Below are 104,684 nucleotides of genomic sequence, written 5' to 3'. Positions count from 1 at the left end.
CAATAGGAAGCATTATATATTTAAAAGAAGGTCTTAAAAATTAATGATATGAAACATAATACTGAGTCAACCATCAAAGATTATAAAACAAAGGTACATCACACTATTAACTATACTGAAGAAACAGTAAATCATGTTTCTGATACAGTAAAAGATACTTCTAATCATGTTAGAAAAAAGTGAGTCAATCAATTACTGCAGTTACTAATTCTTTGAATCCAATGAAAGCTTTTTAAAAATATTTTAAATTAGAAAGAATGTGATTAATCATCGATAAAATAACAATAGAAACTATCGAAAAAAATAGTAAATTTAAACTGATACATTATGAAAATAGATACTTTATTATTGATTTAAATCGAAATAAATTAACATATATATTCCCATTGTTGAATTATTTGACGAAACAAGTATTGATTGAGATTGATAAAAATGAAATTAGTAAAGTTAAGACTGAAAGTTTGAAAAAAAATAAGACCAAAAATGCCATTACTAGTTTGAGCATTGGTGCATCTGTACTTATAGGTTATTTAGTAAAACCTTTAGGTAATTATTTGGATTTTTCAACAACATATACATTAAACATTATATTAATTTTAATTGCGATTGTGCCTATATTGCTTATTAAAGGCGTTGTTAATAAAAATAAGAAGTTCAAATTACAATTATATTTAAAAACTGATACATTTAGAGCACACGTGTTACCAAATATTAAGGAAGTTGTGAAAAACATACTTTTAAACTTTATTGTTACTTTTTTATTTGTTGCTATGATTTGTGGGTTTATATTTCAAAAAGAATCTAATTTTATTTATTTGATAGCAATCTCATTATTATTAGCAACAATCTTATTTCAAAATGTGTTGTTATACGCTCAAACAGAAATTTCAGGTAAAATTGGTAAGATTAAAAGTAAATCTTAAATCATTTTAAAATGTTCTCAGAGAAAGACAGGTGAAATAAAATGGAAACAATAGGAAGCATTATATATTTAAAAGAAGGTTCTCAAAAGTTAATGATTATCAATCGTGAGCCAATTGTAGAAATTGAGGGTCAAAAGTATTTGTTTGATTATTCAGCATGTAAGTACCCAGTTGGTGTTGTTGAAGATCAAATATACTATTTCAATGAAGAGAATATTGATAACGTTATATTTGAGGGCTATTCTGATCAAGATGAAACAAGATTTCAATGATTATTTAAAGAGAAGATAGATAATTTGGATGAAGATATTCAACGTGGGACTGTTCAACAAAAAAGATAGTTACGGTTTGAGTTAACTTAAGTCATGATTATGAGAAGTTCCGTCATTATAAAAGGGGTATCAAGGATTTATATACATTTCACATTCATCTTTAATTACCGAATAATCGGTTTCCAAAACTTTTTTGAATTATTTTTGTTTACTATATCCTTTCTTTGATCATCATTTAATTTATCGCCTTATTGCAATTCATTATTTTGTTGTTTGTACTTTTATTTATCTTTACTTACATCACTATACTGAGAAACTATTTTCTTCTTCTTTATCAGAAATAATCTTTATGAAATCTAAAATATCCATTGTTTCTGGAACTTTAATGTCTTGTCTCTTATTAGCTGAATAATTAATTTGTCTTTGTTCTTCTAACTTAGAGTCTAACGGTTACATTTTTAGTTAATTTACAATGAAATACTTGATGTTTTCAAGTTTTTTGATCTTTCTTACAATTCTTTTATTATTTCATTTACTCTCTTAATATTATCGTTCCTTTAAAAAATTTTACTATAAACACTGTTATTAAGGTATTTACCACCGATTTTTTAAAAGGTTGTTAATACAGTTAGAAAATTTTTTACAATCATAACTTCTTAGTTTAAGTAACTGTAATTCAATGGATTCACCTTTAGGTAGATTATGAATATAACCAATTTCAGACATAAAATTATATCTTTAGTATGATTAAGTAAATTTTGAAGTTAGGTATAGTACTAAAATCAAGATTGTTATTCTTGCATTTTGAAATTTAAAAAGACATAAAATGACTTATCGGAAGTAGATATGTTTGTATATTCACAGCTGGTATAATAATAGAGTCGCCTATCTCTCAGGCGTCAATTCAGACGCAGAGAGGAGGTGCTAAAAATGACAGATATTCTTGTTCACATCATGACCACAGCAGCAAGTGGTTGTATCGTTGCGTTATTTTCGTATTGGCTTCGAAAACGTGATGATAAGTAAATAGGTGACTAAGCCACACCATTAAAAATCCCCTCACTATTGCGAGTAGTGAGGGGATTGGTGCATAAAATGCAGATATTCTTGTTAACTAAATTATAACACTGGTTAGTAGAAGAATGCAAAATTACGCTCACTATTTCTAATAAATATTTTTTTGAATTAAAGTAGTGAATACTTTTCTAACTATAAATTTGGAAGTGAGTCTAATATATTTACCAATTTAAATCCACCCTTAGACTGGGTGTATTATTTCTATATAAAAACTGCGATTCTTTAGCTTCAATAAAATCTTGTTGTTTCGATCTATATCTGTGACTTCCTATCATGATATAACAAGCTTCAATTGCTCTTGTAATTCCGACGTAATGTAAATTTAAAGATTGTATATAATCCTCTTTAGATACCCAATTACCTCGTGGTGGTAAAACCCATTCATATAAATCTAATAGAAATACACACTTGAATTCTAATCCTTTTGATTTATGTAATGTCATGATATTAACTTCATCTTCTGATGCAGGTTTGAAGCTACATAAAGCTATTTTGCTACTTATAACTTCTTTTAATTTTCTATAAATTTGTTCATCTGGTTTATCCGGATAAATTAGTCGGGCGATGTTATGAAAATCTTCAATGTTAGATATGAGGTCTTTTTCATCTAAATTAAATATTTTATCAACAATGATTAGTCCTTTTTGAAAGTTTTTATAATTTAATTCTTCATTTATGTATCTACTAACAAAACCTAGAACAGTTTCAGAATTTTTTTTATATAAATAATAGGAAGATAAAAGGTCATTATACAAAGTTGCCCAATTTCCATTTATGTTATCTAAAGCTGTTTCAACAAATAATTTATTATTTATTTTTAAAAAATCAGAAGCCCGTTTAGCTGTTTTGTTACTTCTACACAAAATTGCAAAATCACTATTTTTATTTATATTATATTTTTTCTTTAGTTTTTCAAAGTTTTTTTCTATAGATTGAATAATATTTTCGTCTGTTCCTAAGACATTAACTTTAAATACTCTCTTTTCTTTCATGATATTTTTTCTTTTGATACCCATAAGTTCTAAAGAATAATCTGAAATTGAATCGTGACATCTATGGTTTCTAGTAATTTCCAAATGTGTAAAATCTTCCATTCCTATTAATGATAATAAATATTTAGAATATCTCCCACTAAATGCATAGATGGCTTGATCTAAGTCACCTACTGCTATACCTTTAATTCCTTGATTTACTAACTCTAAGAAAACTTTGTGTTGAATGTGACCACAGTCTTGGTACTCATCAATAAAGATATGAGTATATCTCGCTTTGAGATAAAGTAAACTTTGTGGGACTTTTTTGAGTATATATAATGCTGTTTCACCACTAATTTCTAAGAATATCAAACCATCTTGTAATGATTGTTTAAGTAGTTCAAATATTTCTTCATCTATTTTACTTTCTTTTAATTTTTTTAACTGTTTATATTTAGGATAATCGTTAAAAGAGTTTTTTATTTCCAGTGATTTTCCTTTACCACATAAGTTCTTTGCAAAAGGAATAATAATTTCAGAAATATAAAATTTATCAATAGTTCCAAAAAAGTGGTTCTTATTTTCTGTCTTCTTCTTCTTATAACGAGATTCCAGCTCTTGACTGGCTTTTCTGGTAAAGGAGATAGCTATAACTCCTTGAAAGCTCATTAAATTTGTAGATACATCTATAATTTTTTCTATTATTGTGTGTGTTTTTCCACTTCCTGGTCTAGCAGTAACAACTAAATTTCCTTGTTCTTTGATAATCTTCAGTTGTTCATTTGTAGCACTAATTTTTTTACTCATGACCATTAACTACCCCTTTTGCTAAAGATTCAATTTGTTTAAGTGGTTTAGAAATTTCATCGTTTTCTAAACATTTTAATTCATCAAAATTATTTTTTAAAAACTCTAACATGTTCTCAGCTTTTGCCTTTTGCATTTTATCTACTGTCTGTTTTTCATTCTGAGTATTATAGAAATTCTTTAAAGATGTAAACAAGTTGCTATGAACTAAATCATGTTCAAGGTCTATATGAGATAAGTATATGTAGTAATGTTCTATTTTCTTTTTGATTTCGTCAGCAAAATCGATAGCACTCTGTGGAGGCTCATTAAATTTTATCCATTCATTTTTGTCTTTATTATCTTCCCAAAAATGTAATAGATCATGATTGTTATCTTTTAATAAAAGCTCTTTATATATACCGATAACACGTGATATTCCTGCATAATAAGAAAATTCACTATCCTTCTCTTTCTTGGTTTTATTAAAAATATCATTATCAGTCCGTAACACAAATGGAATATCTAAAGCTAAGCAAATTTTAATATAAGGTTTAAATCCTACACCGTTCACTGTAATTATTGAAACATTCAATTTGTCTAAATCAATATTCAATTTTTTAGCAAGCGCAGTATAAAATAGTTTTTCTGACGGACCTTCTACTAAAAAAACTGCATTTACAAAGAATACATCAGAAGTTATTGCATCTAATCTATAACCAAAATCATCAAATTGCACTTGTAATTCTTCACTACATCCACCTTTTGCTACTTTTGTAGTTTTGTTTTTAGCGTATAATTTGACTATCTTATTTGGTCTAAATTCGGAAGCTATATGAGGAGAGTGCGTAGTAATAAATATTTGTTCATCAAATTTATCTAACAAGTAATTAGAAAGCTTACGTTGTTGTTGTGGATGTAAATGGGCTTCTGGTTCTTCTATAGCATAAAAAGTAACTTTCTCTAGTGAGTTTATGTTTTTTTGTTTAGAAATCCAGGTTGCTAAAAAAATTTGATTATTTCTGCCATCTCCCCCTAAGGTTAAAGCACCTTCATCTGTATTGTAAGTTAGCTCAATATTACCTAACATTTTATCAATATCAGAATTAGCATTTTTAAAACTCAGTTTTTGACCTACATTATGTATAGCAAGCGATTCCAATTCGGCGTTTACTTTGTCTAAAGATTCGTGAATGTAGTTTAAATGATCTACTTTGCTATTCATAATGGTTAAATCATTTTTTATTTCAGTTATACGGTCTTCATCTTGTTTGGCTTGCTCTTCTGTTAATTGTGATTTTGCATTCTCGAGTATTTTATTTTTTTCTCGTTTCATAAAAGAATCTAAATTGCGGTTTGTGTTTACGTACTCCATATTTAATCTTTTAATATAAAATCGAGAACTTTTTAGCTCTAATAGTTCTTCAGTAGGCCCAGTAAGTATACTATATTCACCATTTTTCGAATTTTTATATTGTATATATACTGTTTCGTCATTGATATCTCCCCTAAATGTGGTTAATAAACAATCTTCTTGAATATGTGTTATTTTAACTGTTATTTCAATGCTTTCAGATTTAGTATATACATTATAATCGCTATCAAATAAATCTAAGTCTCTGTCACTTAAACTTCGATCAAATAAGAGTCTTAATGCAAATATTAAGTTTGTTTTTCCTATATCATTTGCCCCTATAATTAAAGACTTATTGGAGAAATTAATTTTTTCCTCACTAAAATTTCTAAATCCTTTTATTTTAATCCATTCTATATTCACTTAAGTGAACCTCCTATGTATTATTTAATTAGCAAATAAACTAACACCTTTTATGCATTTTTTTGTATATATTTGTAATGGTTCTAATTTTTAAATCATTCATTATTTTTATAATATAACAATATATTAACAAACTTTAATTAAAAATACATAATGTTTTGTCATATAAAAAATATAAATCCTTATAAGAAAAGAAAATATAAATTGAAAAAGTATAAATCAACCTTTTGTATGATTTTGGTACACCCTAATCATACAAATACAGTTATTGAATTTATAGTAACTAAAACGTATGATTAGGTGTATATTAATTATGAGGTGGAAATCAATGATTGTTGGCTATGCGAGAGTATCATCTATCAATCAAAATTAGAAAGACAACTTGAAAATTTAAAGTCATTTGGTGCTGAAAAAATTTTTACAGAAAAACAGTCTGGTAAGTCCATTGAAAATAGACCGATATTTCAAGAAGCACTTAACTTTGTGAGAATGGGGGGCGGTTTGTAATGGAACCAATTGTTCGTTTAGGTCGTAATTATGATGAAATGATTCATACCGTTTATTATTTAAAAGACAAAGAAGTTCAATTGATGATTACTAGCTTACCTATGATGAATGAAGTGATTGGCAATCCATTATTAGATAAATTTATGAAAGATCTAATCATTCAAATATTAGCAATGGTTTCAGAACAAGAACGAAATGAAAGTAAACGTAGACAAGCACAAGGTATTCAAGTTGCGAAAGAAAAAGGTGTGTATAAAGGATGGCCTTTACTTTATTCACTAAATGAAAAGGATTCTAAAAGCGCATTGTTTATCATCGAGTTGTAGAAATGTTAGAAGAGGGCAAATCAATTAGTGGGATTGCAAAGCGAGTCAATATAACAAGGTATAAGGTTTATAGAATAAAAAGTGATAAAGATACTTTTTAGTATAATAGTAACAATTAAAGAAATATATTAGGAGAAATGATATGGATAAAGAAATATTAAATAATTGCTATAAATTTTTAAAATTACATCTAGGTGACAGTGATGAAAAACAACAAGCTCAAATGTGGATTAGGGATTTTCTAGAAATATTTGATATTCCTAAACAAAAAATTAATATTGGCTTTGAATGGAGAATAAATATTGATGGCTCACAAAAGTATGCAGATCACTTACTAAATGGACTTTTATTAATAGAAATGAAGTCTAAAGGAATAAAATTAGACAAAGCTAAATCCCAAGCTTACAGATATGTCATAAATCTAGATAAAGAGGACATACCGAAATTCATTATATTATCGAATTTTGAAAGAATTCAATTACTAGACTTAGTAAACCCTCAAAAATCAATAGATATTCGAGTAAAAGACTTACCTAAGTATATTGAAAATTTTAACTTTTTGCAAAATAAAGTAAGTGAAGTATATATACCGTCAAATCCAGTAAACGAAAAAGCGGCAAAAATGATGGAAAGATTACATAACAATTTGATAAAGATGAGCTATCCTAAAAATGCTTCAGACTTATTAATGACTAGAATAGTGTTTTGTCTTTTTGCCGAGGATAGCGGTATTTTCAATCGAAATCAATTTATCAACTACATAGTAAACGAAACTAATGAAAATGGAAGCGACTTAGTAGATAAACTCTCAGCACTTTTTCAGGTACTTAATACTCCAGAGAATAAGAGATTTCAAAATGATGTTTTAAATAAATTCCCATATGTAAACGGGGGCCTTTTTAAAGTAATACAACCTAGTGGTTTATCTTTAAATAGCGAAATTAGGAATAATTTAATACAGACAGCAACACTAGATTGGTCGAAAATTTCTCCAGTAATATTTGGATCAATGTTTGAAGGAGCAATGGATAGAAGTAGACGTCATTCTTTAGGTGCTCACTACACTTCAGAATTAAATATAATGAAAATAGTCAATGGCCTATTTTTAAATGATTTACGAGAAGAATTTGAAAACATTATAAAAATCAAAACACATGATATTAAAATATCAAAACTTGAAGCTTTCCATGACAAATTATCAAAATTAAAATTTCTAGATCCGGCATGTGGAAGTGGTAACTTTTTAATAGTCGCATATAGAGAATTACGAAGATTAGAACATGAAGTTCTTGATGAAATAAATCAAGGACAAACGATATTATTTGATATTACGGATTACATTAAAGTGGATATAAATCAATTTTATGGTTTTGAAATAGTTCCATATGCAGTATCTGTAGCTAAAATAGGATTATGGATTATGGATCACTTAATGAATATTGAAGCTAGTAATCTGTTTGGTAGAGCTTTCTTAAGATTACCACTCCATGCTAGTGGTAATTTATACGCTGTAAATGCATTAACTAATGATTGGGAAGAATTAGTTCCTACTAAAGAGTTGAGTTATATACTTGGTAATCCCCCCTTTATTGGTGCGAGACTAATGTCAAATGAACAAAAAGATTCGTTTCTAAAAGTAATGAATTTTAAAAATAGTGGTAATTTAGACTTTGTATCAGCATGGTATTATAAGACCGCCTTATTAATGCAAAAAAATAAAAATATTAAAGCTGCTTTAGTATCTACTAATTCAATTTTTCAAGGTGAACAGGCTAGTATATTATGGTCAATTTTATTTGAAATGGGAATACATATAAATTTTGCTCATCAAACTTTCAAATGGGATAATAATGGAGCAATCGTTCATGTTTGTATAGCTGGTTTTTCATTAATAAATGATAAAAACAAGACTATTACTAGCTATTATGATAATTATTCTAAAACAAAGAGAATAAAAGTAAAGAATATAAATGAGTATTTAACAGATGCCCCAATTGCCAATGTAAGAAAAAGAAGTTCACAGATATCTAATATGCCAGTAATGAATTTTGGAAGTATGGCTAATGATAATGGTCATTTTATTTTGAATAATAAAGAAAAAGAAGAACTTATTGATACTTATCCAGAGATTACAGATTTTATTTATTCATTCATAGGATCAAAAGAGTATTTGAGAAATGAACAAAGGTATATATTATATCTAAAAGATATAAATATAAAAACTTTAAGAAGTAATCCTAATATAAAAAAAAGAGTTCAACAAGTACAAGAGTATAGATTAACTAGTAAAAGAAAAAAAACTAGAGAATTGGCTAATATACCTACACTTTTAGGAGAGGATCGCGTAAGTTTTTCTAATAAATTAATAATTCCTCGAGTTTCTTCTACTAATAGGCCATATATGCCCATTGGATTTGTAAATAAATATACTATTATCAGTGACAGTGCTTTTCAATTAGTAAATGCTGATTTGTATATCTTTGGTGTTTTGCAATCCAAAATGCATACTATATGGGTGAAATCTGTTGCAGGAAGACTTAAAAGTGATATACGTTACTCAAATACTTTAGTATATAATACATTTGTTTTTCCAAAAGTTACGCATAAGCAAAAAAATTACATTAAAGATTTATCTCGAAATCTATTAAAAATTAGACATGATTTATTAGATAAAGGTAATTCTATAGCAGATTTATATGACAAACTATTTATGCCAATAGAACTTCAAAATGCTCATAAAAAATTAGATAATGCTATAGAATATTTATATAGAAAAGAACCATTTAGAGATGATAATGATCGATTAGCCTTTCTAATAAAACTTTATAAGAACTTATAGTCTAAGAAGTAACATATATTAATTGTTATCATAAGTTACCTATAATAAAATAAGTTTGGTAAATTTTGTTCGTAAACCGTTAAAAATATACAATGAATATGATTATTGTGGCCATTTTATTTTGCTTTATTATCAGGTACTAAAAATGTTAAACTATTAAGGGTATAAAGGGTTAGTAAACATAAAGTTAACCAGCCTGTAGTAATAATCAATTTAAATTAAGGAGACACTATCATGTTAAATCTAGAAAATAAAACCTACGTCATTATGGGTATTGCGAATAAACGTAGTATCGCATTTGGCGTCGCTAAAGTATTAGATCGATTAGGTGCTAAACTAGTATTTACATATCGTAAAGAGCGTAGTCGTAAAGAATTAGAAAAATTATTAGAACAATTAAATCAATCTGAACATTATCTCTATGAAATTGATGTTCAAAATGATGAGGATATCATTAATGGTTTTGCTCAAATCGGAAAAGATGTAGGCCAGATAGATGGTGTTTATCATTCAATCGCATTTGCCAATATGGAAGATTTACGAGGTCGATTTTCAGAAACATCTCGCGAAGGTTTCTTACTTGCACAAGAAATTAGTTCATATTCACTTACACTCGTAGCTCATGAAGCCAAAAAACTTATGCCTGAAGGTGGAAGTATTGTTGCGACGACTTATATTGGTGGTGAGGCAGCAGTTCAAAACTATAATGTTATGGGTGTAGCTAAAGCAAGTTTAGAGGCGAATGTTAAATATTTAGCTTTAGACTTAGGTGAAGATAATATTCGTGTCAACGCAATTTCTGCAGGGCCAATTCGTACTTTAAGCGCTAAAGGTGTAGGTGGATTTAATACAATTCTTAAAGAAATTGAAGCAAGAGCACCGTTAAAACGCAATGTTGACCAAGAAGAAGTAGGTAAGACAGCTGCATATTTGTTAAGTGATCTTTCAAGTGGCGTAACTGGAGAGAACATCCACGTGGATGGTGGATTCCACGCCATTAAATAATTATTGATAAATTAAAAAGTCACATAGTATAATCTTACAATTGGTGCACAGGGATGATTTGTAATAAAAAATCATCCCTGTTTTTGTGTATAAGAATGCGTTATGACATTTAATTATTCAAGAAATAAATTAACAATCGGCAATGCTACTTTGATATTTATAATATATTTAATGTATAAATATTAATTTTAGATGACACTATTTATTTTGTTGTTAGAAATGTATCGGGGGTTAAAAATTTTATTAAATGCATAATTCCATATAAACAGTAGAAATGACGGAGCTCTATAAGATGATATGATTCATTGCTTACGTGTCTAAAAAAACCAAGGACATCTAATTATGTCCTTGGCTTGAATTGGTGGTATAATTTTCAATCTTATGATTATAACTATTATTAATCTTTAACATTACTATTTGCTTTATCGACAATACGTTGACGATATTTAAAAATGTTGCTCACTAATGTTTTGATTACAGCGTATAATGGAACTGCAACAAGAATGAGTGTGAATCCACCTAAATCTCCAGCTGCAAGTATAACTACAATAATAGTTAATGGGTGAATGCTTAATGATTTACCCATTACATTAGGAGTAATCACGTTACCTTCAAGTTGTTGTGCGATTAATGTTACGACACATACCCAAATAAAAGTTGAAGGACCATCAATGATACCTAGTATCGCTGCCGGTGCAAAAGATAACCATGGACCTAAAAATGGTATTAAGTTAGCTACGCCGGCGAATAATACTAATAAAGGCGTATATGGTAATCCTATAATCGTATAACCTATATATAAAATAATACCTAAGATGATACTAACTGTCACTTGACCTTGAATATATGATTTTAAAGTGAAGTTTAAGTCTTTTAATAAATCTACAACAAAAACTTTACGTTCTCCTTTGAAAAATTTACCGATTGCTGGGATAAATTTTTCATGATCTTTTAGCATATATATCAGGAAGAAAGGCACCATTATTAATAAAAATACAGTTGAGATGAAAGACGTAATATATGACACTGAATTAGATAAAATAGACGTTGCACCATCTCCCATGGATTTAACTGCTTTATTAATACGATGTGTGACATCATCTGGTAATTTATCCATTTGTCTTAACGAGAAATTAATTAATTGTTCGGCTTCTCTTTGTAATGATGGTGTTTGTTTAATTAAATTATTAATATTGGAAATAATGATAGGTGCTATAAATGATACCACAATAGCGATGATAGCTATTAATCCTATGAATATTGTTGTTATACTAGCCCAACGTGGAAAGCCCCACTTTTCTAATATGTTTTGAAAAGGTAAACATATGTAAAAGAGAAATCCACTAATTAAAAATGGAAGGAAGACTGAACCAATGATAGTAGCTATTGGAGCAAATACTTCATGTACTTCCATAAATAGTTTGATGAGTATGAACAGCATAATAAAAAATATTCCTGTTCTAAACCAAACCTTATTGAACATAGATTGTGATCCTCCTATTTTATTCTTTTTCATACTCAATAAGTATATATCAAAACTCAGTCATTAAAAAGAGTAAATACTTTTACAATATAACTGAATGCACTGTATTTTTAATAAAATGAAAAAACTAGTATGAAATTAATTTGTATACGAGCTTGCTATAAATTTAAAAGTATTATAAGTATTGATACAATAGTATTAACATTACAAGGGAGCATCGGTTTATGTCGGAGTTTAAAGTAGGTAAGATTAATAAAAAAATAATACATAGTGATATTTTAAATAGAGATGTAATATTATCGGTTTATTTACCTGAGGATTATACAAACTTATTTAAATATCAGTTGATTTTTTGCTTTGATGGTTTAGATTTTTTTAGATTTGGTAGAATACAACGTATATATGAACAGTTACGTGAAGAGCAATCAATACAACGTGCAATTATAGTAGGATTCCATTACGAAGATGTTGAAAAACGTAGGGAAGAATTTCATCCTTCAGGACGTCGTTCTAATTTAACCATTAAAGCAATGGGAAAAGAAATTCTTCCTTATATCGATGCGACATTTCCAACTTATAAAGTAGGTAATACAAGGTTACTTATTGGAGATAGTTTAGCAGGAAGTATCGCTTTGATGACTGCAATGACTTATCCAACTATATTTAGTCAAGTTGCGTTATTGAGCCCAATGTATAATGAAAATATTAAGCAAAAATTTGATACATGTATGAATAAAGATCAATTGACGATATGGCATGCCATTGGTTTAGAAGAAGAAGATTTTATTTTACCAACTAATGGTAAAAGAGCTAACTTTTTAACACCTAACCGCGAATTGAACCAACTGATTAAAGAAGGTAATATTGAATATTTCTATAAAGAATTTAAGGGTGGACATCATTGGAAATCATGGAAACCACTGCTAGGAGATATTCTCTTGCAATTTCTAAGTAATCAAATAAATGGAAAATATGTTTAATAAAGTAATATAAATAAAATAGTATGTTAGCGAATGGTTATTGAATACGATAAATCTATTAATTTCAGAAATGTAATTGTTTTCATGATAAAAGTAACGGTTTTCAAAAAGTTTTGATATAATAGGAATAAGTTAAACAAAGGAGGAATTTAAATGATTTTAGGATTAGCATTGGTTCCGTCAAAGTCATTTCAAGATGAGGTGAATGCTTACCGCAAGCGATATGACAATCATTATGCTCAAATAATGCCTCATATCACGATTAAACCTCAATTTGAAATCGATGATCATGATTTTAATTTAATTAAAGATGAAGTGAAAAATCGAATTTCTAGTATAAAACCAGTAGAAGTACATGCTACAAAGGCATCTAATTTTGCTCCAATCAGTAATGTTATATACTTCAAAGTTGCTAAAACAGAACCATTAGAGCAATTATTTAATCAATTTAATACAGAAGATTTTTACGGTACTGCTGAACATCCTTTTGTACCTCATTTTACAATTGCCCAAGGTCTAACAAGTCAAGAGTTTGAAGATATATATGGTCAAGTAAAATTAGCAGGGGTAGACCATAGAGAAATAATCGAAGAACTATCGTTACTTCAATATAGTGAAGAAGAAGACAAATGGACTATTATTGAAACTTTTACATTGGGATAAGAAATCCAAAATTGTAAAGTGAAATTGAATTTACAGAATCATATTGTTAAATACAAGAAGAGCGCTTAAATCAACTAAAAACGCCAAATCCTATTGTGTTTCAGTAGGATTTGGCGTTTTTATATGAAACATAATTATATTGTATAGTTAATCATTCAAAAAGATTAATGTACGCTTTATATTGAATATTCATATTTCAAATGCATATCAATGACGTTTCATTAATATATACAACTCATCTTTATATAAATGATTTATAGATTTTAAGGTTTAACCCTTCTGTTTGTTTTAATAAAGTAATATCCGTAAAATACTGCAAGTGCAAGAAAAATCATCGCTGAAAAGTAAAAAGTATTATTTAAATTATTAGTAAATTGAGTAATTAGACCTCCGACTAGTGGACCTATCATTGAACCGAAGCCTTGAACACTGTTAAACACGCCCCACGTTTCTTCCTGTTCGTTAGGATTAATATGACCAGCCATAAAGGTATTCCAAGCCGGTAAGAGGATACCATACATAAGCCCAATAAACAGCCCTATGGTCCAAACTATATATATATTTGTAATTGTAGATAGCCCGAATATAAGAATTGTATATAGTATAAAGCCACTAAAAATAACTCCATACATAAAACCTTTGCTATTATTATCGATGATTTTTGATAAAAATAACATAGAGAAAGCACACCCTATGCCACCAATAATGATTGCTATTGTATATTCAACGGTTGATACTTTCACAACTTGTGTTGCATATTTTGGGAGAATAGGTACAAGTGCTGCTATAGCTGCTCCTTGTAACAAGATACCTGGAAATAGGATAAGATGACGTTGTGTAACATCTACAATTTGTTTTAATTGTGCTTTCACAGGTTTAGTATTGTAATTTGTTAAGTTGATATTAACAAAATAGTATAGAATCCAGGCAATAAGCACAACCAAGGCCATCAAAAATGCAAAACGAGTAGGATGGAATTTAATAAGTAAGTTCATGATAACCATACCTACCAATAAACCTAGCAACCATGAAAAGTATACATAACCCATTTGTTTGCCGCGGTTTCTTTCATCTACACTAGATAGCATAATAACCCAAATCGGACTCACAGCAATTCCTAACATAATAGCACTGAAAATAATTATGAATGGTGATGCCGGGAACCATATCACTAAAAACAAGCTTATAAAAGCAAGTAAGAATCCAGATGTAAGTACTAATTTTGAACCAAACTTTTTAAGTAAAAAGCCGATGACAAAATTTGTTGCAGCATCTGCGATAAAGTGAATGGAAAAAGCAAATGATGTGATTGCTATTGCGATAGAGGTCACTGTAGGTAAAAAGTTTATATAACTTAATATGTACATACCTCTTGCAAATTCCATCAGAAACAGAATTACCAACATCATAACAAAGTTTCTGTTACTTGAGTAATTACTTGACGAAGAATCTTGCATACAAAGGAACCTTTCCATAGATTTCATCAGGTTGAGATGAGTGACCTATTAAATCTAATAAATCTTTACAAATCTTTCTAGTAGAATACCCTACCTTTGATTCTAGCATTTTAGATGACATAACCTTTAAAGTCTCTTCGTTATTTGTTAAGTCAGAAACAATATCAATTGCTTCATTTGGAGTATCTGCTATTTTTCCAAATCCTTTACTTTCAAAGTAATATGCATTTTCAAGTTCTTGACCAGGTGCAGGGTTTAAAAAAATCATAGGAATACAACGACTAAGTCCTTCGGAAATTGTGATACCACCAGGTTTGGTAATCATTAGTTGGCTTGATGCCATCCACTCATTCATGTGATTTGTATATCCTAATATTTTTACACTTGGATTATCTTTGAACTTAGATTTTAATGAACGTTTAAGTTCTTTACTACGTCCACAAATCATGACCACTTGCGAATTTGGACTTTTTTCTAAAATATTATTAATCATATAGTCAAAGCCTTTTGAAACGCCAAATGCACCTGCTGACATTAATATAGTAGGTTTGGAAGGATCTAAATGTTGTTGCGATAACCATTCTTCTTTATCAATAGATTCTTCAAATTTATCAGCAATAGGAATGCCTGTCACTTTAATATATGAAGCAGGAACACCAGCTTCAATGAAATCATCTTTAGTATCTTTTGTTGCTACATAATATCTTTGTGAATAGGGTGTAATCCAATTTTTATGCATGCGATAATCTGTCATAACTGTCGCAATAGGGATATTTATATTAAATTGTTCGGTCAACACTGACATCACAGGTGTTGGAAATGTTAATAATATGAGATCAGGCTTTTCTTTAATAAGTAAGTTGATGAGTTTATTTAATCCATAATATTTATAAAAACATTTATCGAGCTCATTAGGGCGACTATAATAAAATCGTTTATATGTATTTCTAAAATATTTAAAGCTATTGATATACCATTTCTTACATATAGAAGTCATAATTGGATGAGCTTCCATAAACAAATCATGTTGAATGACTGATAAATGATTGAGATTCATCTCATTCAATTGGTTGACAATACTTTGCGTGACTTGCATATGACCGTTACCAAATGATCCAGTAATAATCAATATCTTTTTATTTTGAGTAACCATTTATAGCCACCCTCCGTTAATTTTTAAAATTTATAATAATTGTAACGTATTTTCATACATTGTAAAAGGAAAAGAAGTGTACCATTTATTGTATTTAAATACTATAAATACGGCGTGCAATACAATGCTTTGTCATAAATTGCTTTATAAAGTGTTCATTATTGATTAAGTATGGTTGCAAGATAACGAAACTAAATTTGAACACATTCTGCATGATTTTAGTATTATCTTCAAAAAATCTTAGTATTTGCTATATATTATGTTAATACATGTATATCTTAGCATTATTTAAATATGGAATGAATTATTTAAAGGTGAGCGCAACAAAATTTTAAGTATATTTTAACACTACCTTAACAGTCTTTAATGAATGATTTTATCACTATCTAATAGAACGTGATTTGGATATATTACGTCAATTATGATTAAAAATAAATTAATAAGACTTATAATTATAAATTTATCAACGATAATAAAACGTGTATAATAGACTTATTGTAAAAAAAGGAGCGATACATTTTGAATGCAAGTGCGTTGTTCAAAAAAATTAGAGTAAAAAATGTAATTGGTACATTAGATATACAGGTGGACGATATTACCACTGACTCACGTACAGCTAAAGAGGGAAGTCTATTTGTAGCATCTAAAGGATATACGGTAGATAGTCATAAGTTTTGTCAAAATGTAGTAGATCAAGGTTGTAGTATTGTTGTTGTCAATAGAGAACTCAAACTTAAAGGTAATGTGACGCAAGTTGTTGTTCCAGACACTTTACGTGTTGCAAGTCTATTGGCACATGAATTATATGAGTTTCCAAGTCATCAACTGACGACATATGGTGTTACGGGGACGAACGGGAAAACATCGATTGCAACTATGATTCATTTAATTTATAGAAAATTGAATAAAAATAGTGCATATCTAGGTACGAATGGATTTCAAGTTAATGAAACAAAAACAAAAGGTGCGAATACAACACCAGAAACAGTAGCATTAACAAAAAAGATTAAAGAAGCAGTTGATGCCAATGCAGAAGCAATGACGATGGAAGTTTCTAGTCATGGATTGACCTTAGGTCGACTTAGAGGCGTAGAATTTGACGTTGCTATCTTTTCAAATTTGACTCAAGATCATTTAGACTTTCATGGAACTATGGAAGCTTATGGACATGCTAAATCGTTATTATTTAGCCAGCTTGGTGAAGATTTGTCTAAAGAAAAATATGTTGTATTAAATAATGATGATGACTTCTCCGATTATTTAGCAAGTGTGACCCCCTATGAAGTATTTACATATGGTATTACACACGAAGCGCAATTTATGGCTAAAAACATTAAAGAATCTTTGCAAGGTGTAGAATTTGAATTTTGTACTCCTTTTGGAAGTTTTCCAGTTAGATCTCCTTATGTAGGTAGATTTAACATTTCAAATATTATGGCTGCTATGATTGCGGTTTGGAGTAAGGGAACAAATTTAAATGAAATTATTAATGCTGTTACTGAACTTGAACCTGTAGAGGGTCGCTTAGAAGTACTCGACCCATCACTTCCTATAGATTTGATTATAGATTATGCACATACTGCAGATGGTATGAATAAACTGATTGATGCTGTAAAACCATTTGTTAAACAAAAGCTGATCTTTTTAGTAGGTATGGCTGGGGAAAGAGATTTAACGAAAACACCTGAGATGGGGAGAGTAGCATGTCGAGCAGATTATGTTATTTTTACTCCAGATAATCCTGCTAACGATGACCCTAAAATGTTGACAGCTGAATTAGCTAAAGGCGCAACGCATGAGAATTATATAGAGTTTGATGACCGTGCAGAAGGTATTAGACACGCGATTGATATTGCTGAACCAGGAGATACAGTTGTTTTGGCCTCAAAAGGTAGAGAGCCTTATCAAATTATGCCTGGTCATGTTAAAGTCCCACATCGCGATGACTTAATTGGTTTAAAAGCAGCATATCAAAAATTTGGTGGTGGACCTGTTGAAGATTAAATCACTTCAGTTTCATGGAATGATGATGAACGTATATTACCATCAGTCTAATGATTCAATCATGTTAGCTATTCCAGAACTTTTTTGGTCCATTGAATTATCCAAAGAGTTAGATACAGATCAACTATATGAAGAATTAGTGATGCAATTATTCAATTTGTTGACTGAAGTTGAAGCAGATACATTGGCACGTAATATAACTGATTTGATTAGAAATGAATCCAAAGGAGAATGATAAATGAATTTAAAAGAAGAAATAGAGTCAAGAAAGACATTTGCCATCATTTCACACCCTGATGCTGGTAAAACCACTTTAACTGAAAAATTGTTGTATTTCAGTGGAGCGATTCGTGAAGCTGGGACAGTTAAAGGAAAAAAAACGGGTAAATTTGCAACAAGTGATTGGATGAAGGTAGAACAAGAACGTGGTATCTCAGTTACAAGCTCTGTAATGCAATTTGATTATGATGATTATAAGATAAATATTTTAGATACGCCGGGACATGAAGATTTTTCAGAGGATACGTATCGTACATTAATGGCAGTAGATAGTGCAGTTATGGTTATTGACTGTGCTAAAGGTATAGAACCACAAACATTAAAATTATTTAAAGTTTGTAAAATGCGAGGTATCCCTATTTTTACATTCATCAATAAATTGGATAGAGTAGGGAAAGAGCCATTTGAATTACTTGATGAAATTGAAGAAACACTTAATATTGACACTTATCCAATGAATTGGCCTGTTGGTATGGGACAAAATTTCTTTGGTATTATTGATAGACACTCTAAAACGATTGAACCATTTAGAGATGAAGAAAATTTATTACATTTAAACGAAGATTACGAACTTAAAGAAGAACACGCGATAAAAAATGATAGTGCATTTGAACAAGCAATTGAAGAAATGATGCTTGTCGATGAAGCGGGTGAAGCATTCGATAATGAAGCGTTACTGAACGGGGAATTAACACCTGTTTTCTTTGGATCGGCATTAGCAAACTTTGGCGTACAAAATTTCTTAAATGCATACGTTGATCATGCACCAATGCCTAATGCGAGACAAACTAAAGAAGAGGTTGATGTTAGTCCATTCGACACAGATTTTTCTGGGTTTATCTTTAAAATCCAAGCCAATATGGATCCGAAGCATCGTGACAGAATTGCATTTATGCGCGTAGTAAGTGGTGCGTTTGAAAGAGGAATGGATGTAACCTTACAAAGAACAAATAAAAAACAAAAAATAACTCGTTCCACATCATTTATGGCTGATGATAAAGAAACTGTTAATCATGCTGTAGCAGGCGATATTATTGGTTTGTATGATACAGGTAACTATCAAATAGGTGATACCTTAGTTGGCGGTAAGCAGAAATATAGCTTCCAAGAGTTACCACAATTTACTCCAGAAATATTTATGAAGGTTTCTGCCAAAAATGTAATGAAACAAAAGCATTTTCATAAAGGAATTGAACAGCTTGTTCAAGAAGGTGCAATTCAATATTATAAAACGTTGCACACTAATCAAATTATCTTAGGTGCTGTGGGTCAATTACAATTTGAGGTTTTTGAACACCGTATGAATAATGAATATAATGTAGATGTGGTTATGGAACCAGTCGGACGTAAAATTGCGCGTTGGATTGAAAATGAAGAAGATATTAAAGATAATATGAATACCTCTAGATCTATTTTAGTAAAAGATAGATACGACAATTATGTGTTCCTATTTGAAAATGAATTTGCAACGCGTTGGTTTGAAGAAAAATTCTCTGATATTAAGCTGTATAGCTTATTATAATTGAATGTTTAAACTTACCACTATTCGGGCACACCATAGTATATGAAAAATGTTTATATTGCTATGCAGTGTCATAGTATGTATACTGAAAATAACAAATAAATACCTATGACAAAACTGTCAGAGGGGAGTAACTTGAGAATAGTTATTCAATGCATTTAAACTGCTAATAACTATTCAACACTTTATCGTCATTACGAAGATAAGTCTTCCGGTAAAGTGGGCAAAACTATTGCTAAGTGAGACCTTTGCTATTTAATTAGCATAGGTCTCTTTATTTGTATTTAAACTAAAAGGAGTTGTCCACAATGGATCCGAGTTTGATTTTACCTTATTTATGGGTACTTTTAGTACTTGTATTTTTAGAAGGATTATTAGCAGCTGATAATGCAATTGTAATGGCGGTAATGGTTAAACACCTACCACCTAAACAACGAAAAAAAGCACTTTTTTATGGCCTATTAGGTGCATTTATTTTTAGATTTATTGCTTTATTCTTAATAAGTATTATTGCAAACTTCTGGTGGATTCAAGCAGCTGGTGCTGTTTACTTAATCTATATGTCTATTAAAAATTTATGGCAATTTTTCCATCAGTCAAATGAAAAACATCATAAAGAAACAGGAGACGAACATCACTTCGATGAAACAGGTAACGAAAAAGAAGTGGGCCCTAAATCTTTTTGGGGAACAGTATTTAAAGTTGAATTCGCCGATATCGCGTTTGCAATTGATTCGATGCTTGCCGCATTAGCTATAGCCGTTACATTACCAAAAGTTGGCATACATTTTGGTGGTATGGACTTAGGTCAATTTATTGTTATGTTCCTCGGTGGAATGATAGGTGTCATCCTGATGAGATTTGCAGCAACTTGGTTTGTAGAATTGTTGAATAAATATCCAGGACTAGAAGGTGCTGCGTTTGCAATTGTAGGTTGGGTAGGTATTAAACTTGTTGTAATGGTACTTGCACATCCTGATATTGGCGTTTTACCAGAAGCATTTCCACATAGTGCTTTATGGCAAACAATCTTCTGGGTAGTATTAGTTGGCTTAGTATTAATAGGATGGTTAACTTCAGCAATTGGCAACAAGAAAAAAGGTAACCAAAAATAATTTGATTGATACGCTAGAACCTTTGCTTAATAATAAATTAAGTGGAGGTTCTTTTTATTTTAATTTTTATTAGAACATTGCAGTTTTATAGTTAAAATATTAAACTTTAGTTTATAAACGAATTTAAAATGATGATATATAGTATTAAAATAACTTAAATTTAACAGATAAAGAATGAGTTAAAGAAACTATAGGAGTGGTCTTCTAGTGGATAACGATAAAAAACAAGTCATACCACGCAGTCAATATCGCCGTAAAAGACGTGAGTACTTTCATAACGAAGAGCGAGAAGAGCGCATTAGACGCGAGAAAATAGAGAAGGAGAATCAAGCTAAAAGAGAACAGCATCAAACTAAAGTCAATGAGGAACGTGTTAAAGATAATTTGAGAAAAGCAAGAATAGAAAAACTGACTCAAGAGGAAATACATCAACAACGTGATGATAAAAGTTATAAACAAAATAATCAAATGAGTAAATCAAAAGACGACGATAATAAAATTGGAGAAGAAAGTTTACATGATGTTCGAGTTTTAAGTGACACCTCCACGTTACCGCATCAAAGTAAGTCAAAACAGTTGAATGATAATCAATCAAAGGAAAATCAATATCATAATAAAGTAATTGAATCCTCAGAAAATAAGTCAATAAAAGAGCATGATAATACTTCTGGAAACGAAAGTAAACAACATACTAAATTGACTTCAAAGGACTCCATGTTAGGTGTAAATTCTAATCATACTGAGCAAGATTCAAGAGGTACACAACCATATTCTTCAAAACATAGCTATTCACAACCAGAAGATAAAGACAACGATAATACTCAACAAGCGCAATTTCTTAAAAAAGAAGGCGAACAAGGTAGCAGAGCCGAAAATATTAAAAAAATTAATGAATTTAAACAATTGGTAATAGCTTTCTTTAAAGAACACTGGCCTAAAATGTTAATTATTATAGGTATTATAGTATTACTTTTAATATTAAATGCCATATTCACTACAGTTAATAAAAATGATCATACAAATGATAGTGCATTTAACGGTACAACTAAAGATGAAACAACAGCGATGAAAATTGCTAAAAACTCTGTTAAGTCAGTTGTAACAGTCGAGAATGATTTGTCTAATGACACGACTGTGTCTGATAACAAAAATGAATCTGATAATGAGATAGGTTCAGGTGTCGTCTACAAAAAAGTGGGCGACTCTATTTATATTTTTACTAATGCACACGTCGTTGGTAATCAAGAAAAACAAAAAGTAACATATGGTAATGATAAATCTGTGACAGGTAAGGTGATTGGTAAAGATAAATGGTCTGATTTAGCAGTTGTAAAAGCTAAAGTTGCTGACGAAAATATTAAACCAATGACTATGGGGGATTCTAATAATATTAAATTGGCTGAACCTATTTTAGTTATAGGAAATCCTCTAGGCACAGACTTTAAAGGAAGTGTTTCTCAAGGTATTGTGTCTGGACTCAATCGTCATGTACCTGTTGACATTGATAAAAATGATAACTATGATGCTCTGATGAAAGCTTTTCAAATTGATGCGCCTGTGAACCCGGGAAATTCAGGTGGTGCTGTAGTCGATAGAGATGGTAGACTCATAGGTATAGTTTCTTTAAAAATTGATATGCATAATGTAGAAGGAATGGCTTTTGCGATACCTATTAATGATGTACGTAAGATTGCGAAAGAATTAGAGCATAAAGGTAAAGTGAACTATCCAAATACTGAAATCAAAATCAAAAATGTTGGTGATCTTGACGATTCTGAACGTAATGCAATCAACTTACCAACTAAAGTGAATCATGGTGTATTAATCGGCGAAGTGAAAGAAAATGGTTTAGGAGACAAGTCAGGTTTAAAAAAAGGTGATGTAATAGTAGAATTAGATGGTAAGAAGATTGAAGATAACTTACGATATAGACAAGTCATATATAGTCATTATGATGATCAGAAAACAATCACTGCTAAAATTTATCGAAATGGTGCGAAGAAAAATATTAAAATCAAATTGAAATAAATGTTGAGGTGAAAATCATGTCAGTTTTAAGTCAGCTGCTTAAAAAATCTAGCCCTCAACAAGGGATTATACTCTATTATCTATTTGCCATAGTCGTTGCATTTTTATTATTAAATTTGCCATATGTCCATAAGCAAGGGGTTGAGGTTAATCCAATTGATACACTTTTTGTAGCTGTATCAGGTATTAGTGTTACGGGATTATCACCAATTACTATAGTCGACACATATTCAACCTTTGGTCAAATTATCATACTTATTATTTTGAACATCGGTGGTATAGGTGTTATGGCTATTGGAACCATGCTTTGGGTTGTTTTAGGCAAACATATTGGAATTAGAGAGCGACAACTCATTATGTTAGATAATAATAGAGATACTATGAGTGGAACGGTTAAACTAATTTTAGAAATTGTAAGAACAATTTTTATTATTGAGTTTATAGGTGCACTCTTACTCGCGTTCTACTTTTATCGGGATAATCCTGATTTAAAAAACGCATTAATGCAAGGCGTTTTTGTGTCAGTATCTGCTACGACTAACGGTGGTCTTGATATTACTGGTGAATCTTTAGTTCCCTATGCAAAAGACTATTTTGTACAAACGATAGTAATGTTCTTAATTGTGTTAGGATCTATAGGATTTCCAGTTTTGTTGGAGTTAAAAGCATATATTAAGAATCGAGTAACTAATTTTAGATTCTCATTATTCACAAAAATAACGACAACAACGTACTTATTCTTATTTTTATTTGGCGTTATTGTTGTATTAATATTAGAACATAGCAATGCATTTAAAGGATTGAGTTGGCATCAATCACTATTTTATGCATTGTTCCAATCATCAACGACCAGAAGTGCAGGTTTGCAAACGATAGATGTGTCACATTTTAGCGACGCAACAAATATTGTAATGGGATTATTGATGTTTATAGGGTCATCTCCTAGTTCTGTAGGAGGCGGAATTAGAACAACAACATTTGCTATTTTAATTTTGTTTGTTATTAACTTTAATAATACTGGTGACAAAACAGGTATTAAAATTTTCAACAGAGAAGTACATATTATGGATGTACAAAGATCATTTGCCGTATTTACTATGGCGTCATTGATTACATTTATTAGCATGATTATTATATCTGCCACTGAACAAGGCAAGTTGTCCTTTCTACAAATTTTCTTTGAAGTAATGTCTGCGTTTGGTACATGTGGTTTAAGCTTAGGTGTGACAAGCGATATCAACGATATTACCAAGGTTGTATTAATGATATTAATGTTTATAGGTCGTGTAGGCCTCATTTCATTCATCATTATGTTAGCTGGACGTAAAGAACCCGAAAAATATAGCTATCCTAAAGAACGTATACAAATTGGATAATCATTACACTATTAGCAAAGGCATACATACACCTTTGCTAATAGTTTTTTTATTTGGAATGATATCAATGCGATAATAGTTTTATAACATTTAATGAATGGTACATGTTACACTAAATTTAAGGAGAGGAGTGGCTCTATGGAAAAAAATGAAAATAAAATAGTTGATGTGATTGCAACTTCTGATATGCATAGTCACTTCTTAAATGGTGATTATGGCTCAAATATTTATCGAGCTGGTACTTATGTTAATGAAGCTCGAAAAAATAATGAAAATGTCATATTACTAGATAGTGGGGGAAGTTTGGCGGGATCACTTGCAGCATTCTATTACGCCGTTGTAGCACCATATAAACGTCATCCTATGATTAAGTTGATGAATGCAATGCAGTATGATGCTAGTGGAATTAGCCCTAATGAATTTAAATTTGGATTATCTTTTTTGACACGTTCAGTTGCACTCTCAAGGTTTCCCTGGCTATCAGCAAATATAGAGTATACTGTTACTAGAGAGCCATATTTTTCTACGCCTTATACAATCAAAATGTATTCAGATTTGAAAATTGCTATCGTAGGTTTAACCTCAGATGGATTAATGAAGAACGAGTACGCAGAAATGGAAGAAGATGTCTGTATTGAGAAGACTTTGGTTTCAGCTAAACGTTGGATTAGATACATACATGAAGTTGAAGAGCCAGACTTCCTTATTGTTATTTATCATGGTGGGTTAAATAAAATAAGTAGTACCAATAAAAGAAATGAAAAAAATGCAAATGAAGCTGAAAAAATTATGGAAGAACTTGGTGTTATTGATGTAATTATTACCGCTCATCAACATCAAACAGTTGTCGGAAAAGATCATGAAACTATATATGTTCAAGCAGGTCAAAATGCTGAGGAATTAGTACATCTTTCAATTAAATTTAAGAAACGGACAACTTCTTATGAAATTGAGCACATCGATTCAAAAGTTATAGACTTAAATGATTACCATGAAGATGAACAATTATTGAAAGAAACATATTATGACCGTAAGGCAGTTAAACACTGGGCAAATTCAGTTGTTTCAAACAAAAACAATGGCTTAACAGTTCAATGTATTGAAGATATTATTTGTAAGCCTCATCCTTTTACTCAGTTATTACATGATGCAATTCGATTAGCCTATAATTACGATATTTCTTGTGTGCATATACCTAAGAATGGTGAAGAAGGGTTAAAAGGAACTATAAGAAATAGAGATATATACGATGCATATCCTCATCCAGATAAACCTATAGATATCACTGTCAAAGGTAAAAATATCAAAGATATACTTGAATACAGTTATGCGCATATTGATTTTAATAAGCGACAATTAAGTATGACAATGATAGATGAAACGTTATTTACAGTTTGGCAAGGGTTTGATTATTGTATAGACATGTCACAATCACCGTTTAATAGAGTGAAATTAAATGGTCTAAATGAAGAAGATTCGTATAGAATAACAATGACTGATTATTGTTATAGAAACTACAAAATGTATTTACAAGAAGCTATCGTTCACGACACATATTCGGAAACGATGGGTGGATTGATTAGAAAAAATTTAAAATGTGACATGTATTCTGTGAAATTAAATCATAATTTTAAAGTTTATTAATCTTCCTCGTACTATTTATAACGGTGTATGTGTCACTTTTTCTTTAATTAATTTAAAAAAGCATTTCTTAGCTCAAATTCATGAGTCTAAGAAATGCTTTTTTTATCCGTGGAATATCAATAATAAAATGATAGCCACAATTTGACCAATTGTAGTCGTAGCAATACGTCTCGTATATTCATAGCTAAGAGATAGAATGAACTGAGCTACAAAAATAAAGAATACAATCCACCAATTATCTAAGTATATAAATAATGAACTTGAACATATTGCAACAATTAAAATGCTAGCCCATTTCGGTAAGTTATATTTTATTAATTCCTTTTGTAAAACAGTTCTCATATATAGTTCATGACAAGGTATCACAAATAATAAAGTAACGAGCATTTGCCATTTAAAGTAGACACCCGTTCGTGATAATTCTTTGATTAAAGATGCGTATGATAATTCTGATGAAATAAGTGAAAAAATCAATTGTATAATAATGAGTGCGACACTCGTTATTATACCCATGCCTATGGAAGTTAATAATCGTTTAGATGCAATGTCTCTTTGGTAAAAAACATAACTTATTCCAGCTATTAACATAATGCCAGTATATAAATACCAGTATTCCTGATGTTCTCCCCACATCACAAATAATATGGCGTGAAAGATGATGAAGCTTATAACAAACCAAATCAAAGCTTTAGAAACATTTTTCATTTTAATTAACCTTCTTGATCAACGATTTTGTATCGCTTATGATTGATAACTGTCTTTTCCGGTAAATCTAATTCATTAAAATTATCCATAATAGTTAAATCTACAATAACAGAGTTATCATTAATCTTCTCGACACGGCCTCTTAAACCGTCATAAAATTCTACTATATTACCTACTTCTGCAACAGTCATTACGAGTCCTCCCTTAAATCATAGCTAGATTATATTGTACTAAAATTTACTTGACAAATAAACTAATTTCTATGAAAAAGAAGTGAACTAAAAGAAAATTATAAAATATCATTCATAAATGAGTAAAAGAGTGGAATTTTTCTTATAAATCATTCATAACTAGGGTAAGGGCATATAGAGAGACTTATTTAAGGAGAGAATGTTATGAAATTTATTAGCAACAATAATATTAATGATCCTTCCATCAATTTAGCAATGGAAGAGTATGTTCTTAAAAATTTACCTTCTGAAGAAAGTTATTTTTTATTTTATATTAACAGACCTTCAATTATTGTTGGAAAGAATCAGAATACAATTGAAGAAGTTAACCAATCGTATATTGATAAACATCAAATTGATGTAGTAAGACGTATTTCTGGAGGTGGGGCTGTCTATCATGATACTGGAAATTTAAATTTTAGCTTTATCACAGATGATGATGGTCATAGCTTTCATAATTTTAAAAAGTTTACGATGCCCATTGTACAGGCCTTACAATCAATGGGAGTTAATGCTGAAATGACTGGACGGAATGATATACAAGTAGGGCAAGCTAAAATATCTGGAAATGCTATGGTTAAAGTAAAAAATAGAATGTTTAGTCACGGTACATTAATGCTAAATTGTGATTTAAATGAAGTTCAAAATGCATTAAAAGTGAATCCAGCTAAAATTAAATCTAAAGGCGTTAAATCTGTTAGAAAAAGAGTTGCCAATATTGAAGAATTTCTAGAACAGCCAATAGATATAGAAGAATTCAAACAAATTATTCTTAAAACTATTTTTGGTGAAAATGAAGTTGAAGAATATGTACTAACAGAAGAAGATTGGAAGAATATTAAGCAATTAAGTAATGAAAAGTATCGTACGTGGGAATGGAATTATGGCAGCAATCCAAAATATAATATTGAGCGTGAAGAGAAATTTGAGAAAGGTTTTATTCAAATAAAATTAGATGTAAAAAAAGGAAGAATTGAACGGGCAAAACTATTTGGAGATTTCTTCGGCGAAGGTGATGTAACTGAACTTGAACATGCGTTAGTAGGTTGCTTACATGATTTTGAACATATAGAAGAGGCACTTCAAAATTATGATTTCTATCACTACTTTGGGGATATAAATAAGTATGAAATTATAAGATTGATGTCCTAAGTATGATAAAAAGGTCTATTCTCAACTTGTTTTAAAGTAGGGAATAGACCTTTTATGATGAGTGACTCGAGTCTAATTTATTCACTTAAAAATGCCTCCAATTGTTTAAATTCGTTAGTATATTGAATAAAATCGTTCTCGTTTTTATTGATGAGCGCTTCGTCAATTAAGAGTTTAAGTTTAGCTTTTCTTGCATTTCTGAGTGCTTCTTCAATGACGAGTTCAACGCCTAAATCGTTCACTGTCATTACAAAATCTTCTAATGTAGTGTACTTGACCTCAGTATTGTGATTCATAAAGACCACGACCTTTCAATTATTTAATATATAAGTATTATACTGATTTTAAATTTTGAAATCAATGAATATTCTGACATTTTAAAAGAAATATGTGTAAAAAGAAAATAAAAGTAGAACTTGATTTTATTTTGAGCTTGGATAAAATATTATTAGGTTATTATTTTTTATTTTTAATAATCATCTAAGTAATTGAATAAAGTGAGGTTTTTTAATGACACATTTACCCGAAACGATTTATGTTATACGAAAAGGTGATATGGTAATACGACCTAAATATGATGAATATCAGCAGACAAATGGTACTGAGATTATCAGATTTGATCAAACCCGAAAAGAAAGTCCATTTAAAGTACAGAGAATTATCGAAAGATCATGTAAGTTTTATGGCAATAATTATATTAGTAAAAAAGCAGAAACGAATCGTATTACTGGAATTTCTAGTAAACCACCTATTTTACTTACACCTCTTTTTCCTACTTACTTTTTTCCAACTCACTCGGACCGTCAAGAAGAAAATATATGGATTAATATGCATTATATTGAAAATGTTAAAGAACTTAAAAATCGTAAGAGTAAAATAATTTTTGCGAATGGTGATTCTTTAACACTCAATGTATCATTTCATAGTTTGTGGCATCAATACACCAATGCAATCATCTATTATTACATGGTAGATAAGCAATCACGAATGAAATCTAACAACCCTGAACAACCCATTGACTATAATCAGTCCTCTTTAAATATTTTCGAGGCGCTTTCACGCTACTCTCTTTTTGAAGAAAATTAGCTTTTCCCAAACTATTTAAAAAAATTGATGACAGTGTTTCAATTTAAAATATGCGGGACGTTAATATTAAATAAGTGTAAATGTTCCGTATATTTTTTTAATATAACTCTTGAAAAATTCAACAAGATTGATATAATAATACTTGTGCTTGATAGAGATAGTTTACTTATTATTTATCCGCAGTAGCTCAGTGGTAGAGCTATCGGCTGTTAACCGATCGGTCGTAGGTTCGAATCCTACCTGCGGAGCCATATGGAAACGTACTCAAGTTGGCTGAAGAGGCGCCCCTGCTAAGGGTGTAGGTCGCGAGAGCGGCGCGAGGGTTCGAATCCCTCCGTTTCCGTTCATTAGTAAAAATCAGTTTAATTCTGATTAACTAAATTACGCTAGAACGTTGATGTATCAACGTTCTTTTTCTTTATACAATAATAAAAAAGACAATTTCTATATTAATTCAATAGAAATTGTCTTTATTTACTTATCCTAGAACTTTATCTTCCGGACTCTTTCTATGCATATCTATGGTTTATATTCTATTGTCTTAAACTTAACCAAAAAATAAACATCAAAAGTAACAATAACAAACTTGATTTTTGTAAAATATAGATATCTTCAAATTTTTTAAATCATTCAAGCTAATATATAAGTATCGATCCTTATTTTAAAAAAGAACGTTATTCCTATATAGGATCAAGTCAAGAAGAAACTCGTTTTCAATCGTTTCAAAACCCTCTTAAATTTTGGCTTACTTTTATTTATTTTTCCTACTTTTACAACTAAATAAATAGCATTAACAACCATCACAATAGTATATGGAATTAATATATATGGATTATCAGATTGATATACAAAAATTAACCCAAGTAAAAAAATGGAATTTAAGATAGTTGCTATAAAATAACCTTTATCTAATACTGTGTTTTTATCCAAAATAAGAACTCCTTTTTTAGGCAATGTTAATATAACTGCTTTATTGACGTTGAGCCTTCGAAAACTCTTAACAAACTAAAAACTTGTCGAATGGTCGGCTTAATAGCTCACGCTATGCGACATTCGTCTTCAAGTTTAGTTAAGGGTTCTTCTCAACATCAATAAATTTTCTCGGCATAAATGCCTAGTCTTTATCTATTCAGTAGATTTAAAAACTAAGATAAATAAATTTTTCATTCAAAAAAAGCATCTGAATATTGAATTATCCCAGAAGTTTTATCCAAAGCATTTTTCTTTAATTCAATAGCCATTAAAAATTCGTCTGGTACTTCAAAAGGGGCTTTAATACCCCAGTTAGAAGCTTTTTTAAACCCAAATTTTGGATAATACTCTGAGTGTCCCATCACTATAACCGAATCAAAATTAAGCTTTTCTGCTACTTCTAAAGATTTTTGTATCAAACTTTGACCTACGCCTCTATTTTGATAATTAGGTAAGACAGAAACAGGCGCTAAAGCTAATGACTCTATAGATTTCTCATCTTTAACAATAAAAATTTTAGATAACAATATATGACCTATAATTTTATCTCTATGTAATGCTACTAAAGATAAATCTGGAATAAACTCATCAGAATTTCTCAAACTCGCAACTAATCTATGTTCACTCTGATCACTATATTCTTCATTAGCAAACGCTTCTTTTACAACTTCTTCTGTAATCTTATAATCTTCCTTTTTTTCTTTCCTAATAAAAAAATTCATTCTCTTTCTCCTTATCCTAACTCTTATTTAAGTTAAAAGATTTATAAAATAAATATCGATTTATCCAAGAAATATATCAATTAATACTTTTAGAACTAGAAGATTTATCTAATAAAATTTATTTACATAACCTAGTTTTATTAGATAAATCAACAACTAATATTTTAATAAATTAAGAATGAAGAAAATATGATAAACGTATCAAAGATGTAGTTCGATAAGTTGAGTAATTCGCATGTATATCACAAGAAAAAAAGAATGTTTGTGGCAACGAACATTATTAAAAAACGGAATTGCTAATCAATTCCGTTTTTTAATATTTCTATTTGTGATTGTTTTTATTTCTATCGTTAGAATTTTTGGAAATAAGGTTTCGTATCATTTTGACAATATAACCGGAAACTAAAATTCTAATCACTCTTTTAACAATATTCTGCATGTTAACTCCCCTTATATTTTGTTTGATATCTTATACCCAGTTTTTGTAGGAGCTAAAAGTAAAATTTGTTTTTTTGGAAAATATGAAGAAATATTTTTAGATCTTATTTTTTATCAAAAGTTATGTAGCCGTATTCATCTGCTTTTTTAGTAAAAATAACAATGATAGCGTGAATGATTGCGACAACACTTGGAATGCCAGTCCAGAAAAAGACGAGATGTAGAATACCTTGTCCAACTTGGTCGGCATAAAATTTATGCACGCCCAGACCACCTAAAATCAATGCTACTATAATATAAATTGTTTTGTTAACTTTCATTATGTCTGCCTCCGTATGGTTAATTTAGTTTTTAGTCTTATCTTTATTTTTACAGATAATTATTTAGTTTATCAAAGTAAAAGTATTAAAGAAGATGTTATGATATAAAGTGAAGGTTTAAATTTATAGTGATTGTTTAATTTTAAGATGTCAACATCATGTCGTATTTATTTTTATTTAGAAATTGAGTATAAACTTTAGCTATCAATATCTAAAAGGGGAGTCAAATGTGATTAGAAAAGCGAAAACGAGTGATAATCGACAGATTGCAGAGTTATGTTATCTTATTTGGAGAGATATGGAATTAGATATTACCAAGGAAATAACTAAAGATCGTATTATTGAAGCGATAGAATTAAGTATTGTGAATGTAAGATACCGGTCGTTTTATGAGCATATTTGGGTATATGAGAAAGACGGGGTTGTTGCTGGATGTGTAATTGCTTATCCTGGGAAAGAGGAAATGGATTATGAACAACAATGGCTTAAGTTACCACTTGAAGAAGATATTCTTCAGTTAGGTACACCATTACCTGAAAAAGAATCATACGATGATGAAATATATATAGAAACAGTAGTAACGTCTCCAAAATATCGAGGACAAGGTATTGCAACACAACTTTTAAAGTATGTCATTTCCACTCATGCACATGAAAAATGGGGATTGAATTGTGATTATGATAATAATAAAGCACGCCATCTATATCACAAATTAGGGTTTAAAGAGGACGCGACAATTCATTTATATGGCCATCAATATTTTCATATGACATTGAATAATAAGTAACATCACATCATAATGAAAGGTGTGTGGTGTATATAAATGAGTGCCCATTAATTTTGTTTACAGATTGAATTTTTATAAATGGTTTCAGTGGGTTATAAGTTATAAGCGTGTTGTCTAAACCTACTCCGAACCCCAACTTGCTTTGTCTGTAGAATTTCTGTTTGAAATTCTGGGTTTAGACAAATGTTGAAATAACTCGATATTAAGCGGGTTTTTAAATTAAATTGTTGTCTGTGTTTGCAATAAAAAAGCCTGGGGCATTGATTAATGTCCCAGACTCATTCGTGTGAAAGTTTAGATTGCACCTAAAAGTGCACTAATATAGATTCCTAATGCATACAATAAACCAAAGAATGTATTCGTTTTACCTGTCGCAGCCATCGCAGGCATCATTGTTTCAGGCGTATCATTTTTATTAAAACGTCTTACCGCTTTAATAGGCATTGGGAATGATAATAAGACTAACAAGTAAAATAAGGATCCCGCAGGTTTAAAAAAGGCTGTAATGATGACAATGATATATGCGACGGCATACATCATTGCCATAAAAATAACTGAAGCACGTTTACCTAAAAGTATAGGTAAAGTTTTTCTACCGCTAGCCTTGTCTTTAATACGGTCACGAATATTGTTACCCATATTGATTAAACCAATTGTGATGACTATTGGAATACTTAACCAAACGGCATATCCTTGAACATTACCGGTTTGTATGAAAAATGAAAGTAGTATGATAATCATACCCATAAATAATCCTGAAAATAGTTCACCAAAAGGTGTCCATGAAATTGGAATAGGGCCACCGGTATATAGATAGCCAATTGCCATACAAACAATGCCTACTGGAATAATCCAGAATGAGCTTTGTATTGCTAAAAAGATACCTAAAAGTGCTGCAATGATGTAAAAAGCAATTGCTAAATTCATTACTTGTTTTGGACTCATACCATTACGTACAATAGCACCACCAATACCCACAGAGGTATGATCATCAAGACCTTTTTTAAAGTCATAGTATTCATTAAACATGTTTGTTGCAGCTTGAATTAACAAACATGCAACTAACATAGCTAAGAAAAGACTAAATTTTAGATGGTCTTCGCTACCGAGTAAATATATTTTAGCTGCTGCAGTACCAACGAGTACAGGGACAACAGCGGCTGTTAAAGTATGAGGTCTCATCAATTGCCAGTACTTCTTAACAGTGGAATATTGTTGATATTGATCTGACATGATATGCACAACCTCTTATTTATATAGTTTTATCATCAACATTTTAAATGAAACACCAGTAAAGGTCAATCAACGTGAAAAATTGCATGTTTTGTTTAAGCATTAATAACTACATAAAAGATTAAAAATGATACAATGTAATAATGAGTAAAATTCGGAGGAGAAAGAAGTGAAAAAAATGGATGTGAATATAGACGAACAGGCAATCCTCGATAAGTTATATGAAAGTACAAAAGATTGGGTTTCAGTTGAAGTTGAATTAAATAAAACTATGAAACCTAGTGTGTTGTTTCATTTAACTGAAAAAGATGCTGGGGACCGTTTTTACATGCGCTTAAATGATAATTATTCTTCGTATTTTGGATATCATGCTATTCATAGGTTTAAAAACGACTTTGAGAATAAGCAATCCATTTTTAAGGACTGGGAAAAATTAAAAAATAATATTGAACTCATTCATCCACATAATAGATATCATCATCTTAGATTGTGTGGCGGTTTTCAATTTTCGAGTCACAAATCAGATGATGAATGGAGAGAATATGGTTTAAACCATTTTGTTTTACCTAAAGTATTAATTTCTAATGAAGGTACGCGTACTTATCTAACTTATACAACAGAGCGACAAGATTTCGATTTACAAGCTTTTAAAACTTTAGTGGCACATTTTGAACAAACAACCATGGATAATCCAGAGGAAACACTTGGAGATGTGACGCGTATGGAAGATATTTATAAGGATGATTGGCGTGAGCTTGTAAAAGAAGCGATTGATACGATTGACGACAATAAAAAAATCGTTCTCGCGCGTCGTCGTTTAGTTAAATTTGATAAAAAAATCAATATTCCATATGTTTTAAATCGGGCTCTTGAAAATGAAAAAAATAGTTATATATTTTTATTAGAAGCTAATCAGTCAATATTCTTTTCTCAAACGCCTGAGCAATTAATCAAAGTTGAAGATGGTGTTTTATCTACAAAAGCAGTAGCAGGTACCATTAAACGTACACATAATGAGCAAATAGATAATAAGAATATAGAAGCATTTCTTAAAGATAAGAAAAATTTAGGAGAACATCGTTTTGTTGTAGAGAGTATCTTAAATGATATTGAGCCTTTTGTACAGGATGTAGAGTACAATGAAACACCTAATATTTTAAAAAATGATCATATGTATCATTTATATACGGAAATCAAAGCTAATTTAAATGACGAATCATACATTGGTTTAATCGATCGTTTACATCCTACACCTGCGCTAGGTGGCTATCCTAAAGAAGAAGCACTTGATTTTATTGAGAATAAAGAGTTTGGTACTCGAGGTTTATATGGCGCACCGGTGGGCTATATTGATGTTTATGATGATTGTGAATTCATTGTTGCTATACGTTCTATGCTAATTAAAGAGCAACAAGCAACTTTATACGCTGGATGTGGCATTGTTAAAAATTCGAATCCTGATAGTGAAGTTGCTGAAACTGCAGTTAAATTCTCACCAATGATGAACGCCTTAGGAGTAGATAATAATGATGAATCATAGTGAAGCTTTAACTGAACAAGTATTTTCATTTGCTTCAGAGCTTTATGCTTATGGTGTAAGAGAAGTAGTAATTAGTCCAGGTTCACGTTCAACACCATTAGCACTTGCTTTCGAAGCACATCCAAGTATTAAAACGTGGATTCACCCTGATGAGCGAAGTGCTGCATTTTTTGCTTTAGGTCTTATTAAAGGTAGCGAAAAACCTGTAGCAATTCTTTGTACATCTGGAACAGCTGCTGCGAACTACACACCCGCTATAGCTGAAAGTCAAATTAGTCGTTTGCCACTCGTTGTTTTAACGAGCGACAGACCGCATGAACTGCGCAGTGTGGGTGCACCTCAAGCAATTAATCAGGTAAATATGTTTAGTAATTATGTGAACTTTCAATTTGATTTGCCGATTGCTGATGGAAGTGAACATACAATTGATACAATTAATTATCAAATGCAAATTGCAAGTCAATATTTATATGGACCACACCGAGGACCGATTCATTTTAATTTACCATTTAGAGAACCACTAACACCAGATTTAAATCGTGTCGATTTATTAACATCTGTAACTAAAACGTTACCTCATTATCAGAAATCGATTTCGATAGATGATATAAAAGACATATTACAAGAAAAAAATGGTCTCATCATTGTCGGAGATATGCAACACCAAGCCGTCGATCAAATATTAACGTATTCAACTATATATGATCTGCCAATCTTAGCAGATCCCCTTAGTCAGCTTCGTAAGGAGAAACATCCTAATGTTATAACCACTTATGATTTATTGTATCGAGCTGGTTTAAATTTAGAAGTAGATTATGTCATACGTGTAGGTAAGCCAGTTATTTCTAAAAAATTAAATCAATGGTTGAAGAAAACCGATGCGTATCAAATTATTGTGCAGAATAATGATCAAATTGATGTATTTCCAACACCTCCTCATATATCTTATGAGATTTCAGCAAATGATTTTTTCCGTTCATTAATGGAAGAACCGCTTGTTGAACGAAAAAAATGGTTACAACAATGGCAATCACTTGAACAACAAGCACGCATTGAGATAAGTGATTACTTAAAGCATGCGACAGATGAAGCGGCATATGTGGGGAGTTTAATTCAAAAACTTACAAAAGAAGATACATTATTTGTCGGAAATAGTATGCCAATTAGAGATGTCGATAATTTACTGTTTGATAGTGAGGCATCTGTATACGCTAATCGGGGTGCCAATGGAATTGACGGAGTAGTTTCAACTGCGCTAGGTATGGCGGCACATAAGAATGTGACGTTGCTTATTGGTGATTTATCTTTTTATCATGACATGAACGGTTTATTAATGGCCAAATTAAATGAACTTCATATTAACATTGTATTAGTTAACAACGATGGGGGAGGTATCTTTTCATATTTACCTCAAAAACGATCAGCTACAAAATATTTTGAGCGATTATTTGGAACACCAACAGGCTTAAACTTTGAATATACTGCACTGTTATATGATTTTACATTTAAGCGTTTTGATAATTTGACTGACTTTAAATATGCTGAATTATCCAAAATGGGTTCTCACATGTATGAAGTTATGACCAATAGAGACGAAAATTTACATCAACATCAATATTTATATCAGAAATTGAGTGAGATTGTTAATGTTACATTATAATTTTTATGAATCTAAGAACCAAAGTAAGCAACTATTGGTGATGTTGCATGGTTTTATAAGTGATGCTACTACTTATCATTCACATATAGAACCCCTCGTAGAACATACGAACGTGTTAACAATTGACTTACCTGGCCATGGTTTAGATACCTCAAGTATGGATGATGTGTGGGATTTCCCGTTTATTACACGTCAACTTGATGAGGTTTTAATACAATATCAAACATATGATGTGTTTCTTCTAGGTTACTCTATGGGTGGCCGGGTAGCGCTTTATTATGCCATACATGGTAATGAAACGCTATCAGGGTTGCTCTTAGAGAGTACTTCAGCAGGTATTCAAGATGAGACGGATAAAGAGGAACGTGCCCAAGTAGATGCTGCACGTGCGAAAGTACTTGAAATTGCTGGTTTAGATATTTTTGTGAATGATTGGGAAAAGTTGCCACTTTTTCGTTCGCAGTATAATCTAGCTCCTGAGATACGCCAAAGTATTCGCAATAATCGCATGAATCAAGATGCTCATAGATTGGCCAAAGCCCTTCGTGATTATGGTACAGGTCATATGCCTAATTTATGGCCACATCTATCATCGATACGCATTCCTACTTTAATTTTAGTAGGAGAAAAAGATAAAAAGTTTGTTCAAATAGGACAACAATTAGAGAATCACTTACAAGATAGTCATAAAGTTCAAATTTCTAATGTCGGACATACAATTCATGTGGAAGATAGCACGGAATTTGATACAATAATATTAGGTTTTTTAAAGGAGGAGCAAAATGACTAGACAGTGGGAAACACTTAGAGAATATGATGAAATTAAATATGAATTTTTCGAAGGGATTGCCAAAGTAACGATTAATCGTCCAGAAGTAAGAAATGCATTTACTCCTAAAACAGTTGCTGAAATGATTGATGCATTTTCACGTGCGCGTGATGACCAAAATGTATCAGTAATTGTATTAACTGGTGAAGGGGACAAAGCATTTTGTTCAGGTGGAGATCAAAAAAAACGTGGACACGGTGGTTACGTAGGTGAAGATGATATTCCTCGTTTAAATGTATTAGATTTACAACGTTTAATTCGTGTGATTCCTAAACCAGTAATTGCAATGGTTAGAGGCTATGCAATTGGTGGAGGAAATGTACTTAATGTTGTTTGTGATTTAACAATCGCTGCAGACAATGCTATTTTTGGGCAAACTGGACCAAAAGTAGGATCATTTGATGCTGGGTACGGTTCTGGCTACCTAGCTCGTATAGTTGGCCATAAAAAAGCAAGAGAAATCTGGTATTTATGCCGTCAATACAATGCACAGGAAGCTTTGGATATGGGCTTAGTGAATACTGTAGTTCCATTAGAACAAGTTGAAGACGAAACAGTTAAATGGTGTAAAGACATCATGCAACACTCACCAACTGCTTTACGTTTCTTAAAAGCAGCAATGAATGCTGATACTGATGGTTTAGCTGGTTTACAACAAATGGCTGGAGATGCGACTTTACTTTACTATACTACTGATGAAGCGAAAGAAGGACGTGATGCGTTTAAAGAAAAACGTAATCCTGATTTTGACCAATTCCCTAAATTCCCATAAGCAATAGTTGAATAATAGACTGGTTTTGAAAATGCATATTATAATTACAATTCCAATCTAGTTAATGAATAGCAATTATTTAAAATCGCCTAAGATACGAATTGTGTCTTAGGCGATTTTATTATTTCATTGGAATTAATAAGTATAAGTAACAATTAGCAACATTGGTAGATATAAGTAATCACCAATGTTAAAAATTAAAATGTACTATTTAAAGTGAATGCTCTCGATTTGCAAGTGTAAATCTCAGATTAGCGCACACACTTGATACATTTAAACCTATTGTATTGTTATGTGGGATTGTTACACTCATAAATTTCACTTCAGGAATAAATGTTTTCCAGACTATTTATATAGTTTGAGTGGTCATTTGATCTGGATAATGTTGGTGTAAATAATTTTCTAATCGATGCATTCCTTTTTTTAATGTTTCCATATCATAAGCATATGAAATTCGAATATACCCTTTGCCAATATCAGTGAATGAGGAACCAGGAACCATAGCTAAGTGTGCTTTCTCCAACACATCAACACAAAATGCAAAATCATTTTCCGTGAATTTTTTAATGCTAGGGAAGATGTAAAATGTACCTTCAGGTTGAGCAGTTAATTCGAAGCCTAATGATTCTAATTTTTTTTTCAGGTAATTACGACGTTCAATATAATCACGATTCATGTATAAAGGGGCATTTATCCCTTCATTTAAAGCGGTGGTACAAGCAATTTGAGCTGGTACATTTGCACAAATACAATTGTAAGCGTGCATAAAGGTTAATTTTTCAATTAAATATTCAGGACCAAGTAAAAAGCCGATTCGAATACCTGTTGCAGAATGGGACTTACTCAAACCACCTATCAGTAATAATTGATCTCGAATTTCTGGAAATTCAGCAAAAGATGTATGTTGTCCTTTAAACGTATTTTCAGCATAAATCTCATCACTGATAATAAAAATGTGTTTGTTTACAAGTGTGTCTACTATATTTTTGACCTCAGAGCGTTCGAGTATTACGCCTGTTGGGTTGGTAGGGTAATTGAGAAGTATAGCTTTAGTTTTATGCGTTAGATGCGACTCAATCAGTTCAGGTGTTACTTTAAAATCTGATTGTGTAGTATCTATATATACTGGATTTCCACCTAGAGTTTCAACTAATGGGATATAACCAGCGTATATCGGTCCTGGAATAAGGATATCATCGCCAGGCTCAATAATGCTTCTTAACGATGTATCTAATGCTTCACTCGCACCATTAGTAACGATGATTTCTTCCTCACTATAAAAGAAATCGTATTTTCGTTTAAAATATTGGCTAATAGCTTGTCGTGTTTCAAATAAACCTTTGTTATGAGAATAACTTGTTTTATCGTTTTTGATTGCTTTGATATAAGCATTTTTGACCACATCTGGCATAGGAAAATCGGGTTGTCCAATTGTTAAATTAACACAATCGTCAATCGCTTTAATTCTATTAGAAAATTGACGAATACTAGGGGCTCTTAAAAATTTTGAACTTGAATTTAATGATAATTTCATTTGCTAAAACCTCTCTATATAAAAATACCAAAATGTAGTATTTAAATTGTTTAAATAGTCTCATAATTCTTTCAAATTATTACTATCATAACATATTTTAATCTCTACATTTTGGTGATTTACTGAATTGTTTTATGAAATTTTAATTTTTAAATTGAGAAGGCCTTTTTAAATTAATGAACAGATTCGTCCATTTGCAAACCCATTTTGAAGATAATATTAATACAATCACACTCGCACTGATAAATAAATAAAGATAGGTAAAGATAGAAATCTGATCCTTAAATGGATATAGACCAAACCCGCGAATGACTCCTATAACGATACCGTGTAATAAATAAACAAACATTGTGCGCTGTCCTATATAGGTATAAATACGCTTAGTTTGTGGCATTAGATTTAGAAATGCACACATAGTTAAAAGTATAATGACATAGAGTAATAAGCGTTTAAGAGGACTATAAACATCCTCTCCGTTACTTTCTAAAGAAGTATAAGGTGTACTTCCTAATAACCAATCTCCATTAATAGGATGGATTGTGTATCCTATAAAGAAGGTAATCAAAATGATAATAGAAATGGGAATCCATTTTTTATTTCTAAGTTTTTCGGTATGTGATTGTGTAACCAAATGTCCTATAAAGAAGATAGGGAAGAACACAATGGTTCTTGATATACTCATATAACTGTCGATATTGCCAGAGAAACCAGCTAATACAGAAACAAGTACGGATATGAATAGTACAATATACGGATTATACCTTCTCACTATAACTAAAACAACGTGAAAGAAAAAAAGGGTGAGTAAAAACCATAATGCAAAAACTGGATTAAATGGATCTAATTGAATTGCATCTTCTTTACCAGTGAAATAGTAATAAAGTGAGAAAAACGCAAAAAATATTACATAAGGAAGAAGTAATTTTTTTGCAATTTTTTCTAAATAGTTAGGTTTATCTAAATTCTTAGCAAAGTAGCCTGAGATAAATAGAAAGGTAGGCATATGAAAGCTATATATTAATAAATATAAAGCTTGTAAAAATTTATCTTCAGATGTATAAGGTTGTAATAAATGTCCTAATACGACTAGAAATATCAATATTGCTCGAGCATTATCGAAAAAATAATCCCTATCTTTGATGGCTGTCATAAACGCTCTCCTTTTTTACAATTTAGACATACTCTAATGTAGTATAAAAATAGGTAATGATGCAACGAATTTGTGTAATGTGTATATTTGTATTGTATAATTTATAAATAAGGCATATAATATTATTAACTTAATATAGTGGAGTAGAACAACATGTATAAACAACTTGAAAAACTTATCACACTAACAAATAATGATTTGAATTTAGTTAATAGACGCTTTGGTCAACGAACTGACATTACTTCTGAACAATTAGAGTTACTACGTATTTTATATAATTATGATCGTTTATCTCAATACGATTTAACTATGAAGATTAGTAGGGAACAATCAATTGTATCAAGATGGATTAAAAAGTTAGTCCAAAAAGGTTATATCATGAGTCAACAATCTCATGAAGATTTACGATGTAAAGAACTAATATTAACTGAAGAAGCAAGGGCTTTAATTCAGCAAATTAACACGGCGAGATGCGAGTTAATTGAAGCGAGATGTCAATGTTTATCTTCAGACGAAATTGCAAGTTTAAATCAATTATTAAACAAACTTAATAGTAGACATATTTTCATCTGATATATACCAGTTTTTAATTATGATGTTAAGTGTAAAATACATTCAATTATATATAAACATATAAAGCTAAGCAACTGAATTGTAATATTAAATTACATATAAGTGTGCTTAGCTTTTTTTATTTGAAAAAGTTTAATATTTAGCATCTGTCATATTCGAAGTAGTGACATGATAAATAATCATCAAAAAAATAGGCAACTCTACTTTCATTAACTATGAGAGCTGCCTTACTTCATATTTATTTGTATGTTGGAATTTCGAAGTACTTACCGACTTCACCAATTTTATCATAAAATTGTTTTAATACTTGTGCGTTGACATTTGCCCAATTAATATCAGTTGCATATTGATGCGTACCGGGGCTTGCAGGATTCCAACGCATTTTATATAGCGTATTTTGTCCTGCTTTCACGTATGAATTTCCAATGAATTTAGCGCCACCAATGATTGCTTTAGAGACAGAAGTCCATCCAGCATTTTTAGCGTATTTAATACCATCTACAAGTGCATTATTGTCGAATGCACCAATTCCAAAGACATTATGGTATTTGTGACCTGTTTTAGTTGTGAATTTACCTTTTGAAACATCTCCGCCTTTAGCAAGTTGTGAAGTTCCATTACCTGTTTCTACTAAAGCATGTGAGATAAGATAAATTTCATTTAGACCATACTTACGTGCTGCTTGGCTAAATGCAGCACCTTGGTTTTCAAGTACACCTTTGCCTTTTAATAATTTATTGAGAGCTTGTGCTGACAAGTATTGTGGTTGATCTAAACGTAAGAATTGATATTTTAAGGATGAATCATTAGCTAAACGCTTTGTATCCATAGCATTTTTAATTTGACTATAATTGGCATTTGACCATTTCCAATCCTCATTTTGTACTTGTGGTTTATATTTAAGACGAGATTGGATATTTATCGCGTTATTTAAAGTCATTCCAGTATATGCATATTTAATTTTTTCTTTAACTAAGTCAGTTGATTTTATCCAAACATATTTACCGTCTAAAAGTTGTCCATAGTACCATTTTACGCCATTAATATTTTTTTGCTTAATGACTGTGAAAGTTTGTTCATAATATGGTTTTAAAGAATATCGGTTTGCTTTTGTTGGATCCATATAGAAATAACTTTTACTATTATTGATAACAAAAGTATAGTTATATGGTGTTGCCTGAGCGTCAGTACTGTTTTGGATTAAATCCTTAGCAGCAATCCATCCTGTTCTGTTATTGACTGTTCCGTAAAGATATAAATCTTTGCCAACGTAAACAGCTTTGGAAGCATTAAATGCTTGATTGGCTAGCGTATTAGGTGCTAGTAATTGTTGGTTTTTAGTACCCCAAGCAATAGAATATAGACCATTATTTGTAGGTTTTACTGAATATTTACCTATAGACTGAGTTTGTTTTCCAATATTTTGAGTTGTCACATCATTAATGTTTACCCATCCTAATGGCGTATTACTTGTTCCATCTTGAAGTAGTACATACGTGTTATTACCTTCAGTACGTTGTTTATTGATAAGGAATGTACGGTTTGCGTATTTCGTACCACTTTTGGCTGTTTTATCATATACGGATGCTCTTATTCCAGAATTATTAGCTTTCACTTGAGCAATTTGATTTACAGTTTGTGTAGATGATTGTACTTGTTTAGGTGCTGGTGTTGATTGAGTAGACAAAGTTTGAACTTTTGATGGTGTAGTTAAATAGTATTTACTAATCCAACCAGATTTACCGTTCACTGTACCATAAAGATATGTTGCTTTATCAATTTGTTGTTGTTTAGTTGCTTTAAAAGTTTGATCGCCTTTACCAGAAACTGTTCCAGCCACTTGATTATATGTGCCCCAAGGTACTGTGTGGAATTTAACACCAGGTTTAACGTTGTATGTTTGATTGATTTTCACAGGTGATTTAGCTGTATTGTAAATGACCTCATCTTGTTTTACCCAACCATAATTTGTACCAGTATTATAATCACCAACAAGATAGAATTTTTTATCACCAAGTGTGGCAGCTTTTGTTACTGACAATGTACGTTGGATTTGATCTGTTGTCTTTCCTTTAGTGTCATAAACTGTAGTGTATAAGCCACTATTTTTTGCATTGATTTGAGCAACACCACTATTGTTAGTCACTGTTAATTGGTTATTTGTTGAAGGTTTAGTTGGATTGCTAGGTTTAGATGCTGAAGTTAAGTAGTATTTACTAATCCAACCAGATTTACCATTCACTGTACCATAAAGATACGTCGCTTTATCAATTTGTTGCAGTTTAGTTGCTTTAAAAGTTTGATTTCCAGTACCAGATACTTTGCTAGCAACTTGTTTTGGTGTACCCCAAGGAACTGTGTAAAGTGTTGACCCTGCTTTAACATTATATGTTTGATTCACTTTTACTGGTGCCTTAGCAGTGTTATAAACAACATCACCTTGTTTAACCCAACCGTATTTTTTTCCGCTATTGTAGTCTTCAACTAAATAGAATTTGTTATTTCCTAATGTTGCAGTTTTAGTAACGGATAGTGTTTTTTGTACTTGATCAGTCTTATGACCTTTACTGTCATAAACAGTTGTATATAAGCCATTATTTGTTGGTTTAATTTGAGCAACACCACGATTAGCAGATACAGTTAACTTATTATTAGTTCCTCCTGATGGTTTAGAAGGTTGTGACGGTTTTGTAGATGTTGTGCCCCAAGGTGCTACTTGACCCGTTTTAATTAAATATTTTTCATAAATTAAGTCATATAATTCTGCATAGCTATAATTGTGGCTTCTTAAATATTGGTGAGGGTCAGCGTGGTCAGTACCTCCTAAGAAGTTAGAGATAGCAGCATGTGTCCAAACTGTTCCTCTTCCATCGTTTTCAGCGCTATCAGGTTTTAAATTATAATATTGCAATTGTGTTGCAGCATAATCAGCGTAGTTGTTCATTGAACGTGCAAATGAATCATAATCATGTGTATGGACGATTTCAACATTGATAAAACGTTGATTTCCGTAAGGACCTGCACCCCAAGATAAATAGTCTGTCGGAGCTGTTTCTATAATTCTATTGCCATCAACAAATGCGTGTACGAATGCACTGTTGTAATTACGTTTCATGAAGGCAATCTCGCCATCGATTGTTGAGTTATCATTTGCAGTATCATGAACAACGATACCTTCAGGACGTCCAACGCCGTTTCTATAGCCATATTTAGGGAAATATGACGTATAATCTTCTTCAATTCTTGGTGCTTTCATATTCTTTTTACGAATATAGTTATTTATTGAAGAATTAACCTTTGGTGTGTATTTCGGTAATGATGATGTTTTTTGACTAGATACAGAATAAACTGTTCTCGGTTGAGCAGTTGCACTAAATGGGGTGAATTGCTTTGTATCTACAGTCGCTTGATTAGATGCCGTTTCTTTTGTTGCAGTATTAGTTGTTACACGTTGAGCTGGCTCTTTATATTTATATGAAGTAGTTTGTTTAGATGTAGCATTCACATTGTTTAATGATATAGGTTCTAAATGGTCTGTTGAGCTATCATCGTCTTCATCATCGTAATCAAAATTATAACCAGATGCGTTTGTATTTGATACTTTAGGTGTAACAGTTTCATTTTGTTCAGAAGTTACTTGCTGACTTTTTTGTTGGCTTTCATTATCATTAGAAGAAGTTTGAGTTTCAATTGCTTGATTTTCGGAAGGTTGACTTGCTGTCATCTTCTTGTCTTGTTGTTCAGTACCCGCGTTAGCTCCTAAATCTTTCTCATTTTCATCTGCTACAGATTGTGTCTCCTGTAATTGATTTGTATCAGTGGATGTTTTATCTTCTTGTGTCAAATGATTTGTTTCTTCTTGTTGATTTTTTGTAGAAGAATTCGTTTGATTTTGATTCTCATCATTTATTGATGAAGATTGTTGCTTTTGATTTGATGAAACTTCATTATAAGTGCTCATTTCATCTAATGATGCATCATATGTAGTACTTTGTGTATCTTGGTTTGGTTGAACTTGGGTAGGGTCTTGATATGTTTGTGTACCAGATACATTTGTAGTTGATTGTGTAACTTCGCTTTTAGCTTTTTCTGCTTGCTTGAGGGCAGTTTGATCATCTAATACATTTTTATGATTAGACTGATCTTGTGGTTGTTCAGCTGCATTTGCTTGATGTGCAGTAAAAGCTGTGCCAAATAACGTTAAAGCAACCATAGACGGTAATTTGTAATTGAATTTCTTCGCCATTTATTTCTTACTCCTCGCATTAATATGATTTGTATCAATTATAATCTTTAAGTCTTAACACTGTATGGCTTTTAACATATTTGTAATGTAATTTTAACCTGTGCCTCAAACAGAAATATTGTTTTTTTATGCTGGAAACATTGTCAAATCACTATTTACGTTTATTATAAGCCTATATGTTACATAAAGATTATTACAATTTTAAAAATTGCTAAGTTTGTATATAGAATGTAAACCGATTTATAAAAACTTATTCATACTAATATGTTTTATATTTTCTTCTAAGAATACTTTGCCAAAAGGTGAGTAACCTAGTTTTAAGTAAAAGTCTCGAGCTTGTAATTGAGCATTCATAGTGAGTTTATTATATTGGTGTTTTTTTGCAATTGTTTCAATAGCATGTATTAATTTTTCACCGTACCCTAGACCGCGATACCACTTGATGATTGCTACGCGTTCAATTTTGCAAACATGAGTATTCAAAGATCTAATTCTAGCAGTTGCCATAGGAATTTCATTTATGTATCCCACTATATGGAATGAGTAATCTTCATATTGATCAAATTCATTTTCGAGTGGTACGCCTTGTTCTTTGACGAAAACACATTTTCTTATTTCAAAGCAATCCTCTAGCATCCTTTCGTTTTTTGCTATTTGAAACATAGTATCACCTCCATTTTCACTGGTTTTCCCTTTAAAAATTATTTTAACCATATTGAAAATGAAATAAAGCAGGTTCATTATAAATTCATAATTAGTTCATCACAAAAAAAGAATGAGTCCGGTCATGTCGTGAAATATCATTTGCGGGAATAAGTACTGAAGTTTCCTTTGTAAATTAAGTTGAGTCATATTATAGTCTTTATACATTAGGTATCTCGTTAATTTTGTTTAGTGGTATTTATCAAATTATACGAAAGGGCCTTATTTTTTAAGTATTTCAATGTTAAATTACATGGTAAAGGCAAAATATTTTGGCGAGACTCTTAAGGGAACAAGACAAGTTGAAGACTACAGGCTGAAGCTGTCCCCTAAGAAGGCGAGCCAACAATAGAAGCATTGTAAATAAAGAAGCCAGCAAATGAATTTAAAAAAACTCATTTACTGGCTATTTTGTTAGGAATTATGTCCTAACCTCACTCTGATAATTAGAAAAATATATAATTTATAAACCAAAGAATTAAAAAACGATACGTTTATTACTAATTGATAGTATTATAAAGCCTCTTTTCTAACGATAGCGCAGTATTGCCAAAAAATACGTAATTGGGCAATATTCCAATTGTTCATGCCCATAGTAAAACCTGAAGGCTTAAATATATTTACATCAGTCACTTCCAAAGCGGCTGCAATAAGATATTGAAGGGGTACACTGATACTCTTCATAGTATCAGTGAGCCCATTTTCATCATAAACCCAGGTAAAAGGTAAATCAGACTCAAACACATCAACCTTATTAAATATTTCAGGTAAAGCAAGAATGTAGCATGCGCCATCTACAACGGGATTATCTAAACTATCCTTGTAGTAGATCAAAAGCGCTTCATAATTTTCTCTGTGTTCATGGTTTACATAGAAAAATTCATTCCTAAATAATGCCATATCTTTACTATGAATGATTTGTTGTTCAAGTACGTTGAACATACCATTTATACTAGCAATTTTTTCATATGTTTTACGACTCATATTTGCGCTCCTTTTAAGTATATTTACCACATAAGTTTATATAGCTTTTATTGTGCGTAAGGATAATTGTCATTATTTATCATACCATTTTCACCATTGTCCTGATTGTTGTATTGTTGATTTGGATACTGCTCGTTCCCGTTTAAAGTATTTTGGTCTGTTTGTTCGTTAGTTTGATCTTCTTCATCATTATTTTGTGATGAAGAATCAGACTCTTTCTGACTATCAGTCGATTCCTTTTGGTTCTTACGTAATAAGTCTTCATCTAATTCTGTTAGGGGTACGAGTGAACCATATCGTTTAATGACTCTTTGATCTAAGAAATCGTTTTTGTTTGTTATTTTAGATAAACCTAAATCATTACGTAAAAGATTTGAATATTCCATAATACTTTTTACGCTTGGGTGGTAATAGTATATATCATTTAAGTAGTCATCCTTACCTTTAAGTTGTGATGTTTTAATTTCAGTGTTACCACCAAGATACATTTTTGCTAGAGACTTAATTTCTTTCTGAGTTAAATTATGTTTAGCATTTTTCCCTACAATACTAATAACATTGTCAAGTTTATCTATAGAATTTAAATTTTGAGCTTTTTGGAACAATATTTTAATAAGTTCCATTTGTCTTTGACCACGTTTAAGGTCTGAATCATGATGTCGAGTTCGAGCTACAGCTAATGCTTGGTCGCCGTTTAGCTTTTGGTATCCTTTTTTGATTTTAATTCTACCAGTATCATCACTGTTAGGTTCATTTAGATTATACGGTACGTCATAATATATACCACCTAATTCATCAACTGCTTCAACAAAGGCTTTCATATTAATACGCACATAATAATCTACCGGTACATTCATTGTTGCTTCAACTGAATCCATAGCAGCAAGAGGTCCACCATATGCATGCGCATGTGTTATTTTATCGTAATAGCCAACTTTAGGTATATAACTGATTGTATCTCTAGGTATGCTTAGCATTCTTATTTGATGCTTTTTCTGATTAAAAGTAGATAATATCATAGCATCTGACCTAGAATGTTCTACACTTTGCCCGTTTTTTTCTCTACCTTCATTATCGTCTATACCTAAGAATAAAATTGATATAGGTTGTTTTTCAGGATCAACTTTTGTATCTCTTAAAGTAGACTTTCGTTGAGAATCTTTAGTGTTTTGAGATGACTCAAATGCAGATTCTGAACTTTGATATAATTGAGTAGCAAAAATAATTGGAACAACGAGGAGACCAAAAGATAATAATATTAAAAAATATTTTAAAAATTTGTTCATTGTTAGTACTCCTAGTTAAATTTTAAATATTTCACAAATGATTGATACATAAAAAGTTATGATTTATTAAGTACACTATAGCCTTAAATTGTATTACTTTATTAATCAAATTACAACTCTCATCAACATTTTATTATTACAAAATATTATTGATGAATGATTATAACATTGAGTTAAACAACTTATTGCTTAACTTAATTTTCATATAGTACCAAAGTACTATAGATTTATTTTTAAATAAGTGTATTATCTAATTAAAGTGATTTGTTTATGGCTTTAAGTTATAATAAACTTTAGCTTAATAGCTATAAACATTGTTATAACAAAGCGCAGACGGATTAGTTGTTCATAAAATATATATGTAAGTAATATACTTTAATTACGAATCTTAAATCTGATAATCAAAAAAGTATTTATTAATTAATATAGTAGTTAGATATATTATAACGTTCTTGAACAAGTATGTGTATTCATTGACGTTATGAATATCATAATATTAGTTGCATTGTAATTATTAAAAGTAACTGGATATGTCAAAGATAACCAGAGAATTATGAATTTACAGTTAAAATATTTAAAACTTTCTAATCGGTTAAGTGTAGTCGTGTGATTAAATAAAAAAGTCATTACCATTTTAGCTAGCAAAATATATAAGCATTTATTTTAGATATCTCATCAGGTAATTATTTATTCAAGTGTTTTGGGGTTTAACCTTAAAAATGATAACGAATAATATAATATATTGACATATGATGTGAATAGTCAACAAAATTTTAAGACATTAAAGTGTGAGGCAAACAATAAAGATGAAATTAAATAAATTTAAAATCGTATTTTTTATTATCGTATTATTAACTTTAGTCGTGTCAATAGGTATATTAGGTGTTGAATGGACAAGACACCTAGAATTAAAAAAACAAACGTTAAGTCAAGAAAGTGGAAATACGAATTATATTGAAAAGAGAGATAAGACAGCTGAGAAGCCTAAAAAACTAAAAACTAAATATGACAAAAAAGATCCCATTTCTAAATCGATAAACAAATATTTAGAAAAAACTCAATTTAATGGAACTGTAGCTGTATTTGATAATGGAAAAGTGAAAATGAATAAAGGATATGGTTATCAAGATATAGAGAAAGGTAAAAAGAACACTGCAAATACAATGTATTTAATAGGATCAGCGCAAAAATTTACAACAGGTTTAATGCTAAAGCAACTTGAAGTCGAAAATAAAGTGAATTTGCAAGATTCAGTCACTAAATATATTCCTTGGTTTAAAACAAATAAAGAAATTACAATTAAAGATTTAATGTTACATAAAAGTGGACTATATAAATATGAAGCTTCAACTAATATCAAAAATTTAGAACAAGCTGTTAGAGCAATTCAAGCTCGAGGTATTGATGATACAGTTTATCATAAGCATCAGTATAATGATGCTAATTATTTAGTTTTAGCTAAAGTTATTGAAAATGTTACTGGAAAACCATATGTTAAAAATTATTATGAACGATTAGGTAATAAATATAATCTCAAACATACTGCTTTTTATGACGAAAAACCTCTTCAAAGTGAGATGGCAAAAGGTTATAAGTTTAAAAATAATACTTTTTCATTCCTTAAACCTAATATATTAGATCAATATTATGGAGCTGGTAATTTATATATGACGCCACATGATATGGGCAAATTAATTTATACATTGCAACAAAATAAAATCTTTAATGCGCGTCAAACTCGACCTATTTTACATGAATTTGGGACTCAAGAATATCCAGAAGAATATAGATATGGTTTTTACATAACTCCGTATTTAAATAGAGTCAACGGGGTATTCTTTGGTCAAATTTTTACTGTTTACTTTAATGATCGTTATATTGTCATTTTAGGGACGAATGTAAGTAATACACCTGGATTAGTAAGTAATGAAAACAAAATGAGACATATTTTCTATAATATTCTTGACCAGAAAAAGCCTTATAATACAGCAGGTGTTAAAGTTGAGTAATTGTAATTTTGTTAATAATGGATTAGACTCGTTATTTTTTATTTACAAGGTTAGTCTTCAATAAATTATATATAACGAATGCCCGGGACTTCAATGTGAAGTGTAACCGGGCATTTGTTATATGATTAATAAAATAACATTCAAATTGCAATTTAATTATTTACAATAAGAAAGGGCGTTTAAGAATAAATCCTCATACTGTCTTTCAACAGGACTTAAAACAACTGTACAATTGGGATACTCCGTATTAAAATCTACCACTGTGGCTCCTCTTGTAAAGTTGCCACTTAATTCTATTTGAGTATACGCCTCCTTGACATTAAAGGCTTCTGGATCCAACAAATATAATATAGTGAATACATCGTATAATTTGAATCCTATATCAAAATCTTCACTCTTATAGTGCTGAAATAAATTATATAACATGCTTGAAGTTGCATTTGTATCTTTGAAGTCTTTTACAAAATGGTGAGTAAACAATGCTTCACGAGCCAAATCAAGACCAATCATAGTCAAAGGTAATCCAGAGTTAAATACAATTTGAGCAGCTTCTGGATCACAATATATATTAAATTCAGCTAAAGGCGTTACATTGCCTCTACCGGTACTACCACCCATTAAAACAATTTCCTTAATAAATGGTTGAACTTCAGGATAACTAGTTAAAAGAATAGCGATATTTGTAAGTGGACCTATGGCAATCAAGGTTAAAGGTTCTTGAGTATTTACTAATAGATTTCTCATTGCTTCAACTGCATGAATCGATGTTAAATCATCTTGATTTATTTGTGGAAAATTGTAACCATCCATACCAGACTCACCATGAATTGATGTAGCTCCAAAAATGTCATTAATCAATGGTTGGGATGCGCCTCTATGTACAGGAACAGAACTATTAAAAAACTTTTTAAGCTTTAGTGCATTTGCTGTCGTTTTCTCAATACCTACATTACCATTCACAGTTGATATCATTTTAACGTCAAATTGAGGGTGTGACAGTGCGATACTAATTGCTGTAGCATCATCTATACCAGGATCTGTATCAATTATAATGGGAATAGACATATCATCATCTCCGTATATCGTAATAATTAAAGCATAACATGGTATGGGATTGTTACGATATAAAAAGAGCCTGAGACTTAAAAGTCTCAGGCTCTTTACATATAAGGTGGAAATGAATCAATAAAGAACAAATATATTCAAATTCATTCTTTATTGAAATCAACCTTGGAAAACTCATCTTTATAAGTGAGAAGAGTGTCCACCTTGCATTACCCAGTATGTTCCGATAACAGTTACTAAAGTAATGATAATTGCAAAGATAACTTTGAACGATTGTAAACGTCCATCTTTACCTTCAGTTAAATGCATGAACATTAATAATTGAAGGGCAGCTTGAATGAAAGCAAAACCAAAGATGATAGTTACCTTAGCATGGAATGTCATATTAGTGTATAGAGTTACAAAAACTGCTAAAAGCGTTAGTACGATAGAAGCAATAAAACCTACTGTATGTTTTACGATTGTATTCATCCGCTATACACCATCCCTATCATATATACGGCAGTAAAGATGAAGACCCAAACAACATCTAGGAAGTGCCAGTATAAACTTACTATAAATAATTTAGGAGCATTGTATGAATCCAAACCACGAGTTCCGATTTGAATTAACAAACAAATAACCCAAACAATACCTAATGATACGTGTGCACCGTGCGTACCTAGTAATATAAAGAAACTAGACCAGAAGGAGCCAATAGTTGGGTTAACACCTTCAGAAGCATAGTGTGCGAATTCGTAAATTTCAAAACCTACGAATACAAGACCTAGGATAACTGTGATAATCATCCAAAACATCATTAAGTTTTGCTTTTCTTGTCGCATGTAGTAAATTGCAATACCACAAGTATAAGAACTAATTAATAATGCAAAAGTCATTATTAAAATCAAATGTAATTCGAATAAATCGGTAGTTAATTTACCACCATATCCGCCACCATGTTGTAACGTTAATAACGTTGCAAATAGGGTACCGAATAACGCAAATTCAGCTGTAAGGAAAATCCAAAAGCCAAGTTTATTTAATTCGCCTTCGTGTGTACGAGAATCAATAGTATTTGCATCATGACTCATGACTTACAGCCTCCCTTTCTTTAATTCGAGCTTCTCTTAAACGAGCTTCAGTTTCTGCAACTTCTGAAGCAGGGATGTGGTAACCATGATCAATTTGGAAACTTCTCCAAATCATAGTAATGAAAATACCTGCTAAACAGATAAGTGCTGGAACAATAGATTCGAAGATTAAGAAGAAACCACCAATAGTCATAAATATACCCATCCAGAATCCTACTGGAGTATTGTTTGGCATATGAATATCTTTGTAGTTATGGTTGTCTAAATAATGACGACCATGTTCCTTCATATCAACGAATGTATCGTAGTCATTCCAATCAGGAGTGATAGCAAAGTTGTATTTAGGTGGAATAGCTGATGCTGTAGACCACTCTAAAGTACGACCAAGTCCATCCCAGTTATCTCCAGTAGCTTCACGTGGAGCTTTGATATGACTATAAACGATACTTGCAACTAGGAATAAGAATCCAATTGCCATCAATAATGCACCGATAGTTGAGATGAAGTTTAGTAACCACCAACCATCAGAAGGCATGTAAGTGTATAGACGACGTGGCATACCATCTAAACCTAGAATGAATTGTGGTAAGAAACAAACGTTAAATCCGATCATGAAGAACCAGAAGCACCATTTGTTTAATGTTTCATTTAACTTGTAGCCCATCATTTTTGGATACCAGAAGATTAAACCAGCTAAGCAGGCAAATACTACACCAGTAACCAATGTATAGTGGAAGTGAGCTACTAAGAAATAAGTATTGTGATATTGATAGTCAGCTGATGCCATTGCAAGCATTACACCAGTAACCCCTCCTAATAAGAAGTTAGGGATGAATGCTAATGAGAATAGCATTGGTGACTCAAATGTAATTCTACCTTTATACAATGTGAGCAACCAGTTAAATAGTTTAACTCCGGTTGGAACACCGATTAACATTGTTGAGATAGAGAAGAATGAGTTAATTAACGCACCATTACCCATAGTGAAGAAATGGTGAACCCAAACTAAGAAACTTAAGAATGCGATACCTGCAGTTGCCCAAATCATACTTTGATGACCGAATAAACGTTTACGGGCAAAAGTAGGGATGATTTCTGAGTACATACCGAATGCTGGCAAAATAACGATATAAACTTCAGGGTGCCCCCATACCCAGAAGAAGTTTGCCCAAAGCATTGGCATACCGCCATTTGCTACAGTGAAGAACTGAGTTCCAAAAATTCTATCAGCAGTCATTAAAGCAAGTGCTACAGTGAACACTGGGAATGCTAATATAACGATTAATGTTGTAATGAATGTTGTTACACTGAACATTGGCATTTGCATAAACTTCATTGTTGGTGTTTTACATCTTAGAATCGTAACAAAGAAGTTGATACCAGTCATTAACGATCCGATACCAGATATTTGAATTGCAATTAAATAATAGTTAACACCTGGACCTGGACTGAATTCACCAGCAAGAGGTGCGTAGTTAGTCCAACCAGCAGCTGGTGATCCACCTACAATAAATGATAGGTTGAATAAAATCATACCAGCGAAGAATAGCCAGAAACTAACGTTATTCATTACAGGAAAGGCAACATCGCGTGCACCAAGTTGTAATGGAATAACAACATTCCATAAACCAAAGATAAATGGCATAGCCATAAATATAATCATAATTACGCCGTGCGTAGTAAATACTTCATTATAGTGGTTTGCTTCCAAGAATTTATTATCTGGAATTGTTAATTGAGTACGTAACATTAACGCATCGATACCACCACGAACGAACATTAATACGGCAGAAATTAAATACATGATACCGATTTTTTTATGGTCTACGGATGTGAACCATTCTTTATATAGATATTTCCATAATTTGAAATAAGATATAACTGCTATAAGGCCGATGACTAAGAATGGCGCAGCAATTTGTGCTGAGATAATCATCCAATTTCCTTTAACTAGTAGTTGATCCCATGGAAAATTCATTAATGTCCACCTCCATGATCATCGTGTTCTTTTTTGTGAAGTTTAGACGCATTTTCGTCTTTTGCTCCCTTAGAAATTTTTTCCATTTCTTTAGAGTTATGATCCTCTTCTTTTTTGAACTCATTATCGTATTTTTCATTGTTGCCGAGAATCATAGGTTTCATACCATGACGTTCATAGTTAGGGTTTGTTATATGAACCTTACGAGCAGGTTTGATTGGTTTATCTTTTACATCTTTGTATAAATCCTCTTCAGCTGTGAAGTTAGGATCTTTTTGTTCAAAGTTGTAACGTTTGTAAGCGTAGAAGATATACTCTGGATCAGCCGCAGGGTCAACAAACGCCATATGTGTACCACTGAATGTTAATTCTTTGTTAGAAGTGCTTGGTAAGAGTTGCTTATCAAAAGTATCTTGACTTAAAGTTTTCTTACCTTTAGCTTCTTTTACCCACTTATCAAAATCATTTTGACTTACAGAGTGAACTTTAAATGTTTGACGAGAGAATCCCTCACCATTGAAGTTTGAGTTACGACCTCTGAAAGTACCTAATTGATCAGCTGTTAAAGTCCAATTCATAGTCATACCAGTCATGGCATATTTCTGACCACCTAATTGTGGAATCCAGAAACTTGTCATTGTATCCATAGATTGAAGCTTGAATACAACTGGTCGATCTTTAGGAATTGTTAATGTGTTAACAGTTTCAATATGTTGATCAGGGTAGGCAAAGAACCATTTATAGCCAGCACTTACTGCATAAACGACAAGTGGATCTTTGTCTTTTTCTGGTGGTTTTTCATAATCGTATAAAGTTTTAACTGTAGGAATAGCTAAAGCAATTACGATTAAAATAGGTACCACAAACCAAATTGTTTCAATTAAAGAATTGTGGTGCATCTTACCAGATTCGCTATTCTTTTTGTAGCTATATTTAAAAATAAAAATAGCGAACATGGAAAGCACTACAGCAACAATAACAAGCATGAAGATTATTGAATAGATAATCAAGAATTTCTGACTGCTTGCTACTGGCCCTTTTGCATTAAAAACTTCTATATTTGAACAACCACTAAGTAAAATTAGTGTGCCAAATAATAGAAGCAAAGACTTAAATTTTGACACTTTTTTTGACCTCCTAATACTACAAATGTAGGGCTTACCAATAATTTTAGTTTATTACACAATATTTACAAGAGTATGTTCAAAAAAAATTACTTATTAATATAATTGAGGTCTGTTAGTCCTAGATATGACGGGGTTTGTAAGATTTGTTAAAATTATGTGTACATTTTGTGAAAATAGACAAATTTAGCAAAATTACATGTAATACAACACATTATTGATAAATCTTATCAATTAGATACAAAAAAGGAATATTACTTATAGAAAAATATAATCTTATATAGAAAGAATTAAGTAGAAGAATATGTCTATAAGATGTGTCTGATTTTAGGTGGGCTAATATTTGGATATATCGTTTTAGTTTATTGATTGAATGTTCTCTTAAGTGATGCATAGTCATATGAAATAATTTCTAATTACAAAAATAAACGCTTATACAATTCATTTTTGTATAAACGTTCTCGTAATTTATATTTCATTAAAATGTATAATAGGTAGAAATTAAACAAAGATTATGTGTGATTAAGAGGAGAGGTTCATTTTACTTCAATATTTCTTATAGAAGTTTTTTCAGCACCATCAGAATCGGTAACTTGGTATTTCACTTTATACTTACCTGCTTTGGATGTATCAACTTGACCATCAATTTTGATTTTATGAGTAAGATCGCCGTCTTCTTTATCGTAAGCACTTATGCCTTTAAGCAAATTATATTCTTGTCCTTTTTCAATAACGATATCGTTAACACCTTTTAATTGAGGTTCAGTATTAGTAGTGGCTTCTGCATTTAAATTGGGTGTCACTAATGTAGCTGAAACTCCAAGTGCTGATAATGACTGTAGTAATTTGTTCATAACTTAACCTCCGTCTATTGAATCATCTATAATTTAAGTTTAATATACCCTATTTTTATTTTGCCGACATCATACTATGGTCTTAATATAACTTAATCAACATAAAAATTAAATCCTTTTTTATGAAAATTTGATAAAGATTATGTAAATTGTGAATTGTTTGAAAACATTTACTGAAATTGAATTCGAAGTTTAGTGCTCAATTAATAAGTATTGTGAATTAGACGAAAATTCGTTGTTATATTTAAATGATTGATAAAGAAAAAATAGCATAAAATCAACTCATAAACTTATGTTCAACTCATTTATGGTTTGGAAGTAATACAGAAAAAGTCCATGACTACGTATTCATGTCACGGGCTTTTTCACTGATATTATTTTGTTAAGCCACGTCTTAATTTCTCTGCAAGAAGGGTGTTATTAAGTACCATTGTAATAGTTAAAGGACCAACACCACCTGGTACCGGAGTAATTGCACTAGCTATTTCTTTTACTTCATCATATGCTACATCTCCTTTTAATTTACCATTTTCATCAGGTGTATTACCAACATCTATAATTACTGCGCCTTCTTTAACATTTTCTTTAGTAACTAAACCAGGTTGTCCTACTGCGCTAACAATCACATCTGCTTGTTTTAAGTGTGCATTCATATTTTTTGTACGTGAATGTAAAATCGTAACAGTTGCGTTAGCTTGCAACAATAACTTTGAAACAGGTTGGCCAACAATATGACTACGACCAATAACAACTGCATTTTTCCCTTCTAAATTAATATCTGCGTGTTTTAAAATTTCCATAATACCTAGGGGTGTACATGGTACAAAGGTTTGCTCATCAATATACAATTTTCCAATATTTATTGGATGGAAACCATCTACATCTTTGTTCGGATTGATAGTTTCAAGTACTTTTTGTTCGCTTACCTGTTTAGGTAATGGCACTTGAACTAAAATACCACTAACAGTATCGTCATTGTTTAATCGATTAAGTTCGCTTAAAACTTCTTCTTCTGACGTGGATTCGTCTAAGTGAACAATTTCAGATATCATTCCAATTTTTTCTGCTGCTTTTTTCTTTGATTTTACATAACTTTGGCTTGCACCATCATTACCAACTAATATGACTGATAATTTTGGAGTAAAACCATGTTCTTTTAATTCATTGACTTGATTTTTAAGTCTCTGTCTATATTCTTTTGCTATTTGCTTACCATCTAAAATTTTAGCAACCACCTTAAATTCCTCCTAATTGTTAATTAATATCTTAACTTTAACATTAATCAAAAAGAAAATGATAGTCAAAATACGTAAATTGATATTTAAATAAGTGTTAAAGTTCGATTTTTGATTGAAAAATACCGAATGGATTGTTATGCTATATGTGTAATATACAACTATTCCTAATAACAATCCAAAAGTTTCGAAAGGGTGTACAAAGTGAAAGTAGCAGTCATTATGGGCAGTTCCTCAGATTGGAAAATTATGAAAGAAAGTTGTTCGATGCTTGAAGAATTTGAAATACCGTACGAAAAGAAAGTCGTTTCAGCTCATCGTACGCCTCAAATGATGTTCAATTTCGCTCGTCAAGCACGTCAAAATGGTTTTGATATCATCATTGCCGGTGCAGGGGGAGCAGCACACTTACCTGGAATGGTAGCTTCCATGACAACATTGCCTGTGATTGGTGTACCAATCGAATCTAAAAGTCTAAAAGGTTTAGATTCATTACTATCTATCGTCCAAATGCCTGGTGGTATACCAGTTGCAACCACAGCAATTGGAAAATCAGGTGCTAAAAATGCTGGGATATTAGCGGCAAGAATGTTAGGAATAACAAATGAATCAGTTCAAAATAATTTGGAAAATTATGAAAAATCTTTAGTCGCAAAAGTGGAGGAAATGCAAAATGAACTTCAGTAAACTTAAATTTGGCGCGACAATAGGAATCATTGGCGGAGGGCAGTTAGGAAAAATGATGGCTCAGTCGGCTCAAAAAATGGGTTATAAGGTGATTGTCTTAGATCCTAATGAAAGTTGCCCATGTCGCTATGTCGCACATCAGTTTATTCATGCAAATTATGATGATGAGCAAGCCTTAAATCAGTTAGGTGAAAATTCTGATGTTGTTACTTACGAGTTTGAAAATATTTCGTCTGAACAATTAAAAAAACTCACTCAGTTATATCATATTCCTCAAGGTTACCAAGCTATTGAACTATTACAAGATAGGCTAACCGAGAAGCAAACATTACTAGAAGCAAATACTCAAATTGTTCCCTTTATACAAATTCAAACAAATCAAGACTTATTAAAAGCCATAGACAAATTAGGCTTTCCGTTCATAGTGAAAACACGTTTTGGTGGATATGATGGTAAAGGACAAATTTTGGTAAGAGATGATTCGGAATTAGACGAAGCATACCAGTTAGTTGAGAAGCAAGAATGTGTTGCTGAACAATATCTCGATATTAAAAAGGAAGTATCTCTTACAGTAACAATTGGAAATGAACAACAAACAACATACTTTCCTCTTCAAGAAAATGAGCATCAAAATCAAATATTATTTAAAACAGTCGTTCCGGCAAGAACTGATAAAGAATATGAAGCACGTAAGGAAGTTGAGAAAATCACTCGCGCAATACATTTTGTTGGAACCTTTACAGTAGAATTCTTTATTGATAAAGAAGATAACTTATATGTAAATGAAATTGCACCTAGACCACATAATTCTGGACACTATTCTATAGAAGCTTGTGATTACTCACAGTTTGATACACATATTCTAGCCATAACTGGTCAAAAACTTCCGCAAGCTATTGAATTATTAAAGCCAACAGTAATGATGAATTTATTAGGTCGGGATTTGGATTTGCTTGAAAATGAATTTAGCAGACACCCAGATTGGCATATTCACATTTACGGTAAGAAAGAAAGAAAACCTGATAGAAAAATGGGACATATGACTATACTGACGGATGATGTCAATCAAACAGAACAATATATGTTAATGAAATTTGAAGGGAGAGACAAGTAAGTGTCATTGTTATATGAAGGTAAAGCTAAAAGAGTATTCACGACAAATATTGATGGTCAATTACGAGTTGAATATAAAGATGAAGTAACAGCAGGAAACGGTGCAAAAAAAGATACTATGATTGGCAAGGGTAAGTTAAATAATCAAATTACTTCTATTATATTTGATTATTTAACTCATAATCATATTGACAATCACTTTATTAAACAACTATCACAAACAGAACAACTCGTCCAACAAGTTGATATTATACCTTTAGAAGTAGTTGTTAGAAACATTGCCACTGGTTCGATAACAAAGCGTCTTGGTTTTAAAAAAGGGCATAAATTTGAAGAACCTTTAGTAGAATTCTTCTACAAAAAAGATGAACTTAATGATCCGCTTATTACTGATGACCATGTAAAATTACTCGGCATAGCGAACGATGAAGAAATAACACAACTTAAACAAATGGCTAAAGACATTAACCAAGTACTGATTCAATTGATGAATGAAATGAGTTTGAGACTTGTAGATTTTAAGGTTGAATTTGGTAAAACCAATAGTGGAAAAATTTTACTTGCAGATGAAATCTCTCCCGACACTTGCAGAATATGGGATAAAAATACGGATACTAACTTTGATAAAGATGTATATAGAAACAACACTGGCTCGCTTATTGAAACTTATCAAACATTTTTAAATAAATTGGAGGATCTTAAATAATGAAAACGATTGAACTACATATCACTTTACAACCACAGGTTTTAGATACACAAGGACAAGCTTTAAACCGAGCAGTTCACGATCTTGGTTATGAACAAGTGAATGACATTCGAGTAGGTAAAGTTTTGTATATGACAGTTAATGAACCAACTGACGAAGCTGTTGATAATATTATTACGACACTAAGTGAAAAGTTATTTGCCAATACAGTCATTGAAGAATATAGCTATAAAGTTATTGATGAAAAGGAGCAAGCATAATATGAAATTTGCAGTTCTTGTGTTCCCTGGTTCAAACTGCGATAGAGACATGTATAATGCAGCTATTAAATCAGGTGTTGATGCAGCATATGTCGATTATCGTGAAAAGACTTTAGATGGTTTTGATGGTGTTTTAATACCTGGTGGTTTTTCATTTGGTGATTATTTGAGATCAGGAGCTATGGCAAGTGTTGCTCCGATTATTAAAGAAGTTAAGCGATTTGCGAAAGAAGGTAAGCCTGTTTTAGGAGTATGTAATGGGTTTCAAATTTTAACTGAGATTGGATTGTTACCAGGCGCATTACTTCATAATGACTCACATTTATTTATTAGTAGAAACGAAAATTTAAAAATTACTAATAATCAAACACCTTTTACGCATTTATATATGAAAAATGAGAATGTTGTTTATCCTGTAGCACATGGTGAAGGTCATTATTATTGTACTGATGAAATATATCGTGAACTCAACGACAACAATCAAATTATCCTTAAATATACGAATAACCCTAATGGATCTTATGAAGATATTGCAGGAATAGTTAATAAAGAGGGTAACGTTTGTGGGATGATGCCACACCCTGAACGCGCACTTGAAACATTGTTAGGAACAAATAGCGGTGTGAAATTGTTTGAATCAATGGTGAAAAGTTGGAGGGAACAAAATGTCTAAATTTATTGAACCAAGTAATGAAGAGATTAAACTTGAAAAACTTTATCAAGATATGGGATTAAGTGATAAAGAATATGACAAAGTGGTTGAAATTCTTGGTAGAGAACCCAACTTCACAGAAGTAGGAATTTTCTCAGTGATGTGGAGCGAACATTGCTCATATAAACATTCTAAACCATTTTTAAAACAATTTCCTACGACAGGAGAGCACGTATTAATGGGACCAGGAGAAGGTGCAGGTGTTGTAGATATAGGCGATAATCAAGCCGTAGTATTTAAAGTCGAGTCTCACAATCATCCATCTGCAATTGAACCTTATCAGGGTGCGGCAACTGGAGTTGGAGGTATTATTAGAGATATTGTTTCAATTGGTGCTCGTCCAATTAATTTACTAAATAGTCTTCGTTTTGGTGAGTTAACTGTAAAACAAAATCAACGATTACTTAAAGGTGTTGTAAGTGGTATTGGGGGATATGGAAACTGTATTGGCATTCCTACTACGGCTGGAGAGATTGAATTTGATGAACGCTATGATGGTAATCCATTAGTCAATGCTATGTGTGTAGGAATTATTGATCATGATATGGTCCAAAAAGGAACAGCTAAGGGTGTTGGTAATTCCGTTATATATGTAGGTTTAAAAACTGGGCGTGACGGTATTCATGGCGCAACATTTGCATCTGAAGAACTTACTGAGGAAAGTGAAAGTAAAAGACCTTCAGTACAAATTGGTGATCCATTTGTAGGCAAAAAGCTAATGGAAGCAACATTAGAAGCAATTACCTTTGATGAACTAGTAGGTATACAAGATATGGGAGCAGCTGGTTTAACTTCATCTTCATCTGAAATGGCAGCTAAAGGTGGTAGTGGTTTACATTTAAGACTTGATCAAGTTCCAACAAGAGAACCAGGAATTTCCCCATATGAAATGATGCTTTCTGAAACACAAGAAAGAATGCTGTTAGTTGTAGAAAAAGGTACAGAACAAAAGTTTTTAGATTTATTCAATAAACACGAACTAGATAGTGCAGTAATAGGCGAAGTAACAGACACTGACAGATTCGTGCTTACATACGATGATGAAGTGTATGCAGACATTCCTGTGCAACCTCTTGCTGATGAAGCACCAGTGTATATTTTAGAAGGGGAAGAAAAGGAATACAATACATCTAAAAACGATTACAGCGATATAGATGTACATGATACATTTATCAAGTTATTACAACACCCAACAATAGCATCTAAACATCACTTATATGAACAATATGATCAACAAGTAGGGGCAAATACAATTATTAAGCCAGGTTTACAAGCTTCAGTTGTGCGCGTAGAAGGAACACAAAAAGCTATTGCTTCAACTATAGATGGTGAAGCACGTTATGTTTTCAACCAACCTTATGAAGGTGGAAAAATGGTTGTTGCTGAAGCCTATCGAAATTTAATTGCAGTCGGGGCGACACCATTAGCTATGACTGATTGTCTAAACTATGGTTCTCCAGAGAAGAAAGAAATCTATCAACAATTAATAGATTCCACTAAAGGGATGTCAGAAGCTTGTAAAGTGCTTCAAACTCCTGTAGTTTCAGGAAATGTTTCATTATATAACGAGACACGTGGAACCTCTATCTTCCCTACACCTGTCGTAGGAATGGTTGGTCTTATTGAAGACGTGAGCTATCTAAAAGAGTTTAAACCTAAAGCAGGAGATAAAATTTATTTAGTTGGTGAAACACGTGATGACTTTGGTGGTAGTCAATTGGAAAAATTGTTGTATGGATCAGTTAATCATGAGTTCGAATCTATTGATTTAAGTGATGAAGTTTCAAAAGGAAAATCAATCAAACAGGCTATTCGTAATGGCATTGCATCTCATGTACAAACGGTTGGTAAGGGAGGCTTATTAGTTACTTTAGCTAAAATTAGTGCCCATTATCATTTAGGTATGCAAGCTCAATTAGATGTGACCAATGCACAATTATTTAGTGAAACTCAAGGACGATATATTGTGATTGTTAAAGAAGGGCAAACGTTGGATATAGATCAAGCTCAAGAAATTGGGCAATTAACTCATCAGCAGTCATTTGATATATCAAACTCAGACGTAAAAATAAAAGAAAACGTTTCAGATATCAAACAAAAATGGGAAGGGGCTATAGTTCAATGTCTAACTACTCAGGATTAAATGAAGAATGTGGCGTTTTCGGTATTTGGAATCATCCTGAAGCAGCACAGTTAACATATATGGGTCTACATAGTTTGCAACACAGAGGTCAAGAGGGTGCAGGTATTGTAGTTTCAAATCACGAAACGCTAAAAGGTGAACGAGGATTAGGCTTATTAACTGAAGCAATTAAAGACGAACATATGTCAAATATAAAAGGTTATCCACATGCGATAGGACATGTTCGTTACGCAACCTCTGGTAATAAAGGCATTGAAAATATCCAACCATTTTTATATCACTTTTATGATATGAGCGTAGGTATATGTCACAACGGTAATTTAATTAATGCTAAATCACTACGTCAAAATTTAGAAGAACAAGGTGCGATTTTCCATTCTTCTTCTGACACTGAGGTCATTATGCACTTAATTCGTCGCAGTAAGGCGCCGACATTTGAAGAAGCATTGAAAGAGAGTTTGCGACTCATTAAGGGTGGATTTACTTTTGCAATCCTAACAAAAGATGCATTGTACGGTGCAGTAGATCCTAATGCTATTCGACCATTAGTAGTTGGAAAAATGGAGAACGGTGCTTATATTTTAGCAAGTGAAACATGCGCGATTGATGTTTTAGGTGCTGAATTTGTACAAGATATCCATGCAGGTGAGTATGTAGTTATTACGGATGAAGGTATAGAAGTTAAGACATACACAAGACAAACGACAACTGCAATATCAGCTATGGAATATATTTATTTTGCGAGACCTGATTCAACGATTGCTGGAAAAAATGTTCATGCAGTACGAAAAGCATCAGGTAAACGTTTAGCACAGGAAAACCCAGCAAAAGCAGATATGGTAATAGGCGTACCTAATTCATCATTATCTGCAGCAAGTGGCTATGCTGAAGAAATAGGACTGCCATATGAAATGGGACTAGTTAAAAATCAATATGTTGCTCGAACTTTTATACAACCCACTCAGGAATTAAGAGAGCAAGGTGTACGTGTAAAACTGTCGGCTGTTAAGGATATTGTTGATGGTAAAGATATCGTACTTGTAGATGATTCGATTGTTCGAGGTACAACGATTAAACGCATAGTTAAAATGCTTAAGGATTCAGGAGCTAACCGTATTCACGTAAGAATTGCTTCTCCCGAATTTATGTTCCCTAGTTTTTATGGTATTGACGTATCTACAACAGCTGAACTCATCTCAGCAAGTAAGTCTCCAGAGGAAATTAAAAATCATATTGGTGCAGATTCTCTTGCTTATTTAAGTGTTGATGGCTTAATCGAGTCTATAGGACTTGATTATGATGCGCCATATCATGGCTTGTGTGTAGAAAGTTTTACAGGTGATTATCCAGCAGGACTTTACGATTATGAAAAAAATTATAAAAAGCATTTAAGTGAACGTCAAAAATCATATATAGCTAATAATAAACATTATTTTGATAGTGAGGGAAATTTGCATGTCTAAAGCATATGAGGAATCTGGTGTAAATATTCAAGCAGGATATGAAGCAGTTGAGAGAATAACAAGTCATGTTGAACGTACATTGCGTAAAGAAGTATTAGGTGGTTTAGGTGGATTTGGTGCAACATTTGATTTGTCCCAATTAAATATGAAAGCGCCAGTTCTGGTATCAGGTACTGACGGTGTGGGTACAAAGTTAAAATTAGCAATTGACTATGGAAAGCATGACACAATTGGTATTGATGCTGTCGCAATGTGTGTAAATGATATTTTAACAACAGGTGCTGAGCCTTTATACTTTTTAGACTATATTGCCACGAATAAAGTAGTGCCAAGTACCATAGAGCAAATCGTTAAAGGTATAAGTGACGGTTGTGAACAAACCAATACGGCACTTATAGGCGGTGAAACTGCTGAAATGGGAGAAATGTATCATGAAGGTGAATATGATATTGCTGGTTTTGCAGTAGGCGCTGTAGAGAAAGAGGACTATATTGATGGTTCGAATGTTGAAGAAGGACAAGCAATTATTGGTTTAGCTTCAAATGGTATTCATTCCAATGGTTATAGTCTAGTCAGAAAAATGATAAAAGAGTCAGGAGTTCAATTACATGATCAATTTAATGGTCAAACCTTTTTAGAAACCTTCCTTGCACCAACAAAATTGTATGTAAAGCCTATTCTTGAATTAAAGAAACATGTTGATATCAAAGCGATGAGCCATATTACCGGTGGAGGTTTTTATGAAAATATTCCGCGTGCCCTTCCTAAAGGTTTATCAGCAAAAATAGATACACAATCATTCCCAACGTTAGAAGTCTTCGATTGGCTTCAAAAACAGGGCAACATTTCAACGAATGAAATGTATAACATATTTAATATGGGCATTGGATATATAGTTATTGTTGACAAAAAAGATGTTCAAACAACATTAACAACGTTACGTGCAATGGATACAACTGCATATGAAATTGGTGAAATTATAAAAGATGATGATACACCTATTCATTTATTGGAGGTAGAATAGTGACCAATATCGCGATTTTTGCCTCAGGATCAGGTAGTAACTTTGAAAATATCGTAAAACATATTCAATCAGGGCAATTGTCTGGTATCAATGTAACGGCATTGTATACAGATAATGAAGGGGTACCCTGTATTGATAGAGCTAAAAATTTAAATATTCCAATTCATATTAACAAGCCAAAAGACTTTTCATCCAAATCTTTATATGAACAGCATCTACTTAAATTATTATCCAGTGAGGAAGTTCAGTGGATTGTATTAGCTGGTTATATGAGATTAATTGGACAAGACTTATTACAAGCTTATGAAGGACGGATATTAAATATACATCCCTCATTATTACCTAAATTCAAAGGTTTAGATGCCATAGGACAAGCGTTAGAGAGTGGAGATACTGTCACTGGATCAACTGTCCATTATGTAGATAGTGGGATGGATACGGGAGAAATTATTGAACAACAGCAATGTGATATAAAACCGGACGATACTAAAGAACAATTAGAAGATAGAGTAAAACATTTAGAATATGAACTTTATCCAAGAGTTATAGCTAAAATCATTAAATAGAGGAGTATCTTATAGAATGAAAAAAGCAATATTAAGCGTTTCTAATAAAAGTGGAATTGTCGAGTTTGCAAAAGCATTAACTAACTTAGACTATGAACTGTATTCTACGGGTGGTACAAAACGTGTATTGGAAGATGCGAATATCAATATTAAGTCCGTGTCAGAGTTAACACAATTTCCAGAAATTATGGATGGTCGTGTTAAAACACTACATCCAGCTGTCCATGGTGGTATTTTAGCTGATCGAGATAAGGAACGTCATTTAGAGCAATTACGAGAACAACATATTGATTTAATTGATATGGTAGTGGTCAACCTATATCCTTTCCAACAGACTGTTGCTCAACCTGAGGTAACAGAAACTGATGCAATAGAAAATATTGATATCGGTGGACCTACAATGTTAAGAGCAGCTGCTAAAAACTTTAAACATGTTACAACTATCGTACATCCTTCCGATTACAACGAGGTTATTGAGAGAATTAAAAATCAACAATTGGACGAAGCATATAGAAAATCGCTAATGGTTAAAGTTTTCCAACATACAAATGAATATGATCATGCTATTGTTAACTATTTCAAAGATAATAAGGAAACACTAAGATATGGTGAAAACCCTCAGCAATCTGCATATTTTGTTAGAACATCTGATAGCAAACATACGATTGCTGGTGCAAAACAATTACATGGTAAACAATTGAGTTTTAATAATATTAAAGACGCAGATGCAGCGCTCAGTTTAGTAAAAAAATTCAACGAGCCAACTGCTGTAGCAGTAAAACATATGAACCCGTGTGGAGTAGGAATTGGACAGTCGATTGATGAAGCATTTCAACATGCTTATGAAGCGGATAATCAATCAATATTTGGTGGTATTATAGCATTGAATAGAACAGTAGATGTTAAATTAGCTGAAGCATTACATTCTATCTTTTTAGAAGTAATTATTGCACCTCAATTTACTGAGGAAGCTTTAAAAATATTGACACAAAAGAAAAATATTCGTTTATTACAAATAGATATGACAATTGATAATGCTGAACAAGAATTTGTTTCCGTTTCAGGTGGTTACTTAGTACAAGATAAAGATAATAAAGATGTGACTCGAAACGACATGACTGTTGCTACCGACACTCAACCTACAGAAGCACAGTGGGAAGCTATGCTGCTAGGTTGGAAAGTTGTAAGTGCCGTTAAGAGTAATGCAGTGATATTGAGTAACAACAAACAAACAGTTGGTATAGGTGCAGGACAAATGAATCGTGTAGGTTCCGCTAAAATTGCAATCGAAAGAGCAATAGAAATTAACGATAATGTTGCGCTTGTTTCAGATGGTTTCTTCCCAATGGGAGATACAGTTGAATATGCGGCCGAACATGGTATTAAGGCAATTATTCAACCAGGTGGTTCAATTAAAGATCAAGATTCTATTGATATGGCTAATAAATATGGCATTACAATGGTTATGACAGGTATGCGTCATTTTAAACATTAATTTTTGAAAAGAAAGGGGTAATCTATTGAAAGTTTTAATAGTTGGAGCTGGTGGACGTGAACATGCATTAGCTTCTAAAATCAATCAATCTCCAATTGTAGATAAGGTTTACGCGATTCCAGGAAATGATGCAATGGTCAATATTGCTGAAGTGCACGGTGAAATTGCTGAATCAGATCATCAAGCTATTTTACATTTTGCTCACCATAACGCAATTGATTGGGTAATCATTGGCCCTGAACAACCTTTAATAGATGGGTTAGCTGATTTATTAAGAAATGCAAATATTAAAGTGTTTGGTCCAGGACAAGATGCGGCTCAAATTGAAGGTTCAAAATTATTTGCCAAGCAATTAATGGACAAATATCATATTCCTACAGCAGAATATAAAGAAGTAAGTTCACGTAACGAGGCGTTGCAATATGTTGAAACTTGTGATTTACCAATCGTAATAAAGAAAGACGGTTTAGCAGCAGGTAAAGGGGTTATTATTGCTTTTACAAGAGAAGACGCATTAGAAGGGGTCAAAACAATTTATCAAGAAGAAAAAGGGAAAGTCGTTTTCGAAAGTTATTTAGAAGGAGAAGAGTTTTCTTTAATGACTTTTGTAAATGGAGATTATGCGGTTCCTTTCGACTGTATTGCTCAAGATCATAAGCGAGCATTTGATAATGATCAAGGACCAAATACTGGTGGAATGGGCGCATATTGCCCAGTACCACACATTGATGCATCTGTTCTTGAGCAAACTAATAAGGAGATTGCTCAACCTATTGCTAAAGCTATGGCACAAGAAGGTCATGACTTCTTTGGATTACTATACATTGGTGCAATTTTAACAAAAGATGGACCTAAAGTTATCGAGTTTAATGCACGTTTTGGTGATCCTGAAGCACAAGTATTATTAACACGTTTAGAAAGTGACTTAATGCAACTCATTATCGATTTGGAAAATTGTAAACCTATTCATTTTAACTGGAAAGATGAAGCTGTTGTAGGAGTAATGCTAGCATCTAAAGGATACCCTGGTACATATGAAAAAGGGCATGAAATAAGTGGTTTTAATCTAGATTCTCATTATTATGTGAGTGGATTAAAGAAAGAAGGTCAATGTTTTGTGAATTCTGGCGGACGAGTTATCCTAGCTATAGGGGAAGGTCCAACAGTTGAAAAAGCACAAGCAAACGCATATGAACATGCACGACAAATAAAAAGTGACAATCTTTTTTATCGTAATGATATTGGCAATAAAGCCATTACTAAGTAAAATTGGTTGTTCAATTCGAAATAAAGTCCTTCGTTGATTGGATATGATCAACGAAGGACATTTTTTTATGATTTCTATTTACATTGGAATAAAATGAATATTTACTTTTAATTAAATATTGGGTGTGTAATTATTAGTCTAATTGTCCAAAACGGACATCATGAATACCGGTAATTGGAAGGTATGATGATAAGACAAATGACAAAGTAATGATAATTAATATACAAGCAACAAAGATGATATCTTTATATGAAAATGGAACCCGATAGTAGTATGTTCTTGGACCATCTTTAAAGCCTTTAGACTCCATTGCAACAGAAAGTTGATGTGCACGTCGAATATTTTGACTTAATAAAGGTATGACCAAGTGGTTAAGACGCTTGATTCCTTTATAGTTAGATGCATCTATCATTTGATAACGCATTTTTAGGGACCGTCTTAATTGAATAAGAGAACTTATTATAAGTGGAACCATTCTAATCGCTGCCATAAAAGCATAAGCAAATTTAGGCTTCACCTTTAAATGTTGCATTAAACTATAAAAAATCATTACAATTTGTGAAGTCAGTGCGATTAGTATACCAAACATTGAAACGGTAATTGTTCTCATAGATAGATGAAGACCTCGTACAATACTTTCTGTACTTATTTGCAAAATACCAAATTTTACAAGCATATGTTCTCCATCACCATATAAAATCATAAATAATGACGACATCAAGGCAAAGAGTGTTGTGACTAATATAAAAATGGCAGTTATTTTAAATTCTGTACCGTTAAATAAAAGTAAGAACATAAACATTAATATAACGATATAAATCATAAAGTCAAAGTTATGGATAAATATAATGAAAAAGAATAATGCGATACCTAAAAGTAACTTAGTAATGATATTTACATCATCAACGAAGGTGTGGCGTTTTTTCCATCTTTCAAACAATGTGTTCACCTTCCATTTCTTTAAGACACCCATCTTCCACGCGTAATCGTCTTGTTGGATATCGTTTAATAATTTCTGGATCATGTGTCACCATGATAATTGTTTGACCTTGATTAACGCGTTCTTGAAATAACTTGATAAGTTGAAATGTATTATGACTATCTAGGCCGAATGTTGGCTCATCTAATAAAATAATCTCTGCCTTTGAACTTAATGCTGTTGCAACACTTAAACGACGCTTTTGACCTGTTGATATTTCAAAAGGATGATGATCCTTAACTTGATCTAAATGTAATAATTTTAATAAATCCATAGTTTCATCATTCGCATGCTTAGGATCTAAGTGATTATAATGAATATACACTTCATCATAAACAGAATTCGTAATAAATTGTAATTCAGGATTCTGATATACCAAATACATATGCTTTGCCGCTTGTTTAATTTTAGATAATAATTGGTCGCGATAAAACATGTTACCTTCATATTTAATTAGTTGTAACATAGCTTCTAGTAAAGAGGTTTTACCAGCGCCATTTTTACCAGTGATTGTTAACCATTCACCTGAATACAGTTTAAGCTCCTTGGATGAAAAAAGTGTCTTTTTACCTCTAATAATTTGCCCGTCGTCAAAATGAAATAAGAGATTCTTTGTTTGATTAGGTAATGGGATGGGGCGTGGTGCACTCTGCCATGCTCTAGGGTGCCAAACTCCGTATTCAGTTAATAGCCCTTCATAATGATTTAAGATTTGTTCAGGGGTGTCGTCAGCAACAATTTGACCATCATAATTTAATAACAATACGCGGTCAACATGTTGCCAAATATGTTCAACCTTATGCTCAACAATTAAAACTGTTTGATCTTCCCAAAGATTGATTAATTTCTTCCATAAATCTTCAGTTGCTTTTACGTCGAGCATTGCAGTAGGCTCATCTAAAAAAAGTGTCTTTGATTTTTGTAGTATTGTTTCAACAATAGCTAACTTCTGTTTCATACCACCACTTAGATTGTTGACATATGTTTTATGAGTAACATTGAGGTCTACAGACTTTAACGCGTCTTCGATTTCTTGATCCATCTCACTTCTAGGAATATTTCTATTTTCTAAAACAAATGCAAGTTCCTCATATACTTTTGGCATACAAAATTGATTATCTGGATCTTGAAATATAACGCCACTATCATGATCAATATTCAATTCATCATATTTCATCGGAAGTTCAATTAAATTAGGTACTATTCCACTTAATACATTAAGTAATGTGCTTTTACCTGATCCGGAAGGACCGAGTAAAAGCACTTTTTCTTTATTTTTAATCTCAAGATTTAAGTTGTTGAATATTTTCCTATCTCCATTCGGATACTTTAAACGTAAATTTTTAACACGTAACAATTAAAAAATCCCCTTATAGGTTATCGTAATCTTGTTGTGATGCTGGTCTGAAGAATTTAGTTACACCAGTTTTATCTAATGCTTTGACAATCCAGTATGAAACTAAACCAGCTAATACAATTCCGCTAATTGAACGGAAAATGATAAATAGTAGTAAGTTCCATCCAGCAACTTCGTTTAGGTAACCATAGAAGTAATCCACTGGGAAAGAGATTAAAGCAGTTGCTAATCCAGCAAGCATTGCTACAGCAGCAGAACGTGATTTATATTTAAAAATAGCAAATATAATTTCACAAGCCAGTCCCTGTAATATCGCATATATGATAGTAGGGATATCAAATTTTCCCATGACAATCGTTTCACCAGCTCCAGCTGCGATTTCTGCTAATAATGCTATACCTGGCTTAGGAATGATTAAGTAACAAACGACTGCTGCCATAAACCATACACCATATGTAAGTTGTTCTAAGTGAATACCCGCAACTTGTACAATATTGTAAACAAACCACCATAAGTTATAAATGATGGCAAATACTACTGAAATTAAAACTGTCACAAGAATTTCAGATAGTTTTAAACCTTTTGACATAAAAACATCCTCCTAAAAAACGCACAACCATCTCTAGGAAAGTTGTGCGTCAGAAGCAACATCTAATCATAATTCATTAGATGTATAACAACACTTTCCTACGCTAGTAACTAGCTAGATCAGGTTCGAAGGGTTTGAGGTTGGCCTCATCTCAGTAAAGAATACACCCCTAGTGCGTTCAATTATTTAATTAACTTAAATGTATGATTTTTATTATATATTGTCAAGGTTATTTCAAGTATTGTTATTTAAACAAGAAATATATTTACTATTTTAGAGATGAATTGCAATAAATGTGTATCATGATGAAGTTTATAGAATTAACGATTTAAATTTTTCTAACAAATCTTTAATTTGATGTTAAAAATAGCTAAATAAAAAAGATTAGTATAGTTTTAAGTGAATTAAATTAAAAAATAACCAATTGTTTGTGTTATTACACAAAGAGGGGTAAAATATACTTGAAAGCGATATCATACAGATTTTCAAACTTTTATTTAATTGGAGTGATGTTTCTATGTATTATACAAATAGTAATTACGAAGCGTTTGCTCGACCTAAAAAACCTGAAAATGTTGATAGTAAATCAGCCTATTTAATAGGGTCTGGATTAGCTTCTTTAGCTGCAGCATGTTTTTTAATTAGAGATGGACAAATGAAAGGCGAAAATATCCATATTTTGGAAGAGTTAGATATCTCAGGTGGAAGTTTGGACGGTATTAATATGGAGCATCATGGCTTTGTCGTACGTGGTGGTAGAGAAATGGAAAATCATTTTGAATGTTTATGGGATTTATTTAGAAGTATTCCATCATTAGAACAACCTGATGCATCCGTGTTAGACGAATTTTATTGGTTGAATAAGGAAGATCCTAACTATTCTAAATGCAGAGCCATTAATAGTGGTGGTAAACGCATTGATACTGATGGCGATTTTACATTGTCTAAAAAAGCTATTAAAGAAATTTTAAGTTTATGTATGAAAAAAGAAGAAGATTTAGAAGATGTTAAAATTTCCGAAGTTTTCACTGAAGATTTTTTAAATTCTAATTTTTGGTTATATTGGAAAACAATGTTTGCTTTCGAACCCTGGCATTCAGCAATGGAAATGCGTCGATATCTTATGCGTTTTGTTCACCATATTGGTGGTTTGGCAGATTTTAGTGCTTTAAAATTCACTAAATATAACCAATATGAATCTTTAGTATTACCAATGGTAGAATATCTAAAATCACATAACGTGAACTTTGAATTTGGAGTACAAGTGAATAATATTTTAGTTGATGCAACATCAGCTACTAAAATTGCTAGAGAAATCATTTTAACTAGAGATGATAAAGAAGAATCTATCCCGTTAACAGTTAATGACTTGGTATTTGTTACTAACGGAAGTATTACTGAAAGTTCAACCTATGGTGATAACGACCACCCTGCTCCTATAACACATTCTTTAGGTGGTAGTTGGACATTATGGAAAAACTTAGCTAATCAAAGTCCAGAATTTGGTAGACCTGAGAAATTTTGTGATCACATTCCAGCTAAAAGTTGGTTTGTATCAGCAACGGCAACAACAGATAATAAAAAGATAATCTCATATATCGAACAATTGTGTAAAAGAGATGTTTTATCTGGTCGGACAGTCACAGGTGGTATCATTTCTGTAGCTAATTCGAGTTGGCAACTTAGTTTTACAGTAAACCGTCAGCAACAATTTAAGAAACAACCTAAAAATCAAGTTAGTGTATGGATTTACGCATTATACTCTGACGAAAAAGGAGACTTCATTAAAAAGCCAATCACGGAAAGTACTGGTAGTGAAATCTGTCAAGAATGGTTATATCATATGGGTGTTCCACAAGAGGAAATTGTTGAATTAGCTCAATCGGAATGTAACACGATTCCTGTTTATATGCCGTATATAACTGCATATTTCATGCCTAGAGCATACAAAGATCGACCGTTAGTAGTACCGAATGGCTCTAAAAACTTAGCATTTATTGGAAACTTTGCAGAAACAGAACGAGATACGGTATTCACTACAGAATATTCAGTTAGAACAGCTATGGAAGCTGTTTATCAATTATTGGATGTTGATAGAGGTGTACCTGAAGTTTATGCTTCTGAATTTGATGCACGCGTACTGATGGATGCATTTTATGAATTAAATGATCGTAGATCTTTACATGAACTTGTCAATAAAAACTTTATCAAACGATCAGTATTAAATACAGTGTTGAAGAAAATACGTGGTACTTTTATTGAAGAATTGTTACGTAAACATAAATTACTATAGTGCAATTAAGTGATAAATATAACTGTCCTACAAGATATAGGATTTTGGCGACAGTTTTTATTTATAAATGATATTAGTCATGATTTAAGAACTATGATGCAAATCTTTCGAAAAAGTAGTCGTAAAATGGTTATGTTATTTCTTTAGAATAAATAAGTGTTCTAAAGAAATTTACATAAATGTTAACTATGAAATAAAAAAGGTTAAATAATAACGTAGATTTGTATTAAAAGATAATATTATAATGATAATCATAGATGAACGCCTTATGTATTATTACGAAAAAAAGACAATTTCTATCAAAAATTTTAATAGAAATTGTCTTTTTATATTACTTATGAACTCAATGATTCAACGATTTAAATGCTAACAAATCTTTTTATTATCTAGCATAACCACTTATATCATTAGTAAAATTAATCTAGTGTATCTTGAATATCTTTCTTAGTTTGTTCGATATCATCTGTTTTTTCTTCGTTTTGTTCTTTAAGCTTTTCTTCTACTTCTTTGGCTTTTTCTGCTGATTTTTTTTCAAATTCTTTATTTGTCATAAAAATTCACCTCTTTAATAGGATTTCTGTTTACACAAATGGTTTACCCCGTTATTCTATTAATAAACGTTTGTAGGTCTATAGATGTATTTCATGATATTTTAAAGACAATTAAACAATCTTCATATATAATAATTTTGAGGTGAACAGTATGTCTTTTCTTAGGAAACACACCGAAATTATATTTAGTTATATTATCGGTATCGTTTCACTTTTTACAGGTCTCATTATTTTTATTAACTTACCTTTAATCAAACAATTTAAAGGTGACAAAAAGGTTGATACGCATGTGCATAACGTATGGGAATTCCTAAATGCCTTTTTTGCCGAGATTATAAAAGTGATGAGCAAATTTATTGGTGGCTTTCCAATTACAAGTGCCATAGTAATCATCGTATTTGGTATTTTAGTGATGTTGTTAGGTCACACTTTATTTAGAACTATTAAATACGATTATGACATTTCAATTTTCTTTTTAGTTATTGGCATTATGTACTTTATCATTACATTATTGCTAATGACACAAGTGTATGGCTTTTTTGCAATCGTCTTTATTATTCCTTTTACAGTTCATATTGGTTACATAGTTTATAAAGATGAGTTGAACCAAGACAATCGTAAGAACCATTATATGTGGATTATTGTAACTTATGGAATGAGTTATCTTATTACACAAATTTCGCTATATGGACGTATTGACGCAAATGAAATTGAATCAATTGATATTTTAAGTGTGAATACATTCTTCATTATTATGTGGTTATTAGGTCAAATGGCTATATGGAATTTCTTATTCTTAAGACGTTCATTACCACTTACTAAAGAAGAGTTAGGCGAAGAGGAACCTGAACTTTCAAGAACTAATAAAGGCAATGTATCTAATCAAACTAAAGTTCACTTAAAACAACTACAAGATAAGACAACCGAGTATGCACGTAAGACCAAAAGAAGTGTTGATTTAGATAAAATTAGAGCCAAAAGGGACAAGTTTAAGCAAAAAATTAACAGCATAGTAGATATACAAGAGGACGATATTCCAAATTGGATGAAAAAACCTAAATGGGTTAAACCTATGTATGTTCAATTGTTTTGTGGTGTAATTATTCTGTTTTTTGCTTTTCTAGAATTTAATAATAGAAATGCATTATTCTTAACTGGTGAATGGGAGTTATCACAAACGCAATATGTAGTTGAGTGGGTAACGTTATTGTTGCTACTTTTCATTATTATTATTTATATTGCAACTACATTAACTTATTATTTAAGGGATAAATATTATTATTTACAACTCTTTATGGGCAGTATTTTATTCTTTAAATTTCTTACAGAATTTATCAATATTATGGTACATGGATTATTATTATCAATTTTCATTACGCCAATCTTGTTATTAATGCTTATTGCAATGATTGTTGCTTATTCTTTACAGTTGAGAGAAAAATAAATGGGTTAAATTTGATTTATAAACATTAATCATTGGTAAAAATACTTAACTTTTCAAATCAATGATTGTATTTATCTAGCTTTATATTCAATGAACAGTAAGAAATATTCACAGAAAAATTTCTATGTGAGCAATACATTTCATGGGTGGGATAGTGAATTCAGAATGAATTTCGTCCCACTCTTTTTTTGTGTGATTCCCTAAAGTTATTTGTTAAAATGATGATGAAATTATATGGTGTTAACTGGATTTACGAAACAAAATTATCATAACTAACAGTGATAAAAATTAAGAGAGGTATTCATTTATGAAACTTGCTACGCTAAATAAAGGCAAAGAAATAAAGTATTTAAACCACTATCCATTAATAGATGAAGAAGATTTATTTGAACATGATCATCTTAAAGAAGGTGATTTGATAACGCTGGTGACAGAGCAACAACAATATATAGCTACTGGATATATTGGAAGACAACATAAAGGATTAGGGTGGGTATTGAGTTATAATCAAAATGAAGAGATTAACACTTTGTTTTTTAGACGTTTATTTGAAGCTGCATTAAAAGAGCGACAATACTATTTCAATATAGAAGGTACAAACGCATTTAGATTATTTAATGCTGAAGGTGACGGTGTAGGTGGTCTGACAATTGATAATTATAATGGACATCTTTTAATTCAATGGTATTCGAAAGGCATATATAAATTTAGATTTCCTATCTTAGAAGCAATCAAAGAAGTATATGAATACACTTCAATTTTTGAGAAAATGCGTTTTAAAGGTTCTTCCTACACTGGTGGCTTTGTAGAAGGTAATGCTCCTGAATTTCCTATCGTTATAGAAGAAAATTTTACTTTTTATAACGTAGACCTAAATGATGGTCTTATGACTGGTATATTTTTAGATCAAAAAGAAGTTAGAAAAAAATTAAGAGATCAGTTTTCAGAAAGAAGACATGTACTTAACTTATTCAGTTACACTGGAGCGTTTTCAGTAATAGCAGCTGAAAATGCAAACTCAACAACAAGTGTAGACTTAGCAAATCGCTCTAGAGGGCTAACTGAAGAAAATTTTGGTTTAAATGGTATCAACCCTAAATCTCAATATATTTATGTTATGGATACGTTTGATTTTTATAATTATGCAGGACGACATGGGCATCAATACGATACAATTGTTATTGATCCACCTAGCTTTGCGAGAAATAAGAAAAAAACTTTTTCAGTTCAAAAAGATTATAATTTATTAATTGAAGGAGCCCTTAACATTTTATCGCCTGGAGGTACTTTACTATTATGTACCAATTCAAGTGCATTTTCTCTTAAGGCATTTAAAAATGTAATAAAGAAAACACTAGCCCAAAATAATATTGAATATGAAATAAATGAAGTAATGGGGTTACCTAAAGATTTTAAAACTCATCCTCACTACAAACCTTCAAAATATTTAAAAGCAGTATTTGTAACAATAAAAAATTAATTTTCTATAAATATGGGTATAAATCACTGTTAAAGTATTATTTGAAAGGATGTCATTAAATGGGAATTAGAAGTAAACTAACTAATAATATTACAAATAAAGTAGGGAACTCATTATTGAACATAGAGGAAATTAAAGAGAAAGGTGATTTGCCAACTACACAGGAAGAACTTAGACAACGTAGAGAGAGAGCTGAAACTTTAGTTAAAAAGAAATCGCTACTTTCCTCCGGTGCTAGTATAGTTCCTATTCCAGGACTTGATTTTGGAGTAGATCTTAAACTAATGAGAGATATTATAGAGGATGTAAATAAAATTTATGGTTTAGATCACGATCAAGTTAATTCACTAAGTGATCAAGTGAAAGAAAGAATTATGTCTGCAGCAGCAATTCAAGGAAGTCAATTTATTGGACGTAAGGTATCAGAGGCGTTGCTTAAAGTTGTGATTAAAGATGTAGCTAAACGAGCAGCTGCCAAACAAACAAAATGGTTCCCGTTTGTTGGGCAAGCTGTATCTGCATCCATTAGCTATTATTTTATGAGCAAATTGGGTAAAGATCATATCAATAAATGTGAAAAAGTTATCAATAACTTATAGAAGTGTTATAATCGTCTCGAGGTGCAAAATTTATATGCTGAAAACGATTTTAAACGAATTGAATTTAGCTATAGGTTTTGGTAAAGTTAAGTTGTAAATATTTTGTTAGATTGTAATAATATTGAAGATTCTAACTGTACAAAGGAGAGTTTAATATGGAACAAAAATCATATGTAATCACAGACGAAACAGGGATTCATGCTCGCCCTGCTACAATGCTAGTACAAACTGCATCAAAATTTGATTCAGATATTCAATTAGAATATAACGGGAAGAAAGTTAATTTAAAATCAATCATGGGTGTAATGAGCTTAGGTGTAGGTAAAGATGCTGAAATAACTATTTATGCTGACGGTAGCGATGAAACTGACGCAATTCAATCTATCACTGATGTCTTATCAAAAGAAGGTTTAGCTGAATAATTATGTCTAAATTAATTAAAGGGATTGCTGCATCAGATGGTGTTGCAATCGCAAAAGCTTACTTAATTGTAGAGCCAGACTTATCTTATGACAGTAACGAAAAAGTTACTGACACAGAAAGTGAAGTTGATAAGTTTAATGACGCTATCGAAGCTTCAAAAATTGAATTAACTAAAATAAGAAATAATGCCGAAGCTCAATTAGGTGCTGATAAAGCAGCGATTTTTGATGCACATTTACTTGTTTTAGATGATCCAGAATTAATACAACCCATTCAAGACAAAATTAGAAATGACAAAGTCAATGCTGCAACTGGTTTGGATGAAGTAACGACACAATTTATTTCTATTTTTGAGTCAATGGATAATGAATACATGAAAGAACGTGCAGCTGATATCAGAGATGTTTCTAAACGTGTATTGGCTCATATTCTAGGTGTAGATTTACCTAATCCTAGTTTAATCAATGAAAGTGCTGTCATTGTAGGTAATGACCTCACACCTTCAGATACAGCACAGTTGAATAAAGAATTTGTTCAAGGTTTTGTAACTAATATTGGTGGTAGAACCAGCCACTCTGCAATTATGAGTCGTTCTTTAGAGATTGCAGCTGTTGTCGGTACTAAATCTATCACTGAAGAAGTTAAACAAGGTGATATGATTATTGTAGATGGTATGTCCGGAGATGTTATCATTGATCCTACAGAAGATGAGTTAATTGCTTATCAAAACAAACGTGAGCGTTTCTTTGAAGATAAGAAAGAACTTCAAAAATTGCGTGATGCTGATACAGTAACAGTTGACGGTGTCCATGCTGAACTAGCTGCTAATATTGGTACTCCAGATGACTTATCAGGAGTTATTGATAACGGTGCACAAGGGATTGGTTTATACCGTACAGAATTCTTGTACATGGGTAGAGACCAAATGCCTACTGAGGAAGAACAATTCGAGGCTTATAAAAAGGTACTTGAAACTATGGACGGTAAACGTGTAGTTGTACGTACTTTAGATATCGGCGGAGATAAGGAGCTTCCATACTTAGATTTACCTAAAGAAATGAATCCATTCTTAGGTTATCGTGCGATACGTTTATGTTTAGCACAGCCGGAAATCTTTAGACCACAATTACGTGCATTACTACGTGCTTCAGTTTATGGGAAATTGAATATTATGTTCCCTATGGTAGCAACAATTAAAGAATTCCGTGACGCTAAATCAATACTTCTTGAAGAGAAAGAAAATCTTCTTCGCGAAGGTTACGAAGTTTCAGATGATATTGAATTAGGTATTATGGTTGAAATTCCAGCTACCGCGGCACTTGCTGATGTATTTGCTAAAGAGGTAGATTTCTTTAGTATAGGAACGAATGACTTAATTCAATACACATTAGCTGCTGACCGTATGTCTGAACGAGTTTCATACTTATATCAACCATATAATCCTTCAATTTTACGATTAGTTAAACAAGTTATTGAAGCTTCTCATAAAGAAGGTAAATGGACTGGTATGTGTGGTGAAATGGCTGGAGATCAAACAGCTGTGCCTTTATTATTAGGTTTAGGTTTAGATGAGTTCTCAATGAGTGCGACTTCTATCCTAAAAGCTAGAAGACAAATCAATGGTTTAAGTAAAAATGAAATGGCTGAACTTGCTAATAGAGCTGTTGAATGCTCAACGCAAGAGGAAGTCGTTGAATTAGTTAACCAATTGGCTAAATAATTGACTTTAAAAAGAATATTTTAAGAGTATAAGACATAAAGTTCTTAGACTAGAAAAAGACAATTTCTATTAAAATAATATAGAAATTGTCTTTTTATAATGGTTTAAATCATATTAGTTTGTTAAATTCTATTTTTCTGCAAAATATGTCCTAGAATATTTTTTTAATATATTATATTGATTTAATAAATTACTTGAAGATGACAATATTTGTTTAGCTAGTTTGAAAATTTGAAATTAAACACGCGAAAATTAAAAATAGAAATTAAGGTGTAATATTCAATTCATAATTCAATTTTTCCATATCTACTTGATACATAGGTATCCCTTTAAGCAAAATAAAAGGTGTTGCAAATGCATCGTAATTCATCATTTCATTTTTATATTTTTGATTTTTGATATTTTTTTCTGTAAATTTGATATTTTTATTTACTAAATAATTTTTAATAAAAGCACAAGGTGGACAGTCATCTTGTGTATAAATAATCACTGTATCAGTCATACATTACATCCTCTCATGATTTATCTTACAACACTATATAAAAAAAGAGACGTCATTTCAACTTTGTGAACGTTGTGTGAAAAGACATAAAATCGTCACAATGATTTAAAGCAATTTAATTTAGTTCAATAGTACTAAGGACTTATAATTTTAATCACTTGTCACTCCAATAACTAAAAAATAAAAATGAAGGGTGATTTATAGATGGATTCAGTTGAAATAGCTCGATTGTTGACGGGTATGACACTTGCAGTGCATATCATATTTGCAACAATTGGTGTTGGTATGCCACTTATGTTTGCAATAGCAGAGTTTATTGGCATAAAGAAAAATGATGCGAATTATATTACATTGGCTAAAAGATGGTCGAAAGGCTACACAATAACCGTTGCTGTTGGCGTCGTTACAGGTACCATTATTGGTTTACAACTTTCACTTGTCTGGCCAACGTTTATGAAAATGGGCGGTCATGTTATTGCTTTACCACTATTCATGGAAACTTTTGCATTCTTTTTTGAAGCAATCTTTTTAAGTATTTATTTATATACTTGGGAAAGATTTAAAAATAAATGGACACATTTTTTCATATCTATACCCGTCATTATAGGAGGTTCATTCTCTGCATTCTTTATTACATCAGTCAATTCATTTATGAATACCCCAGCGGGTTTTGAAATTAAAAATGGTCGAATGGTAAATGTTCAACCATTAGAAGCAATGTTTAATTCATCGTTTATGGTTCGTGCTTTACATGTAGTTGCAACTGCAGGTATGACGATGGCGTTTATATTAGCTGCCATCGCAGCGTTTAAATTATTACGTCATAATCATAAAGAAGATAGAATATACCATACAAAAGCTCTTAATTTAAGCATGATTGTTGGATTCATCAATACCGTTCTTTCGATGATTGCAGGAGATTTATCTGCTAAATTTTTACACAAAGTTCAACCAGATAAGCTTGCAGCATATGAGTGGCATTATGATACGCAATCACATGCGAATTTAGTTCTTTTCGGTGTATTAAATGAAAAAACACATGAAGTTTCAGGAGCACTAGAGATTCCTGGATTACTTAGTTTTTTAGCAGATAATAGTTTTAATACAAAAGTTAAAGGTTTAAATGAATTTCCTAAAAATGAATTACCTCCTATGATAGTTCATTACTTTTTCGATTTGATGGTATCAATGGGAATATTCTGTTTTATCATTTCAGGACTCTATATGTTATTTTTAATTGTTAAAAAGTTACGTAAATATGTAACTAGTAGTGTGATGTTATACGCTATCTTGTTAACTGGTCCCGCATCAATGTTAGCGATAGAATTTGGTTGGTTCTTAACTGAAATGGGTCGTCAACCGTGGATTATACGAGGATATATGCGCGTATCAGAGGCGGCTACCCAGGCGGGGGGAATCACATTAGTAACGACGTTATTCGGTTTACTATATCTTTTATTACTAGTTACTTCGGCTTATGTACTAATTAGAATGTTTAAAAATCAACCTGCTTATAAAGATGTAGAAAAAGTGATTGAAGAGAGAGGTGAAACAAAATGATTTACGCTTATATCGGTATAACAGTATTATGGGTATTTTTATTTTGTTATATTATCATCGCCTCCATTGATTTTGGTGCAGGATTTTTCGCATTGCATTCTAAAATGACAGGTAATGAGAAAAAGGTTAATCATTTAATCCATAGATACCTCAATCCAGTTTGGGAAGTTACAAATGTCTTTTTCGTTTTCTTTTTTGTAGGATTTATTGGTTTTTTTCCTGATTCTGCTAAATACTTAGGAACAGTTTTATTAGTTCCTGGATCAATAGCTTTAATTCTTATTTCTATACGAAGTAGTTTTTATGCTTTTGAAAATTATGGTCAAGATACTAAACTGCCCTGGATTGTATTATATGGTTTAACAGGTCTATTAATTCCAGCCTCTCTAGCAACTGCTCTAACAATTTCAGAAGGTGGTTATATCTATGAGCATGGCACACATATTGATTTAGACTGGATACAATTATTATTAAGTCCATTTGCATGGTCTGTAGTATTCTTAGCCATAATTTCAGTTCTCTATATTTCATCAGGTTTTTTAACATATTATGCTCATAAAGCAAATGATCAACCAGCTTATGATATGACACGACAATGGCATATTTTTTGGGGGCCACCTATGATTGTGATTTCATTATTTGTTTTCTTATCTCTTAGAATTCAAAATTCTGATCACTTTAGAACTGCTATTTTTAATTATTGGTGGATGTTTGCAATCAGCTTTATATTTTTTATAATAGCTGGATTACTGACTATATTTAAAAAGAAACACGGTCTAGCTTTTATCATGGTTATATTGCAAATGTTATTTGCATTCTTTGGCTACGGAATGAGTAAACTTCCATATTTACTTTATCCGTTTATTAAAATTACAGACTCTCATGTCAATCCGGAAATGGGATTATCATTAGTTATTGTTTTTGTTTTAGGTTTACTTTTATTAATTCCATCGTTAATATTATTATTAAGATTATTTGTTTTCGACAAAGCATATGTGGAAGGAAAGAAATAATAAGACTCTGAGGAATGTTAGTAATCATTCCTCTTTTATATAGTGGAGGACGAATATGGATAAAGAGTATGTCGTAATTGGACTAGGGCGTTTTGGCGGTAGTATTGTTAGAGAACTTAACGCATTAGACATGGATGTTATGGCTATTGATAGAGACGAAAATCGTGTTAACGAATATAGCGATATAGCAACACATGCTGTTGTTGCTGATACAACTGATGAGGCAGTAATGAAGAGTTTAGGAATACGTAATTTCGATCATGTTATTGTCGCTATTGGTGAGAATATACAATCTAGTACACTAACGACGTTAATTCTTAAAGAATTAGGTGTCAAAAAGGTTACTGCTAAAGCTCAAAATGATTATCATGCTAAGATTTTAAATAAAATAGGTGCTGACACTGTTGTGCACCCTGAAAGAGATATGGGAAGACGTATTGCTCATAACGTTGCTAGTGCTAGTGTACTTGATTACTTAGAACTTGCTGATGAGCATTCAATCGTTGAATTAAAATCTACAGAAAAAATGGCAGGTCAAACAATTATTGAATTAGATATTCGAGCGCAATATGGTATTAACATTATAGCAATTAAAAGAGCTAAAGAATTTATAGTTTCTCCGGATCCTAACATCAATATTGAAATAGGGGACATTTTAATTATGATTGGTCATGATAATGACTTAGGTCGCTTTGAAAAAAATATAAGTAAGTAAATGTTTGCATAATCCAATTTTAAATTGATGTATCTGTACAGCATAAGTGAATTGTTGAAAAGTGAAATTTGTTTCTTTTTGTTTTTAGAATATCGTAAATGAAAATCTAGTTTATAATGTTGAATCTTTTTAAGTATTTAAATAGATTAATAAAATTGTATTATTTTAGGCTTAAACATAATAAAGTACACTTAATTATTTGTACTTCTATTAAATGTTATTCCTGTAAATAAATATTTCAAAATTATAAAAAGTAAACTGGGACATTAATCCCAAAAAAGCAGTAAGATATTTTCTGATTGAAAATTACCTTACTGCTTTTCTCTATTTATACAATACTAAGTATTGTATGACATACTTTGTGAATAAAGGTTATAACATGACTCAATTTACCATACTAATAGAAACTTCAGTACTCATCTCCATAAATGATATGTTTAGCATGTGAATGATATTATTGAAACAATTATAGATCCCGAGTTAAATGAAATTGAACACCATTGTGATACAATCCATTATATCATCGTAAAATGTTGTTAAAAGTAGTTTTATATGTTCTATACATAATCAGTATTTTCTGATTGGAATATAGAGACATTACTTTAAGAAATTTTCTGAACCTAAACCATAAAACAATTAGCTAGTCAAAGAAGGAATAGGATTTGTATTAAAGGAACTTATATAAGTAAGATAGTATCTCAACAAGCTTATTATAGTTTGAAAATTATAAAAGAGACAATTGCTATATGAAATAATATAGCAATTGTCTCTTTTTACTAGTTTAAGAACTTTAAGTTCTATACTTCTTTTTTTATAAGAAATTCAAAGATAGAAGATATAATCTCAAATCGTATTAAATGAATAACTCAAAATAATTAATTACTACTAAAAATATCTAATATTATTAGAGTGATGGAAACATTTAAAGTAGTATAAATTCATTGTAACTTGACTAAATATATTTAAGTGTTTATTTATCTTCATTTACTTTCATTATCACAGGTAAAATCATAGGTTTTCGAGCTGTTTTTTCATAAAGATAAGGATGTAATGTTTCGATAATTGAAGATTTAATTTGATGCCATTGAATATCTTTATTGCTGTTAAGTTTAGAAATGACATCGCCTTTAATTTTACGTTGAGCATCATAAATTAATTGACCAGATTCACGCATATAAACAAAACCACGTGAAATAATATCAGGGCCAGATAGTAATTTGTTAGTATTAAAGTCAATGCTCACAACAACAATAACTAACCCTTCTTCTGAAAGTAATTTACGATCTCTGATGACAACATTGCCAATATCACCTATACCACTGCCATCAACGAGTACATTGCCGGAAGGAATTCTTCCTGCTTTTCGTGCAGAATTATGAGTTAAGGCAAGTACATCACCGATATCGAAAATAAATACATTATCTTCATCAACACCGCATTGAACACCAGTCTCGCCATGAGCTTTAAGCATACGATATTCACCGTGAATTGGCAGGAAGTATTTAGGTTGAATCAGACGTAACATTAATTGTTGATCACCTTGAGAACCGTGTCCAGAAGTGTGAATGTTTGATATTTTACTATGAATCACATCTGCACCAGCTTTGTACAACGCATTAATTGTACGATTAATACTCTTAGTGTTACCTGGAATAGGTGAAGAACTAAATACTACAGTGTCTTCCGGTATAATTTTTATTTGCTTATGTGTACCATTTGCAATTCTTGATAATGCAGCCATAGGTTCACCTTGAGAACCAGTACAAAGAATGAGTAACTCGTGTTTAGGTACACTATTTATTTTATTAGGCTCTATAAACGTTTCTGGTGGCGCTTTGATATATCCTAGTTCCATACCAATTTTGATATTGTTTTCCATTGAACGTCCAAATGTAACGATTTTACGATTATATTTAATTGCTGCTTCAACGGCTTGTTGAACACGATAAATATTAGAAGCAAAAGTTGCAAAGATAATACGACCCTTACAATTTCTGAAAATTTTATCGACATTTTGTCCAACTTCACGTTCACTTAAAGTGAAATCTGGAACTAGTGCATTTGTTGAGTCTGATAGTAAGCACAACACACCTTCATGACCTAATTGGGCCATTTTAGCTATATTAGCAGGCTCACCTACAGGAGTAAAGTCAAATTTGAAGTCTCCCGTATGAACAATTTTACCTTCAGGTGTATCGACTATAACGCCATATGCTTCTGGAATACTATGTGTGGTTAGATAGAAAGAAATTTCAAAATGCTTAGACTTAATTACGCTACTTTCATCTATTTCATGTAATTCAGTCGTTCTAAGCAAATGATGTTCTTCTAGTTTATTGCGAATGAGACCTAACGCTAATGGACCACCGTAAATAGGTACATTAATTTGTTTTAATAGGAAGGGCACACCACCTATATGGTCTTCGTGTCCATGAGTAATAAACAGACCGACAATCTTATCTTGGTTCTGTTCTAAGTAAGTGTAATCAGGAATTACATAATCAATTCCTAAAAGATTATCGTCAGGGAATTTGATTCCAGCATCAATGATTACAATTTCATCTTTGTACTCAACAGCATAGGTATTTTTTCCAACTTCACCTAAACCACCAAGTGCATATACACCTACTTCATTTGAATGTAGTTGTTTCATTATTCGGCGTTCTCCACATTAAAGTGTGTTGAATGTTCTTTTTCATATTCTAAGTGTGCGCCCTCTAATTTAGTAATAAATTCAATATTAAAATTTCGATCTTTCAAATAACGTCTTACTTGTTCCTCAGTTTGTCCCTCAACATAAATTGTTTGAGTATTTTCACGAACGATGACTTCATCTTTATTATGTTGATAAAATACTTTAAATACTGCCATTATTGTATTGTCCTCCTATAAATTATAATTGTTATATTTTACGACCCTAGTTGTGTATACTCGGGTTATTAAAGATTTTTTACATATCCATTAGAGTATTATTCTTCAATAATTTTTGTGTTCTAAATTTAATTTGTTAGAAACATACCAGCTCAATCTAAACGTAATTTTTATACTTGTTTAATCTCACTGCCCAATATGTTCTCTAGGGTAATAATGTCGTTCAAAATTTGAAATTAGTATCAATTTACTAAGATTTCAGTTAAGTAATATTTTACATGATGTTTTTGAATAAATAAAGCAGTTTTATTTCGCTATGTACTTTCTTGTTTTTAAATTAATCTTAATAACATTTGAATTACTTTAAAAAAAACACTTCATTAAGTAAGTATAAAATACAACTTAATGAAGTGTTTTAATATAGTTCATGATTTAGACTTCTACGGCCTCTTCATGTGGTTTTAGAGGTTCATTGGCATCAATATAATCATAAAACATAATGCCATTTAGATGATCAATTTCGTGTTGAAATACAATTGCAGGATAGCCTTTGAGACGTAATTTAACATCATTTCCATCAATATCTTGAGCTTTAATAGTGACTCTATGATGACGATGCACTAAACCTGGGATGTTTTCATCAACACTAAGGCAACCTTCGCCAGTTGGTAAATAAGCTTCTTGTACACTGTAACTTACTATTTTAGGATTTACGAGCATATAATCATACGATTTACCGTTTCCATCATCAGGTAAGTAGACAGCAATCATACGCTTTGGTTCATTAATTTGTGGAGCAGCTAAACCTACACCAGAACGTAGACCATAACGTTTTGCCGTTTCTTCATCCTGACTATTGATTAGAAATTCACGCATTGCGCGCAACGTTTCTTTATCATTGTTAGAAAGTGGGAAGCTTAATTCTTTCGCTTTTTCACGAAGTGTTGGATGACCATCTCTTATAATATCTTTCATTGTTATCATGTCATACACCTTCCTTATTAAATAATATATCAGATATGATAGATACAAGTACATTAATAGATACTCAAAGATTTTATAGCTTTAAATGTTTGCATTAGAATATAGAATAATAGCTTTATATTGATTTATTATTATTTATTATTTAATATTACAAGCGAACAACTTTGAGGAGGTAACAGTTCATGAATTTTAAAAAGACTGTAGCAATTGTCCTAACGTCATCAGTGTTATTAGCTGGATGTACTGTAGATAAAAAAGAAATTAAAAAATATGATGATCAAGTACAAAAAGCTATGGACCAAGAGAAACCCGTTAATCAAGTAAGTAAAAAAATAAACGAATTAGAAGAGAAAAAGCAAAAATTATTTAAAAAGGTAAATGATAAAGATCAAAGCACACGTAAAAAAGCAGCTGAAGATATCGTTGAAAATGTAAAGCAAAGACAAAAAGAATTTGAAAAAGAAGAGAAGGCTATAGATAATTCTGAAAAAGAATTTAAACAAGCCAAGCAATATCTTGAACATGTAGAAAACAAAGCAAAGAAAAAAGAAGTTGAACAACTTGATAGTGCTATTAAAGAAAAATATAAATCACACGATGCTTATGCAAAGGCTTACAAAAAAGCACTTAACAAGGAAAAACAACTGTTTTCTTATTTGAATGAAGATAATGCAACACAATCAGAAGTAGACGAAAAATCTAAAGATCTTTCTAAAGCATATAAAGAAATGAATAATAAGTTTAATGCATACTCAAAAGCCATTGAGAAAGTAAAAAGAGAAAAACAGGATGTAGACCAATTAAAATAAATAATGAGTTAATACAGTTGCGTGATTTTTAATATAACAGGTCATGTAACTGTATTATTTTTATGTGGAACAGAACTTTATGAAATCGTTTAACAGAGATTTTTATTTGTGATACAATTAAGGAGGATAAAATGAATTTCTATTTACATGGGAAAGGTATGGTGAATTGAATGGCTCCTAAGTTACAAGCCCAATTCGATGCAGTTAAAGTTTTAAATGAGACTCAATCGAAATTTGAAATGGTTCAAATTTTGGATGAAGACGGAAATGTCGTTAATGAAGACTTAGTACCTGATTTAACAGACGAACAATTAGTGGAATTAATGGAAAGAATGGTATGGACTAGAATTCTTGATCAACGTTCTATTTCATTAAATAGACAAGGACGTTTAGGTTTCTATGCACCAACAGCAGGTCAAGAAGCTTCACAATTAGCATCTCAGTATGCTTTAGAAAGTGAAGACTTCATTTTACCTGGTTATCGTGATGTGCCTCAGATTATTTGGCATGGCTTACCTCTTACAGACGCGTTCTTATTCTCAAGAGGGCACTTCAAAGGTAACCAATTCCCTGAGGGAGTTAATGCACTTAGCCCACAAATCATTATCGGAGCACAATATATTCAAACTGCCGGTGTAGCATTTGGACTTAAAAAACGTGGCAAAAATGCAGTGGCAATTACTTATACTGGTGATGGTGGTTCATCACAAGGTGACTTCTATGAAGGAATTAACTTTGCATCTGCATATAAAGCACCTGCAATTTTTGTAATTCAAAACAATAACTATGCCATCTCTACACCACGTAGTAAACAAACAGCTGCAGAAACATTAGCACAAAAGGCTATTTCAGTTGGTATCCCTGGAATTCAAGTTGATGGAATGGATGCTTTAGCTGTTTATCAAGCAACATTAGAAGCACGTGAACGTGCAGTAGCAGGAGAAGGTCCAACTGTTATCGAAACTTTAACTTATCGTTATGGACCACATACTATGGCTGGTGATGATCCTACTCGTTATAGAACTTCAGATGAAGATGCCGAATGGGAGAAAAAAGACCCATTAGTACGTTTCAGAAAATATTTAGAAGCTAAAGGTCTTTGGAATGAAGACAAAGAGAATGAAGTGGTTGAACGTGCAAAATCTGAAATAAAAGCAGCTATTAAAGAGGCTGACAATACAGAAAAACAAACTGTTACTTCTCTAATGGATATCATGTATGAAGAAATGCCTCAAAATTTAGCAGAACAATATGAAATTTACAAAGAGAAGGAGTCGAAGTAAGCCATGGCACAAATGACAATGGTTCAAGCGATTAACGATGCGCTTAAAAGTGAACTCAAAAGAGACGAAGACGTTTTAGTTTTCGGTGAAGACGTTGGTGTTAACGGTGGTGTATTCCGTGTTACTGAAGGTTTACAAAAAGAATTTGGCGAAGATCGAGTGTTTGATACACCATTAGCAGAGTCTGGAATTGGTGGGCTTGCACTAGGCTTAGCAGTGACTGGCTTCCGTCCAGTTATGGAAATTCAATTCTTAGGATTCGTTTATGAGGTGTTTGACGAAGTAGCTGGTCAAATTGCTCGTACTCGTTTCCGTTCAGGTGGAACTAAACCAGCGCCAGTTACAATTCGTGCACCTTTTGGTGGTGGCGTTCACACTCCAGAGTTGCATGCTGATAATTTAGAAGGTATCTTAGCTCAATCACCTGGTTTGAAAGTAGTTATTCCATCAGGACCATATGATGCTAAAGGATTATTAATTTCTTCTATTCAAAGTAATGATCCAGTTGTGTATCTAGAACATATGAAATTATATCGTTCTTTCCGTGAAGAGGTTCCTGAAGAAGAATACACAATTGACATCGGAAAAGCCAATGTTAAAAAAGAAGGTAATGATATTACTTTAATATCTTACGGGGCAATGGTACAAGAATCACTAAAAGCTGCTGAAGAGTTAGAAAAAGATGGTTATTCAGTTGAAGTTATTGACTTACGTACTGTACAACCAATTGATATCGATACTCTAGTAGCGTCTGTTGAGAAAACTGGTCGTGCTGTAGTTGTACAAGAAGCTCAACGCCAAGCTGGTGTAGGTGCACAAGTGGCAGCAGAATTAGCAGAGCGAGCAATTCTTTCATTAGAAGCTCCAATAGCTCGAGTAGCCGCATCAGATACTATTTATCCATTTACTCAAGCTGAAAACGTTTGGTTACCAAATAAAAAAGATATTATAGAGCAGGCTAAGGCAACTTTAGAATTCTAATTATTAAAAAAGCAAACGTAAAAATATCAATCAAATAAAGTTTACATTTAGTTGTAAGGTCTTCCTTACCTTACAACTTTTGTATAAATTTTCAATAATTTAAATACGTAAATCTTAGGAGGACAAGAACGTGGCATTTGAATTTAGATTACCCGATATCGGGGAAGGTATCCACGAAGGTGAAATTGTTAAATGGTTTATTAAAGCCGGCGACACAATTGAAGAAGATGATGTATTAGCAGAAGTTCAAAATGATAAGTCTGTAGTAGAAATTCCTTCTCCAGTAAGTGGTACTGTTGAAGAAGTGTTAGTAGATGAAGGAACAGTGGCAGTTGTAGGAGATGTCATCGTTAAAATTGATGCACCTGATGCAGAAGAAATGCAATTTAAAGGTCATGGCGATGATGAGGATTCTAAGAAAGAAGAAAAAGAACAAGAATCAACTGTGCAAGAAGAAGCTTCATCAACTCAATCACAAGAAAAGACAGAAGTAGATGAAAATAAAACTGTTAAAGCGATGCCGTCAGTGCGTAAGTATGCACGTGAGAATGGTGTCAATATTAAAGCTGTAAATGGTTCTGGTAAAAATGGACGAATTACAAAAGAAGACATTGATGCATACTTAAATGGTGGTAGTTCCGAAGAAGGTTCAAACACTAGCGCAGCATCTGAATCAACTTCTAGTGATGTCGATAATGCTTCAGCAACACAAGCTTTACCAGAAGGTGACTTCCCTGAAACTACAGAAAAAATACCTGCAATGCGCAAAGCAATTGCTAAAGCAATGGTTAATTCTAAACACACTGCACCTCATGTTACATTAATGGATGAAATTGATGTGCAAGAACTATGGGATCACCGTAAGAAATTTAAAGAAATTGCTGCTGAACAAGGTACAAAACTTACTTTCTTACCATATGTTGTTAAAGCACTAGTTTCTGCACTTAAAAAATATCCAGCACTTAATACTTCTTTCAATGAAGAAGCTGGAGAGGTTGTGCACAAACATTACTGGAATATTGGTATTGCTGCAGATACGGATAAAGGATTATTAGTACCAGTAGTTAAACATGCTGATCGTAAATCAATATTCGAAATTTCTGATGAAATTAATGAACTAGCTGTAAAAGCACGTGATGGTAAATTAACTTCAGAAGAAATGAAAGGTGCAACATGCACAATTAGTAATATCGGTTCCGCTGGTGGTCAATGGTTCACACCAGTTATCAATCACCCAGAAGTAGCTATCTTAGGAATTGGCCGTATCGCTCAAAAACCTATCGTTAAAGATGGAGAAATTGTAGCTGCACCAGTATTAGCTTTATCATTAAGCTTTGACCATAGACAAATCGATGGTGCTACTGGACAAAATGCTATGAATCACATTAAACGCTTATTAAATAATCCAGAATTATTATTAATGGAGGGGTAAAAACATGGTAGTTGGAGATTTCCCAATTGAAACAGATACTATTGTAATAGGAGCAGGTCCAGGTGGATATGTCGCAGCCATTCGTGCGGCTCAATTAGGACAAAAGGTAACAATCGTTGAGAAAGGTAATTTAGGTGGTGTGTGCTTAAACGTAGGTTGTATACCTTCAAAAGCATTACTTCATGCTTCTCATCGCTTTGTTGAAGCGCAAAATTCAGAAAACTTAGGGGTAATTGCTGAAAGCGTTTCTTTAAACTATCAAAAAGTTCAAGAATTCAAGACTTCTGTAGTTAATAAATTAACTGGCGGTGTTGAAGGACTTTTAAAAGGTAACAAAGTAGAGATTGTTAGAGGTGAAGCTTATTTCGTTGATAACAATAGTTTACGTGTCATGGACGAAAAGAGTGCTCAAACTTACAATTTCAAACATGCGATTATAGCTACAGGTTCAAGACCGATTGAAATTCCAAATTTTGAATTCGGTAAACGTGTTATCGATTCAACAGGAGCTTTAAATCTACAAGAAGTACCTAACAAACTAGTTGTAGTTGGTGGCGGATATATCGGTTCTGAATTAGGTACTGCTTTTGCAAACTTTGGCTCTGAAGTTACAATCCTTGAAGGTGCAAAAGATATTCTAGGCGGATTTGAAAAGCAAATGACGCAACCTGTTAAAAAAGGTATGAAGGAAAAAGGTATCGAAATCGTTACTGAAGCAATGGCAAAATCTGCTGAAGAAACTGAAAATGGTGTCAAAGTAACTTATGAGGCAAAAGGTGAGGAACAAACTATCGAAGCTGATTATGTTTTAGTTACAGTTGGCCGTCGCCCTAATACTGATGAATTAGGATTAGAAGAACTTGGTCTAAAATTTGCTGATCGTGGATTACTAGAAGTGGACAAACAAAGTCGTACTTCTATTGAAAATATCTTTGCGATTGGAGATATTGTACCTGGATTACCATTAGCTCACAAAGCTAGTTACGAAGGTAAAGTTGCTGCTGAAGCGATAGATGGTCAAGCCGCAGAGGTAGATTATATTGGTATGCCAGCAGTTTGCTTTACAGAACCAGAATTAGCACAAGTTGGTTATACTGAAGCTCAAGCAAAAGAAGAAGGTTTATCAATTAAAGCTTCTAAATTCCCTTATGCAGCTAATGGACGAGCTTTATCTTTAGATGATACAAATGGTTTTGTTAAGTTAATCACGCTTAAAGAAGATGATACGCTTATTGGAGCACAAGTTGTAGGTACTGGTGCATCTGATATTATCTCTGAATTAGGTTTAGCTATCGAGTCAGGTATGAATGCTGAAGATATCGCATTAACTGTACATGCACACCCAACTTTAGGTGAAATGACAATGGAAGCTGCTGAAAAAGCAATTGGTTATCCAATTCATACTATGTAATTACAAGTTAAGAATGATAAATGTATTCAAATTAATATGATTTATTTATGATTTGTACGTATATTACTTTTTCGTATGTATAGTCACAGACTGGCATAGTCATACGTATCATAAATCATTTCAAAATATTACCCTCAGCATTTAGCTATTCTAAATCATAGCGATCTGTTGGGGGTATTTATTCATGGTGGGATAGAATTCAAAAATGGATTTTATCCCATCTTTTTATGCCAATAAAGGTATACTGTGTTATTTTTAATATATCTAAATTTGAAAAATAAAAGTATAAAGTATATAAAGGAGAGGATACTATGGAATATCAATATCCATTAGATTTAGATTGGACTAATGATGAAATGATGAAAGTGATTCATTTCTTTAATAAAATCGAAAATTATTATGAGTCATCTGTAAAGGGTGACGAAGTTTTAAATGCTTATAAAAATTTTAAACATATTGTGCCCGGAAAAGCTGATGAAAAACAGATTTTTAAAGAATTTGAAAATAAAAGTGGTTATAATAGTTACAAAGTAATTCAAGAAATTAAAAAAAATCCAAATCAAACTATTTTTAATAAAGATATCGACTAACTTTTTCTATTAAATCCGCAATAATAAGTTAATATAAAACTATTGATTACGTAGCTATATTTTGTTATTTTTATTAAGCATTAAACAAAATGTTTGATATAAGTAAACATGATATAGCTTTTTTAGGTGGTCAGAAAGATGGATATTGGATATAAATTACGTAATTTAAGAAGAATAAAAAATTTGACACAAGAGGAATTAGCAGAGCGAACTGATCTATCAAAAGGATATATATCGCAAATTGAAAGTAATCATGCTTCACCTAGTATGGAAACATTTTTAAATTTAATAGAAGTACTTGGTACTTCTGCAAGCGACTTTTTTAAAGAATCGTCAGATGAGAAGGTACTTTATAAGAAGAACGAACAGACTATTTATGATGAGTATGATAAAGGTTATATCTTGAACTGGCTTGTAACGAATTCTAATGAGTTTGACATGGAACCATTGATTCTAACTTTACGACCAAATGCCTCATATAAAAACTTTAAACCATCTGAATCAGATACTTTTATCTATTGTTTAAATGGTGAAGTATCACTTCAACTAGGAAATCAAGTATATAAAGCTTGTAAAGAAGATGTACTTTATTTTAAAGCGAAAGATAAACATCGCTTATATAACGAAACAAATAAAGAAGTTAAGGTTTTAATCGTTGCCACAGCTTCATATTTATAGGAGGAAACTTTATGAATCCATTGCTTTCTTTTAAAGATGTCAGTAAGGGCTTTGAAGATGTACAAATACTAAACGAAATTAATATTGATATTGAACCAGGCTATTTTTATACACTTTTAGGTCCTTCGGGTTGTGGAAAAACAACAATTTTAAAACTCATAGCAGGATTTGAATATCCCGATAGTGGAGATATTATATATAAAGATAAACCTATTGGTAAAATGCCGCCGAATAAGCGTAAGGTAAATACTGTATTCCAAGATTATGCATTATTTCCACATTTAAATGTATTCGACAATATAGCATATGGTTTAAAATTAAAAAAATTAAGTAAGTCAGAAATTAAGCGTAAAGTTACTGAGGCACTTCAGTTGGTGAAATTAAGTGGGTATGAACATAGGCAAATACAAGGTATGAGTGGTGGACAAAAACAACGTGTAGCCATAGCACGAGCAATTGTTAATGAGCCTGAAATATTATTATTAGATGAGTCTTTATCCGCCTTAGATTTAAAATTACGAACAGAAATGCAATATTTATTGAGAGAACTTCAATCCCGTTTAGGTATAACCTTTATATTTGTAACTCATGATCAAGAAGAGGCCTTAGCATTAAGTGATTATATTTTTGTTATGAAAGATGGCAAAATTCAACAATTCGGGACACCAATAGATATATACGATGAACCAGTTAACCGATTTGTTGCTGATTTTATAGGAGAGTCCAATATAGTTGAAGGTACAATGGTTGAAGATTTTGTCGTCAATATTTATGGTCAAAATTTTGATTGTGTAGATATGGGAATAACAGAAAATAAAAAAGTTGAAGTTGTAATTAGACCCGAAGACATTTCACTTGTTTCAAAAAATGATGGGCTATTTAAAGCCAAAGTTGATTCTATGCTATTTAGAGGTGTACATTATGAAATTTGTTGCAAAGACAGAAAAGGGTATGAATGGGTAATACAATCAACAAAAAAAGCTAATGTAGGTAGTGAAGTAGGGCTGTATTTTGAACCAGAAGCAATACACATCATGGTACCAGGTGAAACAGAAGAAGAATTTGATAAGCGAATTGAAAGTTATGAGGACTATCATCATGCGTAATGTCAATAAATGGTTACTGGTTCCTTACTTATTATGGATGGTTATATTTATTATCATTCCAGTCATTTTACTTGTTTACTTTTCTTTTATAGATATTCATGGTCACTTTAGTTTTACAAATTATGAGCAGGTATTTTCAACTAGATATTTAAAAATGTTTATTGATTCAATTTGGTATGCCGCTTTAATTACAATGATTACCTTAGTAATAAGTTACCCAGCTGCGTACTTTATTTCTTATTCAAGATTTCAAAATATACTGCTCATGTTGTTAATTATCCCTACTTGGATTAACTTACTTCTCAAGACCTATGCATTTATTGGTTTGTTAGGGCATGATGGATTTATTAACCAAGCTCTACATGTATTTCAAATACCTAAATTAAACTTGTTGTTTACAAGTGGTGCATTTTTATTGGTGGCGAGTTATATATATATCCCATTTATGATTTTGCCTATATTTAACAGCATGAAAGCAATTCCTAACAATATTTTGCAAGCCTCTAATGATTTAGGTGCTAGTACATTTACTACGTTTCGTAAAGTCATCGTTCCGTTAACAAGAGAAGGTATTAAAACTGGTGTGCAAGTAACATTTATACCAGCTCTTTCACTGTTTATGATTACCAGGTTGATTGCTGGGAACAAAGTAATCAATGTAGGTACAGCAATTGAAGAACAGTTCTTAACTATACAAAATTATGGATTAGGTTCCACTATAGCACTTTTTCTTATTATTTTTATGGCCTTTTTACTCATTATTACAAAATCAAAATCATCTAATGGGAAGGGGTGATTAGTGTGAAATGGTATGGAAAATTATATATAGCTCTATTAATAAGTGTGCTTTATATTCCTATTTTCTTTTTAATGATTTATTCTTTTAATTCTGCGGGGAATATGAGTCACTTCGAACATTTTACTTTAGAACATTACCACTCCCTTTTTCATAATGATCGGTTGATGTCGGTGATTTTTAATACTGTTGCAGTGGCACTTTTATCTGCATCGATTGCTACAGTTATAGGTACATTTGGTGCAATCGCTTTATATTATTTACGCAACAAACGGTTTAAGATTACGCTATTAACGATGAATAATGTATTAATGGTATCTTCAGACGTAGTCATTGGTGCTTCTTTTTTAATTATGTTCACTGCAATAGGACATTTCACAGGTTTAGGTTTAGGGTTTTCAACAGTGCTAGCATCTCATATAGCGTTCTGTATTCCAATTGTTGTTATCATCGTCTTACCCCAATTATATGAAATGAATGATAACATGTTAAATGCAGCAAGAGATTTAGGTGCTAATGAATCACAATTATTAAGTAGCATTATTATACCTAATATTATGCCCTCGATTATAGGAGGATTCTTTATGGCATTAACATATTCTTTAGATGATTTTACAGTAAGCTTCTTTGTTACCGGAAACGGATTTAGTGTATTGTCTGTAGAAGTTTATGCTATGGCTCGCAAAGGTATAAGTATGGAGATTAATGCCATTTCTACAATAATATTTATTGCTATTATGTTTGGAGTATTTGGATATTACTTTATTCAACATATCGTTAATCGTCAGAAAAAGATGAAACGAGGTGTCAATGAATGAAGCGATTTTTTCAACTTATCATTTCTGCTATGGTTATTGGTATTTTATGTTTAATGATTAGTCATTGGTTTAAATCAAAAGATAATACCCACGCAAATGAGAAGTTATATGTTTACAATTGGGGAGAATATATTGATCCTAGCTTAATTAAGAAGTTTGAAAAAGAAACAGGTATACAAGTCGTATATGAAACCTTTGATTCAAATGAAGCAATGGAAGCGAAAATTCGAAATGGAGGCACACACTATGATGTAGCTTTTCCAAGTGAATATACTGTTCAAAAACTAAAAAAAGCTAAATTGCTTGAGACTTTAAATCATGACAAAATTCCAAATATCAGAAATTTAGACAATGATTATATGAACTTGTCATATGACCCAAACAATCGATATTCAATTCCATATTTCTTTGGAACCGTAGGCATTTTATATGATAAAGAGAAATATCCTAATGAAACGTTTGATAGTTGGGGCGATTTGTATCATTCTCAACTCAAAAATGATATTTTATTAGTAGACGGTGCACGTGAAATAATTGGAATGGGATTAAATAAATTAGGGTATAGCCTTAATGACAAAAATCCGACCCATATTCATCAGGCAGAAAAAGATTTGCATAATTTAGCACCACAAGTTAGAGGTATAGTAGGCGACGAAATTACCATGATGCTTCAACAAAACGAAGGACATGTTGCAGTAGTTTGGAGTGGCGTTGCTGCACCACTTGTACAGGAAAATACTCGTTATAATTACGTGATACCTAAAGAAGGCTCCAATCTTTGGTTTGATAATATGGTGATACCTAAAACTGCACAAAATAAAGAAGGTGCGTATAAGTTTATGAATTTCTTACTAGACGCGCAAAATAGTGCCCAGAATACAGAATGGGTAGGATATGCAACACCTAATAAAGCAGCTCGAAGTAAGTTGCCTAAAGAGGTAAGAAACGATCATAGATTCTACCCATCAAAGCAAGAACAGCAACGGTTAGAAGTCTATAAAGATTTAGGTCAATCGTCTCTCAGTGATTATAATGAAAGCTTTTTAAATTTTAAAATGTCTTTAAAATAGCAAATGGTAGTTATTTTTAGAATTTTTTAATATAATAATGTGATAAGTAAGTTAAGGAGTTGTAACGAATGTTAGGAGAGCAATATACACAAATTAAGCGTCCAGCAAATCGGCTAACTGAAAAAATATTAGGTTGGTTTAGTTGGGTATTCTTACTCATATTAACTATTGTTTCAATGTTTATTGCGCTCGTATCTTTTAGTAATGATACGTCAATTGCCAATTTAGAAAACACACTTAATAATAATGAACTCGTACAACAAATTTTAGCCAATAATGATTTAAGTACAACTCAATTTGTGATTTGGTTACAAAATGGAGTTTGGGCAATTATTGTTTATTTTATTGTTTGTTTGCTCATCTCGTTTTTAGCGTTAATTTCTATGAATATAAGAATTTTGTCTGGTTTTCTTTTTTTAATAGCTGCTATAGTCACAATTCCACTTGTATTGTTGATTGTAACTCTAATCATTCCTATCCTATTCTTTATCATTGCAATGATGATGTTTGCAAGAAGAGATAGAATAGAAACAGTGCCATCTTATTATAATGATTATGATCAAACATACTATGATGAGAGAGGTTTTTATGAACCAGAGTCAAGAAATGAACATGGATATAATGATGATGTGTATGAACCTATGCACACTAAAAAGGAAGATAGAAATACAAGACGTCAATTCAATAGAAATGCTCAGCAACAAGATTCCTATAATGGTATAACTGATAATCAACCTGATGAAGATATATCTTCCAATCAACTTTATTCAGACGAATATGTAGACAATGAAGATAAATATTCTCAATTTCCAAAAAGAGCAGTTGAAAGTGAATATGCGTCTCAACAAACTGAAGATGAACCAACAGTCATGTCAAGACAAGCTAAGTACAATAAAAAATCTAAAAATACGGATTTTGAAGATGTACAACAGGAACATATGGAAGGTAATCAACTCGATGACGTAGGAGTTGTTGAACCACAAATTGATCCTAAAGAACTAAAAGCGCAAAGAAAAAGAGAAAAAGCAGAAATACGTGCTAAGAAAAAAGAAAAGAGAAAAGCATATAATAAACGTATGAAAGAACGAAGAAAAAACCAGCCAAGTGCTGTTAACCAACGACGTATGAATTATGAAGAACGTCGACAAATGATTAATAATGAACATGAAGATGCAGATAATAACTTAAACCAAGAGGAAGATTCAAAAAAAGAAAATTAATATTTATGCCTAGGACATTTATTGCTGTCCTAGGCATTTTAAAAAAATTCATCCTCTGTAACTAGATTTTATATAGGATGAATTCAATATTTTTAATTTTAGATTAACCGTATTACTTAATAAAAGTGGGGATACCTATATCGCTATTTCAAAGAAAGTGAGTTGGACTCTGGATAAATCAACTTGACACCTTAGCAACTTATTTACTTCTTAATCAATATGGGAAATGAACTTATTCGCGATAAAGATAAATTTTTAGTATGATTAAATTAACCATAGTTTTAAGAGTTAGGAGGCACATATTAATTGAATAGAAAAGTAGAAAAAAGATTAGCGTGGATTGCTAATATCTTAAGCCTATTATTTTTAATTTTTGGTATTCTATCGATATTTGTTATTAATAATGCATCAAATCAACAACAATATAATGAATTAATGAAGCAGTTTTCAGGTAATAATCAAGATATGTCATCTGAAATGTTTTTAGTTTCTCTTATTGCATCATTAGTCATTTTAGGTTTTTCAACGCTATTAGGTTTTGTTGGTGCAATGGTAATTGAAGGAAGAAAAAACCTTGCTGCTAGTTTACTCATAGCAGCGGCTATCGTAGGTTTATTTACAACTAATTTAATCGCGATGGTTTTATGGATGATTGCTGCGATTAGACTTTTTGCAAAAAAAGATAAAACATATGTAAATGAAAATGATACAGATCAACTTCGTCAAAACCATTCAAAGGACCAAAGTGATCTGAATCATCAACAAAATCAACAACAGAAAGATGTTTGGGATCCTGAACAAGAAATCAACAAACAAAAAAAGGACGATCCATATATATATTAATAGGTTTAGAATTGATATTTGACTAATAAATGTTGAATACAGTCCATAAAAATACGCCCTATCAGTAAAAATAATTGATAGGGCGTATTTTTTAATAAAGTAAGAAAGGGACTATACAACTTGAAGTTAAGTATGTGCATAAATGGCGAAAAATAATGACTTTTTTAATAAAATATAACGTCACTATCTAAATTGAATTTTATTATGTACTTTTTCAACAGTAGCTATATTTCTAATTCATCATTTCAAAATAGAGGATACTTATTCTTTGTTATTCATTTAATCATAATTCTTGAAATGTTTGAATGATAAGATATACGTTAAGTCCACTTAAGATAATTATGAGTAACCAGGAAATGATGTTAATCCATGTTTTATTCTTAAAAGTTCCCATAAGATTTTGATTACTTGTAGCTAATTGAAGCGGTATTAACGAAAATGGCAAAGCAATACTCAAAAACACTTGAGAAAAGACAAGTAATTGTTCAATTTTTTCAGTATTTCCTTTAAATACTATAAGACAAATGATAACAGGTATCACTGCTAAAGACCGAGTGATAAGACGACGTAACCAGTTTGGAATGGATAATTTAAGAAATCCTTCCATCACAATTTGGCCTGCTAACGTTCCCGTTATAGTTGAATTTTGACCAGAAGCTAAAAGGGCAACAGCAAATAAAGTACTCATAATACCGCCAAGCGATGCACCTAAAGCAGGTTCTGTTTTTAGAGCCGAATAAAGATCATAAAAACCACCCAAATCTTCAGTTTTTGTTCCAAAGAATAGCGCAGCGCCAAGTGTAAGTAATAAGCAATTGACTACAAAAGCGATGGATAGCTGTATATTAGAGTCGATGGTAGCATACTTAATCGCTTGTGCTTTTTCATGAATACTGTGTCTATCATATTTTCGCGATTGTACAATAGAAGAATGTAAATATAAGTTATGTGGCATAATAGTAGCACCTATGATACCTAGTGCAATATAAAGTATCCCTTGGTTTGTAACAATTTCTTTATGGGGCACAAAACCATTAAGCATATCCATTACTTGTGGAGAAGAAATATAAACTTCAAATACAAAAATAGCCAATACGGTAAAGATTAACGTTCCCACGATAGCTTCAATCTTTCTGAAGCCAAATTTCATGATGAATAATAATAAGAATACATCAAATACAGTGATTAATGCACCTACAATTAATGGTATACCAAAGATTAAATCTAATGCGATAGCACTTCCTATAACTTCTGCAATATCAGTAGCGATAATTGCTAATTCTGCAATAATCCAGAACATAATTGCTACAGGCTTATTTAAAAAATGACGTGTCATTTGTGCTAAATCCATACCAGTTGCTATTCCTAATCTCACAGTCATACTTTGTAACAACATAGCAGACAAGCTAGAGATTAAGATTACGAATAACAAGGTATAGCCATATTGTGCTCCTCCTTGCATGGATGTAATCCAATTTCCGGGATCCATGTAACCAACAGCGACAAGCAATCCTGGTCCTAAAAAAGCCAGAAATTTTTGACTTGCACTATCATTATGATTGAAGTTGATGGTGTTATTGATTTCATCTAAACTTCGTTGTTGTTCCTGATTGTTACTATTGATATTCAATAAAATCACCCCTATTAATATATGAGAATATATTAACCTAAAGAAAATATTAGGTCAACCTAAAAATATTGGGGCAATAAAAATGCTTGAATGACTTTTCATAATTTAAATCACTCAAGCATTTTAAATTTATTGATAAAATTTTAAAAATTCATCAAAAGTTTCCTCAACAAATTTTAGGAAAGACTTATCAGATTGTAATCTTTTATCGGTAGGTGATAATGTTCTGGCAACAAAAAATTCACCTTTTTTAACATTTTTGACTCTATCGATAGCAGCATGCAACTCTTCATTACTCATATCGTTGATATAGTGCTTTTCAGATTTCATATGATCTAGAGAAACACTATAATCACTAGGTAATGATGTCAGTTTATCAAAATGTTTATCAAATATTTTCACTTTTTCTTCTTTATTTCTACCTTCGTGCATGATACCGAACATAATGAAAAGCTGATTTCTAAACAATCCGATTTGAAAGTGTGGTAACATTTTATAACCACGTTTATTAGGAGCAAAAGCTACCCATGTATCGATAGGTGGATTGACACTTCTACGTGCGTGTTTAGCTACGTGAGCATAAAATGTTTCACCTGTTTGTGTAGTAAAATATTCTTCAAAATAAGATCCTAATTGATGAAGTTGAGGTCTGACATAGTCATTAAGTGCTTCCATTCTTTGATCTAATCCTTCGACTTCAAAAGCTTTAAAATCTTTAGGTGAAAAAGTATATTGAGTCATCATATGCCTCCTTTTAATATGATTAGGAATATTGTAGCATAAACTTTTAAAGTTTATCTAAAATAAGGATGGTCATTCTCTTGATTTACGAAGTCTTTTTAAAGGTAAAATAGTGTGTATTCATATAAATTTACATAGTTATTCATGTATAATATGTAGTAATAGGAGATGATACGATGGCTTTATATGATTTTGCAAAAGGATTGATACTAGAAGCAGGAAATAAGGTAAGATTGATGATGCAAGAAGAATTAGACATTAAGACTAAATCAAATCCTAATGATTTAGTTACAAATGTGGATAAGGCGACA

General features: G+C 31.6%; 91 protein-coding genes, 2 tRNA genes, 3 pseudogenes and 2 riboswitches. Of the genes and pseudogenes, 60 read left to right on the top strand and 36 right to left on the bottom strand.

Annotation, left to right across the window (positions count from 1 at the left end):
• The first annotated feature begins 266 nt into the window (after positions 1–266).
• From HMPREF2663_RS08345 to HMPREF2663_RS12370, 3 genes and pseudogenes are all read left to right on the top strand, one after another.
• Entirely contained in the window at positions 267–923 is a 657-nt protein-coding gene (locus HMPREF2663_RS08345; protein WP_371106694.1) for a DUF443 family protein, read from the top strand.
• 41 nt (positions 924–964) lie between these two features.
• Positions 965–1,264 (top strand): annotated as a pseudogene (locus HMPREF2663_RS08340) (DUF4176 domain-containing protein).
• Between the two features lie 861 nt (positions 1,265–2,125).
• A complete protein-coding gene (locus HMPREF2663_RS12370) occupies positions 2,126–2,221 on the top strand; it encodes a type I toxin-antitoxin system Fst family toxin (RefSeq protein WP_019236174.1) in 96 nt (31 codons plus the stop codon).
• Between the two features lie 212 nt (positions 2,222–2,433).
• Here the strand turns inward: HMPREF2663_RS12370 and HMPREF2663_RS08335 are convergent, their stop codons facing one another.
• Both HMPREF2663_RS08335 and HMPREF2663_RS08330 read right to left on the bottom strand, forming a co-directional pair.
• Complete coding sequence (locus HMPREF2663_RS08335; RefSeq protein WP_176746332.1) at positions 2,434–4,053, bottom strand: UvrD-helicase domain-containing protein; 1,620 nt, start codon at positions 4,051–4,053, stop codon at positions 2,434–2,436.
• Positions 4,046–5,809: an ATP-dependent nuclease gene (locus HMPREF2663_RS08330; protein ID WP_070846175.1), complete on the bottom strand. Its 1,764-nt coding sequence runs from the start codon at positions 5,807–5,809 to the stop codon at positions 4,046–4,048. The genes HMPREF2663_RS08335 and HMPREF2663_RS08330 overlap by 8 nt, the downstream gene beginning before the upstream one ends.
• A gap of 328 nt (positions 5,810–6,137) precedes the next feature.
• On the opposite strand from HMPREF2663_RS08330, the pseudogene HMPREF2663_RS08325 reads away from it, so the two are divergent.
• The 3 genes and pseudogenes from HMPREF2663_RS08325 (at position 6,138) to fabI (ending at position 10,486) form a co-directional block, all read left to right on the top strand.
• Positions 6,138–6,743: pseudogene (locus HMPREF2663_RS08325) on the top strand (recombinase family protein).
• A gap of 41 nt (positions 6,744–6,784) precedes the next feature.
• Positions 6,785–9,481 carry a DNA methyltransferase gene (locus HMPREF2663_RS08320; RefSeq protein ID WP_070846173.1) on the top strand — a complete coding sequence of 899 codons (2,697 nt, stop codon included), beginning with the start codon at positions 6,785–6,787 and terminating at the stop codon, positions 9,479–9,481.
• A 234-nt stretch (positions 9,482–9,715) separates the two neighbouring features.
• Positions 9,716–10,486, top strand: coding sequence for an enoyl-ACP reductase FabI (fabI, locus tag HMPREF2663_RS08315; RefSeq protein ID WP_002439142.1), 771 nt, complete (start codon positions 9,716–9,718; stop codon positions 10,484–10,486).
• Between the two features lie 397 nt (positions 10,487–10,883).
• On the opposite strand, the gene cozEa is transcribed toward fabI, so the two are convergent.
• The gene (gene cozEa, locus HMPREF2663_RS08310; RefSeq protein ID WP_002457139.1) at positions 10,884–11,969 is read right to left on the bottom strand and encodes a lipoteichoic acid biosynthesis protein CozEa; all 1,086 of its coding nucleotides are present in this window, start codon (positions 11,967–11,969) and stop codon (positions 10,884–10,886) included.
• A gap of 224 nt (positions 11,970–12,193) precedes the next feature.
• On the opposite strand from cozEa, the gene HMPREF2663_RS08305 reads away from it, so the two are divergent.
• Complete coding sequence (locus tag HMPREF2663_RS08305) at positions 12,194–12,949, top strand: esterase family protein (protein ID WP_070593031.1); 756 nt, start codon at positions 12,194–12,196, stop codon at positions 12,947–12,949.
• 153 nt (positions 12,950–13,102) lie between these two features.
• Positions 13,103–13,612 (top strand): YjcG family protein, encoded by a 510-nt coding sequence (locus HMPREF2663_RS08300; protein ID WP_002457137.1) that lies wholly within the window; start codon positions 13,103–13,105, stop codon positions 13,610–13,612.
• Between the two features lie 263 nt (positions 13,613–13,875).
• On the opposite strand, the gene ltaA is transcribed toward HMPREF2663_RS08300, so the two are convergent.
• On the bottom strand, positions 13,876–15,069 hold the full coding sequence (ltaA, locus tag HMPREF2663_RS08295; protein WP_002490070.1) for a lipoteichoic acid biosynthesis MFS flippase LtaA: 1,194 nt from the start codon (positions 15,067–15,069) through the stop codon (positions 13,876–13,878).
• On the bottom strand, positions 15,047–16,222 hold the full coding sequence (locus HMPREF2663_RS08290) for a diglucosyl diacylglycerol synthase (RefSeq protein WP_002458034.1): 1,176 nt from the start codon (positions 16,220–16,222) through the stop codon (positions 15,047–15,049). The genes ltaA and HMPREF2663_RS08290 overlap by 23 nt, the downstream gene beginning before the upstream one ends.
• A gap of 519 nt (positions 16,223–16,741) precedes the next feature.
• Between HMPREF2663_RS08290 and HMPREF2663_RS08285 the strand changes: the two genes are divergently transcribed.
• The 7 genes from HMPREF2663_RS08285 to HMPREF2663_RS08255 all read left to right on the top strand — a co-directional run bounded on the left by HMPREF2663_RS08285 (position 16,742) and on the right by HMPREF2663_RS08255 (position 26,190).
• Positions 16,742–18,226 (top strand): UDP-N-acetylmuramoyl-L-alanyl-D-glutamate--L-lysine ligase, encoded by a 1,485-nt coding sequence (locus HMPREF2663_RS08285; protein ID WP_060545997.1) that lies wholly within the window; start codon positions 16,742–16,744, stop codon positions 18,224–18,226.
• The gene (locus HMPREF2663_RS08280; RefSeq protein ID WP_002446116.1) at positions 18,216–18,461 is read left to right on the top strand and encodes a YueH family protein; all 246 of its coding nucleotides are present in this window, start codon (positions 18,216–18,218) and stop codon (positions 18,459–18,461) included. The genes HMPREF2663_RS08285 and HMPREF2663_RS08280 overlap by 11 nt, the downstream gene beginning before the upstream one ends.
• 3 nt (positions 18,462–18,464) lie before the next feature.
• Positions 18,465–20,027: a peptide chain release factor 3 gene (locus HMPREF2663_RS08275; RefSeq protein ID WP_002446117.1), complete on the top strand. Its 1,563-nt coding sequence runs from the start codon at positions 18,465–18,467 to the stop codon at positions 20,025–20,027.
• A gap of 113 nt (positions 20,028–20,140) precedes the next feature.
• Positions 20,141–20,264: riboswitch (yybP-ykoY riboswitch) on the top strand.
• A 71-nt stretch (positions 20,265–20,335) separates the two neighbouring features.
• Positions 20,336–21,142 carry a TerC family protein gene (locus HMPREF2663_RS08270; protein ID WP_002446118.1) on the top strand — a complete coding sequence of 269 codons (807 nt, stop codon included), beginning with the start codon at positions 20,336–20,338 and terminating at the stop codon, positions 21,140–21,142.
• Between the two features lie 207 nt (positions 21,143–21,349).
• Positions 21,350–23,170 carry a S1C family serine protease gene (locus HMPREF2663_RS08265; RefSeq protein ID WP_070846171.1) on the top strand — a complete coding sequence of 607 codons (1,821 nt, stop codon included), beginning with the start codon at positions 21,350–21,352 and terminating at the stop codon, positions 23,168–23,170.
• Positions 23,171–23,187: 17 nt separating this feature from the next.
• A complete protein-coding gene (locus HMPREF2663_RS08260; RefSeq protein WP_002446120.1) occupies positions 23,188–24,546 on the top strand; it encodes a TrkH family potassium uptake protein in 1,359 nt (452 codons plus the stop codon).
• Positions 24,547–24,684: 138 nt separating this feature from the next.
• Positions 24,685–26,190, top strand: coding sequence for a bifunctional metallophosphatase/5'-nucleotidase (locus tag HMPREF2663_RS08255; protein WP_070846169.1), 1,506 nt, complete (start codon positions 24,685–24,687; stop codon positions 26,188–26,190).
• A 102-nt stretch (positions 26,191–26,292) separates the two neighbouring features.
• Here the strand turns inward: HMPREF2663_RS08255 and HMPREF2663_RS08250 are convergent, their stop codons facing one another.
• Positions 26,293–26,895: a CPBP family glutamic-type intramembrane protease gene (locus HMPREF2663_RS08250; RefSeq protein ID WP_001829312.1), complete on the bottom strand. Its 603-nt coding sequence runs from the start codon at positions 26,893–26,895 to the stop codon at positions 26,293–26,295.
• A gap of 5 nt (positions 26,896–26,900) precedes the next feature.
• Positions 26,901–27,086 (bottom strand): YkvS family protein, encoded by a 186-nt coding sequence (locus tag HMPREF2663_RS08245; protein WP_001829339.1) that lies wholly within the window; start codon positions 27,084–27,086, stop codon positions 26,901–26,903.
• A gap of 204 nt (positions 27,087–27,290) precedes the next feature.
• Between HMPREF2663_RS08245 and HMPREF2663_RS08240 the strand changes: the two genes are divergently transcribed.
• Positions 27,291–28,277: a lipoate--protein ligase gene (locus HMPREF2663_RS08240; protein WP_070846166.1), complete on the top strand. Its 987-nt coding sequence runs from the start codon at positions 27,291–27,293 to the stop codon at positions 28,275–28,277.
• 77 nt (positions 28,278–28,354) lie between these two features.
• On the opposite strand, the gene HMPREF2663_RS08235 is transcribed toward HMPREF2663_RS08240, so the two are convergent.
• The gene (locus tag HMPREF2663_RS08235) at positions 28,355–28,573 is read right to left on the bottom strand and encodes an IDEAL domain-containing protein (RefSeq protein WP_001829292.1); all 219 of its coding nucleotides are present in this window, start codon (positions 28,571–28,573) and stop codon (positions 28,355–28,357) included.
• A 214-nt stretch (positions 28,574–28,787) separates the two neighbouring features.
• On the opposite strand from HMPREF2663_RS08235, the gene HMPREF2663_RS08230 reads away from it, so the two are divergent.
• The 3 genes from HMPREF2663_RS08230 (at position 28,788) to HMPREF2663_RS08220 (ending at position 29,706) form a co-directional block, all read left to right on the top strand.
• The gene (locus HMPREF2663_RS08230; protein ID WP_001829272.1) at positions 28,788–29,363 is read left to right on the top strand and encodes a competence protein ComK; all 576 of its coding nucleotides are present in this window, start codon (positions 28,788–28,790) and stop codon (positions 29,361–29,363) included.
• 176 nt (positions 29,364–29,539) lie between these two features.
• Positions 29,540–29,614, top strand: a tRNA-Asn gene (locus HMPREF2663_RS08225).
• 3 nt (positions 29,615–29,617) lie between these two features.
• Positions 29,618–29,706 (top strand) — tRNA-Ser (locus HMPREF2663_RS08220).
• A 347-nt stretch (positions 29,707–30,053) separates the two neighbouring features.
• Here HMPREF2663_RS08220 and HMPREF2663_RS08215 read toward each other — a convergent pair.
• The 4 genes from HMPREF2663_RS08215 to HMPREF2663_RS08205 form a co-directional block, all read right to left on the bottom strand.
• Positions 30,054–30,293 (bottom strand): hypothetical protein, encoded by a 240-nt coding sequence (locus HMPREF2663_RS08215; RefSeq protein WP_070846164.1) that lies wholly within the window; start codon positions 30,291–30,293, stop codon positions 30,054–30,056.
• 233 nt (positions 30,294–30,526) lie between these two features.
• Positions 30,527–31,057, bottom strand: coding sequence for a GNAT family N-acetyltransferase (locus HMPREF2663_RS08210; protein WP_070846162.1), 531 nt, complete (start codon positions 31,055–31,057; stop codon positions 30,527–30,529).
• 322 nt (positions 31,058–31,379) lie between these two features.
• Positions 31,380–31,496 carry an SAR1012 family small protein gene (locus HMPREF2663_RS13225; protein WP_002486587.1) on the bottom strand — a complete coding sequence of 39 codons (117 nt, stop codon included), beginning with the start codon at positions 31,494–31,496 and terminating at the stop codon, positions 31,380–31,382.
• 103 nt (positions 31,497–31,599) lie between these two features.
• On the bottom strand, positions 31,600–31,815 hold the full coding sequence (locus HMPREF2663_RS08205) for a TM2 domain-containing protein (protein ID WP_001831694.1): 216 nt from the start codon (positions 31,813–31,815) through the stop codon (positions 31,600–31,602).
• Positions 31,816–32,044: 229 nt separating this feature from the next.
• Between HMPREF2663_RS08205 and HMPREF2663_RS08200 the strand changes: the two genes are divergently transcribed.
• Positions 32,045–32,602 (top strand): GNAT family N-acetyltransferase, encoded by a 558-nt coding sequence (locus HMPREF2663_RS08200; RefSeq protein ID WP_002458045.1) that lies wholly within the window; start codon positions 32,045–32,047, stop codon positions 32,600–32,602.
• 294 nt (positions 32,603–32,896) lie between these two features.
• Here HMPREF2663_RS08200 and HMPREF2663_RS08195 read toward each other — a convergent pair whose 3' ends face one another.
• Positions 32,897–33,835 (bottom strand): 1,4-dihydroxy-2-naphthoate polyprenyltransferase, encoded by a 939-nt coding sequence (locus HMPREF2663_RS08195; protein WP_002446131.1) that lies wholly within the window; start codon positions 33,833–33,835, stop codon positions 32,897–32,899.
• Between the two features lie 178 nt (positions 33,836–34,013).
• Here HMPREF2663_RS08195 and HMPREF2663_RS08190 point away from each other — a divergent pair, with 178 nt between their 5' ends.
• Genes HMPREF2663_RS08190 through menB form a run of 4 tightly spaced genes read left to right on the top strand, consistent with a single transcriptional unit; the run spans position 34,014 to position 38,636 of the window.
• Entirely contained in the window at positions 34,014–35,375 is a 1,362-nt protein-coding gene (locus HMPREF2663_RS08190; protein ID WP_002446132.1) for an isochorismate synthase, read from the top strand.
• On the top strand, positions 35,362–37,035 hold the full coding sequence (gene menD / locus HMPREF2663_RS08185) for a 2-succinyl-5-enolpyruvyl-6-hydroxy-3-cyclohexene-1-carboxylic-acid synthase (RefSeq protein WP_002446133.1): 1,674 nt from the start codon (positions 35,362–35,364) through the stop codon (positions 37,033–37,035). The genes HMPREF2663_RS08190 and menD overlap by 14 nt, the downstream gene beginning before the upstream one ends.
• Complete coding sequence (gene menH, locus HMPREF2663_RS08180; protein WP_002490059.1) at positions 37,022–37,825, top strand: 2-succinyl-6-hydroxy-2,4-cyclohexadiene-1-carboxylate synthase; 804 nt, start codon at positions 37,022–37,024, stop codon at positions 37,823–37,825. The genes menD and menH overlap by 14 nt, the downstream gene beginning before the upstream one ends.
• A complete protein-coding gene (gene menB / locus HMPREF2663_RS08175; protein WP_001831706.1) occupies positions 37,818–38,636 on the top strand; it encodes a 1,4-dihydroxy-2-naphthoyl-CoA synthase in 819 nt (272 codons plus the stop codon). The genes menH and menB overlap by 8 nt, the downstream gene beginning before the upstream one ends.
• Before the next feature lie 349 nt (positions 38,637–38,985).
• Here menB and HMPREF2663_RS08170 read toward each other — a convergent pair whose 3' ends face one another.
• On the bottom strand, positions 38,986–40,170 hold the full coding sequence (locus tag HMPREF2663_RS08170) for an aminotransferase class I/II-fold pyridoxal phosphate-dependent enzyme (protein ID WP_070846160.1): 1,185 nt from the start codon (positions 40,168–40,170) through the stop codon (positions 38,986–38,988).
• 142 nt (positions 40,171–40,312) lie between these two features.
• Positions 40,313–41,320, bottom strand: a complete 1,008-nt coding sequence (locus HMPREF2663_RS08165; RefSeq protein ID WP_002490071.1) for an acyltransferase family protein — start codon at positions 41,318–41,320, stop codon at positions 40,313–40,315.
• 153 nt (positions 41,321–41,473) lie between these two features.
• Between HMPREF2663_RS08165 and HMPREF2663_RS08160 the strand changes: the two genes are divergently transcribed.
• The gene (locus HMPREF2663_RS08160; RefSeq protein ID WP_001831691.1) at positions 41,474–41,893 is read left to right on the top strand and encodes a MarR family transcriptional regulator; all 420 of its coding nucleotides are present in this window, start codon (positions 41,474–41,476) and stop codon (positions 41,891–41,893) included.
• Positions 41,894–42,131: 238 nt separating this feature from the next.
• Here the strand turns inward: HMPREF2663_RS08160 and HMPREF2663_RS08155 are convergent, their stop codons facing one another.
• The 4 genes from HMPREF2663_RS08155 to HMPREF2663_RS08140 form a co-directional block, all read right to left on the bottom strand.
• A complete protein-coding gene (locus HMPREF2663_RS08155) occupies positions 42,132–46,139 on the bottom strand; it encodes an N-acetylmuramoyl-L-alanine amidase (RefSeq protein ID WP_070846158.1) in 4,008 nt (1,335 codons plus the stop codon).
• A gap of 240 nt (positions 46,140–46,379) precedes the next feature.
• Positions 46,380–46,802, bottom strand: coding sequence for a GNAT family N-acetyltransferase (locus HMPREF2663_RS08150; RefSeq protein WP_002475754.1), 423 nt, complete (start codon positions 46,800–46,802; stop codon positions 46,380–46,382).
• 552 nt (positions 46,803–47,354) lie between these two features.
• Complete coding sequence (locus tag HMPREF2663_RS08145) at positions 47,355–47,825, bottom strand: DUF2538 family protein (RefSeq protein WP_002458054.1); 471 nt, start codon at positions 47,823–47,825, stop codon at positions 47,355–47,357.
• 47 nt (positions 47,826–47,872) lie between these two features.
• The gene (locus HMPREF2663_RS08140) at positions 47,873–49,111 is read right to left on the bottom strand and encodes an LCP family protein (protein WP_002490056.1); all 1,239 of its coding nucleotides are present in this window, start codon (positions 49,109–49,111) and stop codon (positions 47,873–47,875) included.
• An 806-nt stretch (positions 49,112–49,917) separates the two neighbouring features.
• On the opposite strand from HMPREF2663_RS08140, the gene HMPREF2663_RS08135 reads away from it, so the two are divergent.
• Positions 49,918–51,120 (top strand): serine hydrolase domain-containing protein, encoded by a 1,203-nt coding sequence (locus HMPREF2663_RS08135; RefSeq protein ID WP_002446141.1) that lies wholly within the window; start codon positions 49,918–49,920, stop codon positions 51,118–51,120.
• A gap of 156 nt (positions 51,121–51,276) precedes the next feature.
• Here the strand turns inward: HMPREF2663_RS08135 and rihC are convergent, their stop codons facing one another.
• From rihC to folD, 7 genes are all read right to left on the bottom strand, one after another.
• Positions 51,277–52,185, bottom strand: a complete 909-nt coding sequence (gene rihC, locus HMPREF2663_RS08130; protein WP_002446142.1) for a ribonucleoside hydrolase RihC — start codon at positions 52,183–52,185, stop codon at positions 51,277–51,279.
• A gap of 180 nt (positions 52,186–52,365) precedes the next feature.
• Positions 52,366–52,656, bottom strand: a complete 291-nt coding sequence (qoxD, locus tag HMPREF2663_RS08125) for a cytochrome aa3 quinol oxidase subunit IV (protein WP_001831700.1) — start codon at positions 52,654–52,656, stop codon at positions 52,366–52,368.
• A complete protein-coding gene (gene qoxC, locus HMPREF2663_RS08120; protein WP_001831738.1) occupies positions 52,653–53,258 on the bottom strand; it encodes a cytochrome aa3 quinol oxidase subunit III in 606 nt (201 codons plus the stop codon). The genes qoxD and qoxC overlap by 4 nt, the downstream gene beginning before the upstream one ends.
• A complete protein-coding gene (gene qoxB, locus HMPREF2663_RS08115; protein WP_002446144.1) occupies positions 53,248–55,236 on the bottom strand; it encodes a cytochrome aa3 quinol oxidase subunit I in 1,989 nt (662 codons plus the stop codon). The genes qoxC and qoxB overlap by 11 nt, the downstream gene beginning before the upstream one ends.
• Positions 55,236–56,360, bottom strand: coding sequence for a cytochrome aa3 quinol oxidase subunit II (gene qoxA, locus HMPREF2663_RS08110; protein WP_001831736.1), 1,125 nt, complete (start codon positions 56,358–56,360; stop codon positions 55,236–55,238). The genes qoxB and qoxA overlap by 1 nt, the downstream gene beginning before the upstream one ends.
• Before the next feature lie 536 nt (positions 56,361–56,896).
• Positions 56,897–57,214, bottom strand: a complete 318-nt coding sequence (locus tag HMPREF2663_RS08105; protein ID WP_001831741.1) for a DUF5011 domain-containing protein — start codon at positions 57,212–57,214, stop codon at positions 56,897–56,899.
• A gap of 374 nt (positions 57,215–57,588) precedes the next feature.
• On the bottom strand, positions 57,589–58,449 hold the full coding sequence (gene folD / locus HMPREF2663_RS08100; protein WP_002486581.1) for a bifunctional methylenetetrahydrofolate dehydrogenase/methenyltetrahydrofolate cyclohydrolase FolD: 861 nt from the start codon (positions 58,447–58,449) through the stop codon (positions 57,589–57,591).
• A gap of 204 nt (positions 58,450–58,653) precedes the next feature.
• On the opposite strand from folD, the gene purE reads away from it, so the two are divergent.
• The 11 genes from purE to purD are packed head-to-tail and all read left to right on the top strand — an operon-like array spanning position 58,654 to position 69,885.
• Entirely contained in the window at positions 58,654–59,136 is a 483-nt protein-coding gene (gene purE / locus HMPREF2663_RS08095) for a 5-(carboxyamino)imidazole ribonucleotide mutase (protein WP_002457464.1), read from the top strand.
• Positions 59,123–60,250, top strand: a complete 1,128-nt coding sequence (purK, locus tag HMPREF2663_RS08090; RefSeq protein WP_070593046.1) for a 5-(carboxyamino)imidazole ribonucleotide synthase — start codon at positions 59,123–59,125, stop codon at positions 60,248–60,250. The genes purE and purK overlap by 14 nt, the downstream gene beginning before the upstream one ends.
• Positions 60,251–60,955, top strand: a complete 705-nt coding sequence (gene purC, locus HMPREF2663_RS08085; protein WP_002486585.1) for a phosphoribosylaminoimidazolesuccinocarboxamide synthase — start codon at positions 60,251–60,253, stop codon at positions 60,953–60,955.
• Complete coding sequence (gene purS / locus HMPREF2663_RS08080; protein WP_002446149.1) at positions 60,955–61,215, top strand: phosphoribosylformylglycinamidine synthase subunit PurS; 261 nt, start codon at positions 60,955–60,957, stop codon at positions 61,213–61,215. Before purC ends, purS begins: the two co-directional genes overlap by 1 nt.
• 1 nt (position 61,216) lies before the next feature.
• Positions 61,217–61,888, top strand: a complete 672-nt coding sequence (gene purQ, locus HMPREF2663_RS08075) for a phosphoribosylformylglycinamidine synthase I (protein WP_070846156.1) — start codon at positions 61,217–61,219, stop codon at positions 61,886–61,888.
• Positions 61,881–64,070 (top strand): phosphoribosylformylglycinamidine synthase subunit PurL, encoded by a 2,190-nt coding sequence (purL, locus tag HMPREF2663_RS08070; RefSeq protein ID WP_002496507.1) that lies wholly within the window; start codon positions 61,881–61,883, stop codon positions 64,068–64,070. The genes purQ and purL overlap by 8 nt, the downstream gene beginning before the upstream one ends.
• Positions 64,049–65,533, top strand: coding sequence for an amidophosphoribosyltransferase (purF, locus tag HMPREF2663_RS08065; RefSeq protein WP_002446152.1), 1,485 nt, complete (start codon positions 64,049–64,051; stop codon positions 65,531–65,533). Before purL ends, purF begins: the two co-directional genes overlap by 22 nt.
• Positions 65,526–66,557 (top strand): phosphoribosylformylglycinamidine cyclo-ligase, encoded by a 1,032-nt coding sequence (purM, locus tag HMPREF2663_RS08060; RefSeq protein WP_002446153.1) that lies wholly within the window; start codon positions 65,526–65,528, stop codon positions 66,555–66,557. The genes purF and purM overlap by 8 nt, the downstream gene beginning before the upstream one ends.
• Positions 66,557–67,123 (top strand): phosphoribosylglycinamide formyltransferase, encoded by a 567-nt coding sequence (purN, locus tag HMPREF2663_RS08055; protein ID WP_002475231.1) that lies wholly within the window; start codon positions 66,557–66,559, stop codon positions 67,121–67,123. The genes purM and purN overlap by 1 nt, the downstream gene beginning before the upstream one ends.
• Before the next feature lie 16 nt (positions 67,124–67,139).
• Positions 67,140–68,618, top strand: coding sequence for a bifunctional phosphoribosylaminoimidazolecarboxamide formyltransferase/IMP cyclohydrolase (gene purH / locus HMPREF2663_RS08050; RefSeq protein WP_002475238.1), 1,479 nt, complete (start codon positions 67,140–67,142; stop codon positions 68,616–68,618).
• A gap of 25 nt (positions 68,619–68,643) precedes the next feature.
• Positions 68,644–69,885 carry a phosphoribosylamine--glycine ligase gene (purD, locus tag HMPREF2663_RS08045; RefSeq protein ID WP_002486589.1) on the top strand — a complete coding sequence of 414 codons (1,242 nt, stop codon included), beginning with the start codon at positions 68,644–68,646 and terminating at the stop codon, positions 69,883–69,885.
• 133 nt (positions 69,886–70,018) lie between these two features.
• On the opposite strand, the gene HMPREF2663_RS08040 is transcribed toward purD, so the two are convergent.
• From HMPREF2663_RS08040 to HMPREF2663_RS08030, 3 genes are read right to left on the bottom strand one after another with little or no spacing between them, the layout of a single operon-like run.
• Positions 70,019–70,825, bottom strand: coding sequence for an energy-coupling factor transporter transmembrane component T family protein (locus HMPREF2663_RS08040; protein ID WP_002475234.1), 807 nt, complete (start codon positions 70,823–70,825; stop codon positions 70,019–70,021).
• Positions 70,818–72,221 carry an ABC transporter ATP-binding protein gene (locus HMPREF2663_RS08035; protein ID WP_070593048.1) on the bottom strand — a complete coding sequence of 468 codons (1,404 nt, stop codon included), beginning with the start codon at positions 72,219–72,221 and terminating at the stop codon, positions 70,818–70,820. Before HMPREF2663_RS08035 ends, HMPREF2663_RS08040 begins: the two co-directional genes overlap by 8 nt.
• Positions 72,222–72,234: 13 nt before the next feature.
• Positions 72,235–72,810, bottom strand: coding sequence for an ECF transporter S component (locus HMPREF2663_RS08030; RefSeq protein ID WP_002446159.1), 576 nt, complete (start codon positions 72,808–72,810; stop codon positions 72,235–72,237).
• A gap of 78 nt (positions 72,811–72,888) precedes the next feature.
• A riboswitch (TPP riboswitch) is annotated at positions 72,889–72,991 on the bottom strand.
• 336 nt (positions 72,992–73,327) lie between these two features.
• On the opposite strand from HMPREF2663_RS08030, the gene HMPREF2663_RS08025 reads away from it, so the two are divergent.
• The gene (locus HMPREF2663_RS08025) at positions 73,328–75,103 is read left to right on the top strand and encodes an oleate hydratase (protein WP_070593052.1); all 1,776 of its coding nucleotides are present in this window, start codon (positions 73,328–73,330) and stop codon (positions 75,101–75,103) included.
• Positions 75,104–75,519: 416 nt separating this feature from the next.
• Here HMPREF2663_RS08025 and graF read toward each other — a convergent pair whose 3' ends face one another.
• Complete coding sequence (gene graF / locus HMPREF2663_RS12940) at positions 75,520–75,654, bottom strand: glycopeptide resistance-associated protein GraF (RefSeq protein WP_001831711.1); 135 nt, start codon at positions 75,652–75,654, stop codon at positions 75,520–75,522.
• Between the two features lie 151 nt (positions 75,655–75,805).
• Between graF and auxA the strand changes: the two genes are divergently transcribed.
• The 5 genes from auxA to ptsP all read left to right on the top strand — a co-directional run bounded on the left by auxA (position 75,806) and on the right by ptsP (position 81,320).
• On the top strand, positions 75,806–77,098 hold the full coding sequence (auxA, locus tag HMPREF2663_RS08015) for a lipoteichoic acid stability factor AuxA (protein WP_070593053.1): 1,293 nt from the start codon (positions 75,806–75,808) through the stop codon (positions 77,096–77,098).
• Positions 77,099–77,405: 307 nt separating this feature from the next.
• Positions 77,406–78,578, top strand: a complete 1,173-nt coding sequence (locus tag HMPREF2663_RS08010) for a class I SAM-dependent rRNA methyltransferase (RefSeq protein ID WP_002446163.1) — start codon at positions 77,406–77,408, stop codon at positions 78,576–78,578.
• A 59-nt stretch (positions 78,579–78,637) separates the two neighbouring features.
• Positions 78,638–79,177 carry a hypothetical protein gene (locus tag HMPREF2663_RS08005; protein WP_001831644.1) on the top strand — a complete coding sequence of 180 codons (540 nt, stop codon included), beginning with the start codon at positions 78,638–78,640 and terminating at the stop codon, positions 79,175–79,177.
• A gap of 155 nt (positions 79,178–79,332) precedes the next feature.
• Positions 79,333–79,599: a phosphocarrier protein HPr gene (locus HMPREF2663_RS08000; RefSeq protein ID WP_001831726.1), complete on the top strand. Its 267-nt coding sequence runs from the start codon at positions 79,333–79,335 to the stop codon at positions 79,597–79,599.
• 2 nt (positions 79,600–79,601) lie between these two features.
• Positions 79,602–81,320 (top strand): phosphoenolpyruvate--protein phosphotransferase, encoded by a 1,719-nt coding sequence (gene ptsP / locus HMPREF2663_RS07995; RefSeq protein ID WP_002446164.1) that lies wholly within the window; start codon positions 79,602–79,604, stop codon positions 81,318–81,320.
• 265 nt (positions 81,321–81,585) lie between these two features.
• Here the strand turns inward: ptsP and HMPREF2663_RS07990 are convergent, their stop codons facing one another.
• On the bottom strand, positions 81,586–81,822 hold the full coding sequence (locus HMPREF2663_RS07990; RefSeq protein ID WP_002446165.1) for a glutaredoxin family protein: 237 nt from the start codon (positions 81,820–81,822) through the stop codon (positions 81,586–81,588).
• 204 nt (positions 81,823–82,026) lie between these two features.
• On the opposite strand from HMPREF2663_RS07990, the gene HMPREF2663_RS07985 reads away from it, so the two are divergent.
• The 3 genes from HMPREF2663_RS07985 to HMPREF2663_RS07975 are packed head-to-tail and all read left to right on the top strand — an operon-like array spanning position 82,027 to position 85,110.
• Positions 82,027–83,382: a cytochrome ubiquinol oxidase subunit I gene (locus HMPREF2663_RS07985; RefSeq protein WP_002490068.1), complete on the top strand. Its 1,356-nt coding sequence runs from the start codon at positions 82,027–82,029 to the stop codon at positions 83,380–83,382.
• Positions 83,379–84,395: a cytochrome d ubiquinol oxidase subunit II gene (locus tag HMPREF2663_RS07980; protein WP_002446167.1), complete on the top strand. Its 1,017-nt coding sequence runs from the start codon at positions 83,379–83,381 to the stop codon at positions 84,393–84,395. The genes HMPREF2663_RS07985 and HMPREF2663_RS07980 overlap by 4 nt, the downstream gene beginning before the upstream one ends.
• A 55-nt stretch (positions 84,396–84,450) precedes the next feature.
• Positions 84,451–85,110 carry a potassium channel family protein gene (locus HMPREF2663_RS07975; RefSeq protein WP_001831652.1) on the top strand — a complete coding sequence of 220 codons (660 nt, stop codon included), beginning with the start codon at positions 84,451–84,453 and terminating at the stop codon, positions 85,108–85,110.
• Positions 85,111–86,080: 970 nt separating this feature from the next.
• On the opposite strand, the gene rnjA is transcribed toward HMPREF2663_RS07975, so the two are convergent.
• From rnjA to def, 3 genes are all read right to left on the bottom strand, one after another.
• Positions 86,081–87,763, bottom strand: a complete 1,683-nt coding sequence (gene rnjA, locus HMPREF2663_RS07970) for a ribonuclease J1 (RefSeq protein ID WP_070846155.1) — start codon at positions 87,761–87,763, stop codon at positions 86,081–86,083.
• On the bottom strand, positions 87,763–87,981 hold the full coding sequence (locus HMPREF2663_RS07965) for a DNA-dependent RNA polymerase subunit epsilon (protein WP_001831646.1): 219 nt from the start codon (positions 87,979–87,981) through the stop codon (positions 87,763–87,765). The genes rnjA and HMPREF2663_RS07965 overlap by 1 nt, the downstream gene beginning before the upstream one ends.
• A 432-nt stretch (positions 87,982–88,413) precedes the next feature.
• On the bottom strand, positions 88,414–88,965 hold the full coding sequence (gene def, locus HMPREF2663_RS07960) for a peptide deformylase (protein ID WP_002457448.1): 552 nt from the start codon (positions 88,963–88,965) through the stop codon (positions 88,414–88,416).
• Positions 88,966–89,147: 182 nt separating this feature from the next.
• Here def and HMPREF2663_RS07955 point away from each other — a divergent pair, with 182 nt between their 5' ends.
• From HMPREF2663_RS07955 to HMPREF2663_RS07895, 13 genes are all read left to right on the top strand, one after another.
• Positions 89,148–89,774, top strand: coding sequence for a YkyA family protein (locus HMPREF2663_RS07955; protein ID WP_002446170.1), 627 nt, complete (start codon positions 89,148–89,150; stop codon positions 89,772–89,774).
• A 170-nt stretch (positions 89,775–89,944) separates the two neighbouring features.
• Complete coding sequence (gene pdhA, locus HMPREF2663_RS07950; RefSeq protein ID WP_001831653.1) at positions 89,945–91,057, top strand: pyruvate dehydrogenase (acetyl-transferring) E1 component subunit alpha; 1,113 nt, start codon at positions 89,945–89,947, stop codon at positions 91,055–91,057.
• Between the two features lie 3 nt (positions 91,058–91,060).
• Positions 91,061–92,038 (top strand): alpha-ketoacid dehydrogenase subunit beta, encoded by a 978-nt coding sequence (locus HMPREF2663_RS07945; protein WP_002446171.1) that lies wholly within the window; start codon positions 91,061–91,063, stop codon positions 92,036–92,038.
• A 130-nt stretch (positions 92,039–92,168) separates the two neighbouring features.
• Positions 92,169–93,470, top strand: a complete 1,302-nt coding sequence (locus HMPREF2663_RS07940; RefSeq protein WP_002446172.1) for a dihydrolipoamide acetyltransferase family protein — start codon at positions 92,169–92,171, stop codon at positions 93,468–93,470.
• A gap of 4 nt (positions 93,471–93,474) precedes the next feature.
• Positions 93,475–94,881, top strand: coding sequence for a dihydrolipoyl dehydrogenase (gene lpdA, locus HMPREF2663_RS07935; protein WP_001831650.1), 1,407 nt, complete (start codon positions 93,475–93,477; stop codon positions 94,879–94,881).
• Positions 94,882–95,192: 311 nt separating this feature from the next.
• Positions 95,193–95,471, top strand: coding sequence for a UPF0223 family protein (locus tag HMPREF2663_RS07930; RefSeq protein ID WP_002475680.1), 279 nt, complete (start codon positions 95,193–95,195; stop codon positions 95,469–95,471).
• A gap of 138 nt (positions 95,472–95,609) precedes the next feature.
• Complete coding sequence (locus tag HMPREF2663_RS07925; protein ID WP_002446174.1) at positions 95,610–96,149, top strand: helix-turn-helix domain-containing protein; 540 nt, start codon at positions 95,610–95,612, stop codon at positions 96,147–96,149.
• A gap of 11 nt (positions 96,150–96,160) precedes the next feature.
• Complete coding sequence (locus HMPREF2663_RS07920; protein WP_002446175.1) at positions 96,161–97,255, top strand: ABC transporter ATP-binding protein; 1,095 nt, start codon at positions 96,161–96,163, stop codon at positions 97,253–97,255.
• Positions 97,248–98,051, top strand: coding sequence for an ABC transporter permease (locus HMPREF2663_RS07915; protein WP_002446176.1), 804 nt, complete (start codon positions 97,248–97,250; stop codon positions 98,049–98,051). The genes HMPREF2663_RS07920 and HMPREF2663_RS07915 overlap by 8 nt, the downstream gene beginning before the upstream one ends.
• Positions 98,052–98,056: 5 nt before the next feature.
• Entirely contained in the window at positions 98,057–98,869 is an 813-nt protein-coding gene (locus HMPREF2663_RS07910) for an ABC transporter permease (protein WP_002457443.1), read from the top strand.
• Positions 98,866–99,939 carry an ABC transporter substrate-binding protein gene (locus tag HMPREF2663_RS07905; protein WP_002457442.1) on the top strand — a complete coding sequence of 358 codons (1,074 nt, stop codon included), beginning with the start codon at positions 98,866–98,868 and terminating at the stop codon, positions 99,937–99,939. Before HMPREF2663_RS07910 ends, HMPREF2663_RS07905 begins: the two co-directional genes overlap by 4 nt.
• A 68-nt stretch (positions 99,940–100,007) precedes the next feature.
• Positions 100,008–101,159: a lipoteichoic acid stability factor AuxB gene (gene auxB, locus HMPREF2663_RS07900; protein ID WP_002446179.1), complete on the top strand. Its 1,152-nt coding sequence runs from the start codon at positions 100,008–100,010 to the stop codon at positions 101,157–101,159.
• 306 nt (positions 101,160–101,465) lie between these two features.
• A complete protein-coding gene (locus HMPREF2663_RS07895; protein WP_002446180.1) occupies positions 101,466–102,002 on the top strand; it encodes a DUF4064 domain-containing protein in 537 nt (178 codons plus the stop codon).
• Positions 102,003–102,285: 283 nt separating this feature from the next.
• On the opposite strand, the gene HMPREF2663_RS07890 is transcribed toward HMPREF2663_RS07895, so the two are convergent.
• The gene (locus tag HMPREF2663_RS07890; protein ID WP_002457441.1) at positions 102,286–103,632 is read right to left on the bottom strand and encodes an Nramp family divalent metal transporter; all 1,347 of its coding nucleotides are present in this window, start codon (positions 103,630–103,632) and stop codon (positions 102,286–102,288) included.
• A gap of 129 nt (positions 103,633–103,761) precedes the next feature.
• Entirely contained in the window at positions 103,762–104,373 is a 612-nt protein-coding gene (locus HMPREF2663_RS07885) for a YktB family protein (protein WP_002457440.1), read from the bottom strand.
• A 176-nt stretch (positions 104,374–104,549) separates the two neighbouring features.
• On the opposite strand from HMPREF2663_RS07885, the pseudogene HMPREF2663_RS12745 reads away from it, so the two are divergent.
• Positions 104,550–104,684: pseudogene (locus tag HMPREF2663_RS12745) on the top strand (inositol monophosphatase); the annotation flags it as partial.

The sequence above is a fragment of the Staphylococcus sp. HMSC077D08 genome, from assembly GCF_001837945.1.
Classification (GTDB): domain Bacteria; phylum Bacillota; class Bacilli; order Staphylococcales; family Staphylococcaceae; genus Staphylococcus; species Staphylococcus epidermidis.
The sequence above is the reverse complement of the archived record's forward strand: the minus strand, read 5'-3'. Positions and strand labels throughout refer to the sequence as shown.

Bases quoted from the DNA above. Each gene is read 5' to 3' on its own strand.
- HMPREF2663_RS12370 (WP_019236174.1), top strand. From the start codon at position 2,126: ATGACAGATATTCTTGTTCACATCATGACCACAGCAGCAAGTGGTTGT.
- HMPREF2663_RS08335 (WP_176746332.1), bottom strand. From the start codon at position 4,053: ATGAGTAAAAAAATTAGTGCTACAAATGAACAACTGAAGATTATCAAA.
- HMPREF2663_RS08320 (WP_070846173.1), top strand. From the start codon at position 6,785: ATGGATAAAGAAATATTAAATAATTGCTATAAATTTTTAAAATTACAT.
- fabI (WP_002439142.1), top strand. From the start codon at position 9,716: ATGTTAAATCTAGAAAATAAAACCTACGTCATTATGGGTATTGCGAAT.
- cozEa (WP_002457139.1), bottom strand. From the start codon at position 11,969: ATGTTCAATAAGGTTTGGTTTAGAACAGGAATATTTTTTATTATGCTG.
- HMPREF2663_RS08305 (WP_070593031.1), top strand. From the start codon at position 12,194: ATGTCGGAGTTTAAAGTAGGTAAGATTAATAAAAAAATAATACATAGT.
- HMPREF2663_RS08300 (WP_002457137.1), top strand. From the start codon at position 13,103: ATGATTTTAGGATTAGCATTGGTTCCGTCAAAGTCATTTCAAGATGAG.
- ltaA (WP_002490070.1), bottom strand. From the start codon at position 15,069: ATGCAAGATTCTTCGTCAAGTAATTACTCAAGTAACAGAAACTTTGTT.
- HMPREF2663_RS08290 (WP_002458034.1), bottom strand. From the start codon at position 16,222: ATGGTTACTCAAAATAAAAAGATATTGATTATTACTGGATCATTTGGT.
- HMPREF2663_RS08275 (WP_002446117.1), top strand. From the start codon at position 18,465: ATGAATTTAAAAGAAGAAATAGAGTCAAGAAAGACATTTGCCATCATT.
- HMPREF2663_RS08270 (WP_002446118.1), top strand. From the start codon at position 20,336: ATGGATCCGAGTTTGATTTTACCTTATTTATGGGTACTTTTAGTACTT.
- HMPREF2663_RS08260 (WP_002446120.1), top strand. From the start codon at position 23,188: ATGTCAGTTTTAAGTCAGCTGCTTAAAAAATCTAGCCCTCAACAAGGG.
- HMPREF2663_RS08255 (WP_070846169.1), top strand. From the start codon at position 24,685: ATGGAAAAAAATGAAAATAAAATAGTTGATGTGATTGCAACTTCTGAT.
- HMPREF2663_RS08250 (WP_001829312.1), bottom strand. From the start codon at position 26,895: ATGAAAAATGTTTCTAAAGCTTTGATTTGGTTTGTTATAAGCTTCATC.
- HMPREF2663_RS08245 (WP_001829339.1), bottom strand. From the start codon at position 27,086: ATGACTGTTGCAGAAGTAGGTAATATAGTAGAATTTTATGACGGTTTA.
- HMPREF2663_RS08240 (WP_070846166.1), top strand. From the start codon at position 27,291: ATGAAATTTATTAGCAACAATAATATTAATGATCCTTCCATCAATTTA.
- HMPREF2663_RS08235 (WP_001829292.1), bottom strand. From the start codon at position 28,573: ATGAATCACAATACTGAGGTCAAGTACACTACATTAGAAGATTTTGTA.
- HMPREF2663_RS08230 (WP_001829272.1), top strand. From the start codon at position 28,788: ATGACACATTTACCCGAAACGATTTATGTTATACGAAAAGGTGATATG.
- HMPREF2663_RS08210 (WP_070846162.1), bottom strand. From the start codon at position 31,057: ATGAATTTTTTTATTAGGAAAGAAAAAAAGGAAGATTATAAGATTACA.
- HMPREF2663_RS13225 (WP_002486587.1), bottom strand. From the start codon at position 31,496: ATGCAGAATATTGTTAAAAGAGTGATTAGAATTTTAGTTTCCGGTTAT.
- HMPREF2663_RS08205 (WP_001831694.1), bottom strand. From the start codon at position 31,815: ATGAAAGTTAACAAAACAATTTATATTATAGTAGCATTGATTTTAGGT.
- HMPREF2663_RS08195 (WP_002446131.1), bottom strand. From the start codon at position 33,835: ATGTCAGATCAATATCAACAATATTCCACTGTTAAGAAGTACTGGCAA.
- HMPREF2663_RS08190 (WP_002446132.1), top strand. From the start codon at position 34,014: ATGGATGTGAATATAGACGAACAGGCAATCCTCGATAAGTTATATGAA.
- menD (WP_002446133.1), top strand. From the start codon at position 35,362: ATGATGAATCATAGTGAAGCTTTAACTGAACAAGTATTTTCATTTGCT.
- menH (WP_002490059.1), top strand. From the start codon at position 37,022: ATGTTACATTATAATTTTTATGAATCTAAGAACCAAAGTAAGCAACTA.
- menB (WP_001831706.1), top strand. From the start codon at position 37,818: ATGACTAGACAGTGGGAAACACTTAGAGAATATGATGAAATTAAATAT.
- HMPREF2663_RS08170 (WP_070846160.1), bottom strand. From the start codon at position 40,170: ATGAAATTATCATTAAATTCAAGTTCAAAATTTTTAAGAGCCCCTAGT.
- HMPREF2663_RS08165 (WP_002490071.1), bottom strand. From the start codon at position 41,320: ATGACAGCCATCAAAGATAGGGATTATTTTTTCGATAATGCTCGAGCA.
- HMPREF2663_RS08160 (WP_001831691.1), top strand. From the start codon at position 41,474: ATGTATAAACAACTTGAAAAACTTATCACACTAACAAATAATGATTTG.
- HMPREF2663_RS08155 (WP_070846158.1), bottom strand. From the start codon at position 46,139: ATGGCGAAGAAATTCAATTACAAATTACCGTCTATGGTTGCTTTAACG.
- HMPREF2663_RS08150 (WP_002475754.1), bottom strand. From the start codon at position 46,802: ATGTTTCAAATAGCAAAAAACGAAAGGATGCTAGAGGATTGCTTTGAA.
- HMPREF2663_RS08145 (WP_002458054.1), bottom strand. From the start codon at position 47,825: ATGAGTCGTAAAACATATGAAAAAATTGCTAGTATAAATGGTATGTTC.
- HMPREF2663_RS08140 (WP_002490056.1), bottom strand. From the start codon at position 49,111: ATGAACAAATTTTTAAAATATTTTTTAATATTATTATCTTTTGGTCTC.
- HMPREF2663_RS08135 (WP_002446141.1), top strand. From the start codon at position 49,918: ATGAAATTAAATAAATTTAAAATCGTATTTTTTATTATCGTATTATTA.
- rihC (WP_002446142.1), bottom strand. From the start codon at position 52,185: ATGTCTATTCCCATTATAATTGATACAGATCCTGGTATAGATGATGCT.
- qoxD (WP_001831700.1), bottom strand. From the start codon at position 52,656: ATGAATACAATCGTAAAACATACAGTAGGTTTTATTGCTTCTATCGTA.
- qoxC (WP_001831738.1), bottom strand. From the start codon at position 53,258: ATGAGTCATGATGCAAATACTATTGATTCTCGTACACACGAAGGCGAA.
- qoxB (WP_002446144.1), bottom strand. From the start codon at position 55,236: ATGAATTTTCCATGGGATCAACTACTAGTTAAAGGAAATTGGATGATT.
- HMPREF2663_RS08105 (WP_001831741.1), bottom strand. From the start codon at position 57,214: ATGAACAAATTACTACAGTCATTATCAGCACTTGGAGTTTCAGCTACA.
- purK (WP_070593046.1), top strand. From the start codon at position 59,123: ATGAACTTCAGTAAACTTAAATTTGGCGCGACAATAGGAATCATTGGC.
- purS (WP_002446149.1), top strand. From the start codon at position 60,955: ATGAAAACGATTGAACTACATATCACTTTACAACCACAGGTTTTAGAT.
- purQ (WP_070846156.1), top strand. From the start codon at position 61,217: ATGAAATTTGCAGTTCTTGTGTTCCCTGGTTCAAACTGCGATAGAGAC.
- purL (WP_002496507.1), top strand. From the start codon at position 61,881: ATGTCTAAATTTATTGAACCAAGTAATGAAGAGATTAAACTTGAAAAA.
- purF (WP_002446152.1), top strand. From the start codon at position 64,049: ATGTCTAACTACTCAGGATTAAATGAAGAATGTGGCGTTTTCGGTATT.
- purM (WP_002446153.1), top strand. From the start codon at position 65,526: ATGTCTAAAGCATATGAGGAATCTGGTGTAAATATTCAAGCAGGATAT.
- purH (WP_002475238.1), top strand. From the start codon at position 67,140: ATGAAAAAAGCAATATTAAGCGTTTCTAATAAAAGTGGAATTGTCGAG.
- HMPREF2663_RS08030 (WP_002446159.1), bottom strand. From the start codon at position 72,810: ATGTCAAAAGGTTTAAAACTATCTGAAATTCTTGTGACAGTTTTAATT.
- HMPREF2663_RS08025 (WP_070593052.1), top strand. From the start codon at position 73,328: ATGTATTATACAAATAGTAATTACGAAGCGTTTGCTCGACCTAAAAAA.
- graF (WP_001831711.1), bottom strand. From the start codon at position 75,654: ATGACAAATAAAGAATTTGAAAAAAAATCAGCAGAAAAAGCCAAAGAA.
- auxA (WP_070593053.1), top strand. From the start codon at position 75,806: ATGTCTTTTCTTAGGAAACACACCGAAATTATATTTAGTTATATTATC.
- HMPREF2663_RS08010 (WP_002446163.1), top strand. From the start codon at position 77,406: ATGAAACTTGCTACGCTAAATAAAGGCAAAGAAATAAAGTATTTAAAC.
- HMPREF2663_RS08005 (WP_001831644.1), top strand. From the start codon at position 78,638: ATGGGAATTAGAAGTAAACTAACTAATAATATTACAAATAAAGTAGGG.
- HMPREF2663_RS08000 (WP_001831726.1), top strand. From the start codon at position 79,333: ATGGAACAAAAATCATATGTAATCACAGACGAAACAGGGATTCATGCT.
- ptsP (WP_002446164.1), top strand. From the start codon at position 79,602: ATGTCTAAATTAATTAAAGGGATTGCTGCATCAGATGGTGTTGCAATC.
- HMPREF2663_RS07990 (WP_002446165.1), bottom strand. From the start codon at position 81,822: ATGACTGATACAGTGATTATTTATACACAAGATGACTGTCCACCTTGT.
- HMPREF2663_RS07985 (WP_002490068.1), top strand. From the start codon at position 82,027: ATGGATTCAGTTGAAATAGCTCGATTGTTGACGGGTATGACACTTGCA.
- HMPREF2663_RS07980 (WP_002446167.1), top strand. From the start codon at position 83,379: ATGATTTACGCTTATATCGGTATAACAGTATTATGGGTATTTTTATTT.
- HMPREF2663_RS07975 (WP_001831652.1), top strand. From the start codon at position 84,451: ATGGATAAAGAGTATGTCGTAATTGGACTAGGGCGTTTTGGCGGTAGT.
- rnjA (WP_070846155.1), bottom strand. From the start codon at position 87,763: ATGAAACAACTACATTCAAATGAAGTAGGTGTATATGCACTTGGTGGT.
- HMPREF2663_RS07965 (WP_001831646.1), bottom strand. From the start codon at position 87,981: ATGGCAGTATTTAAAGTATTTTATCAACATAATAAAGATGAAGTCATC.
- def (WP_002457448.1), bottom strand. From the start codon at position 88,965: ATGATAACAATGAAAGATATTATAAGAGATGGTCATCCAACACTTCGT.
- HMPREF2663_RS07955 (WP_002446170.1), top strand. From the start codon at position 89,148: ATGAATTTTAAAAAGACTGTAGCAATTGTCCTAACGTCATCAGTGTTA.
- pdhA (WP_001831653.1), top strand. From the start codon at position 89,945: ATGGCTCCTAAGTTACAAGCCCAATTCGATGCAGTTAAAGTTTTAAAT.
- HMPREF2663_RS07945 (WP_002446171.1), top strand. From the start codon at position 91,061: ATGGCACAAATGACAATGGTTCAAGCGATTAACGATGCGCTTAAAAGT.
- lpdA (WP_001831650.1), top strand. From the start codon at position 93,475: ATGGTAGTTGGAGATTTCCCAATTGAAACAGATACTATTGTAATAGGA.
- HMPREF2663_RS07930 (WP_002475680.1), top strand. From the start codon at position 95,193: ATGGAATATCAATATCCATTAGATTTAGATTGGACTAATGATGAAATG.
- HMPREF2663_RS07925 (WP_002446174.1), top strand. From the start codon at position 95,610: ATGGATATTGGATATAAATTACGTAATTTAAGAAGAATAAAAAATTTG.
- HMPREF2663_RS07920 (WP_002446175.1), top strand. From the start codon at position 96,161: ATGAATCCATTGCTTTCTTTTAAAGATGTCAGTAAGGGCTTTGAAGAT.
- HMPREF2663_RS07915 (WP_002446176.1), top strand. From the start codon at position 97,248: ATGCGTAATGTCAATAAATGGTTACTGGTTCCTTACTTATTATGGATG.
- HMPREF2663_RS07905 (WP_002457442.1), top strand. From the start codon at position 98,866: ATGAAGCGATTTTTTCAACTTATCATTTCTGCTATGGTTATTGGTATT.
- auxB (WP_002446179.1), top strand. From the start codon at position 100,008: ATGTTAGGAGAGCAATATACACAAATTAAGCGTCCAGCAAATCGGCTA.
- HMPREF2663_RS07885 (WP_002457440.1), bottom strand. From the start codon at position 104,373: ATGACTCAATATACTTTTTCACCTAAAGATTTTAAAGCTTTTGAAGTC.